This window comes from Luminiphilus syltensis NOR5-1B (assembly GCF_000158175.1).
GTDB classification, from domain to species: domain Bacteria; phylum Pseudomonadota; class Gammaproteobacteria; order Pseudomonadales; family Halieaceae; genus Luminiphilus; species Luminiphilus syltensis.
This window is the reverse complement of the sequence record NZ_DS999411.1, coordinates 2,705,540-2,801,425: the sequence shown is the minus strand read 5'-3', so window position 1 is coordinate 2,801,425 and position 95,886 is coordinate 2,705,540. Positions and strand designations below refer to the sequence as shown.

Annotated in this window: 93 protein-coding genes, 3 tRNA genes and 1 pseudogene; 79 read left to right on the top strand and 18 right to left on the bottom strand. The window is 56.7% G+C overall.

Translation table 11 applies throughout. The features are described 5' to 3' along the window. The first annotated feature begins 142 nt into the window (after window positions 1-142). The 4 genes from NOR51B_RS12725 to udk are packed head-to-tail and all read left to right on the top strand — an operon-like array spanning window position 143 to window position 3,371. Complete coding sequence (locus NOR51B_RS12725) at window positions 143-1,279, top strand: HlyD family secretion protein (RefSeq protein WP_009020863.1); 1,137 nt, start codon at window positions 143-145, stop codon at window positions 1,277-1,279. Next, complete coding sequence (locus NOR51B_RS12720; RefSeq protein ID WP_040482113.1) at window positions 1,269-2,297, top strand: DUF2955 domain-containing protein; 1,029 nt, start codon at window positions 1,269-1,271, stop codon at window positions 2,295-2,297. The genes NOR51B_RS12725 and NOR51B_RS12720 overlap by 11 nt, the downstream gene beginning before the upstream one ends. Continuing rightward, a complete protein-coding gene (locus NOR51B_RS12715; protein ID WP_009019597.1) occupies window positions 2,291-2,728 on the top strand; it encodes a potassium channel family protein in 438 nt (145 codons plus the stop codon). The genes NOR51B_RS12720 and NOR51B_RS12715 overlap by 7 nt, the downstream gene beginning before the upstream one ends. Further along, window positions 2,721-3,371, top strand: a complete 651-nt coding sequence (gene udk / locus NOR51B_RS12710) for a uridine kinase (protein WP_009018886.1) — start codon at window positions 2,721-2,723, stop codon at window positions 3,369-3,371. The genes NOR51B_RS12715 and udk overlap by 8 nt, the downstream gene beginning before the upstream one ends. A gap of 278 nt (window positions 3,372-3,649) precedes the next feature. Here udk and NOR51B_RS12700 read toward each other — a convergent pair whose 3' ends face one another. The 5 genes from NOR51B_RS12700 to NOR51B_RS12680 form a co-directional block, all read right to left on the bottom strand. Then, a complete protein-coding gene (locus NOR51B_RS12700; protein ID WP_009019094.1) occupies window positions 3,650-4,186 on the bottom strand; it encodes a glutathione peroxidase in 537 nt (178 codons plus the stop codon). A 91-nt stretch (window positions 4,187-4,277) separates the two neighbouring features. Beyond that, the gene (locus NOR51B_RS12695) at window positions 4,278-4,655 is read right to left on the bottom strand and encodes a hypothetical protein (RefSeq protein ID WP_009020061.1); all 378 of its coding nucleotides are present in this window, start codon (window positions 4,653-4,655) and stop codon (window positions 4,278-4,280) included. A 62-nt stretch (window positions 4,656-4,717) separates the two neighbouring features. Further along, window positions 4,718-5,686 (bottom strand): alpha/beta hydrolase, encoded by a 969-nt coding sequence (locus NOR51B_RS12690; RefSeq protein WP_009020335.1) that lies wholly within the window; start codon window positions 5,684-5,686, stop codon window positions 4,718-4,720. Next, window positions 5,683-6,552, bottom strand: a complete 870-nt coding sequence (locus NOR51B_RS12685; protein ID WP_009018890.1) for a 1-acyl-sn-glycerol-3-phosphate acyltransferase — start codon at window positions 6,550-6,552, stop codon at window positions 5,683-5,685. The genes NOR51B_RS12690 and NOR51B_RS12685 overlap by 4 nt, the downstream gene beginning before the upstream one ends. 268 nt (window positions 6,553-6,820) lie before the next feature. Continuing rightward, window positions 6,821-7,645 carry an HAD family hydrolase gene (locus NOR51B_RS12680; protein WP_009019273.1) on the bottom strand — a complete coding sequence of 275 codons (825 nt, stop codon included), beginning with the start codon at window positions 7,643-7,645 and terminating at the stop codon, window positions 6,821-6,823. Between the two features lie 257 nt (window positions 7,646-7,902). Between NOR51B_RS12680 and NOR51B_RS15735 the strand changes: the two genes are divergently transcribed. Then, window positions 7,903-8,082 carry a LysR family transcriptional regulator gene (locus NOR51B_RS15735; protein ID WP_230198467.1) on the top strand — a complete coding sequence of 60 codons (180 nt, stop codon included), beginning with the start codon at window positions 7,903-7,905 and terminating at the stop codon, window positions 8,080-8,082. Between the two features lie 220 nt (window positions 8,083-8,302). Then, entirely contained in the window at window positions 8,303-8,830 is a 528-nt protein-coding gene (locus NOR51B_RS15730; protein ID WP_009020631.1) for a LysR substrate-binding domain-containing protein, read from the top strand. Here the strand turns inward: NOR51B_RS15730 and NOR51B_RS12670 are convergent. The 3 genes from NOR51B_RS12670 to NOR51B_RS12660 are packed head-to-tail and all read right to left on the bottom strand — an operon-like array spanning window position 8,827 to window position 12,508. Next, window positions 8,827-10,989 (bottom strand): YgiQ family radical SAM protein, encoded by a 2,163-nt coding sequence (locus NOR51B_RS12670; protein WP_040482111.1) that lies wholly within the window; start codon window positions 10,987-10,989, stop codon window positions 8,827-8,829. The genes NOR51B_RS15730 and NOR51B_RS12670 overlap by 4 nt on opposite strands. After that, the gene (locus tag NOR51B_RS12665; protein ID WP_009020621.1) at window positions 10,989-11,858 is read right to left on the bottom strand and encodes an ion transporter; all 870 of its coding nucleotides are present in this window, start codon (window positions 11,856-11,858) and stop codon (window positions 10,989-10,991) included. Before NOR51B_RS12665 ends, NOR51B_RS12670 begins: the two co-directional genes overlap by 1 nt. Further along, window positions 11,855-12,508 carry an arylesterase gene (locus tag NOR51B_RS12660; protein WP_009020451.1) on the bottom strand — a complete coding sequence of 218 codons (654 nt, stop codon included), beginning with the start codon at window positions 12,506-12,508 and terminating at the stop codon, window positions 11,855-11,857. Before NOR51B_RS12660 ends, NOR51B_RS12665 begins: the two co-directional genes overlap by 4 nt. On the opposite strand from NOR51B_RS12660, the gene NOR51B_RS12655 reads away from it, so the two are divergent. From NOR51B_RS12655 to NOR51B_RS15445, 3 genes are all read left to right on the top strand, one after another. Beyond that, the gene (locus tag NOR51B_RS12655) at window positions 12,507-13,169 is read left to right on the top strand and encodes an ABC transporter ATP-binding protein (protein WP_009019820.1); all 663 of its coding nucleotides are present in this window, start codon (window positions 12,507-12,509) and stop codon (window positions 13,167-13,169) included. The genes NOR51B_RS12660 and NOR51B_RS12655 overlap by 2 nt on opposite strands. Beyond that, the gene (locus NOR51B_RS12650; RefSeq protein WP_009020086.1) at window positions 13,169-15,658 is read left to right on the top strand and encodes an ABC transporter permease; all 2,490 of its coding nucleotides are present in this window, start codon (window positions 13,169-13,171) and stop codon (window positions 15,656-15,658) included. Before NOR51B_RS12655 ends, NOR51B_RS12650 begins: the two co-directional genes overlap by 1 nt. Before the next feature lie 270 nt (window positions 15,659-15,928). Next, a complete protein-coding gene (locus NOR51B_RS15445) occupies window positions 15,929-16,198 on the top strand; it encodes a hypothetical protein (protein WP_154647677.1) in 270 nt (89 codons plus the stop codon). A 61-nt stretch (window positions 16,199-16,259) separates the two neighbouring features. Here NOR51B_RS15445 and NOR51B_RS12645 read toward each other — a convergent pair whose 3' ends face one another. Then, window positions 16,260-17,240 (bottom strand): malate dehydrogenase, encoded by a 981-nt coding sequence (locus NOR51B_RS12645; protein ID WP_009020496.1) that lies wholly within the window; start codon window positions 17,238-17,240, stop codon window positions 16,260-16,262. A 166-nt stretch (window positions 17,241-17,406) separates the two neighbouring features. Here NOR51B_RS12645 and ttcA point away from each other — a divergent pair, with 166 nt between their 5' ends. From ttcA to hisC, 22 genes are all read left to right on the top strand, one after another. After that, window positions 17,407-18,270 carry a tRNA 2-thiocytidine(32) synthetase TtcA gene (gene ttcA, locus NOR51B_RS12640; protein ID WP_040482110.1) on the top strand — a complete coding sequence of 288 codons (864 nt, stop codon included), beginning with the start codon at window positions 17,407-17,409 and terminating at the stop codon, window positions 18,268-18,270. Then, on the top strand, window positions 18,271-18,873 hold the full coding sequence (gene ccmA / locus NOR51B_RS12635) for a cytochrome c biogenesis heme-transporting ATPase CcmA (RefSeq protein WP_040482109.1): 603 nt from the start codon (window positions 18,271-18,273) through the stop codon (window positions 18,871-18,873). Continuing rightward, on the top strand, window positions 18,866-19,546 hold the full coding sequence (gene ccmB, locus NOR51B_RS12630; protein ID WP_009020109.1) for a heme exporter protein CcmB: 681 nt from the start codon (window positions 18,866-18,868) through the stop codon (window positions 19,544-19,546). The genes ccmA and ccmB overlap by 8 nt, the downstream gene beginning before the upstream one ends. A 43-nt stretch (window positions 19,547-19,589) precedes the next feature. After that, window positions 19,590-20,330, top strand: a complete 741-nt coding sequence (locus tag NOR51B_RS12625) for a heme ABC transporter permease (RefSeq protein ID WP_009019869.1) — start codon at window positions 19,590-19,592, stop codon at window positions 20,328-20,330. Beyond that, entirely contained in the window at window positions 20,330-20,545 is a 216-nt protein-coding gene (gene ccmD, locus NOR51B_RS12620; RefSeq protein WP_040482108.1) for a heme exporter protein CcmD, read from the top strand. The genes NOR51B_RS12625 and ccmD overlap by 1 nt, the downstream gene beginning before the upstream one ends. Then, window positions 20,535-21,005: a cytochrome c maturation protein CcmE gene (gene ccmE, locus NOR51B_RS12615; protein ID WP_009018937.1), complete on the top strand. Its 471-nt coding sequence runs from the start codon at window positions 20,535-20,537 to the stop codon at window positions 21,003-21,005. The genes ccmD and ccmE overlap by 11 nt, the downstream gene beginning before the upstream one ends. Beyond that, complete coding sequence (locus tag NOR51B_RS12610; RefSeq protein ID WP_009018910.1) at window positions 21,005-22,978, top strand: heme lyase CcmF/NrfE family subunit; 1,974 nt, start codon at window positions 21,005-21,007, stop codon at window positions 22,976-22,978. Before ccmE ends, NOR51B_RS12610 begins: the two co-directional genes overlap by 1 nt. Beyond that, a complete protein-coding gene (locus tag NOR51B_RS12605; protein ID WP_009020011.1) occupies window positions 22,965-23,492 on the top strand; it encodes a DsbE family thiol:disulfide interchange protein in 528 nt (175 codons plus the stop codon). The genes NOR51B_RS12610 and NOR51B_RS12605 overlap by 14 nt, the downstream gene beginning before the upstream one ends. After that, entirely contained in the window at window positions 23,492-23,947 is a 456-nt protein-coding gene (locus NOR51B_RS12600; RefSeq protein ID WP_009020491.1) for a cytochrome c-type biogenesis protein, read from the top strand. Before NOR51B_RS12605 ends, NOR51B_RS12600 begins: the two co-directional genes overlap by 1 nt. Beyond that, window positions 23,944-25,119, top strand: coding sequence for a tetratricopeptide repeat protein (locus NOR51B_RS12595; protein WP_009021301.1), 1,176 nt, complete (start codon window positions 23,944-23,946; stop codon window positions 25,117-25,119). Before NOR51B_RS12600 ends, NOR51B_RS12595 begins: the two co-directional genes overlap by 4 nt. A 126-nt stretch (window positions 25,120-25,245) precedes the next feature. Continuing rightward, window positions 25,246-28,746, top strand: coding sequence for a chromosome segregation protein SMC (gene smc, locus NOR51B_RS12590; RefSeq protein ID WP_009020459.1), 3,501 nt, complete (start codon window positions 25,246-25,248; stop codon window positions 28,744-28,746). Between the two features lie 20 nt (window positions 28,747-28,766). Further along, window positions 28,767-29,714, top strand: a complete 948-nt coding sequence (gene zipA / locus NOR51B_RS12585) for a cell division protein ZipA (protein WP_009021177.1) — start codon at window positions 28,767-28,769, stop codon at window positions 29,712-29,714. 3 nt (window positions 29,715-29,717) lie between these two features. Then, window positions 29,718-31,745, top strand: a complete 2,028-nt coding sequence (gene ligA / locus NOR51B_RS12580) for an NAD-dependent DNA ligase LigA (RefSeq protein ID WP_009020302.1) — start codon at window positions 29,718-29,720, stop codon at window positions 31,743-31,745. Beyond that, window positions 31,742-32,356 (top strand): transglycosylase SLT domain-containing protein, encoded by a 615-nt coding sequence (locus NOR51B_RS12575; protein WP_050759484.1) that lies wholly within the window; start codon window positions 31,742-31,744, stop codon window positions 32,354-32,356. The genes ligA and NOR51B_RS12575 overlap by 4 nt, the downstream gene beginning before the upstream one ends. A gap of 61 nt (window positions 32,357-32,417) precedes the next feature. Then, window positions 32,418-33,128 carry a phosphate regulon transcriptional regulator PhoB gene (phoB, locus tag NOR51B_RS12570; RefSeq protein ID WP_009020586.1) on the top strand — a complete coding sequence of 237 codons (711 nt, stop codon included), beginning with the start codon at window positions 32,418-32,420 and terminating at the stop codon, window positions 33,126-33,128. Then, window positions 33,125-34,435 (top strand): phosphate regulon sensor histidine kinase PhoR, encoded by a 1,311-nt coding sequence (gene phoR, locus NOR51B_RS12565; protein WP_009019285.1) that lies wholly within the window; start codon window positions 33,125-33,127, stop codon window positions 34,433-34,435. Before phoB ends, phoR begins: the two co-directional genes overlap by 4 nt. Then, window positions 34,432-35,406 carry a phosphate ABC transporter substrate-binding protein gene (locus NOR51B_RS12560; RefSeq protein WP_050759483.1) on the top strand — a complete coding sequence of 325 codons (975 nt, stop codon included), beginning with the start codon at window positions 34,432-34,434 and terminating at the stop codon, window positions 35,404-35,406. Before phoR ends, NOR51B_RS12560 begins: the two co-directional genes overlap by 4 nt. Then, entirely contained in the window at window positions 35,393-37,276 is a 1,884-nt protein-coding gene (locus NOR51B_RS15060) for an ABC transporter permease subunit (protein ID WP_050759482.1), read from the top strand. The genes NOR51B_RS12560 and NOR51B_RS15060 overlap by 14 nt, the downstream gene beginning before the upstream one ends. Beyond that, a complete protein-coding gene (pstA, locus tag NOR51B_RS12550; protein WP_009019060.1) occupies window positions 37,276-38,289 on the top strand; it encodes a phosphate ABC transporter permease PstA in 1,014 nt (337 codons plus the stop codon). The genes NOR51B_RS15060 and pstA overlap by 1 nt, the downstream gene beginning before the upstream one ends. A gap of 13 nt (window positions 38,290-38,302) precedes the next feature. Next, complete coding sequence (gene pstB / locus NOR51B_RS12545; RefSeq protein WP_009021502.1) at window positions 38,303-39,118, top strand: phosphate ABC transporter ATP-binding protein PstB; 816 nt, start codon at window positions 38,303-38,305, stop codon at window positions 39,116-39,118. 20 nt (window positions 39,119-39,138) lie between these two features. After that, window positions 39,139-39,879, top strand: a complete 741-nt coding sequence (gene phoU, locus NOR51B_RS12540; RefSeq protein ID WP_009020255.1) for a phosphate signaling complex protein PhoU — start codon at window positions 39,139-39,141, stop codon at window positions 39,877-39,879. 24 nt (window positions 39,880-39,903) lie between these two features. Beyond that, on the top strand, window positions 39,904-40,968 hold the full coding sequence (gene hisC, locus NOR51B_RS12535) for a histidinol-phosphate transaminase (protein ID WP_009020927.1): 1,065 nt from the start codon (window positions 39,904-39,906) through the stop codon (window positions 40,966-40,968). 137 nt (window positions 40,969-41,105) lie between these two features. On the opposite strand, the gene NOR51B_RS12530 is transcribed toward hisC, so the two are convergent. Continuing rightward, window positions 41,106-42,401, bottom strand: a complete 1,296-nt coding sequence (locus NOR51B_RS12530; protein WP_040482107.1) for a citrate synthase — start codon at window positions 42,399-42,401, stop codon at window positions 41,106-41,108. A gap of 218 nt (window positions 42,402-42,619) precedes the next feature. Here NOR51B_RS12530 and sdhC point away from each other — a divergent pair, with 218 nt between their 5' ends. The 13 genes from sdhC (at window position 42,620) to NOR51B_RS12465 (ending at window position 58,307) form a co-directional block, all read left to right on the top strand. Next, window positions 42,620-43,009, top strand: a complete 390-nt coding sequence (gene sdhC, locus NOR51B_RS12525; protein WP_081443971.1) for a succinate dehydrogenase, cytochrome b556 subunit — start codon at window positions 42,620-42,622, stop codon at window positions 43,007-43,009. Further along, on the top strand, window positions 43,003-43,368 hold the full coding sequence (gene sdhD / locus NOR51B_RS12520; protein WP_040482106.1) for a succinate dehydrogenase, hydrophobic membrane anchor protein: 366 nt from the start codon (window positions 43,003-43,005) through the stop codon (window positions 43,366-43,368). The genes sdhC and sdhD overlap by 7 nt, the downstream gene beginning before the upstream one ends. Before the next feature lie 61 nt (window positions 43,369-43,429). After that, window positions 43,430-45,193 carry a succinate dehydrogenase flavoprotein subunit gene (sdhA, locus tag NOR51B_RS12515; RefSeq protein WP_009019965.1) on the top strand — a complete coding sequence of 588 codons (1,764 nt, stop codon included), beginning with the start codon at window positions 43,430-43,432 and terminating at the stop codon, window positions 45,191-45,193. 28 nt (window positions 45,194-45,221) lie between these two features. Next, window positions 45,222-45,929 (top strand): succinate dehydrogenase iron-sulfur subunit, encoded by a 708-nt coding sequence (locus tag NOR51B_RS12510; protein WP_009020524.1) that lies wholly within the window; start codon window positions 45,222-45,224, stop codon window positions 45,927-45,929. 254 nt (window positions 45,930-46,183) lie between these two features. After that, entirely contained in the window at window positions 46,184-49,051 is a 2,868-nt protein-coding gene (locus NOR51B_RS12505) for a 2-oxoglutarate dehydrogenase E1 component (protein WP_230198466.1), read from the top strand. 24 nt (window positions 49,052-49,075) lie between these two features. Continuing rightward, window positions 49,076-50,299, top strand: a complete 1,224-nt coding sequence (gene odhB, locus NOR51B_RS12500) for a 2-oxoglutarate dehydrogenase complex dihydrolipoyllysine-residue succinyltransferase (protein ID WP_009020798.1) — start codon at window positions 49,076-49,078, stop codon at window positions 50,297-50,299. Window positions 50,300-50,326: 27 nt separating this feature from the next. Beyond that, on the top strand, window positions 50,327-51,763 hold the full coding sequence (lpdA, locus tag NOR51B_RS12495; RefSeq protein WP_040482105.1) for a dihydrolipoyl dehydrogenase: 1,437 nt from the start codon (window positions 50,327-50,329) through the stop codon (window positions 51,761-51,763). 93 nt (window positions 51,764-51,856) lie between these two features. Beyond that, window positions 51,857-53,026 (top strand): ADP-forming succinate--CoA ligase subunit beta, encoded by a 1,170-nt coding sequence (gene sucC / locus NOR51B_RS12490; protein ID WP_009019843.1) that lies wholly within the window; start codon window positions 51,857-51,859, stop codon window positions 53,024-53,026. Beyond that, window positions 53,026-53,898, top strand: coding sequence for a succinate--CoA ligase subunit alpha (gene sucD, locus NOR51B_RS12485; protein WP_009020857.1), 873 nt, complete (start codon window positions 53,026-53,028; stop codon window positions 53,896-53,898). Before sucC ends, sucD begins: the two co-directional genes overlap by 1 nt. Before the next feature lie 596 nt (window positions 53,899-54,494). Beyond that, complete coding sequence (htpG, locus tag NOR51B_RS12480; protein WP_009020023.1) at window positions 54,495-56,411, top strand: molecular chaperone HtpG; 1,917 nt, start codon at window positions 54,495-54,497, stop codon at window positions 56,409-56,411. Beyond that, complete coding sequence (locus NOR51B_RS12475; RefSeq protein WP_009019309.1) at window positions 56,411-56,887, top strand: SixA phosphatase family protein; 477 nt, start codon at window positions 56,411-56,413, stop codon at window positions 56,885-56,887. The genes htpG and NOR51B_RS12475 overlap by 1 nt, the downstream gene beginning before the upstream one ends. After that, window positions 56,884-57,783 carry an alpha/beta fold hydrolase gene (locus tag NOR51B_RS12470; RefSeq protein WP_009019619.1) on the top strand — a complete coding sequence of 300 codons (900 nt, stop codon included), beginning with the start codon at window positions 56,884-56,886 and terminating at the stop codon, window positions 57,781-57,783. The genes NOR51B_RS12475 and NOR51B_RS12470 overlap by 4 nt, the downstream gene beginning before the upstream one ends. Then, on the top strand, window positions 57,741-58,307 hold the full coding sequence (locus tag NOR51B_RS12465) for a DUF4892 domain-containing protein (protein ID WP_081443970.1): 567 nt from the start codon (window positions 57,741-57,743) through the stop codon (window positions 58,305-58,307). Before NOR51B_RS12470 ends, NOR51B_RS12465 begins: the two co-directional genes overlap by 43 nt. Before the next feature lie 11 nt (window positions 58,308-58,318). Here NOR51B_RS12465 and folE read toward each other — a convergent pair whose 3' ends face one another. Continuing rightward, on the bottom strand, window positions 58,319-58,873 hold the full coding sequence (folE, locus tag NOR51B_RS12460; protein ID WP_009020481.1) for a GTP cyclohydrolase I FolE: 555 nt from the start codon (window positions 58,871-58,873) through the stop codon (window positions 58,319-58,321). Between the two features lie 65 nt (window positions 58,874-58,938). Between folE and prmB the strand changes: the two genes are divergently transcribed. From prmB to NOR51B_RS12445, 3 genes are read left to right on the top strand one after another with little or no spacing between them, the layout of a single operon-like run. Continuing rightward, complete coding sequence (gene prmB, locus NOR51B_RS12455; protein WP_009019538.1) at window positions 58,939-59,844, top strand: 50S ribosomal protein L3 N(5)-glutamine methyltransferase; 906 nt, start codon at window positions 58,939-58,941, stop codon at window positions 59,842-59,844. Window positions 59,845-59,847: 3 nt separating this feature from the next. Further along, on the top strand, window positions 59,848-60,951 hold the full coding sequence (gene aroC / locus NOR51B_RS12450; protein ID WP_009019274.1) for a chorismate synthase: 1,104 nt from the start codon (window positions 59,848-59,850) through the stop codon (window positions 60,949-60,951). Next, window positions 60,948-61,163, top strand: a complete 216-nt coding sequence (locus NOR51B_RS12445) for a hypothetical protein (RefSeq protein ID WP_040482104.1) — start codon at window positions 60,948-60,950, stop codon at window positions 61,161-61,163. The genes aroC and NOR51B_RS12445 overlap by 4 nt, the downstream gene beginning before the upstream one ends. Here the strand turns inward: NOR51B_RS12445 and NOR51B_RS12440 are convergent. Next, window positions 61,152-61,679: a glycine cleavage system protein R gene (locus NOR51B_RS12440; protein WP_009019695.1), complete on the bottom strand. Its 528-nt coding sequence runs from the start codon at window positions 61,677-61,679 to the stop codon at window positions 61,152-61,154. The two genes, NOR51B_RS12445 and NOR51B_RS12440, sit on opposite strands and share 12 nt — an antisense overlap. A 90-nt stretch (window positions 61,680-61,769) precedes the next feature. Here NOR51B_RS12440 and NOR51B_RS12435 point away from each other — a divergent pair, with 90 nt between their 5' ends. From NOR51B_RS12435 to msrB, 5 genes are read left to right on the top strand one after another with little or no spacing between them, the layout of a single operon-like run. Then, complete coding sequence (locus tag NOR51B_RS12435; protein WP_230198465.1) at window positions 61,770-62,588, top strand: class I SAM-dependent methyltransferase; 819 nt, start codon at window positions 61,770-61,772, stop codon at window positions 62,586-62,588. A gap of 49 nt (window positions 62,589-62,637) precedes the next feature. After that, the gene (gene tusA / locus NOR51B_RS12430; protein WP_040482609.1) at window positions 62,638-62,874 is read left to right on the top strand and encodes a sulfurtransferase TusA; all 237 of its coding nucleotides are present in this window, start codon (window positions 62,638-62,640) and stop codon (window positions 62,872-62,874) included. Continuing rightward, window positions 62,871-63,407 carry an elongation factor P hydroxylase gene (locus NOR51B_RS12425; protein WP_230198464.1) on the top strand — a complete coding sequence of 179 codons (537 nt, stop codon included), beginning with the start codon at window positions 62,871-62,873 and terminating at the stop codon, window positions 63,405-63,407. Before tusA ends, NOR51B_RS12425 begins: the two co-directional genes overlap by 4 nt. A 7-nt stretch (window positions 63,408-63,414) precedes the next feature. Beyond that, on the top strand, window positions 63,415-64,542 hold the full coding sequence (locus tag NOR51B_RS12420; protein ID WP_009019074.1) for a 4-phosphoerythronate dehydrogenase: 1,128 nt from the start codon (window positions 63,415-63,417) through the stop codon (window positions 64,540-64,542). An 18-nt stretch (window positions 64,543-64,560) separates the two neighbouring features. Continuing rightward, a complete protein-coding gene (msrB, locus tag NOR51B_RS12415) occupies window positions 64,561-64,959 on the top strand; it encodes a peptide-methionine (R)-S-oxide reductase MsrB (RefSeq protein WP_040482103.1) in 399 nt (132 codons plus the stop codon). 213 nt (window positions 64,960-65,172) lie between these two features. Here msrB and NOR51B_RS12410 read toward each other — a convergent pair. After that, a tRNA-Gly gene (locus NOR51B_RS12410) sits at window positions 65,173-65,248 on the bottom strand. Window positions 65,249-65,253: 5 nt separating this feature from the next. Next, window positions 65,254-65,329: transfer RNA gene (locus NOR51B_RS12405), tRNA-Glu, on the bottom strand. Between the two features lie 132 nt (window positions 65,330-65,461). On the opposite strand from NOR51B_RS12405, the gene NOR51B_RS12400 reads away from it, so the two are divergent. The 9 genes from NOR51B_RS12400 (at window position 65,462) to NOR51B_RS12360 (ending at window position 73,644) form a co-directional block, all read left to right on the top strand. Next, the gene (locus tag NOR51B_RS12400; protein WP_009019781.1) at window positions 65,462-66,391 is read left to right on the top strand and encodes an ABC transporter ATP-binding protein; all 930 of its coding nucleotides are present in this window, start codon (window positions 65,462-65,464) and stop codon (window positions 66,389-66,391) included. Further along, window positions 66,388-67,161: an ABC transporter permease gene (locus NOR51B_RS12395; RefSeq protein ID WP_009019203.1), complete on the top strand. Its 774-nt coding sequence runs from the start codon at window positions 66,388-66,390 to the stop codon at window positions 67,159-67,161. Before NOR51B_RS12400 ends, NOR51B_RS12395 begins: the two co-directional genes overlap by 4 nt. Then, window positions 67,161-67,964 carry an NADPH-dependent 7-cyano-7-deazaguanine reductase gene (locus tag NOR51B_RS12390; RefSeq protein ID WP_009020276.1) on the top strand — a complete coding sequence of 268 codons (804 nt, stop codon included), beginning with the start codon at window positions 67,161-67,163 and terminating at the stop codon, window positions 67,962-67,964. The genes NOR51B_RS12395 and NOR51B_RS12390 overlap by 1 nt, the downstream gene beginning before the upstream one ends. Window positions 67,965-68,030: 66 nt before the next feature. Further along, window positions 68,031-68,118 (top strand) — tRNA-Ser (locus NOR51B_RS12385). Window positions 68,119-68,585: 467 nt separating this feature from the next. Then, a complete protein-coding gene (locus NOR51B_RS12380) occupies window positions 68,586-68,882 on the top strand; it encodes a type II toxin-antitoxin system RelE/ParE family toxin (RefSeq protein WP_009019482.1) in 297 nt (98 codons plus the stop codon). 8 nt (window positions 68,883-68,890) lie between these two features. After that, window positions 68,891-69,193, top strand: a complete 303-nt coding sequence (locus NOR51B_RS12375; protein ID WP_040482101.1) for a HigA family addiction module antitoxin — start codon at window positions 68,891-68,893, stop codon at window positions 69,191-69,193. Window positions 69,194-69,472: 279 nt separating this feature from the next. Continuing rightward, complete coding sequence (locus NOR51B_RS12370; RefSeq protein WP_050759481.1) at window positions 69,473-69,853, top strand: septal ring lytic transglycosylase RlpA family protein; 381 nt, start codon at window positions 69,473-69,475, stop codon at window positions 69,851-69,853. 628 nt (window positions 69,854-70,481) lie between these two features. Further along, window positions 70,482-72,419 carry an FAD-dependent monooxygenase gene (locus tag NOR51B_RS12365; RefSeq protein ID WP_009019635.1) on the top strand — a complete coding sequence of 646 codons (1,938 nt, stop codon included), beginning with the start codon at window positions 70,482-70,484 and terminating at the stop codon, window positions 72,417-72,419. Between the two features lie 406 nt (window positions 72,420-72,825). Then, window positions 72,826-73,644, top strand: a complete 819-nt coding sequence (locus tag NOR51B_RS12360) for a glutaredoxin domain-containing protein (protein ID WP_009021091.1) — start codon at window positions 72,826-72,828, stop codon at window positions 73,642-73,644. Window positions 73,645-73,755: 111 nt separating this feature from the next. Here NOR51B_RS12360 and NOR51B_RS12355 read toward each other — a convergent pair whose 3' ends face one another. Continuing rightward, window positions 73,756-74,505 (bottom strand): hypothetical protein, encoded by a 750-nt coding sequence (locus NOR51B_RS12355; protein WP_009020751.1) that lies wholly within the window; start codon window positions 74,503-74,505, stop codon window positions 73,756-73,758. A gap of 278 nt (window positions 74,506-74,783) precedes the next feature. Between NOR51B_RS12355 and NOR51B_RS12350 the strand changes: the two genes are divergently transcribed. After that, window positions 74,784-75,560, top strand: a complete 777-nt coding sequence (locus NOR51B_RS12350; protein WP_009019480.1) for a DUF599 domain-containing protein — start codon at window positions 74,784-74,786, stop codon at window positions 75,558-75,560. A gap of 33 nt (window positions 75,561-75,593) precedes the next feature. Here the strand turns inward: NOR51B_RS12350 and NOR51B_RS12345 are convergent, their stop codons facing one another. After that, entirely contained in the window at window positions 75,594-76,979 is a 1,386-nt protein-coding gene (locus NOR51B_RS12345) for a malonyl-CoA decarboxylase (RefSeq protein WP_009019221.1), read from the bottom strand. Between the two features lie 198 nt (window positions 76,980-77,177). Then, complete coding sequence (locus NOR51B_RS12340) at window positions 77,178-78,488, bottom strand: spinster family MFS transporter (protein WP_009020959.1); 1,311 nt, start codon at window positions 78,486-78,488, stop codon at window positions 77,178-77,180. An 82-nt stretch (window positions 78,489-78,570) separates the two neighbouring features. On the opposite strand from NOR51B_RS12340, the gene moaC reads away from it, so the two are divergent. The 12 genes from moaC (at window position 78,571) to cysB (ending at window position 87,013) form a co-directional block, all read left to right on the top strand. Continuing rightward, on the top strand, window positions 78,571-79,068 hold the full coding sequence (moaC, locus tag NOR51B_RS12335; protein ID WP_040482099.1) for a cyclic pyranopterin monophosphate synthase MoaC: 498 nt from the start codon (window positions 78,571-78,573) through the stop codon (window positions 79,066-79,068). Further along, window positions 79,062-79,313, top strand: coding sequence for a molybdopterin converting factor subunit 1 (gene moaD, locus NOR51B_RS12330; RefSeq protein WP_040482098.1), 252 nt, complete (start codon window positions 79,062-79,064; stop codon window positions 79,311-79,313). Before moaC ends, moaD begins: the two co-directional genes overlap by 7 nt. A 3-nt stretch (window positions 79,314-79,316) precedes the next feature. Further along, window positions 79,317-79,769, top strand: coding sequence for a molybdenum cofactor biosynthesis protein MoaE (locus NOR51B_RS12325; protein ID WP_009021628.1), 453 nt, complete (start codon window positions 79,317-79,319; stop codon window positions 79,767-79,769). Window positions 79,770-79,839: 70 nt separating this feature from the next. Next, window positions 79,840-80,331, top strand: coding sequence for a flavin reductase family protein (locus NOR51B_RS12320; protein WP_009019509.1), 492 nt, complete (start codon window positions 79,840-79,842; stop codon window positions 80,329-80,331). Further along, a complete protein-coding gene (locus NOR51B_RS12315; RefSeq protein WP_009020129.1) occupies window positions 80,328-80,879 on the top strand; it encodes an NUDIX hydrolase in 552 nt (183 codons plus the stop codon). Before NOR51B_RS12320 ends, NOR51B_RS12315 begins: the two co-directional genes overlap by 4 nt. Before the next feature lie 44 nt (window positions 80,880-80,923). Then, window positions 80,924-81,403 carry a thioredoxin-dependent thiol peroxidase gene (gene bcp, locus NOR51B_RS12310; RefSeq protein ID WP_009020649.1) on the top strand — a complete coding sequence of 160 codons (480 nt, stop codon included), beginning with the start codon at window positions 80,924-80,926 and terminating at the stop codon, window positions 81,401-81,403. A 24-nt stretch (window positions 81,404-81,427) separates the two neighbouring features. Continuing rightward, window positions 81,428-82,207, top strand: a complete 780-nt coding sequence (locus tag NOR51B_RS12305) for an exodeoxyribonuclease III (RefSeq protein WP_009019665.1) — start codon at window positions 81,428-81,430, stop codon at window positions 82,205-82,207. 55 nt (window positions 82,208-82,262) lie between these two features. Then, window positions 82,263-82,598: a preprotein translocase subunit YajC gene (gene yajC, locus NOR51B_RS12300; protein WP_009019752.1), complete on the top strand. Its 336-nt coding sequence runs from the start codon at window positions 82,263-82,265 to the stop codon at window positions 82,596-82,598. Beyond that, on the top strand, window positions 82,591-83,604 hold the full coding sequence (locus NOR51B_RS12295; RefSeq protein WP_009019997.1) for a D-cysteine desulfhydrase family protein: 1,014 nt from the start codon (window positions 82,591-82,593) through the stop codon (window positions 83,602-83,604). Before yajC ends, NOR51B_RS12295 begins: the two co-directional genes overlap by 8 nt. Before the next feature lie 39 nt (window positions 83,605-83,643). Beyond that, the gene (locus NOR51B_RS12290) at window positions 83,644-84,999 is read left to right on the top strand and encodes an alanine/glycine:cation symporter family protein (protein ID WP_009021732.1); all 1,356 of its coding nucleotides are present in this window, start codon (window positions 83,644-83,646) and stop codon (window positions 84,997-84,999) included. Between the two features lie 23 nt (window positions 85,000-85,022). Continuing rightward, window positions 85,023-85,946: a 5'-nucleotidase gene (locus tag NOR51B_RS12285; protein ID WP_009019379.1), complete on the top strand. Its 924-nt coding sequence runs from the start codon at window positions 85,023-85,025 to the stop codon at window positions 85,944-85,946. A 92-nt stretch (window positions 85,947-86,038) separates the two neighbouring features. After that, complete coding sequence (gene cysB, locus NOR51B_RS12280) at window positions 86,039-87,013, top strand: HTH-type transcriptional regulator CysB (RefSeq protein ID WP_009021449.1); 975 nt, start codon at window positions 86,039-86,041, stop codon at window positions 87,011-87,013. On the opposite strand, the gene NOR51B_RS12275 is transcribed toward cysB, so the two are convergent. Then, window positions 87,007-88,350, bottom strand: a complete 1,344-nt coding sequence (locus NOR51B_RS12275; protein WP_009020392.1) for an anthranilate synthase component I family protein — start codon at window positions 88,348-88,350, stop codon at window positions 87,007-87,009. The two genes, cysB and NOR51B_RS12275, sit on opposite strands and share 7 nt — an antisense overlap. 178 nt (window positions 88,351-88,528) lie before the next feature. On the opposite strand from NOR51B_RS12275, the gene NOR51B_RS12270 reads away from it, so the two are divergent. The 5 genes and pseudogenes from NOR51B_RS12270 to NOR51B_RS15725 all read left to right on the top strand — a co-directional run. Then, on the top strand, window positions 88,529-90,271 hold the full coding sequence (locus tag NOR51B_RS12270) for an acyl-CoA carboxylase subunit beta (protein WP_009019465.1): 1,743 nt from the start codon (window positions 88,529-88,531) through the stop codon (window positions 90,269-90,271). Between the two features lie 25 nt (window positions 90,272-90,296). Next, window positions 90,297-93,101 carry an ATP-binding protein gene (locus NOR51B_RS12265; protein WP_009021052.1) on the top strand — a complete coding sequence of 935 codons (2,805 nt, stop codon included), beginning with the start codon at window positions 90,297-90,299 and terminating at the stop codon, window positions 93,099-93,101. Between the two features lie 9 nt (window positions 93,102-93,110). Then, on the top strand, window positions 93,111-93,521 hold the full coding sequence (gene mce / locus NOR51B_RS12260; protein WP_040482097.1) for a methylmalonyl-CoA epimerase: 411 nt from the start codon (window positions 93,111-93,113) through the stop codon (window positions 93,519-93,521). After that, window positions 93,522-95,666: a methylmalonyl-CoA mutase gene (gene scpA, locus NOR51B_RS12255; RefSeq protein ID WP_009020283.1), complete on the top strand. Its 2,145-nt coding sequence runs from the start codon at window positions 93,522-93,524 to the stop codon at window positions 95,664-95,666. After that, window positions 95,663-95,886 (top strand): annotated as a pseudogene (locus NOR51B_RS15725) (methylmalonyl Co-A mutase-associated GTPase MeaB); the annotation flags it as partial. The gene scpA and the pseudogene NOR51B_RS15725, both read left to right, overlap by 4 nt.

The window sequence follows — 95,886 nt, the reverse complement described above, 5'->3', positions numbered from 1 at the left end:
TGGACAGAAACGGATATCCCCGCATTGATCGATCCCGAGACCCGCGCCGCGATGGAGTCGCGCATCGATTGGGGCGATAAACTGCGCCAGCCGCAGGACCAAAGCAGAGTGGTTTATCCACGGGATCGTGAGGATTAATTCGATGGATGACACCAGTAAGGCTGATGATCAGGTAAGCACGCCTTCTGCAGGCGCTGATGCGGAGAAGTCGTTCAATAAGGGCATGGGCCTGGTGTTGGCGATTTTAGTGCTGACACTGGTGTGGTACCTCGCCGCAGATCGAATGACACCGTCTACATCGCAAGCGCGAGTGAATGGCTATGTCGTAGGGGTGGCCCCTCGGGTATCGGGCCCAATCGTCAGGGTGCTGACGCAGAATAATGCGAGGGTTGAGGTTGGCCAGTCCCTGTTTGAAATTGATGCTTCCGATTACCAAATCGCACTGGCGGCGTCTCAGTCTCAATATGAACAGGCGCTCAACCAGGTCGGAGCTGGCGACGCCAATGTCGATGCGGCGAGGGCAAACCTCACAGCGGCAATTGCCGGTAAAAAAAAGGCGGCACAGGATTACCAGCGGCTGACACGACTATACGCGCAGGATCCTGGAGCCGTGTCCCAGCGACGCGTGGAGTCATCTGAGGCCAATCTGGAGGCGGCTGAGGCGAAGGTCCTGGCTGCTTCGGCGCAGGTGCAGTCGGCGATCGATCAAAAGGGTGGCGATGACGACGATAGCAACGCCATCCTGATGAGCGCCCGTGCGGCGGTAGAAAAGGCGGAATTTGATCTCGAGAACACGGTAGTCAAGGCATCGAAATCGGGAACCATCACAGATTTGCGTGCGGAAACAGGCCAGTTCGCTCAGGCGGGTGCCGCTGTAATGACTCTGGTCTCTGCCGAGGATTTCTGGATCGATGCCGAATTTACAGAAAACAATTTGGGCAACATGGGCGCGGACACCGCCGTCGAAATCGTCTTTGATGTATTGCCCGGGCAAGTTTTTAGTGGGCAGGTGGCCAGTATCGGCCTGGGCATCAGTGCGGCGTCTCCACCACCGCCAGGTGCGCTGCCTACGATCAGCAACAATCGGGATTGGCTGCGGCAGGCTCAGCGGTTTCCCGTCCAGATTCGCTTTGACGTAAATCAGCAGCCCGAGTTGAGGGAACAGATCCGGATCGGAGGGCAGGCTTTTGTTATTGCGTACAACGATGCCCCCGCGCCGCTTCGCTGGTTGGGCAAACTCTATATTCGTATAGCCTCTATTTTTTCCTATGCCTATTAGCCAGCGAAGGGTTTACCGGCTGGCGAGCACGGTGGCCTTGTCATTGGTCATTGCCTACGCCGCAGGGTTGACCCTGCCGTATCTTGCGCCGATTTTGGCCGTAGTTCTGGCGGCAAAGCCGGCTAAGCCGATCTCGTTGCAACAGCTGTTGAAAGTCGTCGTGTTGCTCATACTGACGCTCACTACCGGCATTCTGGTATCACCCGTGTTACAGCATTACTCGTGGCTCGGCTTTGCCATTGTGGGGGTGGGCTTGTTTCTGGCGAATATGCTGTCGCTGCGCTTTGGACAGGAGGCATTGGGAACGTTGCTGACAGTGGGTCTGGCGCTCATCTCTGCTGCCGCGCTTTATAGTCAGGCACTGGCGAAACTGGTTGTCTTTTCAGTGGTCGCCGGAGTCATCATCGCCGTTGTCAGCCACCATCTGTGCCATTGGCTTTTTCCCGAAAGTGGTGCGGCTCCGGCTCCGCAGCGCATGACCAGCGAAGATGCTACCTGGAAGGCGGCGCGAGCCACGCTTATTATTCTCCCCGCCTATTTTTTGGCACTGGTTAATCCGAGCGCCTTTATGCCGCTGATATTGAAGTCAGGGCAGTTGGGTCAGGCCGATTCTCAAGCAGCACTTCGCCGATCTCAGATTGACTTGTTATTGTCTACCGCGCTTGCCGGTGTCTTGGCGATAGGGCTCTGGTTTGGTCTTAAGTTGGCGCCGGTGTTGTGGTTTTTTGGGCTCTGGATCCTTCTGTTTATGCTCTTCTGCAGCGCGTGTTTTTACGGCGTGCGCCGGAGCCGATTCGGGGCCGAATTTTGGATGAATGCGATGGTGACAACGATAATCCTTATCGGGCCGGCGGTTGCCGATAGCGCAAACGGGAAGGATGTTTATCAGGCTTTTGCCATACGTTTTCTTCTTTTTCTGACAGTGACTTTGTATGCCGGTGCTGCTGTTCATGTGCTTGAACACCTGCGCAAGCGTTGGGTTAAGTCTGATGCTCAATCTGGGGTATTACCGTGTTGATAAATATTCTGATTGGCATGGTCATGATGACGACCTGCTTGCTACTGCAGTCGGTATTGTTGTTGCTTACATTGCGCATCTACCGGAGTAGAGCGTCGATTATCGATTCGCCTTCCATTTTTTCCAGTATTCGTGTCGTTAACGGTGTGATGTGGATTCTTGTCCTCGGTACTAGCGCGCAGATTGCTGCATGGGCGCAGCTGTATATCTGGATTGGTGAGTTCGACTATTTCGCCGATGCGTTTTATTTTTCGGCGGTGAGTTTTTCGACCCTCGGTTACGGCGATATCGTGCTTAGTGTTTCTTATCGAATCCTCGGCGCACTTGAGGCCGTCAATGGCGTCCTGATGATTGGTGTTTCTACTGCGGTGTTGATGAGCGTCTTCCAGGACGCCATTCGCCGTGCGCTTTCTGCACGGCACCATGAGTAACGCAAAACTCAATAGTGCAGTACATACCCTAGCGGTTGTCGGCGCCTCCGGCAGTGGTAAATCGACTCTGGCGCAATCGCTGGCATCTCGATGCCAGGTTTCAAAAGCTTTACCTGACGCCACGCTCTTGACCCTCGATAACTATTACAAAGACCTGAGTCATCTTAGCTTCGCTGAGCGCGATCGGCTCAATTTTGATCACCCGTCGGCGCTGGATATGGACTTGTTCACTGACCACGTTCGGATGTTGTCAAGGGGCCAATTAATAGAGCAGCCAATTTACGATTTTACTGTGCACAGTCGAACGGATCGGACAGAACTCATTAGCCCGGCCCCGCTCCTGGTGATCGAGGGGATTCTTTTGGCGGCTCACGAGCCGCTCCTGGCGCTCATCGATACTCTGGTCTTTGTCGATACACCTCTGGAGCTCTGCCTACAGCGTCGAATCGACCGTGATGTGGAGCAGCGCAACAGATCGGCCGCCTCGGTGCGGGAGTTTTGGTTTGACCGGGCGGTACCGATGTTCAAAACCTTCGGTGATCCGGCGCGTTCGGCGGCGGATGTGGTCGTTGACGGGCGCGATGACCTGAACAAAATGATGACGTCGTTGCTTGATCACCTAAGGCCGGACCTTTTAGTCTAATCAAATCCGCTCTCGTTGACGTGCCACCCAGTCAAAATGACGTTTCAACGCAGGGTCCAGAAGTAGGGCATCAAGACTGCGATAGTCTCGCGCGAGGGTCAGCTCATCGTAGCGCTGATGAATACCTCGATGGCACTGTCGACAAATATCGATGCCGATTTGAAGTTCCTGCCTGCGAAAATGTCGACGAAAATATTGGCGCCTGTGAACCTTTTTGGGAATTAAGTGGTGAAAGGTGAGCGGGACCACCCGCTCACAACAGACACAGGGGCCAACCTTCAAAGCACCTTGTCGACCGCCGTGCGCAGTTTACTGCTCTCGGGGCCTACGTTGCTGCCAAAGTGCTCGATGACATTACCTTCCGCATCAACAAGGTATTTGTTGAAGTTCCAGGACGGATAGCCACTGGCTTCACCGAGTGCTCGGAATACCGGGTTGGCATCGCTGCCGCGCACGGCGCTGGTCGCCATGACCGGGAAGCTCACGTCGTATTTTTCGAAGCAGACTTCCGCGGCATCGGCTTCATCATTTTCTTCCTGAAAGAAATCATCACTGGAGAAACCAACAACGACCAGGCCCTGGTCCTTGTAGTCCCGATGCAACTGCTCCAAACCCTCGAACTGCGGTGTGTAACCACAATTGCTGGCCGTATTGACGATCAACATCGGCTTGCCGCCATAGGCCTCGCAGAAGTTGATGGCATCTTTTGACGCTAATTTGCGCATGGTGGTGTCCAGGTAGTCAGGACAGGCGAGGGAGACACCGGGAAGTAAGCAAAGCAGGCTTAATGCTGTGATTTTTAAGGGGTTGTTCATGGCGGGATCTCGCGGTTAAGGAATTCCTCTTTCTCTACGAAAAAAGCCACCCGCTGGATTACAGCGGATGGCTCCTCGTTGAGCGCTGAACTTAGGCGTCCTTGGTCGCGCTATCCATGGCATCAGCGGCGTCGTCGGCGGCATCATCCATCATGCCCTCGGCGTCATCCATCATGTCACCCGCCGCATCACCGGCTTCGTCCATCATGTCACCGGCTTTCTCCATAGCCTCGTCTGCGGCAGCGGACGCACTATCCATGGCGTCGCCTGCGGCTTCGCCCGCATCGTTCATTGCCTGCTTGGTCGCATCGGCGGCGCTATGCATAGCATCGCCGGCACTATCCATGGCCTCGCCTGCGGACTCAGCCGCGGCGTCCATTTTTTCTTTTGCCGCGTCCTGTTGCTCTTCGCTGCAAGCCGAGAGCAGGAAAACGCCTGCGAACGCGGTCGCGATTGCTAATTTATTCATGGTTGAACCTCTTGGTCAGTTTTCGGATGAGTCAGAAAAAACCTGCGTGCAAAAGATAACAGTCATTTCGCACCTTGAACAGTACCTCTTTGCATTACCTTATCGGCGGTAACCAACGGCCTTAAAAACCGCTCAACGGTGTTGAGAAACCATTCCGGATGGCAATGAAACGCGGCCACGTGGGTTCCCCAGCGCCCCTTAAAATTGACACAGGGCGCCTCTGGAGAAACTGAGGGCGCCAGCGCCAGTGTGATCGCGGGATTCGCTTCGGCGAGCTCCTGTGCAAAAGCCGCTCGCGTAATGGGGTCCGCGGGATCCTGGACAAGCAGTGTGGGTTGGCGCACCAGCCGGCCGCGGGACTGAGCATTATCGGTCGCGTCCGGGACGCCGTAAAACTGCACCGACGCCCAGGCGTAGGGATAGAAGACGGATCGCGGGAGGCCAAAGTTGACCCAGCCGCCGCTGGCGAGGGCATCCATGTTGTCGAGCGCCGGGTCAACCAGCAGCAATGCATCTGCGGCGACGTCTTCCGTAGCGGCATGTATTACTGTAGCCCCCCCCATGGATATTCCCATGAGCAGGGTTGGTGTGGTGCCGCCTCCTGTTGTCTCCAGCCAGTCGACCGCGGCAACGAGGTCCTTCCATTCCGTGCGGCCCATTTGGACCCAGCCGTCGGTTACCATGGATTGGCCGTGATTTCGCAGGTCGATACTCAGCACGGATACATTTCGATCAACCAGTGCTCGATAAAGCCCCAGACTGTTAAAAAACTCCGAGGAGCGGTTCGATCCGATGCCATGGGCAAATACCAATTGCGCCCTTGGCTGTGTTGCGGGCATCCACCACGCTGCGAGGTCAGCCTCTGCGCCGGGGATGGTTACCGATGTAAAGTCCAGTCCAACATCTGCGGGGCTGTCTACCAGAGCCTTGGCATCGGGGCGCAGCGCCATGCGCGGGAAAAGAAAAAGAGAGGCGGCGATATAGGCGGTGAGCGCCGCCACAGCAGTGATAGCGACGTACCGCCAGTTCATAGCGACAGGATGCGACGCAGTAAGCCGTCGTGGTGACGCCGTTGCTCGCGAAGCTTGAGCATAGCGAAAACCTGCTCCTCGATTTCTCCCGCCACTCGATCACGGATGCGATGTTGTTGACGATCGGTCAATTCTTTCCCCGCGAAGGCTGATAGGTCGATCGGGCGACCGAAACCAAAAAAGGTGGTTTTCGGTTTCGGCATTGGGCTCCCAAAAACCCCCGAGGGTATGGGTGGCAACAGATCACGTCGAAAGTCGTCGGGGACGACACCGGCGGACATCAACCAGCGCACCAGTTGCAAATCCAGCAGTTCATCGCCTTCTATGTGGTGCTCGAAGTACTCATCGGGTCCCACGGCGGCGAAGGGCATGATGGTGAACCCCATGAAAGCCGCAATCCGAACAAACCCGAACCGCTCTCTCCAAAGAAGGTCATAACGCTGCTCGGGGCGCTTGACCGCCTCGTGGGCGCCACCTGGGAAGATCAATAAGTCCTGACCTGCCGCCATCAAGGCCTCGACCACTGGGCGCTGTCCAACAGCTGCACCCTGAGCTATTGCGAACTTCGCGTAGCGCTCATTGGCAAAAAGGGTTCTATCACCAATGCCGCGTAAAAAACGCCCGTAGTCGTAATTCATCAAATTGGCAAAGATGGCGCCATCGATGGCCAGAAGGGCATGGTTGCCGACAAAAAGCGCGGGCCCCGAGGGAAGCCGCTCAAGGCCTGTGAAGGTGGGCTTGAACCATCGCTTCATGAACGCCGCCGCCGCCGATAGCGCGGGGCCTACCGGTCGGTGTACCGCCAACACCTGTTCGATGTGACGTTCAATATCAATCTCGTTGTCGGCGCTGGTGGCGTCGGCCATGGGAAAATCCGAAAGGAGCTATTAGGCGAAGACTAGCAGATAAAACTTCGCTGTTTATCGTAATGCGATGGGTTGCAGGGTGAATTTGACACGAATTAATGCCGGGTCAGTGCGGCCGGAGCCAGTGGTTTACGGTCCTGACGCCGTGTCTGAATAGGGTTTGGGTGATTATTGAAAGAGACTGCCAGCCCTCTTGATGCGGGGCTAAACTCCCCGGAAGGTGCGGTATGGGGTTGCGCGCGCCATCCCACTGATGACGATAGTGAGGCTAATCAAGATCAAAGCGTTCGCGAAGGAACCGTGCAATCCCATCCTCGTTGTGATGGCCGATGACTGTGGTTGATTTCGCTTTTATTTCGTCGTCAGCATTGCTCGGTGCATAGCTCTCGTCAGCACAGTCAAACATGGACAAATCGTTCTCACCATCACCGAACACCACGATTCGATCGTAACCCAGTTCCTCACGCAGTGTGGTTACCGCATTGCCCTTGCTCCCCAAGCTGTGGTGGATATCGAGCCATCGCATCGAGGTGCTATCAACAATCTTTCCGGTGTATGACACCAGGTGTTCCTCATTTTCCAGCGACTCGATAACCGCGCTAATCGACGTTGCCTCACCCAGAGCACTAACGTTGATGACGTGAGCATCCAGGGGCATATCGCTGAGCGGCTGCAGCGGTAGATTGCGCTCGTCTTCGAAGAGGCTTGCGAGCTTTTGCTCGGCCTGATTCAGGAGCGGTGAATGGTAAACCGCATGACGACCGTTATTCTCGAGCGTAAAGACGAACGGAGAAATCTCGCTCAAGGTAAAAGCCGCGAGCACGTGCCACAACTCCTGCTGCGTCAATAAATAACGATGGCTGTAGTCAAGCTCACCCGGATGCCAGATGACAGCACCGTTCTTAAGTATCTGTGGCAGTACGAATCCATGCTCAGCGATCGGCCCCTGTGCGGCTTGCAGTGTCCGTCCTGTCGCTACGGTATAGGCGATACCGTGGGCTGTGAGCTTTCTAAGCGTTTCCGCGGTAAAGGGTGTCACCGCCGACTCGGCATTGAGCAAGGTGCCGTCAAGATCGAATACCACAAGGGTCACAACATTCTCCAGGCTTTGGGTGAGGGCACTAAAAGTGCGACAATTGGGTAATCATAATCTATGCCCCGATGAGAAAGCATTCGTCCGGATAAGCCCGCAGTGAACAGGGAGTAAAAGTGGCAATTATTTATGCCGCATTGGCGATTACTTCGCTCTTCGGCGTCCTGAGAGGGCCGCCACTGTAGTCCTCGCAGAGTGTGTTTCCACGTCATAATGCCGTGCTGCCAGGGTTGTGACTGCGGTTCGAGGAGGGTCGGATGGCCAGACAGCCAACATTGAAGCAGCTCAAATATCTGTGTGCCATTGCTGAGCACATGCATTTCGGCCACGCAGCGCGATCCTGTCATGTCAGCCAGAGTACGCTGAGCGCCGTATTCAGAGTTGGAGGAGACGTTGTCGCGTCTCTGGTGGAGCGCAACAATCGCATGTGTTGTTAACTCCCCTGGGTAAAGATGTCGTATCGCGGGCTCACGATATTTTGGTGGAGGTAGATGACCTCGCCGCGATGTGCGCCGCAGCGGCCGAGCCTTTCAGCGGTAAAATGCGCCTCGGCGTAATACCCACCATTGCCCCGTTTTGCTTCTGACTGCTGCACCGGCTGCGCTTGGCGCATCCCGATTTCACTTATTCATTCGTGAAGATCTCAGCGGAGCGCTAGTGGAGTCGCTGCACAACGGAGAACTGGATGTTTTGTTACTTGCCTTGCCGTTCCCCGCGGAGCAGGTCGATATCATGCCTTTGCTCGACGATCCCTTTTTCCTTGCCAGTCCATCCGACCACCCGTTAAGCCGGCGGAATTCCGTTACCACAACGCAGCTAAAGGGCGAGAGCTTACTGTTGCTGGAGGATGGTCATTGCCTGCGTGAACACGCCCTTGAGGCCTGTGAGCTGCGTGACGCGCAGGTGTCGGTGCCTTATCAGGCCACCAGTTTGAACACGATTGTACAAATGGTGGCCAACAATATTGGCATTACCCTGTTGCCGAAAATGGCAGTCGATTCAGGTATCACCAGTGGTACTGACCTGGCAGTGACGCCTTTTGCCCATTCATCGGTGGGTCGGGAGATAGGCCTTATGTGGCGCAAGAAGACGCCGCGCAGAGCGGAGTTTTCGCTGCTTGGGGATTTTATTCAACGCTGCCACCAGGGCGACGACAGCGCGGCAAAGCAACCCGTGTCTGATTAGCGACTTTTCGGATTGCCCTTGCGATTGGACCGTTGGGGACGGGACTTTCCCTTTTTCGCTGCGCCCGGTAGCCCAAGGTGTTGGGTCGCGAAGGTCTGGTGGTCGTCGGGCACTCGCCGGTGGCGTTTGGGGGGCTGGCGCGGTGGTACCAGGTGCATTTTGCCATTGCCGATCAGATCCCGGCGCCCCAGTTTGCGCAAGTTTTCCCGGAGCAAGGGCCAGTTTTCGGGATCGTGATAGCGCAGAAACGCCTTGTGAAGGCGTCGCTGGGAAAGCTTTTTGATCGCCGGGACCCAGGGGCTGCTGCGCGTCACCCGCTTCAAAGGGTTTTTGCCGGAGTGATACATGGCGGTCGCGGTGGCCATCGGCGATGGGTAAAAAGTCTGTACCTGATCCGCTCGGAACTTATTGCGTTTAAGCCATAGGGCCAGATTGATCATATCGTTATCGGTGGTCCCGGGGTGCGCCGCGATAAAGTAGGGGATGAGGTACTGTTTCTTGCCCGCCTGCTTCGAGTATTCCTCAAACATGCGTTTGAAGGCGTCGTAGGTTCCAATACCCGGTTTCATCATTTTGTCGAGCGGTCCGGACTCGGTATGTTCAGGGGCTATTTTCAGATAGCCACCCACATGATGGGTGACCAGTTCTTTGACGTATTCGGGGGTTTCCACGGCGATGTCGTAACGCAGGCCCGAAGCGATGAGCACTTTCTTGACACCGGGCACTGCCCGAGCCGAGCGATAGAGGTCTATCAGTGGTGTTTGATCGGTATTGAGATTCTTGCAGATTCCTGGAAAGACGCAGCTGAGCTTTCGACATTTGGATTCAATTTCCTTGCTCTTGCAGGCAAGGCGCCACATGTTGGCGGTGGGGCCGCCCAGGTCCGAGATGACGCCGGTAAACGCAGGGCTGGTATCGCGAATCTTCTCTACCTCGCGAATAATCGAGTCCTGGGATCGATTCTGGATGATGCGCCCCTCGTGTTCCGTGATTGAGCAGAACGTACAGCCACCAAAGCAGCCCCGCATGATATTCACCGAGTGCTGAATCATCTCGAAAGCGGGAATTTTGGCATCGCCATAGCTGTGGTGTGGCAATCGTGTGTAGGGCAGCTCGAACACCCAGTCAAGCTCGTCGGTTTCCAGCGGTATCGGCGGTGGATTGAGCCAGACATCGCGGTCGCCGTGCGCCTGAATCAACGGCATTGCATTATAGGGGTTGGTTTCTTTGTGCAGGATTCTCGACGCATGGGCGTACAGCACTGGATCAGTGGCGACGGCTTCGTGGCTGGGTAGTCGGATAACACTGTTCTCGGGAGTCTTGGTGACTACCAGCCGCACCGGCACTGTCTCCACTTCATCCTCGCCTGCAGATTCGGCTTTGTCGCAGGTTGCCGGCTCCATCCCCTGATAAGGGTTGGGGTGGGCATCGACGGCGCCGGGGTTGTCCACGCTGGTGGAGTCGATCTCGGTGAATCCGGGCTCTGGGCCCCGGGATACGAACGCGGTTCCGCGGAGGTCTCTGATCTTGGAGATTGATTCACCTTCGGCGAGTCGGTGCGTGACGTCGACAATCGCACGTTCAGCATTACCGTAGAGCAGAAGGTCGGCTTTGCTGTCGAGCAATACCGAGCGTCGCACTTTTTCGCTCCAATAGTCGTAGTGCGCTATACGTCGAAGGCTCGCTTCAATACCGCCGATGATAATGGGTACATCTCGATAGGCTTCCCGGACGCGCTGGCTGTAAACCGTCACTGCGCGGTCGGGCCGCTTACCTGCAGTATCACCCGCGGTATAAGCATCATCGTTACGTCGCTTTCGATCCGCTGTATAGTGATTAATCATCGAATCCATATTACCGGCGGCGATGCCAAAGTAGAGATTGGGCGCGCCCAGCCTCTGGAAATCCCGGGTGTCTGTCCAGTCGGGCTGGCTGATAATGCCGACGCGGAAGCCCTGAGCCTCCAGCACACGGCCAATGACCGCCATTCCAAAACTGGGATGGTCTACGTAGCAGTCACCGGTAACAATAATGACGTCGCAACTATCCCAGCCCAGCGCGTCCATTTCGCTGCGGCTCATAGGTAGTTCGGGGGCTGGACCGAGACACTCAGCCCAGTATTTCCGGTAATCGAAGATGGGTTGGGGTGTTGTAGGCATTATTTGGATTCCTCGGAACCATTAGCGCTGCGTATTTCTGCGGGGACATCGAGTTCAGCACCGCAGTGCTTGCAGAAGCAGGCGTCCAGGGCATGTCCTGTTTTTGCGCACACCGGGCAGTTCCACTGCAAGAACTGCGAATTGCGCCGATTCATCCGCTCCCAGAGTTTCGTAGTCACGATGGCTGTGGGTACCGCCAGTATCGAATAACCGATGAGCATTCCCATAGAGGCAAAGGTTTTGCCCAGTGGCGTTTGCGGCGTGATGTCTCCGTAGCCAACCGTGGTAATGGTGACCACTGCCCAATAAATACTCAGCGGTATACTGGTAAAGCCATGTTCGGGCCCTTCGACAACGTAAAGGGCGCTGGCAAAAACCACAATGATGACAAAGACCAGTGAGAAAAAAACCAGAATGGAGCGCGAAGTGCTGCGCAGGACGCCAACCAGGTCATTGAACTCGTTCATCAGCTCAAACAGCCGCAGCACACGAAACGTCCGCATCACGCGCAGCAGACGGATAATCAGTAGTGGCGCTGTTTCTGGAATTAAAATGGCGAGATACGTCGGTAGCAGCGACAGAAAATCGATGACGCCCCAGAAGCTGAAGATATAGCTAAGCCTGTTCTGTACGCACCATATTCGCACGACATATTCGACCGTGAAGAGCAGGGTGAAAATCAGCTCCAGATTGCGCAATAGTGTCCCGTGAACCTGGTGAATCGATGCCATTGAGTCGAGCATCACCGCACCCACGCTCATCAGGATGGCCAGTATCAGCAGTACATCGAAGGTTCGGCCTGGACCGGTCTCGGTACCGAAAATAATTATTTCTGTGCGCCGTCGAATTGTGGCGTGTTCATCCGTCATGGCTGGGTCGCAAAGGGTTCGAGCATAGGTTGGAGGCTTGACCACACATTGTCGAGTAATCTCGGTTGGGCACTTATCGTGGGGTGTATGCCGTCAGCTTGCATCATACCCGCTTCCAGAGCGATGCCTTCGAGCATAAAGTCGCTGACCCGGGCGTCAGTCTGGGCGGCAACCTTTGAGAAGCTGTCGCGAAATGCACTGGTGTAGCGCGCTCCAAAATTCGGTGGCGCCTCCATGGCCAGCAGCAAGACCGCAGCGCCCGCATTCTGGCTTTTTGTCACCATGTCACGAAGATTGTTGCGCAGTTGCGTGATCGGATAGCCACGCAGGGCGTCGTTACCCCCCAGCTCAACAATGACCAGGGCGGGGCGATGCTTGACGAGCAGCTGTTCGATCCGGCGCCGACCGCCGGCGGTGGTCTCTCCCGAGATGCTGGCATTGGCAACGCGCAATGAATACCCCTCGGTATTCAGGCGCTGTTGCAGCAGAGACGCCCATCCCTGCTCCAAATCCATGCCGTAAGCGGCACTGATGCTGTCACCGAGTAAAAGCAGCACCGGACGGTCATCGGCCGCAGTGTTCGCCATCGCAGCAAGAAACAATCCGCCCAGCAGCAGTGGGCGTAAGACAGTGCGGAGGAAAGCGCGCATGATCAAGGTAGACAATCTCCGGAAGCAGGTAATGGTGGCTGACGGTGAGCTCGAAATCCTGCGAGGGATAAATCTCGAAATCAAGTCCGGCCAGACAGCCGCTATTGTAGGGGTTTCCGGGTCCGGAAAGTCGACACTGCTTGGTTTGTTGGCTGGCCTCGATGTGGCGTCAAGCGGCGAGGTATGGATCGATGGCGTCGGTCTGAGCGATTTAGACGAAGACGCCCGGGCGGCATTGCGTGCCAGCAAGGTTGGTTTTGTGTTTCAGTCGTTTCAATTACTCCCCGCGCTCACGGCGCTTGAGAATGTTATGTTACCCCTCGAGCTGGCCGGCGCTGAAGACGCGGCAAGGCGCGCCACCGAGTTTCTGCATAGGGTTGGTCTGGAGGCCCGCCTGGGCCATTACCCCAACCTGATGTCAGGTGGCGAGCAGCAGCGGGTAGCCATTGCCCGGGCGTTTGCGGCTCGGCCTGCCTTGTTGTTTGCCGATGAGCCCACCGGTAATCTCGATGGCGCTACGGGCACGAAAATTGTTGAGCTCTTGTTCGATCTCAATCGGAGTGAGGGAACCACATTGGTACTGGTGACTCACGACGAGGGGCTGGCGGCGCGCTGTGACCGCGTCTTTACCATGTTCAATGGCGAGTTGAGTGAGGGCTGATGGCGCCTGCTTCACATGCCCTGTCGGCAAGAAAGCTGTTGGCGCGGGATTGGCGCGGCGGTGAGCTGGGTGTACTGCTCACCGCGCTGATACTCGCAGTGGGCATTGTTGTTGGCATCAGTGCCTTTGTCGCGCGCCTGCAGACGGCTCTGGAGCAGGAGAGCCTGCGCTTTCTTGCGGCCGATTTGGTGGTTTCATCGAGGACTGAACCACCCGAAACCTGGGCTGAACAGGCTGGCGGGCTCGATCTGGCCACTGCGAGCACCCTTGCATTCCCGTCGATGGTATTTGCCGATAACGACGCCATGCATTTAGCGTCCGTGAAGGCGGTTACCGATACTTATCCACTGCGCGGTGAGCTACGTCACAGTGCGACGCCCTATGGCGAATTGGCGACCGCTCGCTCGGTGCCCGCGCCGGGCGAGGTGTGGTTGGCACCGCGATTGTTCGCGCTGCTCGGTGTTGATACCGGAGACACGGTCAGTGTTGGCGAGGCCGGATTTATTGTTTCCGGTGCTCTTCGTGCCGAGCCCGATGCCGCGGGATCGATGTTCAGCTACGGGCCGCGCCTGATGATGAATATGGTGGATATTCCAGCCACCGGCGTGGTACAGCCGGGCAGCCGGGTCAACCATCGATTACTTCTGGGTGGCAATAATGATGCGCTGACGGAATTTACCGATTGGATTAAGCCGCGGCTGGATCAGGGTCAGCGATTGTTGGGGCTTGAAGACAGTCAGCCGAGAATCAATCAGACCCTGGATCGGGCTCGGGGCTTTTTGTTGCTGGCGGGGAGCCTCGCCGTGGTGCTGGCGGCTGCGGCGATTGCGCTGGCGGCCCGACGCTTCAGTGAGCGCCATGCGGACTATGTTGCCGTGATGAAGAGCCTCGGGGCGAGCACAGGCTATATCAGCCGGTTGTATGCCAGTAGCCTGTTTTTACTCGGTGTCTTGGCGACGGTTCTCGGCTGTGCCGTTGGCTGGCTCATCCAGGCCGGGTTCTTTATGGCGTTTGCGGACCAATTGCCCGTCACCCCCGGTTCGAGTGGTATCAGTCCTTATGGCGTAGGTGCGGCGACGGCGCTGGTTTGTCTTGGTTTTTTTGCATGGCCGCCACTACGTCGGCTCAGTCAGGTGCCGCCCCTGCGCGTGCTGCGCCGATCCTCGGAATCTATGGGTGCTCAGCGACCGCTTGATTATGTATTGAGCGCGCTGGCGATGGTGGGGTTGATGCTCTGGTACAGCGGGGATGTGGCGCTGACGGGTGGCGTCGTGCTGGGTGTCGCTATTACCGTTGGCGTTGGTTTCCTTTTGGCAAAAGGGTTGCTGCGCGGCAGCCGGAAGGCCGGTATGCGTGCGGGCAGCGTCTGGCGCCTTGCCCTCGCCGGGCTTCAGCGACGCAGTAACAGCAGTGCGCTGCAGATGGTTATTTTTGCTATCGCCATCATGCTGCTACTGGTACTTACCATTATTCGCACATCGCTGTTTGACCAGTGGCAAGCGCAGTTACCCCCCGGTACGCCCAATCACTTTGTGATTAACGTAGCCCCCGAGGAGCGTAGCGATTTTGCGGCGTTTCTTGCCACGGAGAATATTTCCCGCGAACGCCTGTATCCGATGACCCGTGGGCGGGTGATGGCGGTCAATGAGGAGGCGCTGGCCGAGCGTGATTCGGTCGACAGTGACCGCCGCCAACGGGAGTCCAACTTCACCTGGTCTGAGTCCGTGCCCGAGGGCAATGCGTTAATTGCCGGCAGCTGGTGGTCACCGGGTACCAGCGAATCGCTGGTCTCCCTCGAGCAGGATTTTGCCGAAAGTATCGGCGCTGTGCTGGGTGACAGGCTCAGTCTGCGCATTGGCGCCGATTCGCTGGTGGTAACCGTCGCCAGTATCCGCACTCTGGACTGGCAGTCGATGAAACCCAATTTCTTTATGGTGTTCCCGCGAGAGGTGCTCGAGGGATATCCGAGTATGTTTATGACCAGCTTTTTCCTGCCCGAGGGTCAGAAGCTCGCGCTCAATACGCTGGTGAAGGAATTCCCGACCGTAACGGTGATCGAGCTCGATCTGGTGATTAAGGAGATTCGAGGCATTATCGATCAGGTAGGGGTTGCCATCGAGATGGTCCTCGGGGTTATTGTTCTTGCCGGCGCGCTGGTGTTGGTGGCGGGCGTACAGGCGAGTGTGGACGTTCGTATTCGTGAAAGTGCGCTGTTGCGTGCACTGGGTGCCAGGAAAGGGCTGCTGCTCGGTGCCCTGTGGATTGAATTTACGGTATTGGGATTGATGTCCGGACTGCTCGCGGTGCTCGGTGCCGAGGCCGCCGCAGCGCTGCTTCAGGCGCGTGCCCTGGACCTGAGCTACAGCCCCTCGTATGCCGTCTGGCCCCTTGGCTTGGCCATTGGTGGTGGCGTCATCGGTATTGTAGGTGTCTGGAGTTGTCGTCGTGTTGCTTCATCCGCGCCGCTCACGGTATTGCGCGAGGTCTAGCGACGGGGCGTAAAAAGCCGTGGCGAAAGAAAAGGTTCATCGCCGCTTGGCGGGATCAAGGCCAGCACGGTACGTCAAGCAATGGTCTGGAAGACATTCGCCGACGACCACAGCTAATTTCTTGAAGTCGGTGAGGCAGCCGGTAGTCCTTTGAGCTGCTCGCGTAGCTCCAGCAAGTTCAGCGCACTGTCAGAGTCGCTCGTCGACGCTCAAAGGACTCCCGCCCACCTCACCCCGCGGCTGGCCTGCCCGGGCGCGGAGCGACGTCATATGCAAAGCCTATGCGGGATCAAGGCCAGCACGGTACGTCAATCATTGCTCTGGAAGACATTCGCCGACGACCACAGCTTATTTCTTGAAGTCAGTGAGGCAACCGGTAGTCCTTTGAGCTGCTCGCGTAGCTCCAGCAAGTTCAGCGCACTGTCAGAGTCGCTCGTCGACGCTCAAAGGACTCCCGCCCACCTCACCTCGGGGCTGGGCTGCCCGGGCGCGGAGCGACGTCTTACGCAAAGCCAATGCGGGGAAATAGAGGATCCCTGAAATTCGCGATGAACCAAAAAAAAGCGCCCTCAGGCGCTTTCGTTATCGCCCCATGCGGGGTTTAGCCGAGCAGGTGCGCGACAGCATCCCGTTCTTCTGTGAGCTCGGTTTCGCTGGCGGTCATTTTTGTCTGGCTGAATTCGCCTATGCTGACACCCTGGACAATCTGCCAGTCACCATCGGAGCAGGTGCAGGGGAATGAGTAGATCAGCCCTTCGGCGATTCCATAGGAGCCGTCAGAGTAGATGCCCATAGACACCCAGTCGCCCTCGGGTGTTCCGAGTGCCCAGCTGTTCATGTGATCGATAGCGGCATTCGCGGCGGACGCGGCAGAGGAGGCCCCGCGCGCTTTGATGATCGCTGCGCCACGCTGCTGCACAGTGGGAATGAAGTCCTCTTCGTACCAGCTTTGCTCGATCAGGTCCGTGGCCGTTTTTCCCTGCACTTTGGCATTAAAAAGGTCGGGGTACTGTGTCGCGGAGTGATTGCCCCATATCGTCATATTGGTAACGTCGTTGACAGTAGTGCCGGTTTTCTGCGCCAACTGTGACATCGCCCGGTTGTGGTCGAGACGTGTCATGGCGGTGAAGTTTCTGGGGTCGATGTCGGGCGCGTTGCGCTGCGTAATCAGTGCGTTGGTGTTGGCCGGGTTGCCCACTACCAGCACCTTGATATTGCGCGAGGCGTGGTTGTTAATCGCCTTGCCCTGAACCGAAAAGATAGCGGCATTGGCTTCCAGCAGGTCTTTACGTTCCATCCCGGGACCCCGTGGGCGCGCGCCAACCAGAAGGGCATAATCGCTGTCCTTGAACGCGATATCGGGATCGTCGCTGCAGGTGATGCCGGCGAGCAGCGGGAAAGCGCAGTCATCCAGTTCCATGCGCACACCTTCCAGTGCCTCCATGGCCGGAGTGATGTCCAGAAGCTGGAGAATAACGGGCTGGTCAGCCCCCAGCATGTCGCCCGAGGCGATGCGGAACAAGAGGGCGTAGCCGATCTGTCCGGCCGCGCCGGTGACGGTGACTCGTACGGGTGCTTTCATCAATCAATCCTCATGGCTTCGTAGGGCGAGCGCGGATTCTCTTCTGGAAGCGATGAAAACTCAAGGGCATTAAAGATCGCGAGGGCAAAAACGCGGAATTAATGGCTTTGCCTATGGCGGCGTGCTCTCCTATCATTCCGGGCGACTTCACGAGACTGCAGGAACCATGACAGCACCGATAGTGGCTTCGGGTGGTGATACCCGGCGCCAAAAAACCGAATTTAATAAGCTGCGCAAGCGATTGCGCCGCGAAACGGGTAAGGCAATCGCCGATTTCAATATGATTGAGTCGGGCGACCGTGTCATGGTGTGTGTTTCCGGGGGGAAAGACTCCTACACCATGCTCGACCTGTTGATGCAGTTACGGGTCAGTGCGCCCGTTGATTTTGAACTGATAGCGGTCAATCTCGATCAAAAGCAGCCGGGGTTTCCGGAACACGTACTGCCCGAATACCTCGAACAACTGGATATCCCGTTCTACATTCTCGAGCGCGACACCTACAGTGTCGTCAAGTCGGTCATACCCGAGGGCAAGACGACCTGCGGGCTGTGCTCGCGCCTGCGCCGGGGCACGCTGTATGGGTTCGCCGAGCAAATCGGTGCGACCAAAATAGCCCTGGGGCATCACCGGGATGATATTGTCGAGACACTGTTTCTCAATATGTTTTTTGGCGGCAAGCTCAAGGCAATGCCGCCGAAATTGCTCAGTGACGACGGTCAGAATGTCGTCATTCGCCCGCTGGCGTATTGCAAGGAGGAGGACATCAGCCGCTACGCGCAGGCGCAAGCGTTTCCGATTATTCCCTGCAACCTCTGTGGTTCCCAGGAGAACCTTCAGCGCGCCAATGTGAAGCAAATGCTCAGGGATTGGGAGCGACAGTACCCGGGACGCACGGAAACCATATTCCGCAGCATTTCCAATGTGTCTCCGTCGCAGCTCGCAGACAGTAATCTGTTTAATTTCAGTGACCTGACGTCAAAAAATGATGTTAATTCTGAGCTCCCTGAGATCCGCATGGTGAATCTCTAGGTGTCCAAACCGCTGCTCGAAGTCGTCGACGTTGCCATCGAGCGCGGATTTCGTCAGTTGCTGACGGGCATCTCGTTGACGGTCTCTCCTGGTGACCTGATCCAGCTCAAAGGCGCCAACGGAGTGGGTAAGACCAGTTTGCTGAGGGCATTGGCGGGATTGGCCAGGGTGGGCGTTGAAGGTCGCATCGAGCGAAGCGTGCAACCGGTATACCTGGGCCACCTCCCAGGAAACAAGTCCTTGCTCACCCCGGAGGAGAACCTTCGCTGGCATCCCAGTGGCGGCCATGACATCGCGGTGGCGGGGATTAGTGACGCCCTGTCGGCGGTCGGTCTGAGCCACTGTGCCGACCTGCCCGTACACACGCTTTCGGCGGGCCAGCAGCGGCGTGTTGCCCTGGCGCGGCTGTGGCTGGCGTCATCGCCCCTGTGGCTGCTTGATGAGCCTTTTACCGCTATCGATGTGGAGGGGGCCGATCTTCTCGAGGAAAAGCTGCTCGGCCACGTTGCTGCGGGTGGTGCCGCGGTATTTACCAGCCATCAGCCCAATCGTTTTGGCGAGCGCGTCGCAGTGCTGGACCTATCGGAGTTCTGCGGTGCCTGAACTGGGAACTTTTTTGTGGACCCAGTGCCTGCGCCAGATTAAGTCCAGGGTCGCAAGCCCTGGCGAAATCGCCAATCCACTGCTTTTTTTTCTTATGGTCGTTGCACTTTTTCCCATTGGCCTGGGTCCAGATCCCGATCGGCTGGCGACGCTGGCCCCTGGCATACTCTGGGTGGTCGCATTGCTCTCGAATCTGATTGTCAGTGGTCGCCTGTTCGCTGGAGATTATGAGGATGGAAGTCTGGAGCAGTTGGCACTGGCGCCTTATCCACTTGCACTTTCCGCACTCACGGAGGTGCTGGCGCACTGGCTGCTCAGCGGTGTAACGCTGGCATTGGTGTCGCCCGTTTTTGCACTTTTGCTCAATCTGCCCAATGGGGCTATACCCACGCTGGTGGGCAGTCTGGTTCTGGGTTCGCTTTGTTTGTCGCTGATTGGCGGTATCGGCGCGGCTTTAACCGTCGGTATTCGAAGGGGAGGGCTTTTATTATCGTTACTAATAATCCCGCTTTATGTCCCCGTTCTGGTATTCGGCACCAGTGCGGTTGTCGAGGCAGCGGCGGGCGGTGCGCCGCAGATCTGGCTCGCCTTACTGGGGGCAGTAGCGGCAGGCGGACTGGTTGTGGCGCCGCTGGCTATCGGCGCCGGTTTGAGAATTTCTCTTGATAACTAGGGTGGAATAGGTTCGCCCGCTTGCAACGGATATACTGTCACTGATGTGGACCATCATTCACAAAATGGGCTCTCCCCCCTGGTTTTTTCGCTTTGCAGGGACGCTAATCCGCTGGCTACTGCCCGCGGTTGTACTGCTGTTGGTGGTGGGGGCGGTGTGGGGGCTGCTCTATGCGCCTCCGGATTACAAGCAGGGCAATAGCTACCGGATTATTTTCATTCATGTGCCGGCCGCAGTTGTTGCGCTGGCTGGGTATTACGTTATGGCCATCGCCGGGGCTATGAGCCTTATCTGGAAGATCAAGATGGCCGATACGGCGATGCGGGCCGTCGCCCCGGTGGGTGCTGCACTGACATTTGTAGCGCTGGTCACCGGTGCCATTTGGGGTAAGCCTACCTGGGGTACCTGGTGGGTGTGGGACGCGCGGATCACCTCGATGCTAATTCTCCTGTTTCTGTATCTCGGGGTACTCGCGCTTTTTGAGGCCTACGAGAACAAAGCGGTTGCTGCCAAGGCCTGTGCTGTTCTGAGCTTGGTTGGCACGGTGAACATTCCTATCATCTACAAGTCGGTGGACTGGTGGTACAGCCTGCATCAGCCGGCCTCGATCAAGTTCACCGGTCAGAGTGCGATCGATGCCAGCATGCTGTATCCGCTATTGCTGATGATCCTCGCTTTTTACTCGTTGTTTGCCGTCGCGGTATTGCTGAACATGCGTGCCGATCTGCTGCAACAACATCGCAATTCAGCCTGGCTGAAAGAACAGCTGCTAGAGGGCAACTGATGTATTTTGACTCACTGACCGATGCGCTGCAGATGGCGGGTCATGGAGCCTTCGTATGGAGTGCGTATGGTATTACGCTTCTCGTGGTGGTTTACCTGGTCTGGGCGCCGCTGGTTCGGTCTAGGTCCACTGTACGCCGCATCCGGGCCTCGACATTTGCTGACTCCAACCCATCGACGCTTGAATCGCTACGGGGGTCCAATAATGCACCCTAAACGAAAACAGCGATTGTGGGTCGTACTGGCTATCGTGGTCCTGTCATCGACGGCAATTGGTCTCGTTGCTTATGCCCTGCGCGGCAATATCAACCTGTTTTATCCGCCGGTTGAGGTGGTGGCGGGGAGTGCGCCGGTGGATCGACCTATTCGCGTCGGGGGCATGGTGGTCGAAGGTAGCGTGGTGCGCAGTGAGACCGATCTCAACACGCGCTTTGACGTGACTGACTATGAAGGAACGGTCACCGTCAGCTACACGGGGATTCTTCCCGACCTTTTCTCGGAGGGCGAGGGCGTGGTTGCGTCGGGTACTCTCGACGCTTCGGGCCTATTTACTGCGACCGAGGTGCTCGCCAAGCACGACGAAAATTATATGCCACCTGAGGTGGCGGCAGCCCTCGAGGGCAAGTCGGCGCCCTCTAAAGACGCACCATCCTATGGTGGAGAAGGAAGCTACTGATGACCCCTGAATTTGGCCATCTCGCGTTAATCATCGCGTTTACTCTCGCCTGTTTGCTGGGTACGGTCCCGCTGTGGGGGGCCTGGCGCCGGGATACTCTGGCGATGAACCTGGCACCGTCGCTGGCGCTGGGAGTATGCGTTTTCCTCGCCATTGCGTTTGGATTCCTCACCTACGCGTTCCTGCAGGATGACTTTTCAGTCAAGGTGGTAGCGTCCAATTCGAATAGTCTGCTTCCTTCCGTCTATAAGTTCTCGGCGGTCTGGGGTAACCACGAAGGATCGCTGCTGCTTTGGGTGCTTATCCTCAGCGGATGGATGACGGCCGTGGCTTTCTTCAGTCGTGGCCTCCCACTTCCGGTGCTGTCACGGGTGCTGGGCGTTATGGGCTTGGTGGCGGTTGGTTTTATCGCGTTTTCGTTATTTACCTCCAACCCCTTTGAACGATTGTTGCCCGGGTCGCCGGTCGAGGGCAATGACTTAAACCCGCTACTGCAGGACCCTGGGTTGATTATTCACCCGCCCTTGCTCTACATGGGTTACGTGGGTTTTTCAGTCCCCTTCGCGTTTGCCATCGCTGCATTACTCGGTGGCAGACTCGATGCCGCGTGGGCACGCTGGTCCAGGCCCTGGACCAATGTAGCCTGGGGATTTCTCAGCCTCGGTATCATGCTCGGTAGTTGGTGGGCCTATTACGAACTCGGCTGGGGCGGATGGTGGTTTTGGGACCCGGTAGAAAATGCATCGTTCATGCCGTGGCTGACAGGTACGGCACTCGTGCATTCCCTTGCTGTGACCGAAAAACGCGGCCTGTTCCGCTCCTGGACGGTACTTCTGGCCATAGCGGCGTTTTCCCTATCCTTACTCGGCACATTCCTCGTTCGGTCCGGTGTACTGACGTCGGTGCATGCCTTTGCCAGCGACCCTGAACGAGGCTTGTTCATACTGATTTTCCTGGGCGTTGTGGTTGGGGGGTCGCTGGTGCTTTACGCGTTGCGCGCCCCCACCGTGGCCAGCCGAGTGCACTATGGTCCCCTGTCGCGGGAAGCGTTGCTGCTCTTCAATAACCTCGTCTTTTGTGTCGCCACCTTGACCGTGTTGCTGGGAACGTTGTTTCCGCTGGTAATGGATGCGGCCGGGCAGGGTAAGTACTCCGTCGGTCCTCCTTATTTCAATGCAGTGTTTGTGCCTTTGATGGCACTGCTGTTGCCGTTCATGGGGATTGGGCCGCTATCGCGCTGGAAGCGCGACACGGTAGCCCGCTGGTGGCAGGAGCTTCTATTGCCTGCCGTCACCGTGGTGCTTCTGGCCGCACTGTTGCCGTTGTTTGGGCGTGAATACAATCTTTGGATCGCGCTCGCTGTGCTCCTCGCCGGATGGGTGGTTTTATCGCTGGCTCGGGATTTGAGAAACCGAACCGCGGTGGTCCGAGGCATTCGAGCCAAGCTTGCTCGGCTCAGCCCGAGTTATCTGGGTATGGTCATGGGCCACTGCGGATTTGCCGCAATGGTGCTTGGCGCCGTGGTGGTTACCCAGCTCAGTATCGAGCGTGATCTGAAAATGGTGGTGGGTGATTCCCAAACGGTTTCAGGCTATCGCTTCGATTTTGAGCGGCTTGACCGCGTCGACGGCCCCAATTTCAGCGCTGATCAGGCCACGTTTTCAGTATGGGATGGCGATACCCAGATCGCCACACTCACGCCACAGAAACGGCGGTACATCGCCAGCAACCAAATTATGACCGAGGCGGCGATCGATGCAGGACTCATGCGCGATCTCTATGTGGCCATGGGCGAGCCCGTTGGCAATGATGGATGGGCGATCCGTTTGCAGTACAAGCCCATGATTCGCTGGATATGGCTGGGTGCGCTGGTCATCGGTATAGGTGGTCTTGTGACCGCCTTGGACAAGCGCTATCGGGCGCAGCGTAGCGCGGTGACGGCGAATGCCGGGGTGGCCGATGCGGCGACTTAGGCTGTTTCTCCCGCTGGCGGCTTTCGTCCTGTTGGCGGCGGTGCTTTACCGCGGTCTTTCACTCGACCCCACCGATCTGCCGTCGGCCCTGATCGGTCGCGCAGTCCCCGCTTTTGAACTTCCCGATTTGGATTCCGGCGAGCCGATTACTGAGCAGGACTTGCGAGGGCAGTCAGCACTCGTCAACGTATGGGCCACGTGGTGTTATTCCTGTCGCGTCGAGCATCCGTATTTGTTGGAACTGGCCGATGCCGGTGTGCCAATCTTTGGTCTGAACTATAAGGACGAGTCAGCGAAAGCTCGCGAGTGGCTGGCCGACCTCGGCGATCCGTACACGCGCACCATTGCCGACAAAGAGGGTGCTTTGGGGCTGGACCTTGGCGTCTACGGAGCCCCGGAAACCTACGTAGTCGGTGCCAATGGGACGGTACTCTACCGCCATGTTGGCGTGGTTGATGAGCGAGTCTGGCGCGATATTCTCGAGCCCGTGTATCAAGCGGGGAGTGCACGCTAATGGCCCGACTACTGGCGGCGATCCTGTTGGCGTGCTATCCCGTTTGGGTGGCAGCAGTGATCGAGACCTATCAGTTCAGTAGCGATGAACTGGAAGCGCGCTATCACAGCCTCAGCCAGGAACTCCGCTGTCCCAAGTGCCAGAATCAAAGTATCGCGGATTCCAATGCGCCGATATCGCGGGATCTCCGGGCGTTATTGCACCGTCAGTTGGAGGCGGGTTCGAACGACGAAGAAATTCTCGACTTCATGGTAGAGCGCTACGGTGAATTTGTTCGCTATCGACCCGCGGTAGATGCTAATACGGCGCCGCTCTGGTTGGCGCCGCCACTGCTCATTGCGCTCGGTGGTTTGGGGTTGATCTGGCATTTGAGAAGACAGGGAGCGGCATCAGAGACGTTGAGCGATGCCGAGCGGGAACGGCTTCGTCAGCAGGTCGACAAGGAAGAACAGTGACCTCCGTATTTTTACTACCCGCCGTGGTGTTCACGGCACTGATCTGCGTTCTCGTCGCAGTATTGCCGCATCGCTGGCGTCGCTCGGGTCCCGGCGAGACCACCACAGACTGGCTTCGATTGCGACGGGCGGAGCTCGCCGATGCCCCTGCTGATTTGCAGGACGACGCCGAATTGCGCGCCGCCGAGGAGCTCAACGCGGGCGCACAGGAACCGGTCAGCGCCGAAGTCTCCAGCGGTAACGCGTTGCTCTGGTTGTTACCCCTGGTCGTCGTCTTGGTCGTGACGGCGCTCTATCTCGTGCTGGGTGCCCATGAGGACGTGGATATCAAGCGCCGCCTCGCGGAACTGGAGTCGGCTACACCGGAGGCGATGTCCGAGTTGGTTGCCGATATCGAGGCCCGTCTCAGCCAGCGTCCCGAAAATATTGATTATCTTGCCTTATTGGGCCAGTACTACACCGGCACCGATCAGCCCGCCAGGGCCTTCCCCATTTACGAGCGGCTACTCACGCTTTTGCCCGAAAACGCTGAGATACTCGGGCGCGCTGCACAGGCCGAGTTCATGGCGTCCGATCGTACTCTGAGTGAACAGGCACGGCGTCGTGCGGAATCGGCGTTATCGCTGGATCCGCGTCAGCGGACTGCGCTCGGGACTTTGGGTATGGCCGCTTTTGAATCGGGTGACTACCCTGTCGCTGTGGGTTACTGGGAGCGTTTGCTGGCGCTTGAGACGCCGGGTACGCCGACGTACCAAATGATGACCAGCGTGCTGGCCACCGCCCGCGAGCGGGCGGGTGACGCCGGATTGGCCGTTGCTGATACTGCGGTTTCGACGGGGGTTGGTGTCCGCGTTCAGGTCACAGCGAAGGACGCTATTCCTGAGGGCGCGCTGGTGTTTGTGCTCGCTCGTCGGGCGGGCAGTGAGCAACGCATGCCGGTAGCCGTCGCGCGCCGCAGTGCCGCCGAGTTGCCTTTTGAATTGGTTCTGGATGACAGCAATTCCATGGCCGGCCAGCGGCTCTCTGACCTCGAGGCCGTCGATGTCGAGGTGCAAGTGTCGATCGCCGGTACTCCCGGGCGTGAATCTGCCGATTGGTTGGCAATCGCTGAGGACGTGATACCCTCCACCGACCAGCTGATCGAGTTGATTCTGGCGCCGAATAAGCGCTAAAAGGCGTTTTTCTTCTGTTACAACATCTTGTGCCTCTAGAGCTTTTAATGCCCAGCGGATACACTACATGTTGCGTTAGCCCGTTTGAGAAGCCCGACTGGATTTGTCACCGATGTTAGGAACCGTATGCGTCTAAAAACCATTCAACTGGCGGGCTTTAAGTCGTTCGTAGATCCCACGACCGTATCGTTTCCGAGCAACATGAGCGCGGTTGTAGGGCCCAATGGCTGCGGCAAGTCCAATGTCATCGATGCGGTGCGCTGGGTCATGGGAGAAAGCTCGGCAAAGACGCTGCGCGGCGAGTCAATGTCGGACGTTATCTTCAATGGCACCACGAATCGTCAACCCGTGGGCCAGGCGTCGATCGAACTGGTCTTCGATAACAGCGACGGCGGCATCGGTGGCGCCTATGGGGCTTATGCTGAGATTAGCGTGAGACGCCAGGTTATCCGCGAGGGCGGTTCGGATTATTTTCTCAACGGCAGTAAGTGCCGACGGCGCGATATCACTGACCTGTTCCTTGGTACTGGGCTCGGTCCGCGTAGCTACGCGATTATTGAACAGGGGATGATTTCGCGTCTTATCGAATCGAAGCCTGAAGAGCTTCGTGTTTTTATCGAGGAAGCAGCCGGGATATCCAAATACAAGGAGCGGCGTCGCGAAACCGAAAATCGTATGCGTCGTACGCTGGAAAACCTCGAACGACTGACCGATCTTCGCGATGAACTCGAGCGCCAGTTGGCGCATTTGAAGCGCCAGGCGCAGGCCGCCGAACGCTATCGTGAATACAAAGCCGAGGATCGGGAGCTGAAATCACAGTTGCTTGCGTTGCAGTGGCGGGAGCAAAAAGCGGCGAGTACCAGCACCGAGACCGCGGTCGCTGAGCTAGAGGTGCTGCAGGAGCGACATCGCGCTGAACTGGCCAAGGTGGCGTCTGGGATCGAGTCGGTCAGGGTTGCCCACGCCGATGCCACCGACCAATTTAATGAAGTTCAGGCCGAGTACTACAGCATTGGCGGGGAGGTTACCCGGGTCGAGCAGGCGCTGCGATTTGAGCAGGAGCGCCGCGAGGGAGTGACTCAGGATCTGGCTCAAACCGAGGCGTCGCTCAGTCAGGCGCAAGGGCATCTGACGGCGGATCGGGATCGTTTGCAGCAGTGGCGGACTGAGCTGGCGTCGCTTGAGCCCCAGCTGATCCAGTTCCGCGATGACAGCGCCTCGGGCGCAGAATCGCTGTCTCGGGCGGAGGAGGCAATGGTCGCCTGGCAGACACAATGGGATGCCTTCAACGAGCGGGCAGCTGGTCCGACAAAAACATCGGAAGTCCAGCAAAGTCGGATTGTGTACCTCGAGCAGGTGCTCGGTCGCCTGCAGGAGCGTATTGCCCGTCTGGAGCATGAGCGTGAACAGATCAAGGACGACGATACGCAAACCGATATTGAGGCGCTGGAGACGCGAATTGCCGAGGCTGAAAGCCGTGTCAGTGACCGCGAACAATCGGTCCTGGACCACACCGCTTCAATCACCCACTGTCGCGAATCTATCGAGTCGGCGAGGCAGGAGCAGGATCAGCTGCGGCAACGCCTGCAGCAGAGTAAGGGCCAGCAGTCCTCACTGGTGGCGCTGCAGGAGGCGGCCACCGCCGAAGGTGAATCGGCGCGTGCGAGAGCGTGGCTAACGGAACACTCGATCACTGCTCGTGGTTCGGTTTTTGAGTCCCTGAAAGTGGCCGACGGTTGGGCGCCTGCGGTCGAGCAGGTGCTGGGGGACTCGCTGACAGGAGTTTGCGTCGATGGGGCGACCGCCGTGGGGCTCGGTAAACTCGAACAGCTTCCGACGGGCGCCTGCCTGGTTGATAGTGCTGTCACCGTCGCCCCACGATCCGGCACATTGGCAGAACTGGTAGAGGGCGCTGGTGCGCTGGCTGCGACACTCAATACTATTTTTCCGGCGCCGACGCTTGCCGCGGCACTCGAGCAACTGGCCGAACTGGCGCCGGGTGAATCTGTGATTACGCCCGACGGTCATTGGCTTGGTCTGGGTTGGGTCAGGCTGCGCTCGGGAGCGGACGTGACGACGGGAATGATCGAACGTCGCCAACGGCTCGAAGATCTTTCGGGTGACATTGCTCGAGACCAGGCAGCCCTCGATGAAGTTGAGGGGCGGTTGCGGGCGCTCGGCGTTCAAAGGACAGAATCTGAGTCGGCGCTGAGCCTCGTTCAGCAGGAGCTCAAGCAGGCGGTGAGGGAACAGGCCGATCTCGCAGCGGAACGAAAATCGAGTTTGGCGGCGATTGACCAGACCCGCGAACGTCAGCGCCGGCTCGAATCTGACATTGCCGAGGCGACCGCGCAGTTTGAGTCTGAGCAGCGGGCCCTGGGCGAATCTCGTGCCTTGCTGGCAGATGCCCTCGACCACATGGAGCGCGATGCGCTAGAACGCGATGAGTTGCAGCAGCAGCGCGAAACGCACCGGTCTACGCTTCAATCGGCGAGGGATCGCGCGCGCGATGCCCGTGACGCCGTTCATCGAACCGATATGCAGGCACAGGGTCTGAAAACTCAGATCCAGACTGTTGCGGATGCCATCAATCGGCTCGAGCAGCAGGTCGCGCAGCTTTCATCGCGTCGCGGCGAACTGGTGGCTCAATTACCTGAGGGTGACGACCCCGATGCGGCCCTCAAAAGCGAACTCGAGGCCTTGCTCGCACAACGGGTGACGTCGGAATCGGCGTTGACCGCGGCGCGCCAACAAGTCGCGGAGCACGAGCACGCCTTGCGTGAGGCAGAGCAGGAAAAAGTCGCGGTTGAGCATCGGTTACAGGGGGTTCACGGCGAGATCGAAAGTAAGCGTCTCGCCCAGGCCGAGCTTCGGGTCCGCATTGAAAATAACGAACGCCAGCTCCGCGAACTCGATGCGATACCCGCTGAAGTAGCACAGGCGCTGCCCGATGAGGCGAGCGAGTCGGAGTGGCAGGTTAAAGTGGAACGGGTGAGTGCCAAGATCTCGCGCCTCGGCCCCATCAATCTGGCGGCTATCGAGGAATGCGGGCGTGCATCGGAGCGCAAGGAATACCTCGATGCGCAAAACGAGGATCTGGAGTCGGCGCTGGCCACCCTGGAATCGGCCATTCGCAAAATCGATAAAGAGACGCGATCTCGCTTCCGGGATACCTTCGATCAGGTCAATGCCGGCTTCTCCGAGTTGTTTCCAAGGGTGTTTGGTGGCGGTACCGCCAGTCTGGAAATGACCGGCGATGATTTGCTCGATACCGGAGTTGCCATCATGGCGCGCCCCCCGGGCAAGAAGAACAGTACGATTCATTTGTTGTCGGGTGGCGAGAAGGCAATGACGGCGATCGCGCTGGTATTTTCCATATTCCAGCTCAATCCAGCACCGTTTTGTATGCTTGATGAAGTCGACGCTCCATTGGATGATGCCAACGTGGGCCGCTATGCCCGATTGGTCAAAGAGATGTCCGAAGCGGTGCAATTCATCTTTATTACGCACAACAAGATAACGATGGAAGCTGCAGATCGACTGATGGGAGTTACGATGCACGAGCCGGGCGTGTCCAGGCTCGTCACCGTCGATATCGACGAGGCCGCACAGCTGGCGGCGAGCTAGCAGAGCGATTGGGGTAGCGAATGGAACTGACCGTACGGGATTGGATGGTAATCATCGGCGCCGGCCTGATTCTGGCGGTACTGGTAGATGCGGGTCGTCGCGTTTACGCCGAAAGACGGAGCGAAATCCGACTTAATACGAAGATCCGACGCGGCGATGTCGACGACACCGAAGACGATTTCGATTTGCTCTCTGAGCTGCCCAACGGCGGAGCACGTATTGTACGGGCAGCCGATCTGGGTTCCGAACCCGCTGCGGCCGAAGACTCCGATGCAGAGCCTGCCGATAGTGAAACAAGGGAAGAGACGGAGTCTGCTGCGCCGGCATGGGCTGACGGTCGCCCCGAGCCAGACATTACCCCGCCTACTGCCGGGGCGGCGCCTGGCGCTGATGAGTCTGACGACAGCGAAGACGGTTTGATGTCGGGTATGTCGACCCGGGACGAGACGCCAGAGAACCTTGACTGGCTCGACCAGTTGGATGGTGATGAGCCCGAGCAAACCGCGGAGGAGGGTAAGCTACCGCGTAGTATCGATCCTCATGTCTTCGTGCTGAACGTCGTGGCACACGGGGAATCTGGGTTTGCAGGCAAGGATATTCTAAAAATTCTGCTGGCCTGCGATTTGCGCTTTGGTGATATGGACTTTTTCCATCGTCACGAGCAGGCCGCGGGTCGAGGCCCGATTCAATTCAGCGTTGCCAATATGATGAAGCCCGGTGTTTTCGATATTGACCACATGGATGAATTGTCCACGCGGGGTTTAATGTTCTTCGTCACGCTGCCCGGGCCTGAAGATATGCTCAAGGCTTTTGACTATATGTATGAGACCGCCAAGGCCGTTGCCAAGAACCTTCATGGCGATGTGCTGGATGAGACCCGAAGCGTCGTGACTCAACAGAGCCTGGAACACATGCGCCAGCAGATCCGGGAGCTGGAGCGCCGCATTCTGGTCGAGAGCGAGCGTTGATCGATGGATCCGGCCACGGTCGCCGAAGTGGCGGAACTGCGCGAGCGCATCAAACGCTGGGCACTGGAATACTACCAGCAGGATGCACCATCGGTTCCCGATGCCGACTATGATGCCGCTTTCCGTCGGCTTCATGAACTCGAGTCTGCCCATCCAGAGCTAGCCTCACCGGATTCTCCGACCCGGCGGGTCGGCGCCCAGCCCATCGCCGGTTTCGAACAGGTAACCCATCGCCTACCCATGCTGTCCCTGGACAATGCGTTTTCGTCTGATGATTTTGATGCGTTTGACCAGCGCGTATCCGAACGGCTCGGAAAAAACGCTATCGATTACTGTTGCGAGCCGAAGTTGGACGGTATTGCGGTCAGCCTCATTTATGAACGGGGCAAGCTTACTCAGGCGGCTACTCGCGGTGATGGCGTAGTCGGTGAGGACATAACCCATAATGTGAGAACGATTGAGGCTATTCCCCTGGCCCTCGAGGGAGGCGGGTTCCCGGATGTACTTGAGGTGCGCGGCGAAGTGTTTATGCCGCGAGTGGGCTTTGAGCGTCTCAACGACCGGGCGAGGGCCAGCGGCGACAAGTTATTTGTGAATCCCCGCAATGCCGCCGCGGGAAGTCTGCGTCAGCTCGATCCCCGTGTTACCGCCCGCCGGCCACTGGATTTTTGTTGCTACTCGGTAGGCTTCTGTAGTGGTCAGATCCGTGATCTGGGAGATCGTCATAGCGCGGTCATAGCGCGGCTTGGTGAATGGGGTTTGCCCGTCTCTCAGTGGATGAAAGTAGCCACGGCTGCTGAAGCCTGTGAGGCGTATTATCAATGGCTTGCGGGGGAGCGCGACGGCTTGCCATTTGATATCGACGGTATTGTATTCAAGGTCGATGACCTGGAATCGCAGCGAATACTTGGCTTTGTCTCTCGTGCACCCCGATGGGCGATTGCGCGAAAATTTCCCGCCCAGGAACAGCGAACCCGGGTACTCGATGTAGAATTCCAGGTCGGTCGCACGGGGGCGATTACGCCAGTTGCACGACTTGACCCCGTGTTTGTTGGCGGTGTCACCGTGAGTAATGCAACGCTGCATAACGCTGACGAAATTGAGCGCCTCGGGCTATGTATCGGCGATTCCGTCATTATCCGGCGTGCCGGAGACGTTATCCCCCAGGTGGTCGCGGTGATTCTTGAGGAGCGCGATGAAAGTGTGAGGGCGGTTGTCTTTCCCGACCATTGCCCGGCGTGTGGTTCGGAGGTGGAGCGCGTTGAGGGCGAAGCGGCTTTTCGCTGTGTGGGTGGCCTGATTTGTCCGGCACAGCGTCGCGCGTCGCTGCAACATTTTGCCTCACGTAAGGCTATGGATATCGATGGCCTGGGCGAAAAAGTGATCGAGCAGTTGGTGGCTCGGGAGCTGATTACAGACATTGCAGGTCTTTACGGCCTCGATCTCGAGACTCTCGTGTCACTCGATCGGATGGGCGAAAAATCAGCGGAAAATCTGGTGGCTGCGCTCGACAAAAGTAAGGCTACGACCCTCGCTCGATTTATTTATGCGCTGGGCATTCGTGAGGTGGGTGAATCGACCGCGCGGGCGCTGGCGATGCATTTCGGCAGTCTTGATGCGATTGAGGGCGCGGGTCAGGAGGTTTTGGAAGAGGTGGATGACGTAGGTCCCGTTGTTGCGACGCATATTCGAAACTTCTTCAGCGAGGCCGCAAATCGGCGAACCATTGAAGCCTTGATTGAGGCGGGTGTGCACTGGCCAGATCCTGTTGATTCAATGGCAGCCGGCGAAGAGGGCGCACTCGCCGGAGAGAGCTGGGTGGTCAGTGGTAAGCTCGAGTCAATGAGTCGTGACCAGGCGAGTGACCGCTTGCGTTCCCTCGGTGCACGTGTCACCGGTGGTGTGAGTAATAAAACGACGCGGCTCCTCGCGGGCCCGGGGGCCGGATCCAAACTCAAAAAGGCGGAGTCGCTTGGTTTGCCGGTGCTCGATGAATCTGATTTTCTCGCGCTGCTGGAGGAGTTGGAATGACACGCTTCATGGTGCCGGTTGGGCTGATAACAACGTTGGTACTGCTGGTCGGATGCACCACGACGCCCCCGAGCAACGTGGATAATATCTGTGCGATTTTTCGCGAGAAAGATGACTGGTATGCAGAGGCGAAGGAATCACGAGCGCGCTGGGGCATACCGGTTACCGTGATGATGGCAATCATGCACCAGGAGTCGCGCTTTGTTGCCACCGCCAAACCCCCGCGGAAGAAGATCTTTGGGTTTATACCCGGTCCCCGGCCCTCTGATTCCTACGGTTATTCACAGGCGCTTGAAAGCACCTGGACCCTGTATCAGCGCAGCTCCGGGAATTATGGCGCGGATCGAGATGACTTTTCCGATGCCATTGACTTCATTGGCTGGTATGGCGATCAGAGCCATCGTATCAATTCGATCGCTCGCGATGATGCCTACCGACTCTACCTCGCTTACCATGAGGGGCATGGCGGTTTTAAACGACGCACCTATGAGTCCAAGGATTGGCTGATAGCTGTCGCGCGCAAGGTGGAGCGCCGCGCCAATAGCTACAACACCCAACTCAGGGAGTGTGCTCCATCGCTGGAAGATGAAGGTTGGTTTAACTGGTTCTGATTGTTGCCGCGACCGCTGGCGTGGCATCATGTTTCTTTCCGATCATAGGCAGTAGCGACGTATGGCGAGTGGCAAAATTCTGGTGGTGGACGACGAGTATGCCATCAGGGACATGCTCAGAATGGCGCTTGAAATCGCTGATTTTGATTGCATAGAAACGGATAACATTTCCGACGCCCACAGTTTGGTGGTGGACGAACGCCCCGACCTCGTTTTGCTCGACTGGATGTTGCCTGGCGGCAGCGGTATTGAGTTGCTGCGGCGATTGAAGCGCAGTGAGGCAACCCGCGCTATTCCTGTGATCATGCTTACCGCCAAGTCCGCCGAAGACAATGTCATTCAGGGGCTGGAGGTGGGCGCCGATGACTACCTGACCAAGCCATTCGCTCCCAGGGAACTGGTGGCACGGATCAAGGCATTGTTGCGTCGATCCCAGGGAATGGAGGACAACCAGAGACTGGCCTTCGAGGAGTTGCTGCTTGATGCCGATGGTCGACGTGTCTATTTGGCAGATAAGCCGATCAGCATGGGCCCTACCGAATACAATCTGTTGTACTTTTTCATGACGCATCCTGAGCGGGCTTACTCCCGTAGCCAGCTGCTTGATCATGTCTGGGGTGCCAATGTTTACGTCGAGGAACGAACCGTCGATGTGCACATTCGGCGGCTGCGCAAGGCGTTGCAGTCCCACGGAAAGGATTACAGTGGATTGATTCAGACGGTTCGTGGAACCGGGTACCGCTTCTCGGTGCGCGGGCTGGAGGATCATTGAGGCCCGGTTTAACCTGGTTTTATGAGCTCCGGCTTCTGCTCCTTGCCATTATTGCGGGAACCGGCCTCGGCTGGCTGGCTGGCAGTCCCTTAGGCGGATTCGCGGCAACGGTCTCCGGTGCGCTGCTGGTTTGGGTCTGGCAGGTACGCAAGATCAATCGCTGGCTCGATTCTCCGGAGACCACGCCACCGGAAAGCTTCGGTATATGGGGGGTCATCCTCGACAATATTTATCTGCTGCAGCGGCGCAATCGAGAAGCCCAGAATCGTCTCGCTTCTGCGCTCGATTACCTGCAGGATTCGCTCGCATCCATGCGCGACGCCGCATTGATTATCGATAAACGGAGCGCCATCGCCTGGTGTAATGAGTCCGCTCGATCACTGCTGGGGGTGCAGTTTCCTGAGGATCGCGGCCAACCCATCCTCAATTTGTTGCGTATGCCCGAATTTCATGCCTATCTGGATTCTGAAGACTACCAGTATCCCCTGCAGGTCCTTCCACCCCAGGAGGGGGGAGTTTGTCTTGAGTTCGAGGTGTCGCGATTCGGCGATGGTGATCGCCTCATCCTGGTCCGCGACGTAACCGATCGTATCCGGCTTGAGGAAATGCGCCAGGACTTCGTGGCCAACGTTTCCCACGAGTTGCGCACACCGCTAACGGTAATCAAGGGCCATATCCAGATGGCCATCGATAATCCAACCATGGGTCCTGATCATTTACAACGGTCGCTAGCTCAGGTCGATGCCCAGACCGCTCGCATGGAAAACTTATTGACCGATTTGCTATGGCTCTCGCGGATCGAGTCGATGGAACACGAGCGCAAGACCGAGTGGGTCGCGGTGGACAAGCTACTTGAAACACTCGTGGCTGAGCTGCGCCCCGGGTTCCAGGACCGAGAAATTGAGCTCGAGATTCGCACGGGTTACGCGGTCATGGGGGACGTGAAGCAACTGCACAGCGCAGTCTCCAATCTGATCATCAACGCGTTGAAATACAGCCCCGCTGAATCGCCGGTGATAATCCGTGGTTTCATCGAGGAGCAGGGTTACGTGATCGAAGTTCAGGATAATGGTCCCGGCATTGAAGCGGGACATTTACCCCGGCTAACCGAGCGCTTTTACCGAGTGGACAAAAGCCGCAGCCAGGCTACCGGAGGTACAGGTCTGGGACTGGCCATTGTAAAACATGTCGCGAACGCGCATAACGCCGAGCTGCGAATTCAGAGCGAGGTTGGCGTTGGCAGCGTTTTCGCACTGGTTTTTCAGCCTGAATTGGTTCGGGGAGACAGCACCGAGACCTTGCAATGAAGTCAGCCGTTACCCTTCTGACGCGAGTTAGGCTGTTGAGGGTGCTGGTGCTGTGTGCATTCAGCTCCGCCGTTGCCGCCACTACCGTGGCGACTCCCGAAGTGCGCGGAAATCTAATCATTACCGGTTCTGATACGCTGGCAGCTTTGGTCAGTGATTGGGCGGACGCATTCGTCGACGTAGAGCCCGGTGTCACAATCGAAATCCAGGCTATGGGTTCAGCCAGTGCTCCGCCGGCTTTGACTGCCGGAAGCGCCAATCTCGGATCAATGAGCCGGCAAATGACACGATCGGAGCTCGACAGCTTTTTCCAGCAACGCGGTTGGCTGCCGACAGCGGTGCCCATTGCCGTTGATACGATTGCGATCATTGTGCATCCGGATAACCCACTTGAGAGCATCACGCTCGATGATCTCGACAGCATTTATTCGGCGAATCATGCGTGTTCGGGTAAAGCCGCCACACACTGGGCCGATCTGGGTGTGGCTCCGGCACTGGGAGCGCTGCCTGTCGAGCGTTACGGCCGCACTTCCATTAGTGGGACCTATGGATTCTTTCGCGAACGAGCGCTGTGCCGCGGAGATTTCGCGGCCGGGGTAAATGCGTTGCCCGGCTCCGCCGCAGTGGTATCGGCAGTAAGCCAGATCCCCACGGCGATTGGTTATACCAGCATGGGATTTATAACGGATCAGGTGAAGGTGCTTCCGATAGTCAGTGGGCGTGATACATCTCGCGTTCAGAACTATGACGCCGACGGTAGTGTCTATCCGCTCTCGCGCACGCTATGGTTTTATCTCGCATTCGATCCCCAACAGCCGCCTCCCAGGCTTGAATGCGCTTTCCTTCAGTTCATAGCATCGACCCGCGGTCGAGAGTTACTGCGCGATGGAGGCTTCGAGCCCGTTGATTCCCTGCGGTCAAAGGTTGACGGGGCATTGACGCTTGCGGAGATTTGTAATGACGATGCGTAGTGTCTTCGATATTGGCGTGTCTTTTGTAGTACGGGCCACCAGCGTTCTCGTGTTATGCGCCGTAGTGGGGATGTTTGTACAAATGGTGTTTGTGGCCTGGCCCTTGACCCAGTCGGTCAAGGTAACGCCTTTAGCGGACGCGCAGAACAACATAATAGCTTCCGAGCGAACACCCGATTGGGTGCCTCATTCGGACCTGTTACCCGCGTGGCGAGAGTCCATAATGGGCCGTGTCTGGCTTCGTGAGGACTCCGACGGGGCCATCAGCGGCGCAATAAGCCCGTCAATGGATGCTGCGGAGCAATGGGTCTCACTTCGTTTTAACGCACCGGAAATCCCCCTATCGGTGCTGTTTATCGACAGCACTCAACGATGGCTTGTGGCCGTTGCGAATGACGGTCGCTATCGAATGGCATCGCTACGGATGGACGCAGTAGAGTGGGGAAACATCGAGAGGATTAAACCCTTTGATTATCATGCCATAGGCGGTGCCAATGAGACCCTGTTGTTCGCCGCGGCGCGGTCGGTGCGCCAGTACCATTTGTTGAAGACGGCCGGCAGCTTGTATCCCGAGCTTGTGCTCGCTCGTACATGGCAAGTTTCTGAGCGAATCCTGGGTCTGGCCGCTGCGCCAGAAAGCCAGCGAGTGCTGATCCTGGCGGGTCCACAATCGATCGAGCTTTGGAATGCGACCGCGCAGCAACGAATAGCGCAAAAAGCCCTGGCTGAACCCATGGAGGGAATTGGCTGGATTGATCAACACCATTTCTATGCGGAGGCTGCTCGTAACCAGCAACGCCGAGTTTGGAAGGTCGAGGGTAATACTGATGCGATCACCCTCGCTTCGCTATTCACCCCGGTTCAATATCTCGGCTATCCGGAACCGTCACAGGTCTGGCAGACCTCGTCGGTGGGAAAGGGGCAGGAGCAGAAATTCGGTCTGACTCCGCTACTGTTTGGCTCGATGAAGGCTGCCCTAATAGCCATGCTTGTTGCGCTTCCATGCGCAGTCGGAGCTGCCTTTTTTGTTGGGTTTTTTATGAGCAATCGCGCGCGAAATCGGATCAAGCCCATTATCGAGTTGCTTGAGGCTATACCTACGGTAGTGCTCGCCGCAGTCGCGGCAGTATGGTTGGCGCCTATTTTTCTGTTGGTATTGCCCGAGTTGTTTTTTGCGACGATCACCGCTGTTTTGGGTATACCCGTGGCTTCGGCCCTCTGGCGTTTCGCACCGGCGTCTTTGCATGGCAGTCGCTACCACGGTCTTCTGCCGTTGCTGTTAATACCGGTTATTCTTCTGCTCATAGCCGCGGGGGTGCTCCTCGGCGGTTATGTTGAACAGCAATGGATGTCGGGCTCCCTGACCGTTTGGCTTCACGAGCAATTCCACGTCGATCTGGTGCATTTAAATGGCCTCCTGGTGGGTATTGCGATGGGCATTGCCGTAATACCCGGCATTTTCTCGCTGGCTGAAGACGCCGTTTACTCGGTTCCGCGGCATGCGGCCGAGGGCAGCCTCGCATTGGGAGCCTCGCGCTGGCGCAGTTTTCGGGATGTGATACTCCCCCTGGCCTGGCCGGGCGTGATTTCTGCCGTCGCGATAGGTGCTGGAAGGGCACTGGGCGAAACCATGATTGTCCTTATGATTTCGGGAAACACCCCGATTCTCGACTGGAGTCCGCTCACCGGGATGCGAACCATTAGCGCAACCTTGGCCATAGAGCTGCCCGAGACTGCTTTTTCGAGTGTTCACTATCAAATTTTGTTCTTTGCGGCATTACTGCTGTTCTTTATTACGTTCCTGTTTAACTCGCTGGCGGAAGTTCTGCGGTTACGCATGCGTAAACGGTTTCGAGTGCTGGCGTCATAATGGCTGAAAGTGCGGTACTACAGCTTCCCGCGTCGTTACGTTTATCACGCGCCAGTGGGGCACTAAAGGTCTGGTGGTGTGCGGCAATGGTGAGTCTTGCGTTGCTGCTAGTGGTCGGGCTTTTGGGGGGTATCACACTCACCGCGTTACTTTGGTTTATGCCTTCGGGTTCCTGGCTATCCGCGGCCGAATGGCAGGATGCGGGCCGGCAGTTCTCTGATTTTTTATTCGCCTCCAGGGGGGACTTTGAAGGGGTCGCTGGAGTGTATCCAGCCATTGTCGGTACGGCGCTTCTGGTGGTTATTATGTCGATCATCGTCGCGCCATTAGGTGTGGCGACTGCGATCTACCTGAGTGAGTACGCGCGGGATACCTGGTATACCCAGGCGCTGCGCGTTGCCATCCATAATCTTGCAGGCGTGCCCGCTGTAATATATGGCGTCTTCGGTCTCGGATTTTTTATCTACACGATGGGTGGAAGCGTCGACCAGTGGCTCTACGCCGATCAATTACCCCAGCCAACCTTTGGCACACCGGGGCTGCTTTGGGCGGCGCTGACCCTGGCACTACTGACGCTACCGGTTGTCATCGTTGCCTCGGAGGAGGGCCTTGGCCGAATTCCGTTGGATCTGAGAGAGGGTAGTTTGGCGCTGGGCGCCACCCGTGCGGAAACTTTAACCCGTATCCTGCTACCGGCCGCCATGCCCAGTATTCTCACCGGTATCATTCTGGCCATGGCCAGAGCGGCGGGTGAGGTGGCTCCGCTTATGCTGGTGGGAGTGGTTAAATATGCACCTGCGTTACCGGTTAGCTTGCAGGCACCGTTTATTCATCTCGAGCGTAAATTCATGCACCTCGGTTATTACGTGTACGACGTGACCATGTACGCCCAGCCCAGCGAGGGTCGTTTGGGGTTGATCTGTGCCACCGCGTTGTTGCTGGTCTTGGTGGTCAGCGCGCTTAATATTGTTGCCATTTTACTTCGCCGCCGCATGCTGGCGCGCTTCGTGTAGGTGAGAACCGAGCATGGATAAACGGGATGCGCTGATTCGGCTTTCAGGACTCAAAGCTGGCGGTGACAGGAGCCCACCTGATCTCGAGGTGCGCGGTCTCTCCTTAGCCTATCCGGATAACGAAAATGCGCTTCGCGAGATATCACTGGCTATCCCTGCCGGAAAGATTACATCGGTAATCGGGCCCAGTGGTTGCGGTAAGTCGACGCTCTTGCGTTGTTTTAATCGGATGAACGACTTAATAGAAGGCGCTGAGTACACCGGTTCAATTTTACTGGAAGGGCAGAATATTCTCGCGCGTGATACCGATGTCACACTGCTACGCCGTCGCATTGGTATGGTTTTCCAGCGCCCCAACCCCTTTCCAAAATCTATCTATGAAAATGTCGCGTACGGACCCCGTATTGGGGGGATCCGTCGTAAGCGTCAGTTGGATGCCATCGTGGAGCATTCGTTGCGTTCGGCGGCGCTGTGGGACGAGGTTGCCGATCGTCTCTACGAAAGTGCGTTGACACTGTCGCTGGGGCAACAGCAGCGACTGGTTATCGCTAGAACCATTGCCATCGAGCCTGAGATTCTCTTGCTGGACGAACCGGCGTCGTCGCTTGATCCCATTTCAACATTGCGGATTGAGGAGTTGATCTACGAACTGAAACATTCGTATACCATAATTATTGTTACCCACAATATGCAGCAGGCGGCGCGGGTCTCTGACATGACCGCGTTCATGCATTTGGGACGGTTAGTCGAGTTCGACAGAACCGACACTATTTTTACCAATCCTAGTCGTCGTGAGACGGAGGATTACATCACGGGGCGATACGGCTAGAGCAAGTATCGGGATAACACATGGAATACCGGGGTTACACCCAGCACATCTCCCGCCAGTTCAACGATGAACTCGAAGCGATAAAGAATGACCTTCTCGAAATGGGCGGCATGGTTGAGCGTCAGATAGGTATGGCGGCGGACGGCTTGCTGTTGCGCGACAGTGCGCTCGCCGAGCAGGCTATCGATGTCGATCGGTCTGTGAATGCCATGGAAATTTCGATTGATCGTCAGTGTGGAAATATTATCGCCCGTCGCCAGCCCGCGGCGAGTGATTTGCGGTTGATTATCTCCATCGCACGGGTGACAACCGATCTTGAACGTATCGGAGACGAGGCGTCAAAAGTGGCAAAAATGGCGATTAAGCGTGCCCAGGAATCGGATACTTCAGCGACTTCTCGTTATTTCGCTCAAATTACCGAGCATGTTACGGGAATGTTGCGCAGCGCACTCGATGCCTTTGCGCGACTCGATACTCGAGAGGCGATCAAAGTGGTGTTGAGCGACAAGACGATTGACGCCGATTATCAAGTCGCCCTGGGGGATATGAAAGATCAAATGCGCCACAATCCCCATTGTATTGATGCGGCCCTCGATTATACGTGGGCGCTGCGATCTCTTGAGCGTATAGGTGATCACGCCAGTAATATTGCTGAGCAGGTGATTTATCTCACAGAGGGAATCGATGTCAGGCATAAATCGGTTGACGAACTCTCACAACTACTGGATTCGGTGCGCGCCTCCGGAGCCCATGCCCACTGATGACGCGATTTGGATAGTTAATCGATGAGTAAATTTTGGAACGATACCATTCGCTCTCTCGTGCCTTACGTCCCTGGCGAGCAACCCAAGGTCAGCAACCTGGTCAAGCTCAACACGAATGAGCATCCACTGCCGCCGTCGAAGTCGGTGATGGAGGCCATTGCAGCGGTGCAGGCGGATGACCTCCGGCGCTATCCGGACCCGGAATCGCTAAATCTTCGGGGGGCGATCGCCAGCGTCGAATCCTTATCGGTGGGCGAGGTGTTTGTCGGCAATGGATCAGATGAGGTGCTGGGCCTGATTTTTCAGGGCTTCCTCGCCGGCAGTGACCCGCTTACTGTGCCTGCTATCAGCTATGGATTCTATCCGGTTTGGGCGCGGCTCAATGGTTTGCAGATAAACCCGATTCCACTGAGAGATGATTTCAGTCTTGATTTAGAGGGTTTTTCGAAAAGCTCGGGGCCGCTGCTATTTGCCAATCCTAATGCACCGACTGGGCTTTCGGTATCGATGGCGGAGATTGAGTGGCTGCTTGAAAACAATACCGACCGGCTGGTGGTCGTCGATGAAGCGTATTTTGGTTTCGGTAGTGAAACCGCGGCACCGTTGATCGCCCGCTACGATAATCTCCTGATTACCCGGACGCTCTCCAAGAGCCATAGCCTTGCGGGCCTGCGCGTGGGCTATGCGCTGGGTGATTCGACGTTGATTGATGGACTGGTGCGGATCAAGGATTCGTTTAACTCCTACCCCGTTGATGCCATTGCTCAGGCCGCGGCGGCCGCAGCAATAAGGGATGTTGATTGGCTAACCGAAGCGAGTGCAGTGGTGGTCGAAAATAGAGAGGCCCTAGCCGGTGCGCTGGTTGAACGCGGTTTTGAGGTCACGGCATCAACCGCTAACTTTCTCTTTGTACGCCACAAAAACGGTGGTGGTAAGGCGCTGTTCAATCGTCTGCGTGGTGAGGGTCTCATCGTAAGACGCTGGGACAGTGAGTCCATTCAAGACTGGCTGCGCGTCACGGTAGGCTCTACGCGGCAACACAAGGTTCTGCTCGACGCCATTGATCGGAGTCTTGAGGCGGGTTAAAGCGGCGCACGGGCCATAACCGTTGTGCTCGGATGTTTCATGTCGCATTGCAGCGCACGACGGGAAGCTACCCGGAGGAACAAAGGAGCTGACTGCGGGTGACCTCGAGTCCACCCGGCCAACCCCTCTTGACAGTACTAGCGCTTGTCTATGGTGACGAAGTCTCTTTCTGAATATCCCGTATACAGCTGACGGGGTCTACCGATGCGATAGCTTCCCGAGATCATCTCATTCCAGTGGGCAATCCAGCCGACCGTTCGGCCGACGGCGAAGATCACAGTGAACATCGTCGTTGGAATACCCAGTGCCTTGAGAATAATGCCGGAATAAAAGTCGACGTTGGGGTAGAGCTTTTTGTCAACGAAGTAGGCGTCTTCGAGGGCAATCTCCTCGAGTCGCTTGGCGATATCGAGCATCGGGTCATTGATACCAAGCTCGGCAAGTACTTCGTCCGCGGCTTGTTTCATTACCTTTGCCCGTGGGTCGAAGTTTTTGTAGACCCGGTGACCGAAGCCCATCAGTCTGAAGGGGTCGTCCTTGTCTTTTGCACGCGCGATGTATTCATCGATGTTTGAAACATCGCCGATTTCTTCGAGCATTTTCACTACGGCTTCGTTGGCCCCGCCGTGGGAGGGACCCCAGAGGGCGGCGATACCCGCGGCAATACACGCGAAGGGATTCGCCTGGGAGGAGCCCGCCAGACGTACCGTGGAGGTGGAGGCATTTTGCTCATGATCGGCGTGCAACAGGAAGATCTTGTCCATCGCTCGAGCGATTACAGGGGATATGTTGGAGGGCTCGCAGGGGTTGCCGAACATCATGTGCAGGAAGTTAGCCGAGTAGTCGAGGCTGTTGTCCGGGTACATAAAGGGCTGGCCAATCGAAAATTTATAGCTCATGGCCGCAATTGTGGGCATCTTCGCGATCAGCCGGTAAGCGGCAACGGTGCGGTGATTTTGGTCAGAGATGTCTGTTGAGTCGTGATAAAATGCCGACAGTGCACCGACCACACCGCACATGATGGCCATGGGATGCGCGTCGCGACGGAATCCGTTGAAGAACGTTCGGATTTGTTCGTGAACCATGGTGTGCTGATGAACGGTACGTACAAACTCGGTTTTTTGCTCTGCGGTGGGGAGTTCACCGTAGAGGAGCAAATAGCAGGTTTCGAGGTAGTCTGAGTGCTCGGCGAGCTGTTCAATGGGATAGCCCCGGTGCAAAAGCACACCGTTGGCGCCATCTATGAACGTAATTTGTGATTCACAGGCCGCTGTCGAGGTGAATCCGGGATCGAAGGTGAAGTAGCCTTCCGCCGTCAGACCGCTGACATTCACCACATCTGGTCCCAGAGTTCCCTCGTGGATGGGTAGTTCGATGTTATCGACCGAACCCTCGCCGTTATCAATGCTGAGTGTTGCGTGTTTTTCTGTCATGGGAAAGTCCTGAGGCATCCAGATCGGGGAGCGTCAAATTATAGCTGACGGCGCCGTCTGTCAATTTTTCACACATTCGGAGCTGAGGCCGTTTTTATAAGACAGACCGCTCCTGCACGGGACCCTACCAAGGTCAAATTGTAATCTTCGGGGCGCCAACCTATACTTCCGCGCCGAAACGATCGCTAAACACCTGTCTGTAACACGGGAATGACGCAGTGAAGCCAATAGCCAGCAAAGACAAACGTCCAGTTAATCTAGACATCGGTTCCATGAAGCTGCCGGTCACCGCCTGGGCATCGATTGCCCACCGGGTATCCGGTGTGGCGCTGTTCGGCATGAGCATTCTCATGGTGTGGGCGCTCGATGCGAGTCTCGCGTCTGAGCAGAGTTTCAACGAGCTCGCTGCGGTTCTCAGCTCGCCCGTTGCCAAAGCAATACTTTGGCTGGTGGCGGTGGCGTTGACCTATCATTCTCTCGCGGGTGTTAAGCATATTGTGATGGATTTTGGTTATGGCGAGACGTTAGAGGGGGGGGTGTTTGGCGCCCGACTGGTTATTGTGTTGGCGGTCGTTGCCGCCGTCGTTTGGGGGCTTCTAATATGGTAACGCAAGTAACAAGTTTCAGCCGTTCAGGCGTTTCGGACTGGCTGATCCAGCGGGTCACGTCACTTATCCTGCTGGCTTATTTTCTCTGCGTGGCAGGCACGCTTGTTATGGGCGTTGATTACAGCAGTTGGAAGGCGATGAATGAGACGGTCGGCATGCGAATTTTCACATTGCTGGCCGTGCTTTCGATGGCAGCGCACGCCTGGATCGGTCTGTGGTCTGTATTTACCGACTACGTGACCGAGCGGATGCTGGGTCCCCGCGCCAACTTCCTTCGTCTGGTCTGTCAGGTCGGAACGATACTGGTGTTGTTGGTGTTGGTGCTCTGGGTGATCGAAATTATGTGGGTATCGCCCTGATTAGTTTGAAACCAACGCCGGATTCTTTATAACCAGCGCTTGCGCTCACCAGGAGACATCAATGAGAACAATTTCGTTTGACGGGGTTATCGTAGGCGGCGGCGGCGCTGGAATGCGCGCCGCACTGCAGCTTGCCCAGTCTGGATACAAAACTGCGGTTATTTCAAAGGTGTTTCCGACCCGCTCGCACACCGTTTCGGCCCAGGGTGGCATTACCTGCGCGATTGCGAGTGACGATCCGAACGATGACTGGCGTTGGCACATGTACGACACCGTCAAGGGCTCTGACTACATCGGTGATCAGGACGCGGTGGAATACATGTGTTCGGTCGGTCCCGAGGCTATTTTCGAACTGGAGCACATGGGTTTGCCGTTCTCGCGAACTGAAGAAGGCCGAATTTACCAGCGCCCCTTTGGTGGTCAGTCAAAGAATTTTGGTGAGGGCGGCCAGGCCGCCCGCACCTGCGCCGCCGCAGACCGGACCGGTCACGCGCTTTTGCACACGCTCTATCAAAACAACGTCAAGAACGAGACGGTGTTCTTCAATGAGTGGTTCGCTGTGGACCTGGTCAAAAATCAGGATGGCGCCGTTGTTGGTGTAACGGCAATTTGTATGGAAACCGGTGAGACCGTCTACATCAAGTCCAAGGCTACGGTCTTTGCCACCGGGGGAGCGGGACGGATCTATGCCTCTACCACCAATGCGCACATCAACACCGGAGATGGCGTGGGTATGGCGCTACGTGCCGGTGTTCCGGTCCAGGACATGGAGATGTGGCAGTTCCACCCAACCGGTATTTACGGTGCGGGAACCCTGGTAACCGAAGGGTGCCGCGGGGAGGGGGGCTACCTGATCAATAAGGATGGTGAGCGCTTCATGGAACGCTACGCCCCCAATGCGAAGGACCTCGCCGGTCGCGACGTGGTGGCGCGTTCGATGGTGACTGAGATACTTGAGGGTCGGGGCTGTGGTCCTGACGGTGATCACGTGATGCTCAAGCTCGATCATCTCGGTGAAGAAGTACTCGAGTCCCGTCTTCCCGGGATTTGCGAGCTGAGCCGTACCTTTGCCCATGTGGACCCTGTCAAGGCGCCCATTCCGGTGGTGCCGACCTGTCATTACATGATGGGTGGCATCCCCACCAATATTCACGGCCAGGCCATCAACGTTGATTCGGCGGGCAATGATACGGTGATTCCGGGTCTTTATGCCTGTGGCGAGGTCGCCTGTGTGTCTGTTCACGGTGCCAACCGCCTCGGTGGTAATTCACTGCTCGACCTTGTTGTGTTCGGGCGTGCATCAGGGCTGTTCATCGAGTCAGCCCTGCGCGATGGCATTGAGCTTCGAGATGCGAGTGACAGTGATATCGACCTGGCGATGTCGGGCTTGAACGCGCTTAACGAGCGAACCTCTGGAGAAAACCCGGCGCATGTGCGCAAGGATCTCCAGAACGTCATGCAGAATCACTTTGGCGTCTTCCGCACCGGTGATTTCATGCGCGAGGGCATCACGAAGTTGGCTGAACTGCGTGAGCGCGTCGAAAATGTAGTGCTCGATGACAAGACTTCCGCTTTCAACACGGCCCGAATTGAGGCGCTGGAGTTGCAGAACCTGTTTGAAGTGGCCGAGGCAACCGCTATTGTTGCCGAGGCACGAACTGAGAGTCGGGGCGCGCACTCGCGGGAGGATTATCTCGAGCGCGACGACGAAAATTGGCTGTGTCACTCGATTTACTGGCGTGGTGACAAGAAAGTGGGCAAGCGTAGCGTGAACTTCACGCCGAAGACCGTAGACACCTTCCAGCCCAAGATTCGGACCTACTGAAACCTCGCAGCAGCACGGAGAGCAAGACATGTTGCAAGTTAGTATTTATCGCTACAACCCTGAAACCGACAAAGCGCCGCACATGCAGGAGTTTCAGGTCGACACGGGCGATAAAGACCTGATGGTTCTTGACGTTCTTGAGATGATCAAGGGTGAGCATGACAGCAGTGTGACCTATCGCCGATCTTGCCGGGAGGGCGTCTGCGGTTCAGACGGTCTCAATATCAATGGCAAGAATGGCCTGGCGTGTATCACGCCCCTGTCGGAGGCAGCACCGGATAACAAATTGATCATCAGACCGTTGCCCGGGCTTCCGGTGATTCGTGATTTGATCGTCGACATGAGTCTTTTTTACGCTCAGTACGAAAAAATACAGCCCTATCTCCAGAACAACACGCCGGCCCCTGCTATCGAGCGGCTGCAGACCCCGGAAGATCGCGAGAAGCTCGATGGTCTTTACGAGTGCATTCTTTGTGCCTGCTGCTCTACCAGCTGCCCCTCTTTCTGGTGGAACCCCGATCGGTTCGTAGGCCCCGCGGGTCTGCTACAGGCCTATCGGTTCCTTGCAGATAGTCGGGACACGGCGACCGAGGAGCGGCTGTCCAACCTGGATGATCCGTTCAGTGTCTTCCGGTGCCACGGTATCCAGAACTGCGTCAACGTCTGTCCCAAGGGTCTCAATCCGACCAAGGCAATTGGTCATATCCGGAATATGTTGCTCAACCGGGCGACCTAGCTCGCCTAAGAAAAATTGAAGGGGCGCACGCCCCTTTTTTGTGCGCGACTTCAATGCATAACCGCAGGTTATGTTATAAATTCCATAAAGCTATTCTGCGGCGAAAATGCGGGTAATTTACCGAGAAAAGCGCCAATTCCCGGAGTTGGCGCCTACAATACCCAGGGCTGCCGCGATACACTGTACGGGTTTTGAACGGTTCGTCTTTGGCGGACCTTGCAACTTCTCATTCGGCCAACAACCCGAGGATTCGCATGACGCAGCCCTCCGAACTCCCCACGATGCTAGAGCAGTGGAGTACGTCTCACATTTCCGGTGGCAACGCCGCCTATGTTGAGCAGTTGTACGAAACCTACCTTACCGATCCCAACGGTATTCCGCCGGAGTGGCGCGATTATTTTGACAAGCTGCCTCAGGTAGAAACCAAGGCGCATGCCTTGCACGACGTACCGCACTCCGTAGTACGTGACCAGTTTGCGCGTATCAGCAAGATGCGCGTTCGTACCGAAGCGACTGTTGCCCACGACTCGCAGGCGACGGAATACGAACGCAAGCAGGTCAGGGTGTTGCAGCTGATCTCAGCCTACCGTCAGCGAGGTCATCAAAAGGCCAGTTTAGACCCTCTGGGCCTGCATATTCGCGAGCCCGTCCCGGATCTCGACCTCGGGTTCCATGAGTTGTCGGCGGCGGATCTCGATACGGTCTTCCAGGTCGGCAGTCTGTACCTGGGTACTGCAGATGCCACACTCCAGGAAATCATCGACGCCATGGAGCGCACCTACTGCCATACCGTAGGCGCCGAATTCATGCATATTGTGGATACTGAGCAGCGCCACTGGATTATGAGCCGTATGGAATCCGTTCGCTCAGCGCCGGAATTACCCCGCGACCAGCGTATCGAGATTCTGAGGCAACTGATCAAGGCCGACGGTCTGGAAAAATCGCTGGGTTCCAAATACCCCGGCACCAAGCGCTTTGGACTTGAAGGTGGTGAAAGCCTGATTCCGATGATGTCGGAGACCATCCAGCGTTGCGGTGGTTATGGCGCTAAAGAAATTGTTATCGGGATGGCTCACCGTGGCCGGCTCAATATGCTGGTTAATATTTTGGGCAAGAAGCCCGCTGAGCTGTTTGACGAATTCGAGGGCAAGGTGCGTTTCGATAACTCGGGTGACGTCAAGTATCACCAGGGTTTTTCCTCGAACGTTATGACCCCTGGTGGTGAGCTTCACCTCGCGCTGGCATTCAACCCGTCTCATCTGGAGATTGTCTCACCGGTGGTGGAAGGCTCCGTACGCGCCCGGCAGGATCGTCGCGAGGATCCCGTGGGTAATACGGTGGTACCGATTGTGCTTCACGGTGATGCCGCGTTCGCCGGTCAGGGTGTTGTCATGGAAACGCTGCAAATGTCCCAGACCCGCGGCTATCGCACTGGTGGCACCTTGCATATTGTGGTCAACAACCAGGTAGGGTTTACCACCAGCCGTATAGAAGATGCCCGCTCCACGGAATATTGCACCGATGTGGCGAAGATGGTCCAGGCACCGATTTTCCATGTTAACGGCGACGACCCCGAAGCGGTCGTTTTTGTCACCCAACTAGCGGTCGACTTTCGCAACACTTTCCACCGGGATGTGGTCATCGACTTGGTCTGCTATCGCCGCCGGGGCCATAACGAAGCCGATGAGCCCTCGGTAACCCAGCCCCTGATGTATAAAGCGATCAAATCGCACCCGACGACCCGGGATCTTTACGCTCGACGACTCGTCTCTGAAGGTCTGCTGTCTGAAGAGGAAGATGCGTCGTTGGTGGCGCAGTACCGGGATTCACTGGATCGCGGCGAAGTATTGGTGAGTTCGTTGGTCATGGAGCCGAACACTGGCCTGTTTGTCGATTGGACGCCCTATTTAGGTCACGACTGGACCACCGAGGGTGACACTACAGTGCCCCGGAAAACACTAAAGGCGTTGAGCGAGGCGGCCAACCACTCTCCCGACGGTTTTTCTGTTCAGCGTCAGGTCCAGAAAATTCTTGATGACCGTACCAAAATGGGTGCGGGCGCGCTGAGTATCAACTGGGGCTTCGCCGAAACCATGGCCTATGCCACCTTGCTGGTTGAAGGCTATCCCGTCCGTATGACCGGACAGGATATCGGCCGCGGTACGTTCTCCCATCGACACGTGGTGCTGCACGGCCAGAAAACCGGTGACACTTACACACCGCTGGAGCACCTGTCTGAAGATCAGGCTAATTTCCGACTTTATGATTCGCTGCTTTCAGAGGAGGCGGTGCTCGCGTTTGAATATGGGTACGCGACAACCGCACCGAAAGGGTTGGTTATCTGGGAGGCCCAATTCGGCGATTTTGCCAATGGCGCCCAGGTAGTCATCGACCAGTTCATTACCAGCGGTGAACACAAGTGGGCGCGATTGTGTGGGCTTACCATGCTCTTGCCTCACGGTTACGAGGGGCAGGGCCCTGAGCATTCGTCGGCGCGGCTCGAACGCTACCTGCAACTGTGTGCAGAACACAACATTCAGGTGTGTATGCCAACCACCCCGGCGCAGGTGTTCCATATGCTGCGACGCCAGGCGATCAGGCCTCTGCGAAAGCCGTTGGTGGTCATGTCCCCGAAAAGTCTTTTGCGGCATAAAGAAGCCACCTCGTCGTTGGATGAATTGGCCGATGGCCACTTCCATACCGTATTGGATGAAACCGATGATCTGGTACCGGAAGATGTGAAGCGCATTGTTCTCTGTTCCGGCAAAGTATTTTACGATCTGCGCGCCGCACGTCGCGAACGCGACATTACCGACATTGCGATACTGCGAATAGAGCAGCTCTATCCGTTCCCGCACGATGATCTCTCTGCGGTGGTCGAGCGCTACCCCAATATTGAAGATGCGATCTGGTGCCAGGAAGAGCCGATGAACCAGGGTTCCTGGTATGCCCAGCAGCATCATATGCGCCGGGTCATACAGGGCCACAAGGTCGACGTTTACCTGCGCTATGCCGGGCGCGACGCCTCAGCGTCGGTATCTGCCGGTTACACCGCGCTGCATTTACGTCAGCAAGAAGCATTTATAGACGAAGCCCTGGGCCCAATGCCCTGGGGAATTTGATTCAGCCGCACAGGAAAAACTGCAATGGCCATTGACATCAAGGCGCCTGCCTTCCCGGAATCAGTAGCTGACGGAGAAATTGCTACGTGGCACAAACAGGAGGGCGATACCGTCGAGCGCGACGAGCTGATCGTTGAAATCGAGACTGATAAGGTTGTAATGGAGGTGGTAGCGCCTGAATCCGGCACCATTACCAAAATCGCTTTTGCCGAGGGCGACACCATCGAGAGTGAGGCCGTACTCGCGACGCTGGAGCCGGGTGCCGTTACCGCCAAGCCATCGGCACCGGCATCTACAGAAGCCACCGCCGCCTCAGATTCCACCCCGGGCGAGGCGCCTCAAATGGGTCCTGCGGCGCGTCAGTTGGTGGAAGAACACGGTCTTGATCCGTCGGCGATTAGCGGCACGGGCAAAGGAGGGCGCCTGACCAAGGAAGACGTCATGGCTCACCTCGCCGGTGCGCCGTCGGGAGCTGCGTCCGCCCCCGGCGCCGCCAACATCGTCGATTCACCCGCTCTCGATGAATCACCGCAGCCCTCCGGCGAACGTGTGGAGAAGCGGGTTCCCATGACGCGCATGCGCGCCCGAATCGCGGAACGACTGCTCGATGCCTCCCAGCAAACCGCCATGCTGACTACCTTTAACGAGGTCAATATGGCGCCGCTGATGAAGCTGCGTAAACAGTACAAGGAGCAATTTGAAAAAACCCACAATGGGACGCGGCTTGGCTTTATGGGTTTCTTCGTTAAGGCTTGTTGTGAAGCCCTGAAACGGTTCCCAGAGGTCAATGCATCGATCGACGGTAACGATGTGGTTTATCACGGCTACCAGGACGTTGGCGTGGCCGTATCCACCAACGATGGCCTGGTGGTTCCGATTCTTCGCGACGCTGACTTCATGAGTATTGCTGATATAGAAGCCGCGATCCGCGATCTCGGTTTGAAGGCAAAAGACAAAAAACTGACGATGGACGATATGACCGGCGGCACGTTTACGTTGTCCAACGGTGGCGTCTTCGGCTCATTGCTTTCCACCCCCATTTTGAACCCGCCGCAAACCGGTATTTTGGGCATGCACACCATCCAGGAACGTCCGGTTGCAATCGATGGGCAGGTAGTTATCCAGCCGATGATGTATCTCGCTCTGTCCTATGACCATCGGCTCATAGACGGCAAAACTGCTGTCCAGTTCCTGGTTACGGTTAAAGGGCTGATCGAAGACCCGGCCCGCATCCTGTTGCAGCTATGAACAGTACTTATTGAAAGGAATTTTTAAATGTCTGACTCTTACGAAGTTCTGGTAATTGGCTCTGGGCCTGCGGGCTACGTCTGTGCCATCCGCGCCGCTCAGCTGGGTATGAAAGTCGCCGTCGTTGAGCTGTGGCAGGACGAGGAAGAAAAGCCGGTACTTGGCGGCACCTGTCTCAACGTCGGGTGTATACCGTCAAAAGCCTTGCTGGACAGTTCCCATAAGTTTATGGAGGCGAGGGACCACTTCTCTACGCACGGGATCACGGTCGATGCGCCATCTATGAATATCGCCGACATGATGCAGCGAAAGAAGCAGATTGTAAGCCAGCTGACCCAGGGTGTTGCCGGACTTTTAAAGCACAACGGCGTCACGGTTATTGAAGGAAAAGGCAAACTGCTGGCCGGCAAGCAGGTCGAGGTCACCGCGGCTGATGGTTCGCAGCAGACGATCGACTCGGAAAATATTGTCCTTGCGGCGGGTTCGCTGCCGATAGACATCCCACCTGCGCGCGTTGATAACGACTGTATCGTCGATTCCACTGGCGCGCTGGAATTCGATGCCGTACCGGAGCGCTTGGGCATTATCGGGGCCGGGGTGATTGGCCTCGAGCTGGGTAGCGTCTGGGCTCGGTTAGGTTCAGAAGTCGTGCTCCTTGAAGCCATGGATACGTTATTGCCGATGATGGATCATCAGGTCGCCAAAGAGGCGGGCAAGATTTTCAGGAAGCAGGGGCTTGAAGTCCGGCTTGGAGCAAGGGTGACCCAATCAGACGTGAGTGATGGCAGGGTCGCTGTGACTTATCAGAGTGGTGACGATGAGCATACGGAAGTCTTCGACAAACTCATCGTATCGGTAGGTCGCCGACCGCGCACCGAGGATCTTCTGGCCTCGGATTCTGGTGTCACCCTGGACGAGCGCGGCTTCATTTTTGTCAATGATTTCTGCGCCACCGAGGCGCCAGGTGTATGGGCAATCGGCGATATTGTGCGCGGACCGATGCTGGCGCATAAAGGTTCTGAAGAGGGCGTCATGGTCGCTGAGCGTATTGCGGGTAAGCATGCACAGCTCAACTACGAGTGCATCCCATCGATTATCTACACCCACCCCGAGGTGGCGTCGGTAGGTAAAACTGAGCAGGAACTCAAACACGAGGGCGTTGCAATAAAGGTGGGAACCTTTCCTTTCGCTGCGATCGGACGTGCACTTGCCTCGGGCGAAACCGACGGTATCGTAAAAATAATTGCCGATGAAGAGACGGATCGGATACTCGGGGCTCATGTCGTGGGTCCGTCCGCGGCTGATCTTGTTCAGCAAATGGTTATCGCCATGGAGTTTGGCTCCAGTGCTGAAGATGTTCAGTTGATGGTCTTTGGGCATCCCACCTTATCCGAGGCCGTGCACGAAGCCGCCTTGGCTGTGGATGGTCACGCCATTCACATGGCGAACCGCAAGAAGCGCTAGCGACTGAGCGTGGCGGAGTATCCGCCGAATTCATACTCGATGGCCTTAAGCGCTGTCGAGAACACTGCTTGTTAAACTGAAACGGGGTTAACGATGAACCTTCACGAGTACCAGGGCAAAGCATTATTTGCCGAATACGGCCTGCCGGTATCGACCGGTTATGCGGTTGATACACCAGCGGATGCAGCAGCGGCTGCGGAGAAAATTGGCGGCGATATGTGGGTGGTTAAAGCCCAGGTTCACGCCGGTGGCAGAGGCAAGGCCGGGGGTGTCAAGCTGGTCAAAAGTCCGGAGGAATGCAGCGCCTTTGCTGAGCAATGGCTAGGTAAGAATCTGGTGACCTATCAGACCGATGAAAACGGTCAACCGGTTTCCAGGATTCTGGTTGAGTCCTGCACTGATATTGCGGAGGAACTGTATCTGGGCGCAGTGGTCGATCGTGCCACGCGGCGGGTCGTGTTTATGGCCTCCACCGAGGGTGGTGTCGAAATTGAGAAGGTGGCTGAGGAAACCCCGGAGAAGATTCTCCGTGCGATCATCGACCCGCTGGTGGGGCCACAGCCTTATCAGGGCCGCGAGTTGGCATTCAAACTGGGACTTTCCGGGGTCCAGGTGAAGCAGTTCGTGACCATTTTCATGGGGCTGGCGAAGCTCTTTACCGATAAGGACCTGGCGTTGATCGAAGTCAATCCGCTGGTGATCACCGAGGAGGGTAATCTCCACTGTCTGGATGCCAAGCTGGGTGTCGATGGCAACGCGGTATATCGCCATAAAGACATTCAGGCGATGCACGATCCTTCGCAAGAGGACGAGCGCGAGGCCAATGCGGCCGAGTGGGAGCTCAACTATGTTGCCCTCGACGGCAATATTGGCTGCATGGTCAACGGCGCAGGCCTCGCGATGGGAACCATGGATATTGTCAAACTTCACGGTGGTTCACCGGCGAACTTCCTTGATGTCGGGGGTGGTGCAACCAAGGAGCGCGTCACCGAAGCCTTCAAGATCATTCTTTCGGATGACAACGTTAAAGCCGTTCTCATCAATATCTTTGGCGGTATTGTGCGTTGCGATCTCATCGCCGAAGGCGTTATTGGTGCCGTCGAGGAAGTGGGTGTTACCGTACCCGTCGTCGTGCGACTGGAAGGCAATAATGCAGAGCTCGGCCGGAAGGTGTTGGCGGACAGCGGTTTGAATATTCTCGCCGCGTCCAGCCTTACTGATGCCGCGGAGCAAGTGGTAGCAGCGGCAGGAGGTGCAGCGTAATGAGTATTTTGATCAACAGTGAAACCAAGGTTATCTGTCAGGGCTTCACGGGTTCACAGGGCACTTTTCACTCGGAGCAGGCGATTGCCTATGGCACCAAAATGGTCGGCGGTGTCACCCCGGGCAAAGGTGGTCAGGAGCACTTGGGGCTGCCGGTTTTCAATACCGTAGTCGATGCAGTAGAGGCCACCGGTGCTCAGGCTTCGGTCATCTACGTGCCCGCTCCATTTTGTAAGGACTCAATTCTCGAAGCGGCCAACGCGGGTCTGGAATTGATTGTTTGCATTACCGAGGGTATTCCCACGCTCGATATGCTCGAGGCCAAAGTGAAGTGCGATGAACTTGGAGTTCGACTGATCGGGCCTAACTGTCCTGGCGTTATCACACCGGGTGAGTGCAAGATCGGCATCATGCCGGGCCATATCCATCAGCCGGGTAAGGTAGGCATTGTTTCCCGTTCGGGTACGCTGACTTATGAGGCCGTTAAGCAGACAACTGATGCCGGCTTTGGACAGTCGACCTGCGTGGGTATCGGTGGCGATCCTATCCCAGGCTCGAATTTCATCGACATTCTCGAGTTGTTCGAGAAGGATCCGGCAACGGAAGCGATTGTTATGATCGGTGAAATTGGTGGCACCGCCGAAGAAGAGGCGGCGGCTTACATCAAAGCCAATGTTTCGAAGCCAGTCGTGTCCTATATCGCCGGGGTTACCGCGCCGAAAGGCAAGCGTATGGGTCATGCGGGAGCGATTATCTCCGGCGGGAAGGGTACCGCCGATGAGAAATTTGCGGCACTCGAGGATGCCGGAGTCAAAACCGTCCGCTCGCTGGCCGAGATTGGTTCTGCCTTGTCCGAGATCACGGGCTGGTAAACAGCACGACTACTCGCTGTACTCAAAACCCGCCACATTGGCGGGTTTTTTTGTTGCCTCGCGGGTGAGTGGGATGAAGACTTTCGCGGTACCTCAAACATTGCCCTTGACGACGTTCGCCGACGATCACACCCTGTGTTTTGAAGTCGGTGAGGCAGACGGCAGTCCTTTGAGCTGCTCGCGTAGCTCCAGCAAGATGAGCGCACTGTCCGACCCGCTCGTCGACGCTAAAAGGACTCCCGCCCACCTCGCCTCGCGCCAGCGCCACGTTCAGGAGTGGTTCAACTGTGCTTGTAGCCATCACTGAAGTTGGCTCGGCCCCGGTTTACTCCGGCATCGACGAGGGCAGTGCAGTACCGCCGTGCCTATGGAGGTATGCAAGCAGTTCGAGTAATCCGGGGCTGTGCCCGTCCGGGTCAGGTACGGCGTCATTCACGAAGCCTATGCGGGGGGAGTAACGGCCCCTGAAGTCCGCGATGAACCTATTTTCGGTCTCAACCCCGGAAAATTGTGCCGAGGGGACTCACAGGAGTTGAAATCCGCCGGGCCTGACACCATTACTCCCCTATCGTTTATTTTTTTTAGGGAGTTAACAGATGACCGCTGCAACCAAGGAGACCCGGGGATTCCAGACAGAAGCCAAGCGACTTCTGCATTTGATGATCCACTCGCTGTATTCCAACCGTGAAATTTTCCTGCGGGAGCTGATCTCCAACGCCTCCGATGCCATCGATAAGCTACGCTTCGCAGTGGTCCAGGATGCCTCCCTCGCTGAAGGTGTGGGCGACTATCGTATTCAAATCAGCGTCGACGCCGATGCCAAGACGGTGACCGTTGAAGACAACGGTATCGGCATGACCCGCGACGAGGTTATCGAAAATCTCGGTACGATCGCCAAATCCGGTACCGCTGCTTTTGTCGACCAGCTAAGCGGCGACGAGAAGAAGGACAGCCAGTTGATCGGCCAATTCGGCGTTGGTTTTTACTCCTCTTTTATTGTCGCTGATCGAGTCGAAGTGCTGACCCGCAAAGCGGGTACCAGTGTAGAGGAGGCGACCCACTGGGAATCCGAAGGGGAAGACGAGTTTGTTATCGACACTGCGAACCGCGATGCACCCGGAACCACTATTACGCTACACCTGAAATCAGACGCCGATGAGTTTGCCAATGATTTTCGCGTGAGAAGCGTGATCAAGAAGTATTCGGACCATATCTCGGTCCCGGTGATGATGCCCAAAGCAGTTGATGCCGCCGGGGCCGAAGATGAGGAAGAGGCCGCGCCAGCCGCGCCCGAGTGGGAAGCGGTTAACGAGGCCAAAGCCATGTGGACTCGCTCGCGGAGCGAGCTTTCGGACGAGGATTACAAGGCGTTTTACCAGCACGTGTCTCACGATTACGACGAGCCGCTGACCTGGAGCCACAACCGAGTGGAAGGCAAGCTCGAATACACCTCTCTGCTGTATATCCCCAGAAATCCGCCCTTTGACCTGTGGAATCGGGAAGGGGCTCGTGGGTTGAAGCTCTATGTGCAGCGTACCTTCATTATGGACGATGCTGAGCAGTTCCTTCCCCTGTATCTGCGTTTTGTTAAAGGCGTTTTGGACTCCAACGATCTGCCGCTGAATGTTTCGCGAGAAATTCTCCAGCAGAATCCCTCGGTTGATTCGATGAAGAGTGCACTTACCAAACGTGTGCTCGACGTACTGCAGAAAATGTCTACCAAGAATCCGGAACAGTACCAGCAGTTCTGGAACACCTTTGGTCAGGTCTTGAAGGAAGGCCCCGCTGAAGACTTTGGCAACCGTGAAAAGATCACCAAGCTACTGCGCTTTGCCTCCAGTCACACCGATGACCCGTCGCAGACGGTCTCTGTGGAGGACTATATTGGTCGCATGAAGGAAGGGCAGGAGGCAATTTATTACGTTGCCGCAGACAATCATGTGACGGCGAAAAATAGTCCGCATCTCGAGGTTTTCCGCAAGAAAGGCATCGAAGTGCTCCTTCTGTCAGACCGTGTTGATGAGTGGCTGATGAGTCACCTGATGGAGTTTGAGGGAAAAGCGTTCAAGGACGTGGCCCGGGGTCAGCTTGATCTTGACGACGGTGATGAGATTGAAAAGAAGGAGCTCGAGGAAGCCAAAGAGCAATCCCAGGGTCTCGTGGAGCGAATGCAGTCGGTGCTGGCTGATCGCGTCACGGAGGTTCGCCCCACGGTCCGTCTGACAGATTCGCCAGCGTGTCTGGTTGTGGGTGAGCAGGATATGGGGGCACAAATGCGTCGTATCCTCGAGGCCGCCGGACAGGAGGTACCCGATACCAAGCCCGCACTTGAAATCAACGCCAAGCATCCGTTGATCGTGCGTCTTGATCAGGAGCAGGACGAGGATCGATTCGCCGATCTCGCCCAGGTCATTCTGGATCAGGCAACACTCGCTGAAGGATCAATGCTTGAGGATCCATCGAGCTATGTGGCCCGGCTTAATAAATTACTGACGGAGCTTAGTGCCAGCTGATGTGGATTACCGTCTGGCGTCACGGCAAGGCGGGTGAAGCGGCTACCGACTTCGAGCGCCCTCTGACGACAAAAGGGGAACAGTCGCTTGATGCCGCTGTGACTGAATACCGCGGCTGGTTGCAGGGGTCGGAGGTGGCGCCGCCTTCGATGGCGCTCTACAGCCCCCTGAAGCGTACCCAGCAGACTGCAGAGCGCCTCGGCACCGGGTTTGACGTGCCCATTCAGGTCTGCCCTGAGCTCGCACCGGGAGGCTCCAGGCCTTCGGACTGCAGCCACTGGTTGGTGGAAGATGCACCCCATGTGGTTCTGGTAGGCCACCAGCCCTTTGTATCGGCGCTCATTGATTACTGGCTCGATAGCGACGAGGTCGATCCATTGCGTCCGGGTGGTTATTGCCTCCTGAATGTAGCGGGGTTCTGCCGCGGTGGAGCGGAGCGGGTGCGTGCCATGCCTGACATCTATACGCTGCTGTGACAAAGGGCGCAGATCAGAATGACAGTGCCCGCGAGCGCAGTTTTGAGGTAGACGGCCTGATCTATGCGGGCTTGGAGTGGGGTAAGCCTGAGGCTCCGTTGGCGCTTGCACTCCATGGCTGGCTCGACAATGCGCTTTCTTTTTCGATACTCGGACCGCTGCTCAATCGGTGCCGGATTCTGGCGCTTGATCTATCCGGGCATGGGTTGAGCTCGCACCGCTCGGCTGATGCCAGCTATCAAATATGGGACGATGTGCCTCAACTGGCGTCTATCATTGAACAGCTCGGCGAGGATTCAGTGACCTTGATTGGTCACAGTAGGGGCGCTGCCATTTCGACGCTACTCGCTTCGGTGCTGGGTGATCAATGTCATCGGCTTGTTCTGATCGATGGAATGCTTCCCCCGGAAGAAGCCAACAGCGATGCCGCGGCGCAGCTCCGTCGGTTTGTCCGGGAAAGAACGAAATACCGGCAGCGGCCCCAGCGTATCTTTGACAGTATCGAGGACTTTATCGAGCGTCGCGCGCGCTACGGCTTTGCTGCTGAAAATGGAGAGTTCATTGCGCCACGAGCCTTACGGCAGGTCAATGGTGGCTGGTGCTTACGCAGTGATCCTCGACTCTATGGTGCCTCTGCGCACAAACTCACGGCGGCCGATCGGCGCCACATTTACCAACAGATAAACGCGCCGGTATTGGGGCTGTTTGGCGATAAAGGCCTTTATGAGCGGCGCGATGCCTCCCGAGTCGATGAGCCGCAATCGATACAGCGGTTACAAGGGGAGTTGTCGGACTGTCTCCCTGATTACAGAAGCACTATCCTATCGGGTTCACACCACTTACATATGGAATCATGCGCACACGAAGTAGCACGACATATCGACGATTTTATCTGACGACACCGCTACTGGTGATGGGGTTATTCCAGAGCGTCGCCGCAGCCGAGGTCGGTTCTTCCACTGATGCCGTGGCGGAGGGCGCCATCAGCGCTATCGATCAGCACTGGTCAGCGGAGCGCTATAAAACTCGCCGGGAGACCGTCCGCGGCTTTCAATTACCCCTGGGCAAGATTAAAAAGATCAATGGCTCCTGGCGCCTTTCGGCGTTTGAGCCACTATCGGGTGCGCTCCAGCGAATCACCTGGCAAATCGATGGTATTCCTGTCGTCGAGGTGGCTGAATCGGTCGCCGGGCCCTTGGCGGAGTCCTCACAACTGATGTTCAGCTGTGAAAGCCGGGCCTGCGGTAACGCCTCTGAGTGGGCGAGTCGGGTTTACCAGGAACGCCTGCTTTACGGGCGGGATGAATACCAGCGCTACTTTGCGTTCCGCACCGAGGGCGGGGTGTGGATTACGCTATTTAGTGCCGCCCGAACCGCCGACCGTCAATACTTGCATATCGACGTAGTGACGCCGGACTGAAACAAGTGCCGTTAACGGATGCGCGGCAGCTGAAGCAGCGAAAGAAACTCCCGCCGCGTGCGTGCATCCTCGCGGAATGACCCCAGCATGGTTGACGTCTTGGTCACCGAATTTTGCTTTTCCACGCCACGCATCATCATGCACATGTGCTCGGCTTCGATGATCACGCCGACGCCCTCGGCGTCGGTGACCTGCTGCACGGCGTTGGCGATTTGCAGCGTCAGTTGTTCCTGAATCTGCAGCCGCCGGGCATACATATCGACGATCCGAGCAACCTTCGACAGACCCAGCACTTTGCCGGTGGGGATGTAGGCCACGTGGCAGCGGCCAATAAAGGGGAGCATGTGGTGCTCGCACAGGGAGTACATTTCGATGTCCTGAACAAGGACCATTTCGCTCGAGTCAGTGGGGAACAGCGCATTGTTGACCACTGTGTCCAATTCCTGGTCGTATCCACGAGTCAGGAATTTGAAGGCCTTGGCGGCGCGCTTAGGGGTGTCCTCGAGGCCCGGTCGAGTGACATCCTCGCCGATCGCCTCAATGATACTCTGCCAGTGGTGTTCCATGAGTAGCTCCTGTTTCCTGCTGTGGATGTTAGCATGCGCCGCCAGAGGGTTTCCCGGTGGTGCGGATGAGCCAATTCCACGACATTATTAAAAGTACTGAGTCCCGGTTAGCTAAAGCCGGTGTCTACTGCGGCCATGGGTATGACTCTCACCACGATGAAGCGGTAGCTCTCGTTCTGGCCGCTGCGGGGTTACCCATGGACACAGGTCAAGATGTTCTCAATACGTCCTACCCGCGGCCTGCGGATCTGCGATTGACTGATTTTGTCCAACAAAGAATCGAGGGCCGTAAACCGGTCGCCTACATAATAGGTCAAGCCTGGCTGGGACATTTGTCGTTTCACTGCGATGAGCGCGCACTGGTGCCGCGCTCGCCGCTGATGGGGCTGGTCTATGAACGCTTCTCACCCTGGTGGGTGGGCGGTGTTCCCGAGCGGATTGTTGACGTTTGCTGCGGTGGTGGAAGTTTGGGCATTCTCGCGGCCACTGAGTTTCCCGGGGCGGAGGTTTTGTGCCTCGATATTGATGAAAAAGCGTTGGCGCTGGCGGAAGAGAATATCGCCCGGCACGGACTGCAAGGCCAGATCTCGACCGTGCGTGCTGATTTGCTGGGCCCGCTATCGCCCGACTCAGTCGATATCATTCTCGCCAACCCCCCCTATGTGGATGCACAGGATATGGCCGACTTGCCGGCCGAATACTCCTGGGAGCCGCGGCTTGCTCTTGAGGCCGGCGATGACGGGCTCGATCTGGTGCATCGCTTACTGGTTCAGGCGGCCTCGCGGCTCAGGGAGTCGGGTTATCTGTTCCTGGAGGTGGGTAACAGCTGGCCGGCGATGGAACGTGCGTTTCCGCGTTTTGAGTTTTTATGGCTGGAGCCTGAATGGGGTGGTCATGGAATTACAGCGCTCAGTCACTTCGATTTGATCACATTGTTGGACAGTGGCGGCTATAATCTCGCAAGGAGCTGATTTATGTCTGGCAATACCTTTGGCAAGTTGTTCACCGTAACCTCATTTGGCGAAAGTCATGGTGGGGCAATCGGTTGTGTGGTCGATGGCTGTCCGCCCGGATTACCGCTGACGGCGGCCGACCTTCAACCCGATCTCGACCGGCGAAAGCCCGGAACGTCCCGTTTTACCACTCAACGTCGTGAAGCGGATGAAGTAGAGATTCTGTCGGGGGTTTTTGAGGGGTTGACGACGGGAACACCCATCGGGCTGTTGATCCGCAATAGTGACCAGCGGTCGGGGGACTACAGCAAGATCGCCCGGCAGTTCCGTCCCGCCCATGCGGACTACACCTACCAGCAGAAGTACGGTGCCCGGGATTATCGGGGCGGCGGACGGTCGTCAGCACGAGAAACGGCGATGCGGGTGGCGGCGGGGGGTATCGCTAAAAAGTGGCTCGCCGAGCGCTATGGTGTTCGAATCCGTGGTTATCTTTCCCAGCTGGGGCCTCTGGCGGCTCAGAGCCACGACTGGTCACTGGTTGAGACCAACCCGTTCTTTTGCGGTGACCGGAATCTGATCCCCCAGCTGGAGGAATTCATGATTCAGCTGACCAAGCGCGGTGATTCCGCCGGTGCGCGCATCAATGTGATCGCCGAGGGCCTACCTGCCGGTTGGGGTGAGCCCATTTTTGATCGCCTCGATGCGGATATCGCCCACGCGATGATGGGTATTAACGCGGTAAAAGCGGTAGAAATCGGTGCCGGGTTTGCCTCGGTCGAGCAAATGGGTTCAGAACATCGTGATGCGCTGACGCCTGAGGGTTTTACCAGTAACAACGCCGGGGGCGTGCTTGGTGGTATCAGCAGCGGCCAGCCTGTGGTCGTCAGCATGGCATTAAAACCCACCTCAAGTATCCGCATTCCCGGGGACAGCATCGACGTGACGGGAGAGGCCGTCGAAGTGGTCACCACGGGCCGCCACGATCCCTGTGTGGGTATTCGGGCAACGCCAATTGCCGAAGCTATGCTGGCACTGGTACTTATTGATCATGCGCTCCGACATCGCGCGCAAAATGCCGATGTGATCAGCGAAACCCCGTCTATCCCGGGAGTCATTGATCTGTGACAAGAGCGGGTCGGCGGCGCCTGAGGACGTTTTTCCTGGGCATTGTTGCAGCGGTCGCGCTTTTCTGGGGGGCGATTGACATCGTTGGTGCATCCCCGGATCGATTATGGGCAAGCCTGGGTGCGGTCCTTGTGGGCAGTGTGGCTCTGGTCGGCCTGGCGGCGCTGGCGGCGGTACTACTGATTCTTGTTAAACACCGATCACGGCGCTGAGCGGGGCTCGATATCAATGTCCAGTGTCATCGCGTCGGCGATCTCGTCAAGAGTGGTCTGGATGCCTTCCAACGAATAGTTCTCGGGCGCGGTAGCCTCTATCTCTGCCAAGAACAGGGTTTCTCCGGTCCACGGTGCGCTTTCCACCCCTGACGTCATTCGCGAGACGTTAATGCCCGCATCGGCCAATGCCTTTGAAATTCCACGCACAATACCCGGCCGATCCGGTCCTGTGACGCTCAATGACAGATTGGTGGGGTGGCTACCGGTGGGTGGGCCGGCATCGGTAATCCGCACATCGACACTGTGACCCGCGAGCCCTGAAAGTGCCTCCGCGAGCGCGGGCTGCTGGTCGGGGTGCATGCCGACAAGAATGAGCCCGGCAAACTTGCCTTCCAGCTGACTCAAACGGCTATCCAGCCAATTGCCACCATGAGCCTCGATGGTATTAGCCAGCTGTTCGACGATGCCGGTACGGTCATCGCCGACGAATGTCACCACGTAGCGGTGGGGCATCGATCGATCTCCCTGGTCTTTGAGCCCTTATAGTAACGCGGAGAAAGCGTTAGAGTAGCGTCTTTGGCAAAATCCATCGGAGGTGGTTGGGTGAAAACAGTGAATTTCGGTATAGCGGCCATGGCAATGGCGGGTGTGATGGTGTCGTTCTCTGCGCGGGCTGAATTCGATTGGCAGACAGCGCTCAACGGCGAGCATCGCTCTGCGGCAGCAATTGCTCGTAATGAACACCGGCATCCGCAGGAGACGCTGGAGTTTTTCGGTCTGGAGCCGGGTATGACGGTGCTTGAGGTTTATCCTGGCGGAGGCTGGTACACCAGTGTTCTTGCACCACTGATGAAGGGGCAGGGCACGTTGATCGCCGGTCATTTTGATCCCAATGGTGGCGGCTATCCGCGCAAGTCGCTAGGTGGCTTTCTCAAGACCCTCTCGGCACACCATGGTGTTTATAGTGAGGTCGTGGTGTCGGCGGTACAGCCACCGATCGCGACGGGTCGTATCGAAGCTGAATCCGTCGATCTTGCTGTTGCGTTCCGCAACGTGCATTCCTGGATTAATTCCGGTCATGTGAACGCTTTTTTTGAGGAAATCTATGACACCCTGAAGCCTGGCGGTGTTTTCGGTCTGGTTCAGCATCGTGGAGCCGATGATTTACCGATGGCCGCGAGCGGCGATCTGGGTTATGTCGCAGAACCTGTGGTGATCGAATTGGCGAAAGCCGCAGGCTTTGAGCTCGAGGCCAGCAGTGACATCAACGCCAATCCGAAGGATACCGCCGATTACCCTCAAGGTGTCTGGGCCCTTCCACCGAGTTTGGACGGAGCGGAAACCGCCGAGCAGAAGGAAGCCATGCTGGCTATCGGTGAAAGCGATCGTATGACCCTGCGGTTTGTCAAACCCGCCGAGTGATTGGGTTTAACGGGTAATCCCTGCTCGGGGCAGTGCGTTGGACGATGAAATGGTCGAAACCGCTCGGGTGATTGATGCGCTTGGGCTTGTTTGTCCCGAGCCCGTCATGATGCTGCATGCGGAAATTCGCAAAACGCCAGCAGGTGGTTTGGTTCGTTTGTTGGCGACCGATCCGTCCGCGCAACGGGATGTTGCCAGCTTCTGTCGGTTCCTCAACCATGAATTGCTGGAGACACATGAAGGCGATGATCGGTTTGAGTTTGTGATTCGCAAGGCGATGGCTTGATCGCTGTCTCGGGCCTAGACGAACCGCAGGAACTTTCGTCTGCGGCGTTGGTTCGTTCGTTTAATACCTGTTTTTTGACCAGCGAATGTACCCAACTCGTGGGTGGAGCAGCGGAACCTTTTTATCGTCCCGCAACGGCTGAGCAGTCGGCTTACATTTTCTTCCGCGAGGACTTTATTGCGAGTGCTTTACATGAGGTGGCCCATTGGTGTCTCGCCGGGCCGCAACGCCGCCAATTGCCCGATTACGGTTACTGGTACACCGAGGACGATCGCGACCTCGTACAGCAGCAAGCATTTTTCACCGTTGAGGCGCGCCCCCAGGCGCTGGAATCGATCTTCTGCGAGATGCTGGGGGTTGAGTTTCGTCCCAGCATTGATAACCCCGGCGCTGAGATTCCAGGACATTTGCTCCGTGACTTCGAGGCCCGTGTCGCGGCATGCCGGAGCCAATTCGTAAGAAAGGGGCTACCCGATCGCGCACAACGGGTGCGCCGGGCATTGACAGCCCTCGCGCTTGAATGCACCGCGTGAGCGTCGCATGCGGGTAGTCTGTGATGAAAACATTGCCATTACCCCGGCACTGCGGGCCATTGCCGACGAGATTGCGTGTTATCCGGGCCGGGCTATTTGCGCTGAGCACCTCGGTGGCGCCGACGCCTTGCTGGTGCGTTCAGTGACGCAGGTTGATGAAGCGCTGCTCAGGCGCGCCTCGCTACGATTTGTGGGCACCGCCACAGCAGGGGTCGAACATATTGATACCGACGCCCTCGTCGAACGCGGAATTGCCTTCGCCCATGCTCCGGGTGCCAATGCCAATGCGGTGGTGGAGTATGTGCTCAGCGCTATCGCCCATTGTGGGCGGCTGTCATCGGTTATGGCGGGCGCAAAGGTAGGGGTGGTTGGGTGTGGCGCTGTCGGTTCCCGTCTATGCTCGCGTCTGGTAGCACTGGGTGCCGAGGTACTTGTGTTTGACCCTTTCGTGGCGATTGCTCCACCCATGGTGGCGGCTACGCTCGAGGAGGTCCTGGCGTGCCCGATAGTCAGTTTGCACCCGGCGCTGCATAACGGCCCCGAATTTCCGAGTTGCGGGATGGTGGGTTTAGCGCAGGCGCGATACTTCGGCGCTGATGATGTGCTGATTAATGCCGGTCGTGGACCACTGGTGACCCGCGAGGCGCTGTCGACAATGGCGGCTTCCGGAACCACGCTGGTGCTGGATACCTGGCCCTCCGAGCCCCGGATCGACAGTGAATTACTCCGCCAGACTATGCTCGCTACCCCGCATATCGCCGGGTACAGCCAGGGTGCCAAGTTAAGCGCTACCGACGCGCTGGTAAGGGCTATGGCTGAGGCCGGTTTATGCCCTGAAACCGATCTAACGGTTGCTGTCGAACCGTTCAGCAATGTCATTGATACTCGCCAATGGAGTAACAATCCGGACGAGAGCGGCTGGCTAGCTCAGCTGCTTATTGAGGCCTATCCTGTGGCCGAGGATGATCGGTATCTGCGCCGTTTTGAGCGTTTGGGGGTGAGCGCCACTCTATTTGACAGTCTTCGCAAAAATTACCCTTTGCGTGCCGAGCTGGCCGGCCAAACGGTTAAACTGTCGTCGGTTTCCCCTCGACTTGAGGGCATCCTGGGCAGCCTCCAGGTAATAATCGAATAATCCCGCATAGGAGGGGCAATGAGTGATAGCAATTCAGACGATCGGGAGTGGCGTCAGAAGCTGACTCCTGAGGAGTATCACGTACTCCGAGAGAAGGGGACGGAGCGGGCGTTTACCGGCGAATACTGGAACTGTGATGATGACGGGACGTACCGCTGCCGTGGCTGCGGTGAACCGTTGTTTGAGTCGGAAACCAAGTTTGACGCCGGCTGCGGTTGGCCGAGCTTTGATAAACCCAAAGCGGAAGCCGCTATCGAAGAAGTGCGCGACACCAGCCACGGGATGATTCGTACAGAGGTCGTGTGTAAAAACTGCGGCGGTCATCTGGGCCACGTGTTCCCCGACGGCCCGACCGAGACCGGGCTGCGCTACTGCATCAACAGCCTCTCCATCAAATTGGATGAGAAGGCGAATTAAAAGAAGCGCGATGGACAAAGACCGTTCATCGAGAATTTTACGGGTCGTCATTTTCCCCGCATAGGCTTCGCGACGGCCTCACCGACTTGAAGGCATAGGGTGTGCTCGTCGGCGAATGGCTTTCAAAGCCATGATTGAGGTACCGCGTAGTCCATGATCCGCTAACGCGCGATGGACCAAAAAAAAGGCCGCAGATTTGCGGCCTTTTTGATATGGAGCGGGAAACGAGGTTCGAACTCGCGACCTCAACCTTGGCAAGGTTGCGCTCTACCAGCTGAGCTATTCCCGCAAATATGGCGTCCCCTAGGGGGTTCGAACCCCTGTTCCCGCCGTGAAAGGGCGGTGTCCTAGGCCACTAGACGAAGGGGACGCTGCGTCTGCGATTAACAGAGGCGCGAATCATAGTTACCGGACTTATCGACGTCAAGCCTTAGGAGGCATTTTCTCGCTACTCGAGCCCAAGTTCGGTAGTATTCGTTCCTTTTTAAATCGAGAGGCATCCATGTCCGGGCAACCTGCTCCCGCACTCAAAATCTCGTCGCTGACCAAGACCTACGATAACGGCTTCGAAGCCCTTAAAGGCATCGATCTGGAGGTGGCTGAGGGCGCTTTTTTCGCGCTTCTGGGGCCTAACGGGGCGGGTAAGTCCACCACGATTGGCATTGTGGCCTCGTTGGTGTCAAAAAGTGGCGGCAAGGTCTGGATTCACGGCATTGATATTGACGAAAACTTTCCGCTCGCCAAAAAACAGATCGGTATTGTCCCCCAGGAATTTAACTTCAACATCTTTGAGAAAGTGGAAGACATTTTGCTCAACCAGGCGGGTTATTACGGAATGCCCCGGGCTGAGGCCAAGGTTCAGGCCGAGCACTACCTGAAAAAGCTTGGTTTGTATGAGAAGCGCAATACCACCGCACGAATGTTGTCCGGGGGTATGAAGCGGCGGCTGATGATCGCCCGGGCCCTGATCCATTCACCGAAACTGCTGATTCTCGATGAACCCACCGCTGGTGTGGATATCGAGATGCGCCGCTCGATGTATGACTTTCTCAAAGAAATCAATAAAGCGGGTACCACGATCATCCTGACAACGCATTATCTCGAGGAGGCCGAAGCGCTCTGCCGAGACATCGCGATTATTAATCACGGCGCGATTGTGACCAATCGGTCCATTAAGTCGCTGCTGCGGGACCTGAACCGTGAGGTTTTCATGCTCGATTCCTCGGATACCTTGCCGGATCCGCTGACCTTGGAAGGTTTTACCTTCACGCGGATTGATGACAACAGCCTCGAGGTAGAGATCGAACGCGGGCAGGATCTTTCTGAGGTGTTCAGTCAGCTGCGTACTCAGGGCGTGTCGGTGGTCAGTATGCGCAACAGCGCCAACCGACTTGAGCAGATGTTTGTCAATTTGCTGGAGGAATCCGCATGAGTGCGTATGAGCAATACATCGCGTTTATGACGATTTTGCGGAAAGAGATACGCCGCTTCACGCGCATCTGGACCCAGACCTTGCTGCCATCGGCTATCACCATATCGCTGTACTACATGATTTTTGGCAATTTGATTGGATCCAGAATCGGTGAGATGGACGGCATTTCCTACATGCAGTTTGTGGTGCCCGGTTTGATCATGATGTCGATCGTGACCAACTCCTATTCGAACGTGGTGTCGTCATTTTTTGGAGCCAAGTTCAATCACAGCATCGAGGAACTGCAGGTATCGCCCATCCCCAATTACATCATTCTCTGGGGTTATGTTTCGGGCGGCATCGCCAGGGGCCTGTTGGTGGCGATTATTGTTACGCTCGTATCGCTATTTTTCACGCGACTCGAGGTCAACAATTACCTTCTGGTGGTCGCGGTGGTGGCGATGACATCGGTGCTATTTGCACTGTGCGGGTTTATCAACGCGGTGTTCGCCAACTCCTTCGACGATATCAGTATTGTACCCACCTTTGTGCTGACCCCTCTCATTTACCTGGGCGGCGTCTTTTACTCCCTCGATCTGCTGCCTGATTTTTGGGCGGGTCTGTCAAAGGCCAACCCGCTGGTCTACGTAGTCAATGCCTTTCGCTACGGCGTGTTGGGTATTAGCGACGTGGATATTCGTATCTCGCTGTCGATGATCGGCGGGTTTACCGTGATTGCCTATCTGTTCAGTCTGCATTTGCTGCGCAGTGGAAAGCGCCTCCGAAGCTGATGGTCGATCGCGTTCTCGGCAGCCGGGTTGATGCACCCACCCGCTACAGCCCGGAAATTTTAGAGCCCGTCGAACGACAGCGGGGCGATGAACGGCTGTCACCGATGTTGGGCGCCGACGTCTGGCACCTCTATGAGCTATCCTGGTTGAGCAGGGAAGGGTGGCCCACCGCGTTTGTCGGTGCGTTGGCGATTCCCGCCAGTTCACCCCGTACGGTGGAGTCGAAGTCGCTCAAGCTGTACCTCAATTCCCTGAATTTCCATCGCTTTGACAACGAGCGGGCCGCGGTCTCGACGATAATGAGAGATGTGCAGGCTGTTGTGGGTGCATCGGTCGATCTGACCATCGCTGCACCTACCGAATTAGCGCAATGGACGCGGGAGCCGGCCGGCGTCTGTATTGACGATGTCTTTTCAGGCGCGCTGGTAGCCGCTGATTGGGGGGCTTCCCGGAAAACGCCATTCTCGCAGGGCGAGGATAGAGTGTCTGAGACGCTGATATCGCACCAGCTGCGGTCGCTGTGCCCGGTCACTGGTCAGCCCGATTGGGGTACTCTGGTCGTTGATTACAGCGGATATCGGCTGGACCCCGCCGAGTTGCTGTCCTTTGTGTGTTCGTTCCGAGAGCATCAGGACTTCCACGAGCATTGTGTGGAGCAGATCTACAAGAAGCTCTTTGGGGACTTAAGTCCTGAAGCGTTGACGGTCACCGCGTATTACCAGCGCCGTGGTGGGATCGATATTACCCCCTGGCGTGGCCACGAGAAACTCGATGCGCCGCTTTGGCGCATGGGTCGTCAATAAGCGCCTCTTTTTACGTCCCCCTGCACTGCCAAGGCCTGAAATCCTATGCTAAACTCCCGCGCCTTTGGAGAGGTGGCCGAGTGGTCGAAGGCGCACGCCTGGAAAGTGTGTATACGGCAACGTATCGAGGGTTCGAATCCCTCCTTCTCCGCCAGACAAAAAATGGCCCCAACGGGGCCTTTTTTTTGTCTGTTGATAAGGCGGTGTGGACGAAGCCTCGGGTTCGACAAAACGCGACCAAAGGAGCGTTTTGGACGGTGTCGCCTGCGACGCCGCCCCGCAGGGGTGAAAACAGCCCCAAGGCTGTTTGAATCAATCCCTCCTTCTCCGGACCCTCCCTGCCTTGTGCCAGCATGGTGGTTCCGTTCCGTATCTCCATCGTGCGGAACGAGCCAGATTGGGCAGCAGTAAGAGGAGCGACGCGTCCGAAGCGTGCATTGAAACTGCTTCAGGGCATCAGATTACGTTTGTTTGCGTTATGAAAGCAATGGCCTGCCGCTATGTAGCAAGCAGAGCCTGCTCATACGAGCTTTTCAAAGATGGTTGCTCGCTTACCCAGCCGCCCTTACTTGCAATAAGTAACTAGGAGCGTTACAGTATCTCAAACTGTGGGGGTGGCTTTTGATTCACAGCTTTCGTGACCGGTGGCTTCAGGACTTCTATCTGATAGACAAGGGTAGTAAGAAGCTTCCCTCTGAGATCAAAGACAGGCTTTTCCGTAAGCTGCAGCTGATTGATGATGCGACCTGTGATCTGGACTTGCGTTCACCGCCGAGCAACCACTTTGAAAAGTTGAGAGGAAGATTGGCCAGCAAGCATTCAATTCGTATTAACAAACAAGGGCGATTGGTATTTGCGTGGTCAGATGAAAGAGGCGAGGCTAAAGACATTTATCTGGATAGCCACGATTATCGATGAGGTAGGCGATGAATATTACGAAACGACAACCCGTCAGTGTGGGCGAAATGATCAATGAAGAATTCCTGGCGCCAATGAGGCTGACCCAGGGACAGCTGGCAGATGCAATGGGTGTGAGTCGAAAAACCATCAACGAACTCTGTACCAATCGTCGCGCCATCACTGCGGATACCGCGTTGATGCTGGCCACGGTCTTTGGTAATTCACCGAATTTCTGGCTGAACTTGCAGCAGCGAAACGAGCTGTGGAAAGCGCTGAATACACCGAAGCGGCGAGCTCGAATCGAGAAGGCCAGGCCCGTCGCGGCTTGAGGTCTATGGGATCACCACGGGACCACCTTCACGACCTTTGATGCCCTCTAATGACACGCTCATTTTTTAACACTCTGATTTATACGGCATTAGGGGCATGGCGAGGCGGCAAAACGCCTGACTCAGGGTTCGATCAACGCTGTCCCGGGTAGCGTTTGGACGCACAGCCGTCAGGCTGGGCGCCCCGCAGGGGTGAAAACAGCTTCAAAGCTGTTTCAATCAATTCCTCCCTCTTTGCCAGACACAAGAATGAGAAGTCCGAAAGAAGGCATGCTTCAAATGAAAGCTTTAATATTACTTGTTACCTTTCTTGGAGCCGCATCGGGTTGTGCGGTTCAGGATAAAGGCACGCCGCCGAGCGTGGTGGGTTACACCGAAACAGGGATCGCCTCTTTTTACGCAGCGAAATACCAGTTTAGGCAAACGGCAAACGGCGAGAGGTTTAACCACCTTGCCAAGACCGCTGCGCACAAGACTTTGCCTTTTGGCACGAGGCTGAGCGTCACGAATCGAGAAAATGGAAAATCCGTCATCGTTCGAGTGAATGACAGAGGCCCGTTTATTGACGGCCGGATTGTCGATCTAACCCGGGCCGCGTTTTCTTCCATAGCTGATACCAGTAAAGGCGTCGTTCCAGTAACCATTGAGGCGATTCCATAGCTAAAGGCAATCTTGCCTGATCGCAGTGTGATTCCTGTGGGCCGACACGGCGAAGGACGCCTAGCCGAGTAAAACGCCCGATGCAGGATCACTGCATCGGGCGTTTTCGCAGTACAGGGTTGACGACGCAAAAAAAACCGAGGTTCAGGGCTTCTTCTATCATTTATGGGGTTTCCCTACCTATATTGAGGCTGCGGCCAGCACAGGGAAAACTATGTCCCCGCACTTTCTGCAGAAACCGCTTGTCCCCAGCGATGCCTGTTGAACGGCGGCGCAGCGTCGATGAAAAATAAGTGGATCCCACCGTTAGACGACTGGAGCCTAGAGGCTGCCCGGCGCGACATCCGGAGCCGGCCCGCGAGGGTGAAAAACAACTTAATTGGCTCTCTGGCTTCTGTTGACCGCTTCATAGGCTGCGGTTCTCTCCGGGTTCCCTTTGCTGCCGATCACCCTGTTTAATCAAGACTCATAAATATGCGTAACAGGTTACGCATTTGCGCCAGTCGGTGTATAGTGTGCTTTGTTTATGGGCGTGTGCATCCTACCGACGGGTGGGGCGCATGTAATCAACGCCTTTTATGGCTCGCCCTCCAAAAGGACAAACGCGTAAAGCGGAGACTGTGACCCCATGCAATACCATCGCAATGGCTTCAAACCCGGCAACTACCAAATCCCCGACGAAGTTCGCAAACCCTACCCGAATCCACCGGTTACCGACCTGCCCAGCGAGGTCGATGTACTGATTGTCGGCTGTGGACCGGCGGGACTGACCATGGCTCGGCAAATGGCCGAGTTCAGCGATATCACAACGTGCATTGTTGATCTGGAGCCCGGCCCCCTCCTGTTTGGACGCGCTGATGGCATCTCCTGCCGGACCATGGAGATCATGGAGGCCTTCAACAGCAGCGAGATGGTGGTGAAAGAAACCTACCAACTGCGCCAGAACGCCTTCTGGGAGCCCGATAGCGATCATCCGGAGAACATCAAACGCACCCATAAGATCTCCGATGCGCGCATCGGCCTGTCCGAGTTCACCCATGGCATCGTCAATCAGGCACGCCTGCACGAGTTGCTGCTGGAAGGCATGAAGCACTCGGTGACCGCACTTGAACCCCACTACTGCCGCAAACTCCTCGAACTGGACCTCGATTCAAACCTGACTCAGGACCTCGATGCCCATCCGATCACCGCGACCTTTGAGCGCGTCGATGCCGGGCAGGCGGGCAAGCAGGAAACGATCAAGGCGCGCTATGTAGTCGGCACCGACGGCGCGCGAAGCATTGTCCGCCGAAGCCTGGGCATCGAGCTCAAGGGAGACTCGGCGAATAAGGCCTGGGGTGTCATGGATGTTCTCGTAGTCACGGATTTTCCCGATATCCGGGTCAAAAGCTTTATCCAGTCGAAGGACCATGGCGCGGTGATGCTTATTCCCCGTGAGGGTGGCTATCTCGTCAGAATGTACGTAGAGCTTGACCTTCTGGAAAAAGGCCAGCGCGCTGCCAGCGTCAAACTCACCGAAAAAGACATCATTGCCAAGATGCAGCGTATCTATCATCCGTACACGGTCGATGTGAAGGAAGTTGCCTGGTGGTCGATCTATGAGGTGGGCCAGCGGGTGGCCGAGCGCTTCGACGACCGGCCGCTCGATGCCGATGAGAATCAAATCCCTAGGGCGTTTGTAGCCGGTGACGCCTGCCATACCCACAGCCCCAAAGGCGGCTGGGGTCTGAACACCTCGCTCCCGGATACCTTCAATCTGGGCTGGAAAATGGCGGCTGTACTGCAGGGAAGGAGCCATCCAAAACTGCTGCAAACCTATTCGCCGGAGCGGCGCAAAGTGGCTGAGCAGCTCATCGATGCCGATCGACAGCTGTCGCGACTGGTCGCCACCCAGCCGTCGGCAAAACAACTGGCGGGGGACCAACGCAAGACCAATACTACTGACATCGAGGCTTTCATGGCCCGGCAAAACGGCTTTGTCGCCGGCACCGCCATTGGCTATTACCCGTCATACATCTGCACGGGGCAGGCAAACCAGGAGCTGGCAACCGGTTTCAATATTGGCCAGCGTTTCCACTCCGCCATCGCCGTCCGGGTCGCTGACGGTCGCCCGCAGCATCTGGGACATCTGGTAAAAGCCGATGGCCGCTGGCGTATCTTCTTGTTTGGTAATCAACAGAACCCTGCAGATGCCTCTTCCGATACGGCAAAGCTTATTGATTTCTTGGCTGAAGATGCAGCATCTCCGGTGCTCAAGTACACCCCCAAGAGCGCTGATATCGATTCGGTAATCGATGTCTATGCCGTATTCCAGCAGCAGGATCTCGCCATTGAAGACATGCCCGATTACCTCTGGCCTGCCAAGGGTAAATACGGCCTGAGAGACTACGAAAAAGTCTTCCATGCGGAGGAGGGTAATGACATTTTCGAGCAGCGTGGTGTAGATCGCGCGAGCGGCTGTATGGTCGTGGTGCGACCCGACCAGCACGTTGCCAACATCTTGCCGCTCAACGCGCATGGTGAGTTAGCTGCGTTTTTTGATGAGTTTATGCTGCCTCAAAGATAATTAGGGGCGGGGCAGCGTCACGGATTATGCTTTCTTCCTGAAGCTCTCTTATCGCCAGTAGGAAACGGTAACAAGAGAGTCGCGCGCAGGTGTCCGTTTAAGCTACGGATTCCTAAACCAGTACTCGTCTTACCCGTGAGGATGGCTAAGCAACCCGTCGCATAGTGTGCTTCATTGTCTGACTGTCGTGGTGAATCTTCTCACAGCACCAGCCCCTGGTTGTTGGCCCTCGGTATCTCGCCGTTAGTGATCACGGGTCGCAAGGGTGTACCATAGCCATTCGCTGTCTTAAGTCTGAATGCGGTGGGCAGTGACATCGCAGGGCCATGGGTAAGACGTCTACCTCAGGCAATCGAGTTGATGCGAATGTCCGTAAAGTTACGAAGCACTAACGAAAGGATTTCTCATGACAGCTGACTATCGAGTGTATTGGGCGCCGGGCTGCTCCAGCTGTTTGCGCACCAAGGAATTCCTATTGGATCACGGTATTCCCTTTGAGTCGGTCAATATTGTCGAGGATCCCGATGCGCTTGATGAATTGGCAGACATCGGCTTTCGCACCGTACCCGTCGTACGCCGTGGCGATGCGGCGGTGTTTTGCCAGGATTTGCAGGACGTGGCCGATTTCGTCGGTGTGTCCCTCAAGAAATCCGAGTTGTCAGCCGCCGATCTCGTCGGAAAGTGTGACCTGTTAATGCTGGCGGCCCAGCGCTATCTTCGGCAACTCTCCGAGGAGCAGCTGGCAGGCCATTTCCCTGGGCGGGATCGCACCTATCGCGACCTCGGGTATCACATTTTCATGGTGATTCAGGGGTTTCTTGAGGCCGCCGAAGGCGGATCTCTGGAAATGGAGGCGTTTCTGCGGATGCCTCCCGAAGATGTGGTCACCTCTGAGCATTTGGCGGCGGTGGGCGAGGAGGTCAGGTCGACCCTGTCGGACTGGTGGGAAGGTGTTAACCATCAGCCCCCCGAAACCGTGAAGACGTATTATGGTGTCCGCGCCACATTCAGCGTGCTCGAGCGCACCACCTGGCACGCGGCGCAGCACTGTCGTCAATTAGAGGCGGTGGTGAAAAGTCACGGTATGGCACCGGATGGCGCCCTGGGGGATGCCGAGCTGGGCGGGCTCCCGTTGCCGAAAAATATTTATGACAACGAAATTGCCATGGACTCGGAGGCTGTCGATACCAGGCCGTTTCCGCTTAAGCACTCCGATCCCGCCTGATCCATAACAACGAGAGCTGTGGCAGTGGCCCTTTGTACAAGTGCCAGTCGGCTGATCGTTGTCGGCTGGACACGCACGTAGTTGAGGCCAATATTCCAGACTGTTGCGCGCTCAGAATGTCCAGGCCAGGCCCACCATCGGGCCATGGGTGAGCGTGTCGTAGGCGAAAGAGCCGACTTCGCCGCGGATTCCGGACTCGTAATCCACCCAGGTACCCCGATAAGCGAACTCCATCGATAAAGATTCAAACTGTCGCCAGAGACTGACTCCCGCTGCGGCGGTCCAATCGGACTCGATGCCAAAGCCGCCGATATCGCCGCGCAGAACGAGCTTCCACTTCTCGTTTATGGGATGGTGCCAACGACCGCCGACAACCGGATCGACCCAATCTTCTTTGATTTTGACGCGCCGGGGCTGCAGTGGCCCCAGCTCCAGATTCACGCCAATATCGTTGTTCCACCAGCGCAAACCACCATAGAGGTCGAAATACTGCGATCCACTCTGAATGCGACGAAATACAAAGGTTTCGAGAACGCCCTGATAGACATCGGCCTCCAAAACGCCATTACGGGCCACCGTGGTCCCGCCACTCAAATCCATAAAGCCGAAGTCGACGATAACGCCCCATTTTTGATCGCGAATCGCCTCCAGATGCACCATGGCGCCAATATCGAGTGAATCCAGAATCGTACTGAAGTCGACATCCACGGGGACATCAGCGACACGACCGAGACCGGCATCTCCCTCGATTGATGTTGCCAATACATAGGGCTCGATCATGAATTCCCAGTCTTTGTCCTCTGCGGCGACGGAGACGGGCAGGGCAATTGTCAATAAAAGGGGAAGCCAAAATTTCTTCATCGTAACTATCGTCTATGGGGTAAAAGAGAGTGGGCGGGATTATAGAGAATATCCCCATGCAGTGTTTCTCAGTGCTGGAAGAGGTGCAGAGACACTAACGTCGTTGGCGATTTAGCCCTTGCGTGGAATTAATAAAAGCTCGAACCTCGGGAGCTATTAGAACGGTTTACTCGCCTTGACCCCTCGTGGACTCAAGCGATTCGATGACTAAACAGGATTACGCGCTGGTTGGAGTCAGGTAGTCTAAGGTGCGGTATTAGATACGGTAGCCTTCTTCGATGATGCCCTACGTTCTCGATCACCTCCCTGTTATCGGCTCTTTCACCTATTTTTTGTTGCTCTGGTGGGGGTACGGCTACTACGCGCTGCGGCGAGCGAGAGCGGGGGACCGGCTCTCGCTGTCCCGCGCGATGCGAACTCAGCGCGAGCTGTGGAGCGCACGGATGCTCAGGCGTGATATGCGCATGACCGATGCCTCGCTGCTCGCAAATCAGGAACGGGTTGTGGGCTTCTTCGCTTCGACCACGCTGATTATTCTCGCCGCCGTTCTGACGGCGATGTCCAATGCTACCGAGATCGCCGCCTTGATCGAGCAGTTACCTCTCATCGGGGGTAGTACGGAAGCCGAGCTGGTGCTCAAGCTTTTTGTGCTGCTCCTGATCATGGTTTACGCCTTTTTTAAAGTGACCTGGGCGCTCAGGCAGTATGGATTTGCGAGCGCACTGGTGGGAGGGGCGCCCATGCCAGATGAGATGGTCTCCCCTGAAGATAAAGCGCGTTTTATCGAGAATTTGGCCCGGCTAATGGACAACGCAGGCCACGATAACAACGGCTGCCTGCGCGCCTACTATTTTGCGTTCGCGGTGGTGTTCTGGACGGCGGGTAACCTGGCGTTTGTGGTGGCAACAACAATCGTCGTCTTGATTCTGGCTGAGCGGGAGTTTCGTTCATCCGCCGTGGTCTGCATCCGTGATGCGCAGGTAGCGTTGTCGGATGACGTCACCGCTGAATCATTGAGCCGTCAGGGACCCGGCACAGAGCCTGAACAAACCTAGCTACGGGCTGTCGCTGCCAGTAGGGCCGTGCTGTTAACCCCTGCTAATCTTCTGCGCCCACTCTTTAACCTTGGCGCTGGTAGCCACCTGTCCCTCGGACACATAGGCCTCGTGTCGGTTCTCGATCTCTTCGGGGTCGTACACGTAGTTAACCATGATCCCAAAAGAGCGTCGCTTACCGGCTTCGGATTGGTCGCCATTCCAGTGGATACGATCCAGCATGGCGCCGTTGCTGAGGTGGAATCGCGCAACGGGGTCTAGGGGTAGGGTGCCGCGCTTCTCGGCAACCAGATAGTGGGCGCAGAGATGCACAAGGCGTTCCTGCAGTGAGGCATTGGTTTCACTGGCCTCCTCGATCTCATCCATGTGCTGGTTCACGCGCGCCAGCGCCGATGACACGGGCGATTCCTCCGGGGAATCTGCGTCCATCGCGCCTTCGAGCCACGGTCGGAAGCCGGGGACCGGTGACAGGGTCTCCAGGCGTTTTAGCCGGGGGAACTCTGCGCGCAACTCAGAGGCAACCTGCTTGATTAAAAAGTTGCCGAAGGAAATACCCTGCAGGCCAGCATGACAATTACTGATGGAGTAAAACGTCGCAGTGGTGGCGCTCGAGGGAATCTGGAGTTCGCGCTCGGTTTCAACCAGTGGGCCAATGGCACTGCTGCTATCGCTGGTTAATGCGACCTGCACGAAAATAATGGGGTCGTCGGGCATCGCCGGGTGAAAATAGGCAAAAAGCCGGCGATCTTCCTTGAGCCTTCCACGCAGGTCGCTCCAGCCTTGAATCTCGTGAACCGCCTCGTACTCAATAAACTTTTCCAGAATGCTGGCCGGCGAATCCCAGCTGATCCGACGTAAACGCAGAAATCCGAGATTGAACCACATGAGGAAAAGACGTTTCAGGTCGTCGTTGATCGCCTGGAGTTCGGGCGTTTCAAGACCGTGGCGCAACAGATCCCCCCGCATTCGCACCAGCTGCCCGGTGGCATTGGGGACCATGTTCAGTCGGCGAAAGAGCCGATTACACCGTGGCTCAATGGCGCGGCGCAGCTCGCCGAGCTCTTCTGGTGCGGCGTTGTTGGTATAGCGTTCCATGGCGGCACGAAGGCGTTGGTCGTCGAGTGTAAAGTCACGCGCCAGTCCCTGAAAAAATGCAGTCTGCTCTTCGCTCGAAAGTACGGAATACGCATTGAGTATCTGTTCTGCCAATGCCAGCCCCGAGGCTTCACCGCGATGATCGACGAGATCACCGCAAAGGATAAGCAGCAGTTTTGGATCGATGTGGGCATTTGCAGGCAGAGACGATTTCTGCCGGAGAATGACGCGTCCCGCCGCCAGTGCAGAAGCAAAAATGCGCGAAATCGGGCTGCCCACATCGCCGGATGCGGCAGAGCTTGATTGTTCAGTTTGCGGTTCCATGCTGTGCTCAAACCCTCCGGCTTAAGGTTCTTTGCAGACGCTACAGGCTGACAACATTTTGCCTGTCATCAGGCCCCCTATGTTAGTCCAGTCGCTGCACCGTCACCATGCAAGCAGATGGTCCGGTTGAAAACTGCCCTGAAGGGGTAGTCGGGGGTAAACGCGTTGAGTCAGTGAATGCACTGTTTATACAGTGAACTATCGGTGGGCACTCGCCCTTGCGAGGGCGGCGGTGGCATCGAGATCCGCAAGCAGGCGTCGCTGGCCCAGCCAGAAGAAGAACAGCCCCAATTGACCGGCCGCCAGCATGGTCAGCATCGCATAACGAAGATTGTCGGATCCAAACCCCGACGCGTAGTAATCGCTCAGTAACCCGACGAGCAGCGGCCCCAAACCCAGGCCGATCATGTTGATGATGAACAGCATGATGGCGGAGGCTACGGCGCGCATCCGTGGGGTGACCAGAGTCTGACCGAGCGCAATGCAGGGGCCGAGGTACATGGCGTTGAGAATATTGGCGGGTAACAGCGCGAGGATGATGAGCCGAGGATCGTCACCCAACAGGGCATAAGCCGCCGGCGGTATCGATAGTGAGCTGGCGAGCATCGGGAGCCAGACGTACCAGCGTCGATCCCACAAGGCCATTTTATCGGCCAAAACGCCACCAAGAACGGTGCCAATAGCCCCCGCAATCCCCGACAACAGACCCAAAACGAAACCCACCTCACCGACGCTCATGCCGTGATTGCGGATGAGGTACGAGGGCATGAAGTTGCCATTGCCGTAACCGACCAGTGACATAAACGCGGCGGCTAGGGCGATCCACCAAAATGACGAGCGCTGTCTGAGCGTGGCTATTGTTTCGGCGAAGGATGCCTTTTCTGCGACGACGCCGGCCTCCCAAAAACCGCGGACGGGTTCGCGAACCCACCAGACCAACAAACCCGCGAACGCTACCCCGGGGATGCCAATCACGAAGAAGGCCTGACGCCAGCCCACCGCCTCGGCCATGTAGCCGCCCCCCATGTAACCGAGCAGTATTCCGATGTAGATGCCCATGGAGTACACCGATATCGCCGTGCCTCGTTGCTGCGGGGGGAAGTAATCGCTGAGCATGGAGTGTGCAGGCGGTGAGCCTCCAGCCTCCCCGAGCCCGACGCCAAAACGCGCCAAAACCAGTTGCGCGTAATTCTGGACCAGCCCGGACAGTGCCGTCATGGCACTCCAGAAGGCCAGCGACAGGGCAACGATATTGCGTCGATTACTGCGGTCGGCCAAATGGCCAATGGGGATGCCCGCGACTACGTAGATCACCGCAAAACTAAATCCGGTCAGCAGGCCCAGTTGGGCATCGGACAGTGCGAGTTCGGCCTTGATGGGCTCGGAGAGAATGACCAGCAACTGGCGATCGATAAAGTTGAAGGTATAAACGATTGTGAGCATGAGCAGTGCCAGCCAGCGATAGCCACTGGGTTGGCTGGCCGATACGTTTTCCGGGTTTTGGCTCATGTGGCGCGTTATCCAACGTGTGATCAACGAGCTTGCCAGACGGTATCGCGTTTGGATAGGTAGGGCGTGTTAAACTCAATTCATGTCCAATGAACGCCAAAATTTGACCCATCTCGACGCTGAGGGTAGAGCCTCTATGGTCGATGTCGGCGACAAAGCCGTGACCCATCGCACTGCCGAGGCGAGAGCCCGCGTGCGAATGGCTCCGGAGACCTTGGCCGCCATCACTGAAGGCCGCATGCCCAAGGGTGACGTGTTTGCTGTCGCCCGTATTGCTGGTATCCAGGCGGCGAAGCGGTGTAGCGACCTTATTCCACTCTGCCACCCCTTGCCGCTGACGTCGGTAAGCGTGGATATTGAAGCGGATGTCAGCCTTCCGGGCGTTACGATTTCAACCCGGTGTCGAGTGACGGGTCAGACCGGCATCGAGATGGAAGCCCTGACCGCTGCCTCGGTGGCGGCGCTGACTATTTATGACATGTGCAAGGCCATCGATCGTGGGATGTCAATCGAAGGCGTGGAGTTGGTGTCCAAGGAGGGTGGCGCCAGCGGGGACTGGCGGCGGGGTGACTCGTGCTGACGGTTCGTTTTTTCTCAATGATTCGCGAGACCCTCGACACCGAATCCCTGCAAATTGATTGGGCCCCGAGCCTGGCTGATGTCGAGTCGCTAAAGTCTGTGCTGTCGAGTCGTGGCGCTACCTGGGCTGACACGCTTAATGAGACCAGCGTGATCGCCGCCGTTAATCAACAGGTCGTCTCTGCTGACCATCCACTCGCGGATGGTGATGAGGTGGCGTTTTTTCCTCCGATGACGGGCGGTTAGTCGATGGGTGTTTTCGTTCAACGAGAGCGCTTTGATGTTGCCGCGGCATACCGGGACCTGTTGTCTGCTCATCCGGGTGCTGCTGTCGTCACGTTCACCGGCTACGTGCGTGATTTCGGGCAGGGTGGGGCGGTCAACGCGCTGGAGCTCGAACATTATCCTGGTATGGCTGAACGGGTTCTCTATGAGCTCGGGCAGTCGGCGTCGTCGCGTTTTGGTCTCCGGGGGTGGCAGCTTATCCACCGATACGGCAAGCTCGGCACGGGCGAGCCGATCGTATGGGTCGGTACCGTCGCTGATCATCGAACGGCGGCGTTTGACAGCTGCAATTTCATTATGGATGTGTTGAAGACCGATGCTCCCTTCTGGAAACGGGAACACAGCGGCGGTCAGTCACACTGGGTCGAAGCCAACGGCGACGACGCAAAGCGACGCCGACAGTGGCGAGGTCGATAGGGGTGCTGGAGTAGCGCTCGATTTCCATTACCGTTGACCCTTCTCAAACGACCTGAAAGAGGATTTATCGTTGGATACCAAGGCATTTCGTGGCGCGCTGGGCCGATTCCCGACCGGGGTTTGTCTGATAACCGTCGACGACCCCCAAAGCGGCCCCTTGGCGCTGACGGCCAATTCATTCGCTTCGGTTTCCCTCGACCCCGCGCTGGTTCTCTGGAGCGTGCAAAACGATTCCGAGCATTTCCGGGAATACACCGCCTGCGAGAATTTTGGCGTCAGTGTTTTAGGCGCTGACCAGATGGATCTGTCCAACTATTATGCGACCAAGCACCAACACAGCATTATTGCTGATCAATTTGAGTTTGATGCGTTTGGTGTCCCGCTACTTCGTGATGCGCAGGCGACCTTTAGTTGTCGTATTGACGCACTCCATCCGGGTGGAGATCACCACATTATTGTTGGAGAGGTGATCGATTTCTCAGCTCGAGAGGGCGCACCGCTGGTGTTTTTCGGAGGTGCCTACGATGGCCTGCAATCCCAGGGGGAGGGAGGGTCGCGATGAAGTTCTGTGCGACCTGTGGCGGCGCCATCGAGCAGCGGGTCCCCGAGGGCGATGATCGCCGACGCTTTGTCTGCGGCGACTGTGGCGAGATCCACTACATCAATCCGCGCGTGATCGTGGGGTGCCTCCCCGAGCACAACGGAAAAATCTTGCTTTGCCGGCGCGCGATTGAGCCACGCCATGGTTACTGGACGCTGCCCGCCGGGTTCATGGAAAACGGAGAAACGACCGCCGAGGGTGCGGCCAGGGAAACGCTGGAAGAGGCTGCAGCGACGGCCTGCAATTTGCGCCTCTATCGCCTGCTGGATGTGCCGCATATCTCACAGGTTTATGTGTTCTACCGCTGCGGTATCGAGGAGGGTCGCTTCGGGATTGGTCCGGAAAGCCTTGAAACCCGTTTATTCGACGAGGCCGATATTCCCTGGGATGAAATTGCTTTCCCTACAGTCACTGAAGTCTTAACCGAGTTTTTGGATGACCGGAAGCAAAATGTGTTCCCGGTGCGACACTCGGTGATTTCACTGCCGGATAAATTCCGAAAACATTGATTGAACACACGCAAAGACGGTCTTTTTCATAGGAGTACCTGGTTATGACCTACCCCAAAATTGGTAATCTGGCGCCTGCGTTTACCCTCGAGGATCAAACGGGAAAGAAGGTGTCACTAAAGAGCTTCCGCGATAAGCAGAATGTCGTCGTGTACTTCTATCCGAAGGCCATGACGCCGGGATGTACGGTACAGGCACAGGGTCTGCGAGATATCGCCAAGGTATTAAAGAAGCGCAATGTCGCCGTGCTCGGTATAAGCCCCGACCCTATCAAGCGCCTCGACAAGTTCGCTCAGCGGGACGAGCTCAATTTCACGTTATTGTCCGATGAGGACCATGGGGTCGCGGACAAATACGGCGCATGGGGCCCCAAGAAATTTATGGGAAAGGAGTTCGACGGCATCCTGCGTACAACCTTCATTGTAGGAATTGATGGACGTCTTAAGGCGGTAATGGACAAGTTCAAGACCAAAACCCATCACGACGACCTGCTGTCGACACTCGATGAATTGGGTATCAAATAAGGTGTTTGTTTTGGTGTGGCGCCAATGCGCGTAATTACCTGCAATACCAATGGTATCCGCGCGGCAGAGCGCAAAGGCTTTTTCTCCTGGCTCGGTCAGCAGGGTGCCGATGTGGTCTGTATTCAGGAGACCAAGGCTCAGGAACAGCAACTCACCGACGATGCTTTTTATCCCGAGGGCTATCACTGTTTCTATAATGACGCTGAGAAAAAGGGCTACTCGGGGACCGCGCTTTACTGCCGTAGCAAACCCCAGCGGGTGATTACGTCACTTGGCTGGGATCCGGCTGATTCGGAGGGGCGCTACCTGCAGGCGGATTTTCCCGGCATCAGCGTGGTGTCGCTTTATCTGCCTTCGGGGTCCAGCGGTGATGAACGACAGGTGCGCAAGGAAGTGTTCATGGACGCGTTCTTCGATCACCTGAAAGCGCTGCGGCGTAAACGCCGCGAGTTTATTATCTGCGCGGACTGGAATATTTGTCATCGGGAGATCGATCTCAAGAATTGGCGCGCTAACCGCAAAAATTCGGGGTTCCTGCCCCATGAACGCGCCTGGCTTGATCGTGTGTTCGATGAGCTGGGATATGTCGATAGTTTTCGGCGCGTCAATCCCGAGCCGGATCAGTACACATGGTGGTCAAATCGTGGCCAGGCCTGGGCCAAGAACGTCGGTTGGCGCCTCGATTATATGTTGGTCACCCCGGGGCTCGCGGACGCCGCGACGAGCGCAAGTATTTATCGGGAAGAGCGGTTTTCCGATCACGCACCATTAACCCTCGATTTCGCCATCGATCCACTCGATTAGCGTTGTAGAAATCACCCGGTCACCGTAGAGTGACCTGTTTTTTAAGGAGAGAATCATGTTTATTCAGAATGCGTATGCTCAGGCCGCTGGCGGTCAACCTGCCGGTGGCGAGCTGTTCCAGATCGGATTTTTGGTAGTTCTGTTCGGGCTGTTTTACTTCATTGCCATACGCCCCCAGCGCAAGCGCCAGAAAGAGCATCAGGAGATGGTCGATGCGCTGAAAAAGGGTGATGAGGTCATTACGTCCTCAGGAATGCTGGGCAAGATTACCGGTATCGACGACAACTATATCGTCCTGAGTGTTACCAATAATGTTGAGCTCAAATTTCAGCGGGCACACATCAACGCCGTTCTACCCAAAGGCACCTTGAAGTCGGTTGGCGTTGAGTAAGACTCTGCTCTATCCCCCGCGGATTCCGCTGGCGCAAACGCCGACACCGTTACAGCCGCTTATTCGAGCCGCCGAGCGTTGGACCCCGGGAAAGCGTCTGTGGATCAAGCGGGATGATATGACCGGCTCATTACTCACGGGCAACAAGGTCAGAAAGCTCGAGTTCATTGCCGCGCACGCCCTCGACACCGATGTTGATGTTCTCATTACCTGCGGTGGGCTTCAGAGCAATCATTGCCGCGCCACCGCAGTCGTTGCTGCCCAGTTGGGTCTCAGATGCCACCTGGTGCTCCGCGGTACGCCCCCCAGCGACGAGGGCAATACCTTGCTCGATCGCCTGGTGGGCGCCGCAATTACTCCTGTTGCGCCTGAGGATTATCGGAAGAATCTTCGGGCCTTGCTGGAAGCGACTGCCGAGGAGTACCGGTGCGCGGGCCTCAAACCACTGGTAATACCGACGGGGGGCAGTGACGGGCTCGGCGCCTGGGGCTATATCGCAGGGGTAGAGGAGTTGGCGGCAGATTTCGCGCAGCAGGGTCTGGTTAACCCCCTGTTGGTGACGGCTACCGGTTCAGGGGGTACCCAGGCGGGCTTGATTGCGGGCAGCGCACTGCATGATCTGGATGTGCGCATCGTGGGTATGGCCGTTTGCGACGATGCCGATTATTTTTCGCGCAAGGTATCCAAAGATATCGCTGAGCTGCAGCAACGGTTTCCTGATCTGCCCGAGTTTGCCTTCAGTGTTGAAACCATCGATCGGTACGTTGGCGAGGGATACGGTATCGCCTCCGAAGAAGTGTATCGTCTCATCGCCGAGCTCGGAGCGCTCGAAGGCGTGGTGCTCGATCCTGTTTACGCGGCAAAAGCATTTCTGGGATTGATCACTGAGGTGGCTTCAGGCTCGTTTGACGACCATAGCGACATTGTGTTTTTGCACACCGGCGGTGTGTTTGGTGTTTTTCCCCATGCCGAAAAGCTGAGCTCTGCACACAATGGCTGGTCTTAGTGTGTCCGGACGCCCCGTAAGCGACGTTAAGGAGTTTTCATGGAAGCAGTGATTACCACGATCAATGGCTATGCCTGGGGACCACCCATGCTGGTTTTGCTGGTGGGTACGGGGATTTACCTCACCTTGGGGCTTGGGTTTCTGACATTCACGCGCATACCCACGGCGTTCAGATTATTGTTGGGTGGCTTCAGTGGTCACGGTGACGGCGATATTCCTCCCTTTCGTGCACTGATGACATCGCTCTCCGCGACTATTGGCACCGGTAATATCGCGGGCGTCGCTACTGCAATTACACTCGGCGGACCCGGTGCGCTGTTCTGGATGTGGATTACTGCGCTCTTCGGCATGGCCACCAAATACGCGGAGGGCGTATTGGCGGTTAACTATCGCGAGCGCGACGCCCTCGGAGGTTACTCCGGTGGTCCGATGTATTACATCCGTAATGGGTTAGGCTCGAATTACCGCTGGTTGGCAACGGCCTTCGCTATCTTTGGGGCCATGGCGGGTTTCGGTCTGGCCAACACCGTGCAGTCCAATTCGGTCGCCCAGGTGCTCAGCGACAACGTCGGTATTCCATGGGAAGCGACAGGCGTTGTACTGATGATTCTGGTAGGTAGCGTGATCCTCGGTGGAATTCAGCGCATCGCCGCTACCGCCGCCGCTATCGTGCCGACGATGGCTCTCGCCTATGTGCTCATGAGCGTCATCGTTATCGCCATGCATATCGAAGCCGTACCCGCTGCATTTGTCACGATCATCGATTCGGCGTTTAACGGCGCCTCCGCCGCCGGTGGCTTCGCCGGGGCCACGGTCTGGGCCGCTATACGGTTTGGGGTGGCCCGGGGCATATTTTCCAACGAGGCGGGTTTGGGCAGTGCGCCCATCGCCCACGCCGCGGCAAAGACCGAGGAACCGGTAGAGCAGGGCATGATAGCGATGCTCGGCACCCTCATCGATACATTGATTATCTGTACCATGACGGGGCTTGTTATTGTGCTGACCGGGGTGCTCGATTCGGGCACCTCTGGAGCGAGCCTGACGGCGATGGCCTTCGGTAGTACGTTTCCTGGTGGTGAATGGGTGGTGACCATTGGTGCGGTTGTGTTTGCCATCACTACGATGATCGGTTGGTCGTTTTACGGCGAGCGCTGCGTGGTTTACCTGGTGGGTACCCGGGGTATTCTGCCGTTTCGCATACTTTGGGTGCTTGCGATCCCGGTGGGTGCGGGACTCAATCTTGGCATTGTCTGGTTGATCGCCGATACACTCAATGCGTTTATGGCCATACCCAATTTGATTGCCCTGTTGCTGTTGTCCCCGGTCGTATTCAGGCTATCGCGGGAGTATTTCAGTGCAGATTCGAAGCCCCAGCTTGCCGGGGGCGAGGACTGAGGTGATGTCGCGAGGAGAGCGCTATGTCTGATGCAGTGACCACTGATGACCAGCGTCTGGTAATCGCGATTTCCTCCCGGGCGCTTTTCGACCTCGATGAGGCACATCGTGTTTTTGAAGAGCAGGGTCTCGATGCCTATTCCCATTACCAGATTGAAAATGAAGACACGCCGTTACCGCCCGGGCAGGCCTATCGAGTCGTTCGTAAATTGCTGGCACTTAACGAGCGGTTACCGGAATCACTGCGTATCGAGGTGGTGCTCTTGTCGCGCAACAGCGCGGATACCGGCCTTAGAGTATTCAACTCGATTGAGCATTACGGCCTGGCCATTACCCGTGCGGCTTTTTGTGGTGGCGAATCCCCCTGGCGTTATATCAATGCGTTTGGCTGCCAGCTGTTTCTTTCTGCCGAGCCTGGGGATGTGCGTAAAGCGCTCGAAAGCGATGTTGCTGCAGCGACGCTGGTTTCCCGCGCAGCCACCGAGGCCGAGGGTGATCAACTGCGCTTTGCGTTCGATGGTGATGCGGTCCTGTTTTCTGACGAGGCTGAGCGAATCTACAAAGAGCAGGGGCTCGCCGCTTTCGCTGAGAGCGAGCGTGCGTCGCGGCACGAGCCGCTGGATGGTGGTCCCTTCAAGCAGTTCCTGGCGGCATTGCAGCGCCTGCAAAGCGCTTTCCCCGCCAGTGAAGCGCCGATTCGTACGGCCCTGGTCACCGCGCGTTCAGCGCCGGCCCATGAGCGGGTTATTCGTACGCTACGGGCCTGGGACATTCGGATCGACGAGTCCATTTTCCTCGGTGGCCTGAAGAAAACCGAATTCCTGAAGGCCTATCAGGCCGATGTATTCTTTGATGATCAGCAAACCCATTGCGATCTTGCAGCAGACCACATTGCGACGGGCCATGTGCCCCATGGTGTCGCCAATCCCCCTGAGAAATGCGAATAAAAAACCGGATTTTTATGCTTTTTGTTTGCATCGCCGGTCTTGAACGGGGTACCGTATTTACTATCCGTCAGCCAGTATGAAAGGGTCGATTTATGAAGTTGCAGCAGTTGCGCTACATCTGGGAAGTCGCGCACCACGACCTGAATGTATCCGCTACGGCCCAGAGCCTTTTCACCTCCCAGCCCGGAATCAGTAAGCAGATCCGCCTTCTGGAAGACGAATTGGGTGTCGAGGTTTTTGCCCGAAGCGGCAAACACCTGACCCACATCACGCCGGCGGGCGAGGTGATTCTGGAGTTGGCTGGAGAGATTCTGCGCAAATCGCAATCGATCAAGCGCGTCGCGCAGGAATTCTCCGACGAAACTTCCGGCAACCTTGCCATCGCCACAACCCACACTCAGGCGCGCTACGCACTACCGAGTGTTATTGGAGAGTTTATAAAGCGCTTCCCCGACGTTTCCTTGCATATGCAACAGGGTACGCCCACCCAGATTGCGCAGATGGCCGCCGATGGTGTGGTTGACTTTGCCATTGCCACGGAAGCGCTCGGTTTGATGTCTGACCTGATTACCCTGCCGTGCTATCGCTGGAACCGATGTGTCGTGGTGCCCAAGGACCATCCGCTGACCAAACTGGACAAGCTGACGCTCGAAAGTGTGGCCGAGCACCCCATTGTCACCTATACCTTTGGGTTTACCGGTCGATCAAAGCTGGACGAGGCCTTCTCCTCCCGCGATCTGACCCCCAAGGTCGTGTTTACCGCTGTCGACGCTGATGTCATAAAAACCTATGTTCGCCTCGGGCTTGGAATCGGGATTATCGCGGGTATGGCCTACGATGAGCGCCTCGACGACGACCTGGTCAAGCTCGATGCGCAACATCTGTTCGCCTCAAGTGTGACCAGTCTGGCCTTTCGTAAAGGAACCTTCCTGCGCGGATACATGTATGACTTTATCAGCGAGTTGGCACCCCATCTGACCAAAGATATTGTCAGTGATGCGCTCACCCGGCCTAATCCGGTGGAGCGAGCGGAGCTTTACAGCCACTTCGATTTGCCGACTTACTGACGTTCAAGGGCGTGCATGAAGACGCCGACCTTATCCAGTGTTTCCTGATACTCGGCTTCCCAGTGTGATCCCGCAGTAATACCACCGCCTCCCCAGCAAACCAGTTCTCCCGACAGTGCCTCCAGTGTGCGAATGGCGATATTTGACTGCAGGCTGCCATCGGCGCCAAGAACGAAAATACTTCCGCAATAGGCCCCACGCGGACCCGTTTCCAGCTCTCGAATGATTTCCATCGACCGTTTCTTGGGCGCCCCGGTGATCGACCCACCCGGTGAGCAACCCACCAGAATCTGGCCACTGCTCACACCCGGCTTCAGGACGCCGGTTACAGTGCTGACCAGATGATGCACATTGCTGTAGGTATGAAGCGCGCACAGTTCCGGCACACGTACCGAGCCCGCCTGGCAGTACTTTCCGATGTCATTGCGTAGCAAGTCAGTAATCATTACGTTTTCTGCGCGATCTTTGCTGGAAGCCGCCAGCCGCTCCGCGTTGCGTGCGTCTATCTCGGGATCCGTGTGCCGTGGCTCGGTGCCTTTGATGGGCTGGGTAATAACCTGACCACCGGAGATCGCGAGAAACCGCTCCGGTGACAGTGATAACACGGTATGGTCGGGTGCGGGGCGCAGATAGGCGGCGAAGTTACCACCTGCGGCAGCTTTCAGCTTTTTCCATGCGACCCAGGTATCACCCTCATAAGGCGCGTGGAAACGGTGTGCGAAGTTCACCTGATAGCAATCACCGGCGACAATGTAGTGCTGGATGCGATCGATGCATTTGCGGTAACCTGTTTTTGAAGTAGTGGCTTTAAAATCCTGTTTTAAAACGAATTTATTGCTTCTGTTGAGTTGCTCATCTGGGCCTTTGATAAGGCCAAGAATGTCGTTTCGTTGCTCTGGAGTGGCGCCGTCTGAAAACGTCACCCAGGTGCGCTGCTGCACATGATCCTGAACCAGCAACCAGCGATAAAGTCCGGCGGAACCTCGGGCTGAAGCCTGGTCGGCAATGCCTTGTTGGCTGGCTGCCGTATCGTAGTCGAGGTGGCCGATAACACAGGGTGGGGCGTAGGGCATCAGCTCGGTGTTGTCCTGATTCTTGTTGGCAACAGCTTCCAGGGACAGTTGCTGCTCGATAGCCGATATCCATGACACCGGGTCGTTGTTGTAGTCAGCGACGGAAAACGTATACGCCGGCAGCGCCGTTAACACGTCGTAGCGGCCGACACTGCCGCGGCGGCCGCTGGAGTCGAGTAGGGCGAAGCCAGGCAAGTGTCTCAATCGCGCGCCGTAGGCATCGATCGACGGTTGATAAATTAAAGGAAAAGTGCTGCTGTTCATGTCTAGTTCGCCGAAGTTAGCTGCATCATTCTGTCGCATTGAATTGACAGCAAAAGGCTAGAAACGTATTTTCCACCCCTGCTGGCAACCGGTTCCCCGATACCGATTTTGCAGCTGTACGGATTGGTTCGCACCGTGCCCACATTCGGATTTCGCTTTCACCCCGGGAGAATAGCCCATGAGCAATAATCAAAAAGGGGCAGAGGACAGCGCTCGGCCATTTGTTCGACTCGATAACCCGCTTTCGGGCCGGCCTGAGACATCCCTGCACGCCGATTCAGAGCCGGTAAACGATCGCTATGGGGAAACGTTGCGACGTGGCGCCGAGCTGCAACAGCGGCCCTTTGTCGCCGCCGGTGAACGCAATATACAACGCCAGCATCTAAAACACCGAATGACCATCTGGGAGCGCATCCGTTATCTCTCGGACGATGCGCCCCACGTGTTGTATCAGAACTGGGGACCCAATCTTGATGGCGCGTCCCTGGTAACGGCAATTATCTCTGTCAATGGTCGCGACGTCGCTATTTATGGGCACGACTTCACCGTTCGCGCAGGCTCTATGGACGCTACCAACGGTGCGAAGCTGGCGCGACTTTTCGAACTGGCTGCCAAGAGACGCATTCCATTGGTCGGGCTCAATGACTCCGCGGGCGCCTACATACCTGCAGGCGTTGGCGGACTTGACGGCTATGCCGAGGCCTTTACGGCGCTGCGCAAAGTGTCCGGTGTGGTGCCCAGCATTATGTGCATGTTTGGTTTCAATGCGGGTGGCGGCAGTTATTTGCCACGCCAGGGTAGCTTCCTGATTCAACCGAGAAACACTTTCTTTGGTCTCACCGGACCCGGGGTGGTCAAGTCGGTACTGGGTGAGGACATTACCCCCGACGAGCTTGGTGGTCCCAACGTCCACAGCCAGACCGGCGTCACCGACTTCGTGGTTGACGATGAAGTAGCAGCCCTGCGTAAGGTGCGGGAGTTGTTGAATTACCTGCCCGACTCGAATAACACCCTTGCTCCCCACGAGCCATCATCTGATCCCAGCGACAGGGCCACGGTCGATATCGATATTCTTCTGCGCAAGGCATTCAACTCCCCGAGTGGTTTCAATACCCCGGTGGATATCACCATTCTGATCCAGCAGTTGTGTGACCACGGCGATTTCCTGGAGATTCAAGCCGAGCGTTCCAGAAATACCATCACTGCCTTTGGTCGCATGGGTGGCAATGTTGTTGGTTTTGTTGCCAATAACTCGGCGGTGGCCTCGGGTCAGATCGATATCGGTGCCGCTTACAAGAATGCGCGATTTATTCGCTTCTGCAATCTCTACAATATTCCCGTCATTTTCCTTGAAGACACCACTGGCTTCCTGCCCGGTAGCGAACAGGAGCATCGGGGTATTGTTCAGGCGGGACGGGCGATGCTCGATGCGATTGTTGACCTCCGTACACCGCGCTTTCTGGTGTTGGTGCGCAATGCGTTCGGTGGTGCTTACGCGTCCTACAACAACTACCCGACCGGTGCCGATTTTGTGGTCGCTCTGCCGACGACTCGTGTCGCGGTTATGGGCCCGGCCGGGGTCGAGTACGTTTACAAGGATGAACTGAAAAAAATCAGAGCCTCTGCCAAAACGCGCGTCGAAGAGGAGGTCGCTGCTCAGCGAGCGCAGGGTCTCTCCGAAGAGGAAGCCACTGCAGCTGCTCGACAGTTGGTGGATGCCTGGGCGAAAAGTGAGGAGGCCGCGCTGGCCCAACGCTACGAGCAGGAGATCATGAATCCTGAGGAGGCGCTGAGCCTGGGCTCGATTTCACAGATTGTCATGCCTGCGGATTTACGACAGGTACTCGCTGACCACCTGGCATTCTGCCTGCGTCATTATGAGCCAGCGCCAATGCAGGGCGTTCAGCGTGAGTTCCACTAAATAAGCATTCGATCAGGAGTAGGCTGTGTCCAATGAGCACTATTTGAACAACCCGATGATCCATCGGGAGCGGCGCCTGAGTCAGGCGACTTCACCCTGGGTTCGGCAGTTTGATTGCAGCCATATGCGTCCGCTCATCATCTGTCGTGGGCCCATCCGCAAGGAGGCCATGGACGTTTTTGCGGAAATGGGCATCACCCATTACGGCATCCTGCTCTCGGAAAAAGACTCGATTGTTTATCCGCGTGCGCTTGCACCCGAGTTGCGCGTCCTGACAGACCCCTACCGTGTACACCGAGTACCCGATTACACCGGCGCCACCAAAGAGGAGCGTGACCAGCGCATCGCCGACATCATCGCTATAGCCAGAGACGGCGATTACAACAGCATATTCGCGGGCTACGGCTTCATGGCGGAAGATGAAACCATGGTCGCCGCCATGGAGGCCGCCGGTCTGAACTTCATAGGACCCTGCTCGCGAACAGTACGTCAGGCTGGCCTCAAAGATGAGGCAAAGCGTACCGCACTCAAGACCGGGGTCTCGGTGACACCGGGTATCGATAACGGCACCGCGCTGACACTGCTGAAAAAATATCCGACGGTGAGCGACCTGCAAACCCTCTGCAAGAAGGAGGGCCTTGAGGTAGATGCGTCGGTCTGGGAGATTGATGCGGTCGAGACTATTGCCGATGAAGTGCTTGCAGCAAGTTACCGTAAGGGCATAGACCTCTACACAGTGGAGGAGCTTTCCGAGACCCTCACCGAGTGCGTCGAAAAGATCAATGAGCAATACCCGGAGAACCGCGTGCGCCTCAAAGCGATTGGCGGCGGCGGCGGTAAAGGTCAGCGAATTATCGCGCTTGGCGACGCGGCGCGGACGCCCGAGCTGGTCAGGGAAATTCTCAACGAGGTCAAGACAACAGGCGTTGGCGATAATAAAAACGTGCTTGTCGAACTGAATATCGAGACCACTCGCCACCAGGAGATTCAGGTGGTGGGTAATGGAGAGTGGAGTATTACCCTGGGCGGCCGTGATTGTTCGCTCCAGATGCACGAACAGAAGCTGCTCGAGGTGTCGGTAACCCGGGAATCCCTGTTATCGGCACAGCAACGTGCTGAGCAGGACGGCCGCGCCGAAGAGGCGGCCGTAATGGCGCAGGATGTGCGTACCCTCGATGCCATGGAAGACGAGGCGTCCCGGTTCGGTACCGCCGTCGGCCTTGATAGCGTGTCGACCTTCGAATGCATTGTCGATCGCGACAAACACTTCTTCATGGAAATGAACACGCGGATTCAGGTCGAGCATCGTGTGAGTGAGCTCTGCTATGCGATGAAGTTCACGAATCCGGATAACGACGGTGACAGCTTTGTCGTCGAATCATTGGTTGAGGCTATGGTGTTGCTGGCGGCCCACGGCCCGGCACTGCCGAAGCCAGAGCGCATACCGCGATTTGAGGATAGTGTTGAGGCGCGTCTGAATGCGACCAATGACGCGTTGCAGCCCAACGCCGGTGGTCAGATTGAATACTGGTCCGACGCTATCGATGGCGAGATTCGCGACGATCAGGGCATTAGTTTGCACAACCCCGATACCGATGTGTTCATGAACTACACCCTGGCTGGCGCTTATGATTCGAATATCGCGCTCTTGCTGACGGTAGGTGACTCCCGGGAGCAGACCTACGAGCGAATGGCCGAGGTGTTGAGAGCCACGTCAATGCGCGGCAGGGACCTGCATACCAATCTGGCCTTCCATTACGGCCTCGTGCACTGGTTCCTAGGGCGTACCGTCAATGCGCGTCCGACGACCAAGTTCATTGTTCCGTACCTGACCAGCGTTGGGGAACTCGCCACGGAATCCCGTCGTATTGATGTGGATACGGCCTGGTCGTTACTGGTTCAATCCAGCGCTGCGGAGCTCGATGCCGCAGAAGGCGCACAACTCACCGAGGCATTGTCGCGAAAACAGTCCTTGCTACTGCGTCCCCTGCGCTTCCTGCTCGATAGCCCCCACGCCTTATCGGGCTGGTTGTCACTCAATCAAAAGGCTTTTGATCACAGCGGTGACACGATTGTCTGGGCGGAAAACCCGATAGAGGTACTCGCGGATACCTATCATTTCCTGAAGCTAAATTACTCGGAGTCCGCCCCGGCGGCCAATGTCATCTGGGAGCATGACCACGCCATACTCACGGCGGCTGAGGACTTTTATTCCGATTTGGGCGAGTATTTGCCGACCGGGGATTGGTCCGCATTAAATGCCGCACTCGCGGGCGAGGCCCCTGAGGGATTCAATGCCGAGGAGTGGTTGTCAGTACAAAGTGCGCATCGCGGATTCCAGGCAGGTATGGAGATTCTTGAGCTGTTGCCGGCCATGGCTCAGTTCACGGGCTTTTTCGAGCTTGCCATCAACTCGGATATGACCATCCATTTTCCGGAGCGGCTGCTCGATGAGGAACACCAGAAGGCGATGATGAAGGCGCTTGCGCCGCCACCGCTGGCCAAATCCGACGAGATTGTTGCCGCCAGTGGCGGGATGTTCTACGGTCGCGAGTCGCCGGACGCGCCGGTCTACCTCGAAGTCGGGTCTCATTTTGAGGCGGGGGATCCCCTGTACATCGTTGAAGTCATGAAGATGTTCAACAAAGTTTATGCGCCGTTCTCTGGAACCGTGGACGAGGTACTGGTGGAGGGCGATGGGACGATCATCTCCAAAGGTCAGACGCTCTTTAAGGTCACTCCGGATGAGCAGATCGAGATCGAAACCGATGACGTCGTTGCCAGCCGTAAGCGCGAGCACACCCGGGAACTCATGAAGTTGGTGCTTTGAGGAGTCGATATGATTACTGCACTTGACCACATCGCAATCGCTGTCCCCGACCTGGATGCAGCGATCAAGCGTTTTATGGAAGATTTTGGGCTCCCCTTCGAAGGCACTGAAGATGTAGTGAGCGCAAAAACAAAGACTGCTTTTTTCCCTTTGCCACCGACCCAGATTGAACTGGTTACTCCGCTCAATGGCGAAGGTCCCATTGCCGGTTATCTGGAGAAGAAAGGCGGGGGTATTCATCACCTGTGCTTCAGGAGCGATGACATTGAGGCTGACGTGGAGCGACTTGCTGCCAAGGGCTACCAGTTTATCGGTGATACGCCCACCCCGGGAGCTCATGGCGCAAAAGTCATTTTTATCCATCCCAAAAGTTGTGGTGGCGTCCTGATAGAGATCAACCAACCTGCCGAGGAGCATTAAGTGGCGATTTACGATTCTGACAAGGCGACGCTCGAGGCGTGGTCGGCACTGGTGGAAAAGCAAAGCAAGGGCATGAAGCCCGACGATTTCACCTGGCATACGCCCGAAGATATTCCGCTGAAAGTACTTTATACCGCGGAAGACCTGAAGTCTGTCGAGTACACCGACACGCTTCCCGGATTGTCGCCCTACATTCGCGGACCGCAGGCGACGATGTATGCGGGACGTCGCTGGACCATTCGCCAGTACGCAGGCTTCTCTACCGCTGAGGCGTCTAACGCGTTTTATAGAAAGGCATTGGCTGCCGGTGGTCAGGGCGTGTCGGTCGCTTTCGATCTGGCGACCCACCGGGGATACGACTCAGACCATCCCCGCGTCACCGGCGATGTCGGTAAAGCAGGGGTCGCTGTGGATTCGGTTGAGGATATGAAGATCCTCTTCGATGGCATTCCGCTGGATCAGGTATCGGTGTCCATGACCATGAATGGCGCTGTGTTACCGGTGCTCGCAGGTTATGTCGTCGCCGCGGAGGAGCAGGGGGTCTCTCAGGCGCAACTGGCCGGGACCATCCAGAACGACATTCTCAAAGAGTTTATGGTCCGCAACACCTACATCTATCCACCCGTACCCAGCATGCGAATCATCGGCGATATTATTGCCTTCTGCTCGCGCAACATGCCCCGCTTCAACACCATTTCAATTTCCGGATATCACATCCAGGAGGCAGGAGCGAACGCGGCACTGGAATTGGCCTATACACTCGCTGACGGCAAGGAGTACATCCGAACCGCACTGGATTCAGGGTTGAATATCGACGAGTTTGCGCCGCGCCTGTCTTTCTTTTGGGGCATCGGTATGAACTTCTATATGGAGATCGCCAAGATGCGCGCGGGTCGCCTGCTCTGGGCCGAGATCGTTGACGCCTTTGAGCCCGAGAACCCGAAGAGTTCGATGCTGCGGACCCATTGCCAAACCTCAGGCTGGTCGCTCACCGAACAGGACCCTTACAACAACATTGTGAGAACCACGGTTGAAGCTATGGCTGCCGTATTCGGGGGCACGCAGTCACTGCACACCAACGCGCTGGACGAGGCGATCGCACTGCCCTCGGATTTTGCCGCACGCATTGCGCGCAACACCCAGCTGATTCTGCAGGAGGAAACCGGCATCGGGCAGGTGGTGGATCCCTGGGGTGGCTCTTACATGATGGAGCGCCTGACGGCGGATATGGCGGCGAAGGCCCGTGAGCTGATGGCCGAAGTCGAACAGGCGGGCGGCATGGCCAAAGCTATCGAGAGCGGCCTGCCCAAGCTCCGAATTGAAGAAGCCGCCGCCAAAAAGCAGGCGCGTATTGATCGCGGCGAGGACATTATTGTCGGCGTTAACAAGTACCAGACCGATAGCAAGGATGAGATCGATGTGCTCGACATCGATAACGACGCGGTTCGGGATTCGCAGATCAAGCGACTCGAGGCCATTCGCGCTGACCGTGACGACGACGCGGTGACGGCTGCGCTTGATGCGCTGACCCAGGCTGCGGAATCCGGAGAGGGCAATTTACTGGAACTTGCGATCGAGGCCACGCGTCTGCGTGCTACGGTCGGTGAGATTTCCGATGCGCTCGAGAAAGTTTATGGTCGCTTTGTCGCCAAAGCGCAGACGGTGTCGGGTATCTATGGTGCCGCGTATGCGGACGATGGAGACTGGCAACAGATTTCGGCGGATATCGATTCCTTTGTCGAACATCACGGTCGTCGTCCTCGAATGCTGGTGGCCAAGATGGGACAGGATGGTCATGACCGAGGGGCCAAGGTGGTGGCAACGGCCTTCGCTGACGTGGGTTTCGACGTTGATCTGTCACCCATGTTCTCAACCCCGGAAGAGGTCGCACGCCAGGCCGTCGAAAACGATGTCCATGTGGTGGGTGCATCGAGCCTGGCTGCGGGTCATAAAAGCCTGGTTCCCCAATTGATAGACGCGCTCAAAAAAGAAGGGGCCGACGACATCGTGGTCATTGCCGGCGGCGTGATTCCGCAGAAGGATTATGAATTCCTGACCGACAAAGGTGTTTCGCTGATCTTCGGTCCCGGAACGCCGATTCCCGATGCGGCCCGAAAAGTGCTCGACGCCATCAACGCCGGGTGAAACTACCGTCTGCCGACGCCATTGTTGCCGGTGAGCGCCGAGCGCTCGCCAAGGCAATCACCCTGGTAGAGAGCACCCGGGAAGAAGACCGAGTCGCCAGCCAGGAACTGCTCAACGCTATATTGCCGGAGACGGGTAACGGTATCCGAATCGGTATTACCGGTGTTCCCGGTGTAGGTAAGTCAACCTTTATCGAGGCTTTTGGTCTTCATCTTATAGA

Excerpts from the sequence above, each read along its gene's own strand:
- ttcA (WP_040482110.1), top strand. The coding sequence starts at position 17,407 with ATGACAGCACCGATAGTGGCTTCGGGTGGTGATACCCGGCGCCAAAAA.
- lpdA (WP_040482105.1), top strand. The coding sequence starts at position 50,327 with ATGTCTGACTCTTACGAAGTTCTGGTAATTGGCTCTGGGCCTGCGGGC.
- zipA (WP_009021177.1), top strand. The coding sequence starts at position 28,767 with ATGGAACTGACCGTACGGGATTGGATGGTAATCATCGGCGCCGGCCTG.
- NOR51B_RS12360 (WP_009021091.1), top strand. The coding sequence starts at position 72,826 with ATGACAGCTGACTATCGAGTGTATTGGGCGCCGGGCTGCTCCAGCTGT.
- NOR51B_RS12420 (WP_009019074.1), top strand. The coding sequence starts at position 63,415 with ATGCGGGTAGTCTGTGATGAAAACATTGCCATTACCCCGGCACTGCGG.
- NOR51B_RS12575 (WP_050759484.1), top strand. The coding sequence starts at position 31,742 with ATGACACGCTTCATGGTGCCGGTTGGGCTGATAACAACGTTGGTACTG.
- NOR51B_RS12370 (WP_050759481.1), top strand. The coding sequence starts at position 69,473 with ATGAAAGCTTTAATATTACTTGTTACCTTTCTTGGAGCCGCATCGGGT.
- NOR51B_RS12690 (WP_009020335.1), bottom strand. The coding sequence starts at position 5,686 with ATGAACTGGCGGTACGTCGCTATCACTGCTGTGGCGGCGCTCACCGCC.
- cysB (WP_009021449.1), top strand. The coding sequence starts at position 86,039 with ATGAAGTTGCAGCAGTTGCGCTACATCTGGGAAGTCGCGCACCACGAC.
- NOR51B_RS12440 (WP_009019695.1), bottom strand. The coding sequence starts at position 61,679 with ATGCCCCACCGCTACGTGGTGACATTCGTCGGCGATGACCGTACCGGC.
- NOR51B_RS12700 (WP_009019094.1), bottom strand. The coding sequence starts at position 4,186 with ATGAACAACCCCTTAAAAATCACAGCATTAAGCCTGCTTTGCTTACTT.
- NOR51B_RS12510 (WP_009020524.1), top strand. The coding sequence starts at position 45,222 with ATGTTGCAAGTTAGTATTTATCGCTACAACCCTGAAACCGACAAAGCG.
- NOR51B_RS12315 (WP_009020129.1), top strand. The coding sequence starts at position 80,328 with ATGAAGTTCTGTGCGACCTGTGGCGGCGCCATCGAGCAGCGGGTCCCC.
- NOR51B_RS12660 (WP_009020451.1), bottom strand. The coding sequence starts at position 12,508 with ATGCGCGCTTTCCTCCGCACTGTCTTACGCCCACTGCTGCTGGGCGGA.
- msrB (WP_040482103.1), top strand. The coding sequence starts at position 64,561 with ATGAGTGATAGCAATTCAGACGATCGGGAGTGGCGTCAGAAGCTGACT.
- NOR51B_RS12290 (WP_009021732.1), top strand. The coding sequence starts at position 83,644 with ATGGAAGCAGTGATTACCACGATCAATGGCTATGCCTGGGGACCACCC.
- NOR51B_RS12610 (WP_009018910.1), top strand. The coding sequence starts at position 21,005 with ATGACCCCTGAATTTGGCCATCTCGCGTTAATCATCGCGTTTACTCTC.
- NOR51B_RS12650 (WP_009020086.1), top strand. The coding sequence starts at position 13,169 with ATGGCGCCTGCTTCACATGCCCTGTCGGCAAGAAAGCTGTTGGCGCGG.
- NOR51B_RS12400 (WP_009019781.1), top strand. The coding sequence starts at position 65,462 with ATGTCCGGGCAACCTGCTCCCGCACTCAAAATCTCGTCGCTGACCAAG.
- folE (WP_009020481.1), bottom strand. The coding sequence starts at position 58,873 with ATGGAACACCACTGGCAGAGTATCATTGAGGCGATCGGCGAGGATGTC.
- NOR51B_RS12665 (WP_009020621.1), bottom strand. The coding sequence starts at position 11,858 with ATGACGGATGAACACGCCACAATTCGACGGCGCACAGAAATAATTATT.
- NOR51B_RS12655 (WP_009019820.1), top strand. The coding sequence starts at position 12,507 with ATGATCAAGGTAGACAATCTCCGGAAGCAGGTAATGGTGGCTGACGGT.
- ccmD (WP_040482108.1), top strand. The coding sequence starts at position 20,330 with ATGTATTTTGACTCACTGACCGATGCGCTGCAGATGGCGGGTCATGGA.
- NOR51B_RS12695 (WP_009020061.1), bottom strand. The coding sequence starts at position 4,655 with ATGAATAAATTAGCAATCGCGACCGCGTTCGCAGGCGTTTTCCTGCTC.
- phoB (WP_009020586.1), top strand. The coding sequence starts at position 32,418 with ATGGCGAGTGGCAAAATTCTGGTGGTGGACGACGAGTATGCCATCAGG.
- NOR51B_RS12395 (WP_009019203.1), top strand. The coding sequence starts at position 66,388 with ATGAGTGCGTATGAGCAATACATCGCGTTTATGACGATTTTGCGGAAA.
- NOR51B_RS12350 (WP_009019480.1), top strand. The coding sequence starts at position 74,784 with ATGATGCCCTACGTTCTCGATCACCTCCCTGTTATCGGCTCTTTCACC.
- sdhA (WP_009019965.1), top strand. The coding sequence starts at position 43,430 with ATGAGAACAATTTCGTTTGACGGGGTTATCGTAGGCGGCGGCGGCGCT.
- ccmE (WP_009018937.1), top strand. The coding sequence starts at position 20,535 with ATGCACCCTAAACGAAAACAGCGATTGTGGGTCGTACTGGCTATCGTG.
- NOR51B_RS12625 (WP_009019869.1), top strand. The coding sequence starts at position 19,590 with ATGTGGACCATCATTCACAAAATGGGCTCTCCCCCCTGGTTTTTTCGC.
- NOR51B_RS12720 (WP_040482113.1), top strand. The coding sequence starts at position 1,269 with ATGCCTATTAGCCAGCGAAGGGTTTACCGGCTGGCGAGCACGGTGGCC.
- phoU (WP_009020255.1), top strand. The coding sequence starts at position 39,139 with ATGGAATACCGGGGTTACACCCAGCACATCTCCCGCCAGTTCAACGAT.
- NOR51B_RS12560 (WP_050759483.1), top strand. The coding sequence starts at position 34,432 with ATGAAGTCAGCCGTTACCCTTCTGACGCGAGTTAGGCTGTTGAGGGTG.
- NOR51B_RS12355 (WP_009020751.1), bottom strand. The coding sequence starts at position 74,505 with ATGAAGAAATTTTGGCTTCCCCTTTTATTGACAATTGCCCTGCCCGTC.
- NOR51B_RS12365 (WP_009019635.1), top strand. The coding sequence starts at position 70,482 with ATGCAATACCATCGCAATGGCTTCAAACCCGGCAACTACCAAATCCCC.
- NOR51B_RS15445 (WP_154647677.1), top strand. The coding sequence starts at position 15,929 with ATGCAAAGCCTATGCGGGATCAAGGCCAGCACGGTACGTCAATCATTG.
- NOR51B_RS12530 (WP_040482107.1), bottom strand. The coding sequence starts at position 42,401 with ATGACAGAAAAACACGCAACACTCAGCATTGATAACGGCGAGGGTTCG.
- NOR51B_RS15060 (WP_050759482.1), top strand. The coding sequence starts at position 35,393 with ATGACGATGCGTAGTGTCTTCGATATTGGCGTGTCTTTTGTAGTACGG.
- pstA (WP_009019060.1), top strand. The coding sequence starts at position 37,276 with ATGGCTGAAAGTGCGGTACTACAGCTTCCCGCGTCGTTACGTTTATCA.
- NOR51B_RS12325 (WP_009021628.1), top strand. The coding sequence starts at position 79,317 with ATGGGTGTTTTCGTTCAACGAGAGCGCTTTGATGTTGCCGCGGCATAC.
- sdhD (WP_040482106.1), top strand. The coding sequence starts at position 43,003 with ATGGTAACGCAAGTAACAAGTTTCAGCCGTTCAGGCGTTTCGGACTGG.
- htpG (WP_009020023.1), top strand. The coding sequence starts at position 54,495 with ATGACCGCTGCAACCAAGGAGACCCGGGGATTCCAGACAGAAGCCAAG.
- NOR51B_RS12670 (WP_040482111.1), bottom strand. The coding sequence starts at position 10,989 with ATGCCTACAACACCCCAACCCATCTTCGATTACCGGAAATACTGGGCT.
- NOR51B_RS12285 (WP_009019379.1), top strand. The coding sequence starts at position 85,023 with ATGTCTGATGCAGTGACCACTGATGACCAGCGTCTGGTAATCGCGATT.
- prmB (WP_009019538.1), top strand. The coding sequence starts at position 58,939 with ATGAGCCAATTCCACGACATTATTAAAAGTACTGAGTCCCGGTTAGCT.
- NOR51B_RS12465 (WP_081443970.1), top strand. The coding sequence starts at position 57,741 with ATGCGCACACGAAGTAGCACGACATATCGACGATTTTATCTGACGACA.
- NOR51B_RS12270 (WP_009019465.1), top strand. The coding sequence starts at position 88,529 with ATGAGCAATAATCAAAAAGGGGCAGAGGACAGCGCTCGGCCATTTGTT.
- NOR51B_RS12375 (WP_040482101.1), top strand. The coding sequence starts at position 68,891 with ATGAATATTACGAAACGACAACCCGTCAGTGTGGGCGAAATGATCAAT.
- NOR51B_RS12345 (WP_009019221.1), bottom strand. The coding sequence starts at position 76,979 with ATGGAACCGCAAACTGAACAATCAAGCTCTGCCGCATCCGGCGATGTG.
- NOR51B_RS12685 (WP_009018890.1), bottom strand. The coding sequence starts at position 6,552 with ATGGCCGACGCCACCAGCGCCGACAACGAGATTGATATTGAACGTCAC.
- tusA (WP_040482609.1), top strand. The coding sequence starts at position 62,638 with ATGGTCGAAACCGCTCGGGTGATTGATGCGCTTGGGCTTGTTTGTCCC.
- aroC (WP_009019274.1), top strand. The coding sequence starts at position 59,848 with ATGTCTGGCAATACCTTTGGCAAGTTGTTCACCGTAACCTCATTTGGC.
- sucC (WP_009019843.1), top strand. The coding sequence starts at position 51,857 with ATGAACCTTCACGAGTACCAGGGCAAAGCATTATTTGCCGAATACGGC.
- NOR51B_RS12725 (WP_009020863.1), top strand. The coding sequence starts at position 143 with ATGGATGACACCAGTAAGGCTGATGATCAGGTAAGCACGCCTTCTGCA.
- mce (WP_040482097.1), top strand. The coding sequence starts at position 93,111 with ATGATTACTGCACTTGACCACATCGCAATCGCTGTCCCCGACCTGGAT.
- pstB (WP_009021502.1), top strand. The coding sequence starts at position 38,303 with ATGGATAAACGGGATGCGCTGATTCGGCTTTCAGGACTCAAAGCTGGC.
- NOR51B_RS12505 (WP_230198466.1), top strand. The coding sequence starts at position 46,184 with ATGACGCAGCCCTCCGAACTCCCCACGATGCTAGAGCAGTGGAGTACG.
- moaC (WP_040482099.1), top strand. The coding sequence starts at position 78,571 with ATGTCCAATGAACGCCAAAATTTGACCCATCTCGACGCTGAGGGTAGA.
- ligA (WP_009020302.1), top strand. The coding sequence starts at position 29,718 with ATGGATCCGGCCACGGTCGCCGAAGTGGCGGAACTGCGCGAGCGCATC.
- NOR51B_RS12600 (WP_009020491.1), top strand. The coding sequence starts at position 23,492 with ATGGCCCGACTACTGGCGGCGATCCTGTTGGCGTGCTATCCCGTTTGG.
- odhB (WP_009020798.1), top strand. The coding sequence starts at position 49,076 with ATGGCCATTGACATCAAGGCGCCTGCCTTCCCGGAATCAGTAGCTGAC.
- NOR51B_RS12305 (WP_009019665.1), top strand. The coding sequence starts at position 81,428 with ATGCGCGTAATTACCTGCAATACCAATGGTATCCGCGCGGCAGAGCGC.
- smc (WP_009020459.1), top strand. The coding sequence starts at position 25,246 with ATGCGTCTAAAAACCATTCAACTGGCGGGCTTTAAGTCGTTCGTAGAT.
- NOR51B_RS12475 (WP_009019309.1), top strand. The coding sequence starts at position 56,411 with ATGTGGATTACCGTCTGGCGTCACGGCAAGGCGGGTGAAGCGGCTACC.
- hisC (WP_009020927.1), top strand. The coding sequence starts at position 39,904 with ATGAGTAAATTTTGGAACGATACCATTCGCTCTCTCGTGCCTTACGTC.
- NOR51B_RS12645 (WP_009020496.1), bottom strand. The coding sequence starts at position 17,240 with ATGAAAGCACCCGTACGAGTCACCGTCACCGGCGCGGCCGGACAGATC.
- NOR51B_RS12275 (WP_009020392.1), bottom strand. The coding sequence starts at position 88,350 with ATGAACAGCAGCACTTTTCCTTTAATTTATCAACCGTCGATCGATGCC.
- NOR51B_RS12340 (WP_009020959.1), bottom strand. The coding sequence starts at position 78,488 with ATGAGCCAAAACCCGGAAAACGTATCGGCCAGCCAACCCAGTGGCTAT.
- NOR51B_RS12390 (WP_009020276.1), top strand. The coding sequence starts at position 67,161 with ATGGTCGATCGCGTTCTCGGCAGCCGGGTTGATGCACCCACCCGCTAC.
- sucD (WP_009020857.1), top strand. The coding sequence starts at position 53,026 with ATGAGTATTTTGATCAACAGTGAAACCAAGGTTATCTGTCAGGGCTTC.
- NOR51B_RS12605 (WP_009020011.1), top strand. The coding sequence starts at position 22,965 with ATGCGGCGACTTAGGCTGTTTCTCCCGCTGGCGGCTTTCGTCCTGTTG.
- NOR51B_RS15735 (WP_230198467.1), top strand. The coding sequence starts at position 7,903 with ATGGCCAGACAGCCAACATTGAAGCAGCTCAAATATCTGTGTGCCATT.
- yajC (WP_009019752.1), top strand. The coding sequence starts at position 82,263 with ATGTTTATTCAGAATGCGTATGCTCAGGCCGCTGGCGGTCAACCTGCC.
- bcp (WP_009020649.1), top strand. The coding sequence starts at position 80,924 with ATGACCTACCCCAAAATTGGTAATCTGGCGCCTGCGTTTACCCTCGAG.
- udk (WP_009018886.1), top strand. The coding sequence starts at position 2,721 with ATGAGTAACGCAAAACTCAATAGTGCAGTACATACCCTAGCGGTTGTC.